This is a genomic window from Spirosoma gilvum, from assembly GCF_054776815.1.
Map to the genome: position 1 here is coordinate 115,343 of NZ_BAAHBH010000015.1, position 100,144 is coordinate 215,486.

Genomic DNA, 100,144 nt, shown 5'->3' on the forward strand with positions numbered 1-100,144 from the left:
ATGGCTGTTTACGGATCGTAATGACCGATGAAGGTCCAGACATTCGTATCACACCCCTACAACAGGCTCTGACTATACCTGAAATCATTGGGGGTGTTCGGCTAAGTCCCATTGAACAACAGCAACTATACCGGGAAGGAGCCTTGCCAAGGCCGTTATTGGTCCCCAAAAATGGTGCTTTCGTCCCCACTTTTTTGCGCGTCGACACCCAGACCAATACGGTCGAATTATGGCGCGTCAAACCCGAGCAGTTACCTACCAAGCTAATGGGAATCGATCTGACGAAAGATCAGCAGCTGCAATTGGTCAGCGGACACGCCGTGCGTTTAACCGGTTTAGTGGACCGTCAGGGTGAACCATTTGATGCTACAGTTACCATTTCAGCGGCCAGGCAGCAACTTCAATTCACGAATATAAACCGGCTGGATATGGCGGTTAAACCGGAACGCCGGTTTACGCAGCAGATCGCTCATAATAACGAAGGAGCCAAGACGGATCAAGCCTGCAGCCAGGAAGTGGCTATTGGTGCACCGGCTATAAATAACAGCCAGCGGGAAACAGTAGAAAAATTACTGGAGGGAAAGCAGGAGCTACAGCCATCGGGTAACAAACTAAAGGTTCACTAATCTCTATTACCATTCACATAACATGACCAAGTTTGATGAACTCAGGGAACGTTTTCCTAATCTGATACCGGTCCAGGAATTGCGGGCAAATGTTTCAATCGTTGAGTTAGCCCTGCATTATGGCTATGAGCCCCAGGTACACAAAGGGAAGAGCCGACCTGTTTTGGAAAATGCGCAGTACAAGGATACAATTATTATTAAAAATCCTCAGGATGCTGGCCAGCAGGTATACCAACGGGCCGGGGACTTTACCGATTCGGGCACGATCATTGATTTTATCAGAAACCGGTTAACGACCGTGTTCTCTACCTTCAACCGCCCCTCAGACCATGAGTTCAAAAACGTAACCAGTGTACTTTATGATTACCTGCGGGTTGATCCGTCAGAAGTTTCCAGAAACCGACAGACAGCGGTTAAACTAAGTGAAGACAAACCCAAGCAGGCTTTTGCCAAAGAGATCTTTGACATTCGGCCGCTGGAAGCTGATAACTACCTGATCACTCGCCAAATTGCTCCCCAGACCATCAACAGCCCTGAATTCGTCAACAAGGTTGTTTCTCAGGTCTCTTATTTCGATCCCGAAAAAGGCCAGACCGAAAACTTTTTAACCGTTAAGGAGCATCCAGAACGTAAATACATTACGTTTAGTAATGTGGCTTTTCCCTATTACAATGGTCTGTCGACTGAGGTTACAGGGCTGGAATTACGCAATGAAAAAGTGAAGTTGCATGCGCCGGGCAGCGATCGCTACAGTAGTGTTTTTATTTCCAACCCACCAGCGAAACCCGCTCATTTCTTTATACTGGAGAGTGGGATTGATGCGCTTTCCCATAAGCAGCTACGGACCATCCGGGGAGATGATTCCTTCAATGCGGTTTATTTCTCTACCGGTGGCCAGCTAACCGCTCAGCAGGTCAATACCATTACGCGGTATATTTCTTCATTTAGTAAGGCTGATGACTGGAAAATCAACCTGGCGTTTGACAATGATTCCAAAGGGCATCTGTTTGATCTGCAATTCATTCAGCAGCTATCGGCTACCAAATTTCCCCTAACCTCCACAGTTGCCGGAATTAATCGAATAGGCTATCTACTGCCCGAGCAGGAGGTATACCGGCCAATGCGCGAAGCGTTACTGGATCGGATCGAAGTCCATAATAAAAGTGTGCAGGCGCAGTTTTCACCCGAAGCCGATCCGCTGGGAAAAAAGGAATTGAATGGCCAGCTTATTACCGTTGGTCACAATCAGGGTCAGATTGTCCTTAATATTCCGGAATCGGTAGGGCCTTTATCGGCCGTTAGCAAAAGCCTTCTTGAATTGACCCGGCTTGATCAGCGCATTGAAATCAGAAAATCCCCGAGCAAGGACTATAACCTGGAGCTCACGCGGGAAATCAAGCTCGGAGAAAAGTTTGGCTTTGTTATCAGGGATGAAGCGGGGCTGGAACTGTTGAACGGAAATTCGGCCGTTAAAATGGCGCGCTCCTTTAACCAGTTCAAAAATCAGGCGGAATCAGAATGCTTTACCGGTTCGTTTACCCTTTTCCAGCGGGTTGATTTTGGTTTTCTGAAGCCACTCGCTGAACTGACCTTGGAGAACGGAAAGAGCATTGCCTCTACTCAGCATCCTGGATTGGATGAATTGGTTCAGGCCGAAAAGAAACAGATGAGCCAGAGCCAGCAAGTCAAACCTGATGTCGTTCCAGAGTCGTCCCCAACGCAAAAATCAGGGTTAAAACCCCGGTAGATGTATGATCAGCCAATCGACAATGATTAGTTTTGCGATGGATCGATCAGGAAAGCAGACGTCCACCAATCAAATGACTTATGTGATCAATATTGAAGATGGCGGAGGCAAAGAGTTCTACCTGGCACCTGACGGCAAATTAATCGGTTTGGCTTCCAAGGATTCGCAAGAACCACAGGAATTTAAGGCCATTAAGCTAGCCTTAAAAAAAATGGATCAGTTGCGCCCGAAGTATCCACCTGTCTGTCGGATCTATGCTGTAGAACGTACTGAATTTAATGACCGTCGGCAACTACTTCAGAAACCGCAGTGATACACCTACCGGTACCGAATATCCGTTGACCCGCTCCTGATCAGGCGGGTTTATTTTTTCTTAATTGGAAAGATTGCCTGCATCAATGCTTTTCGATAAGCCTCCCCAATGGGAATGAGCTTGGTTTGATGTTCCTTCTTAATGCCCAGTTGCTCTTTCTCGATTAAATCAATCCGTTTCTTGGCGACGATATACGATTTATGAACCCGGACAAACAGTTTTGGGGGCAGCACCTCTTCTATTTCGCTAATAGGAATGTGTAAATTAATACGGTCCGTTGGCGTGTAAATGGACACATAGTTTCGCTCACTTTCGATCCAGAGGATTTCAGTAAAATCGATTCGTTGATGTTTACCATCCACCCGTACATAGGCATGATCATCCGAATCAGGTTCATCGGATGGGGTTTCGGTCATGGCGCGAACCTTATTGACGGCCTTTAAAAACCGGTCAAAAGGGTAGGGCTTACAAAGGAAGTCAACGACATCATAATCGTAGCTGGGCAGGGCATATTGCGGGTACGAGGTTGTGAGAATATAATGCTGCTTACTACCCATAATCTTCATGAAATCCATACCATCGATGGCAAAATTTGGCATTTCAACATCTAGAAAGACTAAGGCAACCGAATTGTTTTCCAGATAAGTAATGGCTTCTGTAGGATCAGTGAATGAACCTTCAACACTAAGAAAGGGCACCTTGGCGATATAGCCGAGCAGGTGTTCAATTGACATTTCTTCGTCATCGACGACAATACAGGTAATAGCCATAAAAAAGTGGATATGTACTTAAGTTTGAATAATTAACTGGCAAGTGTACTGGTTTTCATCCTGGTCAACGGTATAAGAATATCGACCCTCATACGTTAAATCCAGCCGTCTGACCAGGTTAGCCAGGCCAATCTTATTGGATTCTGGACGGTTCTTTTGGTTCTTCTGATTGCTGGAGTAAAAACGGATGCTGGTTTCGGTCGTCTCAATTCGGATGATTAGCGGATGTTCCGCTTCATTCATTTTCCCATGTTTGAAGGCATTCTCGACCAGGTTAATGAAAATAAATGAGGGAATCATTTTTTCGGCCGTCATCCCTTTGACGGTAAAGTCAATAAATAGCTTCGAATTATAGCGTTCCTGGTGGAGGGCAATCAGATGATTCATATAGGTTATTTCACCATCCAGATTGACCAGGTTCAAATCATCCTGCATGCTATAGCGCATGATGTCGGAAAGTTTCAAGATGGCCTGCCCTAATTCGGGTAATGCTTCCGAACTTTTGATGTAAAAATGATACAGGGTATTGTACAGAAAATGGGGGTTAATCTGGGATTTCAACGCTCTTAACTCTGCCTGAAGGGTCTGTTCCCGTTGCTGGAGTTTCTGTTCCTCGGCCTGACTACGTTCCCGCTCGATGGCTAGTTCCTGGCGCTTGGACGTGTTGATTGCTTCCTTAATATCTTCTGTTACCTCGGGAATAACTTTAAAGACATCCAGGGTAATACTCATGAAAAAATAAGCTGTGAAAAAGGCGATCAGAATAAAGACGAGCCAGGTATTGAAATATCGGGAGATGGTCGGCGGATTGAGTGAATGAGCCTTTAATTCCTGCTGGCGAGCCAGAGCCCAGGGCTGATGTTGAGCGAGGGCTGATTCATACCGGGCCGATTCGGTTGGGGTCAGATAGTTAAACCGGTAGGAATAGCTGTTCTGAACAAAGGAAACGTAAACAAGGATGCCCAACACCAGCAAAAACCAGATAATTGAAGCCTGACGGCCCAGCAGCATGGCCGATAAGACGATGAGCGAATGGGCCAAGGCAAAGTCGGTTAAAATCGCATCACTACTGGGATTCCCTACGCCCAGCATGTTACAAATACTCATGAACATAATCGAGAGTAGGCTTGCCCAACGAAGGATTATATCCACCTGTTTATCATTAGATAGAAATAGTCTTCGATTAAAAATGAAAATGGATTGTTTTCCCAGCAGTACTAATCCGTTGTACACGAATGAAGCCAGGTTCGCCAGGCCAACCCCTGCATAGACAAAGCCTAGTATAGGATGAGGGACAAAATGCCCGTTCGCCAATTTTTCCATTACCAGAAAAATCGGGGTCAGGAGTATGTAGCTAGCATTCAGCATCACCAGCAGCGTTCGCTGTGTTCGGGCGAAGGGTTTGGTCAACTTTTGCCGGGAGCTTTCCAATAAACTCTGTAGGCCAATTTCTTCATTTCTCATCTATAAAGCGGATTAGGCATAATCAAAGCAGGAAACATAAACGGGAGACTTAGACGCTAACACCTGCTCAGGAAGGCCAATCGATTTCACCAGAACATGCGTGTTGACATCCTTTTCAAAACCGCTTAGTGAGCCCATGGACAAGTGCAGCAGCTGCGCCACCAGTGGATCGCTCTGATCGATTTCACACATGGCCGAATGAAGACCATAGTGGGCCAGAACGCTTTCTAGCAAAACGGGTAGGAGCTCGGGACGTCCTTTCTGGAAATACATTCCCTCCAGCACCACAAACTCATTGTGAGCTGGATTAAAAAAGCGTCGGGAAACCGAGAAAAGAGGAACCAGATTCATTAAAACCAAGCCCATTGCACCAGGCATCTTGTAAAAGCGCCAGGTAACCGGATTGGCCTGAACACCGGCTACAATCTTACCTTGTTCCTTTAGCACAAAGTATTGATGCTGGTAGCCGATGTGGGCAAAGGTCTTAAACCGATAGGATTGATAAAACTGCTTCAACAGGGGTTGCATCTGCTGAAGATCAGCGGCCGTTGCTTGACCAAACCGTTTATCCTGGATAGGGGAGTAGCGCCGGAAAAAATAGGTTTTCAATGTGGCTACTGACCGGAACCCTTCTTTTTGGGAGATGGCAATTGATCGGGCATTTTTACCCTCAATAAACGAATAGAATAGGAAAGGAGAGGGCGTTTGCTGCTCGACATAGGCAACGGCCTGTTGTTTTAAAAGCCGGCCATAACCCTTGCCAGAATGTGCTTCGTCAACGGCCAGGTAACGACCATAAAAGCCAGTCGTCTGGACCGATCCCATATCCAGGGTACGTTCATCCAGGCAGTAGGTTCCAATCAACTGACCCGCCTGCCGTAGATGAAAAAACAGAGGGTTGGCTAAATCATGGAGTTTGCTTTCCTGATTGGTGTGTTGGTAGCGAATCCCTTTTGTGCCATAGATGGTGCGTTTCAAGAGGTCAATAGCCGCCGGATCGATTGTCCCGCTAGTCGTTATGATCGATTCCCCATTCCGATAGATCTCTACTTCAGGTTGCGAATTAGGCATGTTTGATTGGCTCACATTAAACGATTACGTTTAGTAGTATAACGATCAGGGATGAAAAAGGTAAACCCTGTTCGTCCACACTTTTGTCCCGTTCGTCCACACTTTTGTCCTGTTGGTCCAAGGTGCTTCAAAAAAGCAACCTCTCAACCTCCTTTCATGCGTTGACGAAATAACGTAAAACCAGTCAAGGCAAGTCATGACAGATCCAAATTATGACCTAACAGGTACCGATAAAATGCGTGGTGAGAAGAACGGAAGTGAGGTGGAAATTACCTACGTGGTTTACCTGGTTGATAGCAATGGGGACGAGTTCTATATTGCCCAGGACGATCAATCCGTCCGGGTCAATACGCCCGATGATCAGAAGCCACTGATGCTTAAAACCGTGTTTCAACTAAATGCTCAACTAGGTCGGCTTCGAAAAAAATATTCGCCTACCTGCCGGCTGTTTGGCCTCGAATATGGTGAATTCCTCGAACGAAAAGGCCAATTATGGGAATAACTGAAGAGGTTGAATGGAAAAAATATGAACAGTATTTACCGCTGCTTCACCAATTAATGTAAAAGAATAAATGCTCCTCTTGGGACTTTTATTGCTAAAGCAGGCAAAATACCCTATCTACAGGCCCATGTTCGTTTTAGCCGCAGTGATCTCTGGAAACCAGAACAGATTATTCAGGTTATGGACGTGCTTCAGCGCTTACAACTCTAATGCCAAATACTGAAATTAACGGAGGTTTTCGTGAACGATTTTGATTTAAGAAGCCACCAATGTAAGCCATTCACCTATAGAATGTTATACAGGGAGAAAGGGAGTTCTATATACCCTTTTATTGGACGAAAATCTCGATGATTCCCAAAGCGATAATTCACGGTCCACTTTTGGCTGACGAGATACATTAACTCTTCGCATTTTTTCTTTTTATCCACTTTCATTTGACACCCTACCCTACAGACAAATCAGACGCCTGGCATTAAGTAAAAGCCATCAAGTATACGGCTAACGAGTTCGTTTTAAGTGAATGCATTAGCAGACCGATTTTAGATGATAAACCAGAATAGGAATTGTCGATCGACTAATCATTCGGCCTGTCAGACTAGGGTTTAGCAAACCCGATATAAAGTCGCGTTCATGGGTGGTCATTACCAGTAAATCGGCCGTAGTTGTGGAAAGATACCCGTCGATTCCACTAACCACGGTTGGCGCATTAACCCAATCCAACTCAAAATCTTTATCACTTCTATGATGCTGTAGATGAGCGATTCGCTTATCGCTACTGGTCTTATTTGATCGATTCTCCGTCTGTATATGAAGAAGGCGTAGCCTGGACCCAAACCGATGGACCATATCAATAACCTGGGTGAAGGGCGTAGGCTGCTTAAACGCCAGAGATGTAGTATACACAATCGTTCGCGGATAAATCCGACCTGGTACCATCTCCCGATCGTCAGTGGGTGCGATTAGAACTGGACACCGTGAACGCCGGGCAATGTTGAGAGCGACACTACCCGTCAACAATTGCTGATAGATACTAGCCAGGGGATCATGCCCCATCAGGATCAAGTCAACGGCTTGTTGTTGGGCCGTGGCCAGTATGACCTCGGCTGCATTCCCCTGCCGCAAAAGGACCTGGCAGTGAATACCTTCCCGCTGAAATTGGGTTGCTAGCTGGCGGAGCTTGGCTGGGTAGGCCGTTTCGATCAGCGCATCTATCGATGGGTTTAGGTTGACAGGGTCCGAATCCACCCGGCCAATCACCTTTTTAGAGGTCTGCTGTACATGCAGTACGAGCAACAATGAATTATAGTGGTGGGCGAATAGGCGTGCCCAATCAAATACGGCTGTGTTTTGCTCCCGCAAATTGGTTGCTAACAAAATAGTTTTCATATCGATTCGCTCCCTTGACTGGTAAACACAATGACTTTATTTTTTCGTGAACCCTACCCTACTTATAGGCTTTTCATTGAGTTGAGAAAGGCGACTTCTAGGGCCGATTCACTTCACGACACGCTTTTTCTAAGTAAATACGTAACTGTTCTTTCTACGACTTGCCAAGCTTATGAGTCGTTATCGATACGCATTGATTGGGCTTCTAATCGCTTCCTGAGGGGTTAACTGGCTGTTCCACTCCACAAACCATATGGAACGTTATATCGGTATGTTGAACTAGCTCAGCACAGAGCTTACTAATTTGGCCATCGTTGAAAGAATGGTACCGGTTTAGATCCATTCGGTAGCGATTGATCATGGTGCCACTACACAAAAGCCTGCCCAATTTCTCAGCCTAGGCCCTTGCAGGCTGAGCGTTAACCGACACCATCCTCAGAAAACGGGGCTGATGAACCCCCACTAGGACTTCGACTGGAAGCCTACCACTAAATTGACGTGACATAGGTGAGCAATTTTAGTCAGAATGTGCATGGGTATTTTCTGACCATTTGTTTCGTATTTATGCAGGGTAGAAATGCTCACACCTAATTGCTGAGCCAGCTCATTCTGCGTCAAATCAGCCTGTAACCGGATGTCCCGAATCAGATAACCGATTTGTTGACGAGTAGCCGCTTCATCTACTTCGTTTAAAATCACATAGTTTACTTGAACCATACCGACTGTTTTTCAAAAATCAGGCGTACTAAAACGAACCAATGGCTCCATTAATCGGACTGATGATTAACGTGAGAAGTCCCCAGCGGCTTCGGGCTGATAGAGGATCTGGTTGATTCGAATGTTTATGGAACCAAAAGGGGTTGGCAGGTTGGCTACGGTCCCCTGCTGACAGCCTAGCAAGGCGGTGGCTAAAGGGGAAAAAATAGAAATTCGGTTGCGTGCGCCATCAGCCTCTTCGGGGTACACCAAGCAAATTTCCAGGTGCTTATCCATATCTATATATTCCAGACTTACCACCGAATTCATAGTGACCACATCCGATGGTATCTTCCCCGGGTCTAGCAGGGTTGCTCGCTCTACACTCCGCACTAGTTTCATGAGCTGCGTAGGCGATAGGCGGGCATTGATTTTAGCCTGCTCGATCCGTTGTTTTAAGCGCTGATAGTCCAGCTTACTAATAATCCGATTTGTCATAATTCATTGGTTTAGATGGTAAAATCGATGAATTGATCCTCAAGAGACGTTTTGAAACCAAAATCCACTGAAAAGCAATTCCTTAGTTGAGAGGAAACGGCTGGGCTGGCTGGCCTACTAACCGTGCGTTGTGAATAAGGCCCAGAATGATCAGGCCCACCAGGAGTGAAAGGGCCGTTAACAGGTGCACGTTTAACGATCCACCAGCGGCCATCCGATGCGCATCTTTCACCGATTTTTGGCCTATTTCGGTTTGGATCTGAGCCAGTTCATGGAGTGCCTGAACACTGTATTTAAAAACTAGTGCCCCTGGTCCATAAAAAATCTGACGGGCCTGGGACGACTGATCGGCAAGTAACAAGGTCTGGATAGACGTCTCCAGGTCATGCCCCTGCCGGTAGGTCTTGTTGAATGCGTTCAGCCAGCGTGTCTCGCTGGTAGTAAGTTTTGTTTTTTTGTATTTACGGATACGCTCATTTATACGCTGGTCATAGTGCTCCAGTTGACTAGCCAGAGCCGCGGGTGAAACAGGCACTTCATTGACGAACTGATGTTCAATCAGCAGTCGTTTGGCGTGTAGACTTTCGTTGATATGAACCAATTCAATAGCAGGCTGCAAACGGTCATCGTAGAGGGCGGCTACCGTTTGGTCCATGTCCTGTATGTCATTTTTCAGGCTGGTCGCCGTATATAAAATGACCAGCATCAGGCTCAGCAACAGCCCGGCCACTTTAAGCTTTTGTTGGAGGGCGAACGACCATTTCATGGGATTCAGAGAGAAAATTTACGTTTGATTTAGGGCTTATGCACGACTAATTATGTGTCAATGGGTAAGTGGTATTGTTCGAATTTTCAACCCGATACGAGCGCGGCTTCAGGTTGATGCCAGGACTTTTGCCGTCAACACTAACGCAGCCGTTGAATGCGTTCCCCAACAGACAGGTAGGGGAGTACTTGCGGAGTCCCCTGCGGAAGAGGGCTTTATCAACGCTTACTTTTTGTCGCACTACTTGATTATAATCAAGTCAGGGCATAGTGTTAATGATATAAGGGGTATACGTAGATGGCCGGTACAGTGACTTAACCGTACAAGGTTAGTTTTCTGCCGGGATGTGGTCACAGAGCCTAAAACAGGCTTTTTACTAGCGCAGAACCCAGGTCGTTTAGGGACGAATTGGCTGGGCGGGTTGCCCCCAACGCCGGAGCAGGTAGGCTGCACGTAAGCTAGCTGTTGCCGCCGGTTCACCTCCGCCCATAGACAGATCAGCAACACCCCACCAAAGAAGAGCAGATAACGTACCGGCAGCCAGCGAGAAGAGGGCATCTGTTCCTTCAATTCTTCGAAAGGATGGGTTGGCATAATTTTTCCTGATTAATAATACTGACTACGCATAGCGTTGCCGGGCGCCCAAAGGCTTAGTCCACTTATCGACAGTTGTCCGTCGGCCAATGCCAGACGGGGTTCATTTATTTCAATTAGATGCCCAGCCACTGGGCCTTGTAATCGCTACGCGCCTTAAAGGATATTCCCGGCTTCGGACTTATAAGAAACAACCCGTAGGTATAATGTATGAAGACTCCAAGGCCAGCCAGTAGACTGAGTAGCACTACTTTGTTGACGTGGGGAACTCTTCGTATTGGCCTTTCCATGACGTTCGTGTTTTGATTTCTTACTTTCTTGCTGTAAATTTACAACTGTAAAAATACAAACGCAAATAAATGACGTACATTAGTGCACAACCGGAACTATCGACTAGCTGGGAGGATATATGTTTTCCTGTAGAGCCGCTGCTGCTCAGCGATTTGTTGCCTGACTATGATATTATAGCCACCGATCGCCAAAAACTGATTGTGGGCCAACCAGTGGGTGGACGGAAAACCCTGTTCGGCATTCAGAGTGCCGACTACACCATTATACCAAACCGGGCCATTCAGGAGGTCGTCGATGAACTGATCCCGGATTACCAGCTCCTGATTAAACATACCAACACAGGCGAGTTCAGCATCAGCATTATTCTGCCCGCATCGCTGTCGGTAGGGACCGAGCAACTGCAGCGGAGTCTGACCATTACCAATAGTTATAATGGTAAGACGCCATTCAGCATTCAGGGGCAATCGCTAACGGCCCTGATGGACCCCTCCACCCACCTGGGCAGCAGTGTGTACCGGAACGTTTGTCAAAATGGCCTGCTAGGCTGGGCGGACTCCTTTGCCGATCTGAATGCTTATCAGGCCTGGTTGGGCCACTGGGTAAAAGGACCCCAAAAACCAGTGGCGATTAAAACACTGTTGCCCCAGTCGTCGCGGCCACAGCGGCCTTCGCCGGATATTCGTAAACTCCATCAAAGTGCGCTGACCATTCCGCTGTTTCAGCAGCAATTGCATGAGTTGCTTCTCGATCACCTGAAGACCGGCGTTACGCTGACGGCGACCGTATATGACCATTTTCAGCAGACGGATATGGCCGGGAGTCATGAGAACGTCCTTCGGAAATTGCCCGTACCGGTTCAGTTGATCAAGCAGGCCCGTGAGCGCCTGCGGCTGGAGGAGCGCCTGTTGAATTCTCCACCCTCCTGCTGGCTGCTCTATAATGCCGTTAATTATGCCCTGTTTACGGCCCGCAGCAGCCTGACGCTCAATGACCGTTACCGCTTAGATGAGCGCGTATTTCATCACCTGGCCGCTCAGGCGTACGCCTGAAGACGCTCCCCTTCAGCCAAAACCCGTTCTGAAAACAACTTGTAAACTCACCCCCTATGTATTCACCCGATGTAGCCATAGGATTAGACAGTATCGTTTATGCCCTGTGTAAACTGGACGGTCAACTTCATCCAGATGAGACAAAGCTAGCCTGTGACCTGCTAACTGAGGGGCCCTACAGCGATCTGGCCATCTGCGCGATGTTCCTGCGGGATAATATGGGTGAGCTGGCCGAGGAAGCCAGCGCCTTTGGCCGGCGCCGACAGGCCGGCAAGAGGGTTGACATCAGCCAGGAAACCAGGAAACGATTTGTCCGTATTCTGCTGCGGGTGGCGCGGGCCCACGAGGGCATCTCGCGGGAAGAACGGGCTTTCATCCGGCAGTTCTGGTGGGAATTGCACCGAATGTAAGCAGAAATGTACCTTCATTCTGGTCCGGCAAAGACGGCCGGAGTAGGTCGTTGCTACCACTCATCTACTGTTGACTGAATTCGCCTTATGGACGGTATAAACCACCTGATTCCCTTATTGACCCTGATTGTGCTGGAGACCATTCTGGGCATCGACAACGTTATATTCATTTCGATCTTAGCTGGCAAATTGCCCCTCGCCCAGCGGAATAGGTTCCGCTACTGGGGCCTAGGCCTGGCGATGTTTTTGCGACTGGGGCTGCTGACCCTGCTGGCCTGGATCATGCAGCTAACTACCACGCTGTTTACCCTAGCCAACATCGACATTAGCGGGAAAGATCTGATTTTGCTGGCCGGGGGCCTATTTCTGATCTACAAAAGCACGGCTGAAATCTACCGCTATGCTGAACTGGGTAATGATGCCCATGCCCCCGATACAACCCAAAACTCGTTACGCAACCTGTTGATTCAGATCCTGATTCTGGATCTTGTTTTTTCATTGGATTCCATCGTCACGGCTGTGGGTATGGTCAGTGCGCTCTGGGTGATGTACACGGCCATTGTGGTGGCGGTGGGGATCATGCTGGTGGCGGCAAAACCCATCAGTGAATTCATAACCCGGCACCCGTCTTCAAGATTCTGGCCCTGTGTTTTCTGCTCATTATCGGGATGTCCTTGGTGGCCGAAGGGCTGCACGTTGAGATACCCAAAGGCTATATCTACTTTGCCATGACCTTTGCGTTTCTAGTTGACCTGATTCAGATGAGGACTTTGTCTAAAGCTGGGCATAAGTGAGATGACTAATAAACGGGTTGAACCGCAAAAAATAACTGAGTAATCCGGGTAGCCCTGTGCTGCCCTATACAAATAGGTTGACAACAGGCTAATCGTCCTTACTTTATGACATCTTCACCTGATACTCGTTCGCCGGTACGCTCCACCCTGCTGGTGATTGCGTTGCTGGGTTTGACGCTGACCAGCATCTTCCTGAGTCGTCGCCGTATTCACGACATGCAGGAGGCAACCTCATCCATTTACAAAGATCGTCTAGTGCCGACCGGCATGCTGGTTAATCTGACAGGCGCCGTTTATCGCAAACGGTTGGTGTTGGAAACGTATATACTGACGACCAATAGACCGAATAGGGGTCTGATCACCTCAACACTCGACCGGTATAATCGTCGTGCAGACTCCCTACTAACAGAGTTTGAACAAACCAAGCTAACGGTGAAGGAAGCCGACAGACTTAAGTTGCTGAAGCAGCGGTTAACTGTTTACAACCAGCTAGAAGTCGAACTTATAACGAATCTGATCGATCGGCCAAAGGCCCAGCAAGCCCTGTTTGCGGGTAGGGGCAGTATGGCGTTTGGCCAGGTGGCTCAAACGCTCGACGAACTGGCCGCTCTGCAACTCACCGTTGGCGAGCAACTGCTGGGCGAGTCGAGGGGCCAAACCAATTACATCTACGTCCTGACAGCGTTACAAATAGGTTTGATACTGATCATTGGATTGAGCCTGTTCTGGCACCGTTTCGAATAGGGATAAAAGCGGGCTATTGAGCAACGGGTAATTCACCCGATAACTAATGCTTGAACTTGCTACATCTGACTAGAAACTTCTTTGGGACAGATTTGGGAATAAACATCCATTTAACCATGGTTAAACGGCCACAACGGCCCCTCTGCGCCGACGAAACATTCGGTATTAGATTACCGCACATACAGCCAACAGAAATCCTATTTTTCACTTTATCTTGTCCTGATTGAAATCGGAGGTTCAATCGAATGTTTTTTAAGTATAAAAGGAGGAGAGTGTCTTCTAATAGCTGTCAACCTTAATGCCTAGTATGCACTTCACCATGATTCAATAGCGGGTGCGCCTACTAAATAAGGTCGGCTAAAAGCCGGTATAAGTCAGGGTGGTTAATTGTACTTCATCCAGAATGGCTAGACGTTTATCAACCTGTTGAATCAGCCCTGTCGCGGTCAACTCATTAAGTGTACGGATAAAGGTTTCATAGGTGGTACCCGCGTAGGCAGCCATATCCTGCCGGGTGAGCAAGACATTGATCTGGCCCGTTTCATCCCGACCAAATTTGCGATCCAGCATCAGTAACGTTTCGGCTACCCTTCCTTTGACGTCCATCAGGGCCAGATTACGCATCCGTTTTTCGGCATCCTGTAGCGCATTGGCGAAAAATTTCATCAGTGCGTACGTGAGCGTTTGATTTGATTGGATGAAAAGCTCAAAAAATGGTAATGTCATGAAGCAGATGGTAACCTCCTCCAGGGCGGTTGCGGTGATGGGCAGAATTTGATCGTCACCCAAGGCCCGGTACCCAATCATTTCGCCTTTTCGGGCAAAGTTCAAAATTAATTCTTTGTGCGGACCCCATGCCTTGTGGATTTTTACCGTACCCTCATACACGAAATAAACGCCCTTAACGGGGCTACCCTCGGAAAAAATTACTTCCTTTTTCTTGAACCTGAGCATCTGACGATTGGCTCCAATCAACGAGAGCCAGCCTTCTTTGCTGTTTTGGCAGAGTAAACAACAGGTTAAATCACAGGGCGTTGGTTGGGTTTTCATCAAAGGCTTCGAAGCCGGTTTAGAGAAGTTGTCTGTTTACGTATTTTCTTCACCAGTTTAGGCCACCGCCCCCTGTGTCCAGACCAACTTATGGGCTGACTTGGGTAAGACCGGTAGCGTGGGATATTGTTGATCAGAAGGGCAAGAACCAGTAAAATCAATACGCCCGTTAATACAGGGGTCAATATATACTGAAAACCCAGCGCTTTTATTTTTTCTGAGCCAATATTAGCAATCAGCGCCGTTGCGCCAGCGGGCGGATGCATGGTTTTGGTTATTTGCATACCCACAATAGAGAGCGAAACGGCCAGGGCTGCCGCTAGCCAGAGCTGACCATCCAACAGCTTATACGTACTCACGCCAATCAAAGCCGCCAGTAAATGTCCCCCGACCAGATTGCGGGGTTGGGCGAGCGGGCTATGTGTTGCGCCAAAGATTAACACGCAGCTTGCTCCAAATGACCCGATCAGAAACACACAATCCTGTTCGGCCAGTTTTGACTGGTTCAATAGCCCCAAGGCAGCAATGGCGGTAAAAGAACCTAGGAACGTCCAGAAATGATCAGCAGGGTTTATCAGGGTTTGTCTATATACAACATAGCGAGCGATACGATACGGTCTTTTTGTGGATATTTTCACACCAGGTATAATTAATATATGATTTAAATCACAAAAATAGGCAACTTATTAATTTTAATAAGCATTATAAATGACAAGTATCATAATAAACCATGACATATGAATAGACCTTACACTGTCTCAGATTCTATTCCCATTTCTACTTCATTACCGCAAGTACTCACCGGTGAACGGCTAAAGCAGCCCCGATGGGAATCAAAAAAACGGATTTTATTCATAGCCCAGTTAGCAGTCGGCCTGGCTTTTGGTGTCGCGTTGATAGCCAGAGGGCTGGTTGACCTCATCAATCTGGTGACTAATCTTGCCTTTTTTGGGCAATGGTCACTAGTCGAACGTAGCCCGGCGGATACAGCGCTGGGTTTATGGGTCATTGGCGTGCCGGTAGCAGGTGGGATCGTTGTGGGATTGATGGCCTTTTATGGATCAAAGGCTATCCGGGGACACGGGATACCTGAAGCCATGGAGCAAATTCTGGTCAATAAAAGCAGGATCAAACCTAGCATCGCCTTCTTGAAACCGCTCTCAGCAGCCATCTCAATTGGAACGGGTGGACCTTTTGGAGCGGAAGGTCCCATTATTGCCACGGGTGGGGCGCTGGGATCTACGTTAGGTCAGCTACTTACGATCAGTGATACAGAGCGAAAAACGTTGCTGGCGGCTGGAGCAACAGCGGGCATGGCCACCATTTTCGGTACTCCGCTAGCCGCCATTTTCCTGGCCATTGAGTTGCTCCTGTTCGAGTTCTCGGTCCGTTCGATCATTCCTGTAGCGCTGGCCTGCATTACGGGGGCTGCTGGTCATCACCTGTTGTTTGGCAGTGAACCCGTTTTTGCGCTTTTAAGTACCGTGCCCAAAGCCAGTAATAGTGCTTTGCTGGCTTACAGTGCCATGGGCCTGCTGATAGGATGCCTGTCGGTGGTGATTACTAAGCTGGTTTATTTTATCGAAGACTCTTTTGAAAAATTACCTGTACACTGGATGTGGTGGCCAGCCCTGGGTGGATTAGCCGTGGGAATTATTGGTTATGTTGCCCCCAGAACTCTGGGGGTGGGTTATAGTAATATCACCCATTTGCTGACAGGAACCATGCCGGTGTCGGTTATTCTGTCCTTGTCTTTGTTTAAACTGCTCTCGTGGTCTATCTCCCTGGGCAGCGGTACATCCGGTGGTACACTTGCTCCTTTGCTAACCATTGGTGGGGCGCTGGGAGCACTGGCCGCTCATAGCTTAGCACGACTATTTCCCGGTCTGGATATTTACACGCCCCTGGCTGTTCTGATTGGCATGTCAGCATTGTTTGCCGGAGCCAGCCGGGCAGTACTCACCTCCATTGTTTTTGCGCTGGAAACCACCTTGCAGGCTAACAGTCTTTTACCCCTGTTAGCAGCCTGCGTTGGTTCCTATAGTATTTCGTTTTTGTTGATGGAGAACACCATTATGACCGAGAAAATCGCCCGGCGGGGTACCAAAACCCCTAACTCATATGAACACGACTGGCTGGAAAAATGGACCGTTGGTGATGTTGCACAGCCCTGTAATCTTTTCCTGGCTGAAGACAGCACGCTGAGCGAAGTGTTTCAATACCTTCGGCAGGAAGCGACCCAGCCCCAGCGGTTTGTGGTAGTCGATCAACACCAGCAAATCTGCGGTATCGTTCGTTTGTCGACGCTAATTACCTATACCGATCAAACGACCCGGCTAACTACCGTTTTAGCGGATCATCCTTACCCATGTATTGAATCTGAAAGTACCCTAAAAGCCGCAATTGAACTCATGAGTCATAAACAGGCTGACATGCTGACCGTCGTTTCCGCCGATTCATTGCGTATTAGCAGCCTTGATTATGCCGATGTGTTTTCGGCTTATCAGGCCAGTTCACAAGAAACCACACTTCGTAAAAAGCACCTTTCGATGAGACAGGGTTTTCGAAGACGGTTAGCGGGGTATAAAATCGGAAGGGCCACTCGTTGATAGGCTGTTGATCAAGAAATACCGTTGGGGTGGCTGTTGGGAAAACGAGGTTTCTGGTTTAGACTAGTCGATGAATCGTAGTAAAGCAGCTCCCGAAAGCTGACGTTCGAATTAAACAATGGTTGAACAAGTGCGTAGACGGGTGGTGTCCCTACTGGAGTTTGTGCTGTTTAGTAATGGCTTTATTGCCCTGTGCGCCGTGGTGATGAGCCAGACAACGGCCCTCTTATTCCACCGTGTGCTTCCCACTTTTTGGCTGCCCTTTATTTTCTTCGCGACACTAAGTAGTTATGCGTTGCACTGGAATCTAACCCCCCTTACAGCCGATTTGGCGGAGCGCAACCAATGGAATAGACGGCATAAACCGCTGTTGTGGGTCATATGCCTTGGCTCAGCCAGTATGGGGCTGGTTCTGTTAACCCAGTTGCTACCTTATCTGCCTTATTTCATTCCAATAATTGTGGCTACTCTTCTGTATACGGCTCCTAAACTTGATTACCGGCCGTTTCGACTGCTGCGCCGGGTTGCCATTCTCAAGACCGCCTACTTAGCTCTGGTCTGGACGTTGGTCACAGTGACTCTACCCCTGTTAATCACGGCTCCAGACTGGAATACCGGCTTGACAGTGTGGGTCTTAAACCGCTTTTTATTTATTTACAGCATTTGCTTTTGGTTTGATTACCGGGATCGGGATGAGGACAGGAAGGCGAGATGGCTTACGTTAGTATCCAGAATGGACCTTCGGCGAGCAACACGCGTGTTTTATGCTATTCTCAGTTGTTTTACTTTATCTGAAGTGCTGCTGCTAGAGCGAGGAATGAGGGTTGGGCAGGTGGCGAGTGTAGGCATACCTATGTTTATCCTAGCCGTATCTATCCACTATATTCCGGTATGGCGGTCTGATTATTGGTATTATCTCTATCTGGATGGATTACTGATGCTATCGGGCTTATTGCTGCTTTGGTTGTAACAGACGGTTTATCCGGTTGCTTGCCCTCGGTTGAATTTTTGTCTTGTCCTGATATAGGTTGTCAATTTTCACCCAAAATCGACAACTATGGAAGACCACATTCGCGACATGTTGAGTCGCTTCCAGTACAGCGAGCAGCTCCGGGAGACAGCCGTTTTTCGTATCCCTTTGGCGGTGAAGAAGTTAGCCAAGTAATGGAAGATTTAGGCATTCACAGCGGCCATACCCTGCGCAGCTGGGTCCAACTCTATCGCCAGAAGATGAAAACAGGCCTGCTAACTTTACCCGCCATGAATCAAGCACAAAAACGCGACATGGCCGCTTTAAAACAGCGAAATGAGGAGTTGGAACAGACTCTACAGCAAGCCAATTTGCTGATCCTGGCGCTCAACACCATGATTGAGACCGCTGAAAAAGAATTAAATGTGCCAATAAGAAAAAAGTCTGGCCGCATCGGCGGTCCGAACCAAACGGTCCTAACCCTTCGTGAAAACGAAATCGCAAAGGTGAGTGTCGGAAGCCTTTGCCGACTGTTTGGTGTGAGCCGACAAGCGTTTCACGCTAGAAAACAACGCGCTCAGCGATCAGTGAGCCATGCGATGTTAGTGCTGGATCTGGTGACGGCGCTCAGACGAGACGTGCCTGGCCTGGGAACCCGGAAATTACATCTTCTGCTGGCAGAACCCTTAGCAAAAAGTGGCATCAAATTAGGGCGTGACAAGTTGCACAAGATCCTATACAATCATGCTATGGTTATCCGTCAGGGCCGACAGGCACCCCAGACAACGGATTCAAATCACCGCTTACAACGATATCCTAACCTACTTATTGATAGGGTGATAACAGCTCCCAGACAGGTTTGGGTTAGTGATATAACTTACTTATATATTGGGTTGGGCTTTGGCTACTTATCGTTAATAACGGATGCTTATTCAAAGCTGATTGTAGGTTACTGTCTTCATCCCTTCTTAACAGCGGAAGGCAGCATAAAGGCCCTGGATATGGCTCTATCAACCCATTTGGAAAGGGAAGAGAACTAATCCATCATTCCGACCGAGGCAGCCAATACTGTAGTTTTGATTACGTTCGCAGGCTGAAAGGGGCCAACATTTTGATCAGTATGACTCAGCAAGGCGACCCTTATGAAAACGCTATCGCTGAACGGGTGAATGGAATATTGAAGACGGATTTCCGCTTGAACCGAGTGTTCGTTACTTTTGAGGAGGCTGAGAAGGCGGTTGAAAAAAGTATCTATAATTACAACCGCACGGGCGGCCCCGCATCTTCGTCCCCACATGAGCTGTGGTTAACTAACTCCAGTGATGGCTCATCAGAGCGAGCTACCGCTGAGAAAGCACTGGAAGCCAAAGGTGTATGAACGGTCCAAGGTTGTCCGGGATCAAGGCCAATTTGGGTAAGTCCATCCGTTTAATCTACTTTGACAACGCTATATCAGGATTAAGATTAACCAATATTTTTTGACTCAAAAACTGACAACTTATTTTCAGGATCGGACAACGGTCAACATTTTTCAGGACAAGTCAATTGGTGTCTTGTCCGAAATCAATCGGAGGTTTTTCTGAACGGTAACCGGGTAGGAGTGAAGTGCCCCAAAAGTGGCTTTTTCTCGTTCATTAAAACCGTTCATTTTAATGGTTCACGGATTTTTATATTGAATGGGTTTATATGAACGATTTTTGCCAATCCTTTAAAACCGGACATTTCGTTAACGGTATTTAATAAATTCACAAACTCCTATTTCCACTTTCGGATGATAACATTCAAGCAGTAGCTTAATGATGGTTCATTAACGAGCTATCGAATGGGTTTTTTCTTCCAGTGACGGCCACCGTACTCGCCATACTGGAAATCCTGGTATGGATACCAGTCACTTGCTTCTGGGACATCAAAAGTGGACATAGCCAGAAAATGATCAGCAACGATTAAATAGTGTTTTCGGGAAAGTGGATACTCATCTAAATAAGGCAATACAACCTTCGAATCGTATACATTCACATTACAATTACCTGTGCAGACATTCTGACGAAACGAACGAATAAATTCATGAAGGGATTTTTTGTCAAACTTCTTACGCTTCAACAAAACCGCGTAATTCTGAACCGCTGAGTTATGTTTGGTTTTGATGATCTCGTACTCTCGTGAATCAAGTTTGGCTACGGGTTCTTCTTCAGCAAGACCATTTAAGATGTACTTTGACGGTATCCATCCCAAATAAGTAGCCGTCAACCAATCAGGGTCTACAACGTTGATTTTTGACCAAGCTCCTTTAGTTTCTAGTACCACAACCTTTACCGAGCGATCCACGGCACAATAATCGGTTTTGCCCATAGATGCAGAAGCTTTTTCATTTACCAAGCGTGGAAACGACTCACCTGGTCCAGTATGGATGAATATTTCCTCCCCACTGATTCCACGAATCTTTTGAGTTGGGTGTTCGTCTTGCATAGTGGAAGCGGCAGACGAGGTACCAGTTTTGTCAGATCGGGAATCTGAACAACTGGATAAAGAAAACAAAAAACTCAGGATAAATAGGGATTTGATAAAATTAAGCATCAATGGAATTATGACTATATGAAAAAATATAAATACAACGCTAAATAAGCACGCCAAAAGCGCTTTCGGTGCTTTTCAGTTAAAAGAATGATAGGTTAGTACTCTACAGAATATTACAATTCTCGAATCGTATTCACTATATCAACGAGTGTGTTTGCGCCGGGAACTTCCTTTGTCTCGAAGACCATGAAATATCGATAGTCATTTCCTGCTTTACTTCGCCACAAATTACCCAACCGTATTTTTTCGGCAGTATCTGCATTATCTAAATGATCGCCTTTCGTTTCTAAGAGTATGATTTTACCACGCTTAGTGACTATTATGAAATCAGGGTAGTGATTGATAAAGCCATTGATCGAAAAGCCACGGCCACGCTCTAAGTTACGGGTCCAAAAGGCGACGCTTTCCAAATTGGCAACGGCGTCAATTACTTTCTCTTCAAACAAGTTGATTTTACCTTCCCGCACATACAGCGACTTGATGAGGTCTTTTCCGGTCTCAGTCGGCGAAATAGCTGAAGGGAATGAAAAAGACGGTCTTAGAAATAGTTTATCACGATCAAGCCATAGACTGAAAGTTTTCTCGCCATACGCCGTTGTTAGAGCTTCGATCTTCTGCTTGATCCGTTGCGTATAGCTATATTCTTGAGCAATCAGATCCTGAAACTGTTCCTCCGTTAAATCTTCCAGGACCTGACGTACATACCATTCAACGTCTTTGTCAGAAATGGGTTTGAAGTTACCTAACCTCCGCATCATTTGACTCGTCATCGACTTAATTTGTCCATCACGGGTCTGGTTAGGCAGGATGTTGGCCAATAGAGCATCTTTTGTCAGACCGTCAATATGACTAAACCGTGGCGTATATTCTCCTTTATTACCTTCCTCCAAGTCAACTTTATAAAGTTCAGAATCGACACTACCGAAGTCGATATTGCGGTCAGCTTTACGTAGATTGAAATCAGCTAATAATGCTTCTTTCTTCAAAAGCACTTCTTCGTCACCGAATATACCAGTAGAAACGCGCAGGTAGAACTGAGGTAATTTGATTGTACTAACTTGCTGTTGAAACTGATCTTTAATTTTATACTGATTGACCAGGTCGGCCAGTACGGAAGGGAGTGTAGAGGTTTTTCCATCCATATTTTTTAGACGCTCTTCAAACTGATTGGCTTCGTCAATCGCTTTCTTCTCCAGATCGTCAATCACCGCTTTGACATTCCTTGAACCATTATCCGATTCGGTACAGTTATATTGAATGCTATTTGGGTCGATCTCGTCACTGTTTTGACCTGACATCGGTTCAAATTTCGGTGACGTATTATTAGGGGGCGAAAACAGTGATTCAAGTGGATCACCCAACGGTTTTACGTTTTGCTCCTCAGCCTCCTCATCGATAACTCGATAGTCTTTCGCACTGAAACCGGCTTTATTCAGACCAGCTACGATGTTCTGTAATGTCTCCCGGAATTTTGAGGATGCCGTCAGCACGTAGCTTAAGTTTAGCAGGGGTGATTTGTGTTTGATTACATGAGGTTGCCGCAGCACCCGTCCCAAAATCTGTTCGACATCCACCGCTGACGAGCGGTCGGCTAGCGATGCCAAAATATAGGCAAACGGGCAGTCCCAGCCTTCTTTAAGGGCGTTGACAGTAATAATGTACCGCACCGGACAATCGCTGGCCATAAGATTGATACCTTTTAGCTCATCAATGTTTGCCGTTTTGATTTTTACCTGATCACTGGGAATACCAGCTTTGATTAGGGTTTCCTTGATCTTTTCGAAGGTGTGGTTGTCTTCGGATGTCTTGGGCTGGGCCTGAAACAGCACGATTGGGCGGATATAGCGGCCACCCTGTTTGCGTTCATTATTTGCCAGCAACTCAAGCCGTTTTTGAAGACTTAATGCCGCATTTATGACTTCAGTGCGCTCCCGTTTCTGGTTATAAACAATTACCGGCAGCTTCACCATATTTTCTTTCTTCAGCTCCAGAGCGTCCACAAAACTAATGATGTTGCTGTTTTTGCGAGGAGTAGCCGTTAAGTCCAGAATAAAGGCTGGGTTAAGATTACGTAACATCTCGACGCTCAAATCGCTTTCCGCATTGTGGCTTTCATCGACCACTACTACGGGTTGTAATGACCGCAGTACGTTAATAACTGCCGTTTCATCAGTTCCTTCCAGTACATAAGACGATGCCGAATCGCTTGACAAAGACCCGACGGATGCAAAGCTGATGTTATTTCCATTCTCTTGATACAACTTGCGATCTTCCTTATTCTTAGCTCGCAATGAGTCGAAGCTCATCACAATAATGCTCAACTGTCCCTGTACGGTGGTAGCGTTGAATCCCGCTCCACTCAGGAGTGCCTGTTTATCGAATACCTCCACTCGGTGCTGAAAATGCGAGTTGATTTTTTGCCGGTATGGATGGCCGGTATCACGCAAATTATTAATGGTCTGTTGTAAAATGGAGTTCGAAGGAACTAGCCAGACTACGACATTCGCTGTCAAGGGAGCACGTTCGATTTTATCGAATATCGTGCGCAGAGCATTACAGGCAATAAAAGTCTTACCACCAGCTGTCGGTACCTTAATACAAACGTGCGGCACGGGATGACTTTCCCCGTCCTGCACGTTATTCTTATAAGGCTCTACTACCGTACCAGGAAAAGGTCTAAATCCTTTGTTGTTCCAGTAGTTATAAAATGAATCGCGCACCCGGCCATTGGTCAGTTGCAGTTGCTCCAAAAATAGGTTTAGGTCCGTAATGACACCTTGTTGATACGATTTTAGCTCCATAGTGGCTGCGTAAACCCAGTTATAGACGAGTAATGTCGCGCGGAATTTTCTTAAAAATGATATGCTTTTGTTGCAAGTATTCGTCGCTCAATATGCAAGAGTCAGCATAGATAATATACTGTTCAGCAAGTGTTTTGATGTTACCCAACAGGTCGTAATTGAGCGTTACAGCTGCTTCTGGATCATAACAGAAGTAATAGGCCGTACCTTCCTGTACCCCCAATAGATACGGTTCTTTGTTTTGCTCTGGTAAGGTCTTGCCCTTCGTTTCTGAGAACCAGATGTATTTTCGAATTTTTTCAGCATCTACAGACGGGTTCAAATTACCTCTTTCGTCGAAGAGTTTTTCAGCAACTATATAGTAACTAAAATCCCCACCGGTTCCTTCTTTTTTATCGTAACCTTGTATTACTCGCCTGACCCTTTCAGCCGTAGTAGTTTCTGCATAGTCGCCCATCTCGACTAAAATAAATTGTCTTTTCCCGCCGTCTTGTTGATTTAGTTTCAGAACGGCATCTGCTGTTGTGCCGGAACCAGCAAATGAATCTAGAACTATTGAATTTTTATCAGATGCAATCTGCACTATTTGCTTAATCAGATCTGTTGGTTTTGGCGTATCAAAATGAGCCTTTTCACCGAATATTTTTTCTATCTCTTGAGCCCCGTGTTGATTAAGTGCAATATCATTCCATATAGATGGTACCGTCATACCCTCACGAGCTTCGAATAAGTATAATTTACGCATGGGCGTTCCTGCTTGACCGTTTACACCCCAATATAATCTATTGTCATTTTGAAGTCGAATCATCTCGTCCTTATTGTGTCTCCAACACGTACCCTTCCTTGGCCACACATCTTCATTTGTATAAGGATTTCGAATAGGGTAAAATAAGCTTTCCACAAAACGCCCTCCCTTACCATTAGCGGTGGTATCTATTTTACGAAATGCGCCTTTAGGATCAGGACCATTTGGTTCAGCAAAGACTTTATAATCTGCATTTGATTTTTCTGAACGAGGAATTAGATTAAAGCAGTCTTCCGCTACAGTCTTTTTAGATCCAGGATTCTTAGATTTTGCGAATACAATAATATGTTCGTGTATGTATCCTATTTTTCTGTCATTGGGTGCACCATCACGTTTTTTCCAAATTATGTCCGCAATGAAGCAATTAACTCCAAAAATTTCGTCCATAATAATTTTTAAGAAATGAGCCTCATTATCATCTATAGATACCCAGATACTACCATCATAGGAGAGTAATTTTTGAAGTAATACCAGCCTTGGATACATCATACACAACCATTTATCATGTCGACTAAGGTCTTCGCTTTCTTTTCCCACAACCTGCCCTAACCATCGTTTGATCTTTGGGTCATTAACATTGTCGTTATATACCCAGCCCTCATTACCAGTATTATACGGCGGGTCGATATAGATACACTTTACACGGCCTTCATACTGTGGTAGTAAGGCTTTCAGCGCTTCCAGGTTGTCACCATGAATGATTAGATTATTTGAGGAATCGGCATTTATTTGGGCTGTGTTAGCGGTAAATGTATATTGATGATCGAGTACGCGAAACGGTACGTCGTGATGGTGATTTATAACTTTTTCTTTCCCAATCCAATGTAAACTCGGCATAATAGGCAGTACTGGTAACAGTTAATTCAGATAATCAAAAGTAGCATAACCTAGGCACTTTGCCCGGTTTTTACTATGCCCTTTGTTGATTCATAACTATATTGAGTGACGTTATACCCACCTTTTATGCAATTCACGGAGTTAATTAGTACGCTGGAAGGACTTCATCAGCAGCTTAGTCAGCAGGCGGCTCGTCAGGCCGATCAATTATTGACCCTTCGCAACTATCTGTTTGGATTTTACATTGTCGAGTTCGAGCAGCATGGCACCGATCGCGCGGCTTACGGCCAACAACTGCACAAACGCTTATCCATCGAACTGCAAAAGTACTCCATTAAGGGCGTATCTGACCGTTCGCTGCGGCAGTATCGCCAGTTCTATCTTACCTATCCCCAAATTTGGCAGACGCTGTCTGCCAAATTCAAACTAACTGATTTCGAGGCTATTCGTAAAGTAGAAGCGGGCAGAGCTGTAAGTGTGGATGAAGACTTACCAGGGCTTAATCTTTCGCTTTTGCTTGACCGACTTACTTACTCGCACTTTGTTGAACTGCTAAAAGTAGAAAATCCATTACTACGCCGTTTCTATGAGGTAGAAGCACTGAAAAATAACTGGAAGGTTCATGAGCTAAACAGGGCAATTACAACGCTCCTAGCTGAACGTACCAGTCTATCGACAGATAAAGCGGCAGTGATTGCTCGCATACAGGAGAATCAACCAACTGGTCTGGAGGATTTAATACGGAATCCCTACTTGCTAGAATTTCTAGGCTTACAAGAAAAACCAGAATACACGGAAAACGACCTTGAAAAAGCCATCATTGATAATTTGCAGGACTTTCTATTGGAGTTAGGACGAGGATTCTGCTTTGAGGCTAGGCAAAAGCGTATCAGTTTCGGTAATCGTCATTATCGAATCGACCTTGTTTTCTATCATCGGATTCTAAAGTGTCATGTGCTGATCGATCTCAAAATTGGTGAATTCGACCATGCTGACGCTGGACAGATGACCGTGTATTTAAATTACTACAAAGCCAACGAAATGAGCTTAGGTGACAACCCGCCCGTTGGTATAATCCTTTGCGCTAGTAAAGACAGTTCCCTAGTCGAGTATGCCACCAGTGGTATGGCGAATGAAGTGTTTGTCTCACAATATCTGGCTGAGTTGCCTGATAAAGAGCAACTACGGGCATTGATTGAACGGGAAAGCCAAAGTCTAAGTGATTAATATACAGAAGGTAGAAAGCTTGGATAAAGCAGTAAAATGCCAAACTAACCACCTTTCTTTAAGAAGAAGATTAGATTTCACTATTCGCATCGCATAATTTATTATGAACAATTCTTTAGACAATCTTTATAAGCAAAGGAACAATTTTTTAGTAATTGGCCTAACTGGCAGACTAGGATCAGGTTGCACGACTGTGGCAAAAATTTTAACAGAAACAAATTTTACAGACTGCAAATTTCCCATACCAAAAAATCGTGATTATAATAGTAATGAAGAAAGAAAATATCGGATAGTTTATAATATAATGGAAGCAAACTGGACACCTTTTATACTTATACGTGCTAGTGACATTATTACATCTATTTTACTAGAAAATAACTTGACTGATTTGATGAATTTTCTATCAAATCAATACGGAAAGAACATCGATGTAATAACACAATTATTTGACCAACCACATGGTAATGTAAAAATTTGTGATGAATATAATAATCTCCACAATGCTAGAATAGAATTAAAAATAATTGATGATAAAACTGCTAATCAAGATGATCTTGAAAGGAAAAAAGAATTAGCATATAAATTTTATTTCGAAGGAGAGCGGTTGACAAAGTTTTCTGAAGCACTAAAATCTATTTTCTTTGAGCATTTAAAAAGCGATGAAAAAGCGTCCCCGTATCAGTATTTCGGCGATAATATAAGAAAATCAGGAAATGCGTTAGAAAGTGATACTTTATCTGAAGATTGCTATAAAATCCCTAAGATAATCAACAAGCTTATTAAAACAATAAGAAATAAAAATAAAAAAGACGGCAAGAATACGTTAATAGTAATAGATTCAATTAGGAATTCTCTAGAAGCTTTTTTCTTTAAAGAGCGATATTCAGCTTTCTATCTTTTCGCTATTAATACAGAAAATGAGCACAGACGTAAACGCCTTTCACAGTATAACTATTCTGAGCTTGAAAGATTAGATCAAGAGTACGATGCTAATGTAAAGGCGCACGAACTGTTCTATAAGCAGGATATCAAAAGTTGCATTCAAGCCTCAGACATCTATATTTATAACCCAACTGACTCATCAACTGAGGGAGACATTAAGGAAACAATGAAACGAAGTTTGATTCGCTATCTAGCTTTGTTTTTACAACCTGGTGTAATAACACCTACACCAGAGGAAAGATGCATGCAGATAGCATACACTGCAAAGTATAACTCCGGTTGTATCTCTAGACAAGTCGGAGCAGTAATAACTGATGATTCGTTTTCAATTAAGTCTATTGGTTGGAACAACACTGCTGAAGGTCAAACTCCATGTTTGTTACGTAACGTAAATGACCTATTAAGTAACTCAGATAAGGAGGCCTTTAGTGATTACGAAAAATCTGGTAAAATAAGGGAAGTTTTAGAAGAGGCCTACCCTCAAACAGAAGACAAAAAACTGGAACGAGTACAAAAGCTTAAAGGAAGGAATAATTCTTTTTGTTTCAAAGAGGGGCAGAATTGTATAGAAGGGGAGAAAAACCAAGTTCATACACGTTCACTTCATGCTGAAGAAAATGCGATGTTGCAAATCTCGAAGTATGGTGGGGAAGGTCTAAAAGGGAGTTACTTATTTACAACAGCTTCACCATGCGAATTATGCTCGAAAAAAGCTTATCAATTAGGAATTAAAAGAGTATATTATATTGACCCTTACCCAGGAATTGCTAAACAACAGATAATAGCTTCAGGACTGACAAAACACCAACCTGGACTAATGTTATTTAGTGGAGCTATTGGAAGGGCATACCACCAATTATTTGAACCATTTATGGCCTATAAAGATGAGTTAACAATACGACTAGATTATAATTATAAAAAAGCGAATGATAATGTGATAAGAAAAAACATTATCGCAAAAGAGGAGTATAAAATGAAACTACAAAAGCAAAAAGAAGAAATTGAAAAAAAATTAAGCGATTTAGATTAAACTAAGTTTTATATTAAAAAATAGAATTATTAATTCGCATATATTAAATGCAGGTTTTTGCTACTTATTAAAATAATATTCAAAAATATGGTTATTGCAAAATGGGGATTTGGTATGGCACCTATCTCTGTAGTGATGGGCGCTAGATACAACGGTGCTGCCAATCATATGTTACAAGTAATCACAAGCATGATTTCTTTAGAAGAAGTAAATATTGAGTATATTTCTGAACTTAAGGGCATGTTTAGTAGAGGTCTTAAGCAAGATCAGTGGGATTGGTTTACAGTTTACGAAAAATTAGGACCACCATTAAATGGCAACTCAGCAAATATTGTAAAATATTAATAGATTTTAGAGTAAATATAAAGGAAAAACAATGGGTAGAGGCCAATGAAGTAAAAGACAAATTAATAAATTTCAGATTGAAAGATTATTTATTGAACTATTTAAATAACGTTCAAAATATTAAATTTGAGGGTGAGTTTATTTACATTCTTTCTACAAGAGAATTTCCTAAAACTTTGAAAATCGGTATGACTAGCAGGAGTGTTACACAAAGAGTTAAAGAAATAAATTCTGCTACAGGTGTACTGCATCCTTACTCAGCTAGGAAAATATTTAAAGTGAAAAATTCAAAAATTGCAGAAAGTGAAATATTTGATGTTTTAAAACCTTTTAGATTAAGGCCTGATCGAGAGTTCTTCAACATTGAATTTTCTCATGCTATTAGTTTAATTGTAAAGACCTTATTACATAAAAACTTAATAAGTAGAGAGAAAGGTGTTATTAGGTGGTACAGTACTGAAAAAGGCTTTGGGTTTGTAACTACTGATGATAATAAAGACATATATTTTCATTCAGAAGAGCTTATCAATAACATACTTCCTATACCTGGCGCTTTAGTTGAATTTGATATAAAAGATTCTTCCAAAGGTCCGAAAGCCCAGAACATTTTTGTCTTGTAAAAGACGTCATTTTACGGTATCAATTTTCGTCCAATTAATGGCCATTAAATTTTATTTAATGAATTCGTAAAGTGTTCTAAGTAAAATAGTTAACTCTAGAATACTCATTGTGGCAATCGTTCACGAAAACTCTGGTCACCTGAACGCTTATTGATGCACAGAGAGACAATCTAACTATCGATTTAATCCCGATGCCTACGGATTGATTCTTTAATTGGAAAGGGGTGTAAGCTAATTCATATATTAACTGTCCCATTCCAGCTTACTTGTGTATTAACCTGTCTTTGAATCAACTTTCTTAATCTCAGTCACTCTGAGAGTGATGGTAAATTCGCGTCGTTGACTATTCCAGCAGTGTACCCGCTGACCATATTGGCTGATCACGGGGACAGGCCAATCAATTTCAGGGTTAGCCGCCGCTAATTCCTGAGCAGCCTTCCGATCAATTAGCGTTACCAAGTCATCGACTTTGAACTCGTGGTTTTTCTTCATGAATTACTGGATTAGCTAGCGGGCTACTCAATAGGTTGGGATCTGTTGTGAAAAGCTACGGTACCAAACTACCGGTAAACCAGCGTATTGACCAGTAAGCCTGGTTTTATTGCCTACCTTTGCTACTAATAAAAGTATTAACCTCAAGTAAATGAAAGCAGCCAAAATCCGTTTTTTTTCGCCCACTGAGAATCAACAGTCTACGTCCAAGCTAGAAAAAGCCTCTAAGCCAGCTAATTTAAAGTTAACCGGTTACGTCTCCACAGCAGGAAAACTCGTTTTGCCGGCCAAGACCGTGGCTCAATTAGGAGTCGATCTGGACAAGACATCCTTCAAAGTAGGTATGGACGAGGGCAAGCGCAAAGCCAAATCGTTGTATTTAGTACCAAGCAGTATGGATGAGGGCACTTTTGCCTTCCAGAAAGCGGCTAAAAGTTATACGTTGGCCTTACCTTTTATCCTAAAAAAGAGTGGAGTTGATTTCACCAAAACTAAATACGACTTTACGGTTCGTCTTTTCGAATATGAAGCCACGACCGCTTTTGAACTAAAAGTAGCTCCTGAAGCAACGGCTGTCAAGCTACCTTACACTGGTAAGCCACGAGGCCGAAAGCCTAAGCAGGTCTCAGTAGCCGAATAAAGCAGAAAAGCCCTGTTCAACCAGGGCTTTTCTATATTCTTTATTTACTAAACCACATTGCTATAAGTCTGTTTACTACGGGTAGTAACTGTAGAGGCAATAGATAAATAGTATCTCAGCTATCGCAATACAGTTGATGGTGGCTGACAGGTTTATAAGAGGGCAGGCAAAATATACTCTTTCAGTATCTGATAGGGTATTTTATTACCATTTAGTTTACCATAGTTTCCGGCTGTTATAACAGCTACTAAATTTAATTGTCGGCAAATAAATATCGATTGTCCGCCGTTCCCTTTTGCCTCAACTACCTTCAACGCATTGTTTTTTATCGTAAAATCATAGGTCCAGAATTGGTACCCATAGCCGCCATTCTCTAGGTTTAGGTTTGTGAAGTCGGGTCGCTCTATTTGTTTTGCCATACTCTTAGTAACCCAAGCACTGTCTAAAACCTGCGTATTATTAAAGGTGCCATTGTCTTTATAGGTTATTCCTACCTTTAATAAATCGCGAGATGTAAGTCGTAAGCCTGAAGCGGCCGCTGGAATTTTTTTCATGGTCAGGTTAATCCATTCAGATTGATTGATACCTAAAGGTTGGAATAGATGTTCAGTAGCAAATTCGTAGATGTTTTTTCCACTTACTTTTTTAATGATTTCGGCTAACACTTGTGTATTGCCACCACTATAATTCCAGCTACTACCTGGGGCATTTATCAGTTGCTTGTCTACGACAAACCTGATTGGATTAAAACTTAAATCCATTTTAGTTTCATCATTTAGTAGGCTGTTATAATTGCCAATTTCTTTCCAGCAAAGCCCACTCGACATAGTTAAAAGGTTTTTTATCGTAATTTTTGACTTTTCATTATCATTCTTACAGATTTCGGGGAAGAAATTTTTTAGTGGCTCGTTTTCATCCTTAATGAGTCTTTTACGAATGGCTATACCTATACAAGCAGACACAACACTCTTTGAAATACTTCTAACATCGTGTAAATCAGCACAACTATGCTGTATTATGCCTAAGTTCTTACCATGTTTCTCATCTTTGCCGTAAAAATATTTTTCATAAAATAAGGCGCCATCCTTGTATATTAAAACACTATGAACATTGTAAATAGCCTCATCGATGAGGTCTTTGGTAAGTTTGGCTAATAGCGTTGTGTCAAGGTTGTATAAATTAATATCGCGAACAGGTATGTTATCTTCAATTGCCTGAGGTATTGTGTAACCATAGTTTTTCGGATTAATTATCTCTTTTGTGCAGGAGATTACGGATATGAGAAAAATAAACCCAATAATACGATACATGACTAGTTGATTTTTAACTAAAAATTATAGATTTAATAAATTACAAGAAATGAATTTGAGTAAAGGAATTTGATAGTGTATTGTCGAAAGCATACAATTCCTTAATTGTAATCAAGCATTAGTTTCACTACATTTTCAAATTTTCGACCATAGGCTAACTGGATTTTTTGAAGACAAACATCAATGATGTAGTCCTTTTGAGAACTATCATACTTGATGAGTTTAGCCGATCGAAAGGCTATCTGATTTCCGGGGAATGAATGAGAAGTAATAACGTGCAGCTCATCTAAATCGGTTTTATTGAGTGTCCCAGTAGGAATAAGGGTTAACCCATATTTGGTTTTTATAGGCTGGTCACCCATGGAAAAGCTTTCAATTGATTTAGGGAATGTCCGATTATAGGTATCCATAATCGCAGCCAACGAAAATTCGTTTATGCCATCCTGGAGTAGTACGCCAACTCGTTTATTTCTACTTAATATAAGTTTCTTGCCGACAGCCACTTTATCGCTAAACGTGAACGTTTGGCTTTGGTGCTGTTTTTGGGGGAATGGATGGGGGTAGCTAACATCCTTACTAACGTTTCGCATGATATCTGTCCCAAATAATTTATCGATCACCGTTAGGGCTCCATCAGTTGCATTGGACACACCGGCCGTGCTGTATAGATTCCCCTCATTGGCCACACCGATATTCTTTACCCATACCGGTTTACTGAAATGCGCTTTTATCCCTTCATAATCTGAGGCATGAGCCGTAATCGGTTTCCCGTCGAAAATCCCGGTAGCAGCCGCAGTAGCAGAGCCGTCACAAACCGACAGGATCTTCACATTAGCCGTATAGTGTTTTCTGATCCAATTAATAATCACAGGATCTTGATGTAGCGAGTCCGCAGCCGATAAAAAAGGAATAACAATCACATCGGGATGTATATCCATTGAATCCATTTCAGCAAACGTCGACTGTGGCAGCACAAACAACCCTTTTTTCACTATAATGGGGGATTTCTTTTGGGCGATAAGGTAAACGTTTGCTTTCTGGGTGGCATTAAACAGGTAAAAAGGGGCCATCATGTCAAACAACTCCGTGCCGTCATTATTGGCCAGGATGGCTACTGTTTTCTTTCCCGGATCATAAGCGGGAGGGGTATAGGTAAATGTATTCGTCCCTTGATAGGCTGGCATGGTCCCAAATTCTCGTAGCGGGGCACAAGCATTGAAAAGGAATATAGAAATAGCGGTAATGAATAGGGTGACTTTAAGGATTTTTATCGTTTTCATATCGATTTATTTTTAGATGCTTTTAAGATTCGTTGTAATTGCCGGGCCGTTTTAAACCCACATTTTGAGGCTATATATTCAATTGTAAAATCTGGATTATTCAGCATCGTTTTGGCAAATTCCAGGCGAAGGAGCGTCAGGTATTCCAGGATCGTTGTACCCGTCTTTTCTTTAAACACACGACTTAAATTCCGTGGGCTCATGGCTACCAATTCGGCTAAATCATCTATTGAATTCTCATCCGACAGATGGTCTATCAAATGGTCCTGAACCATATGGATACTGGGATGAATGTGATTCCGGTAATCGAGGTAAATACTTTTTTGGGTATGGTTTTGACTTCGCCGATGGTAAACGACCAGCCCTCTGGCGACCTTATGTGTGAAGAGAGCCCCTTTTATTTCTTCAAGTATAGATAGCGCAAGGTCAATGCCTGCACTGATACCGGCACTCGTATAAATGCTATTACTTTTTTTGAAAAGAATATTGGAGAGTACTTTCGCCGTTGGGAATTCTGCCTGCATTTCGTCAACTCGTCGCCAATGGGTAGTACATTCCGTATCTTTTAATAAACCGGCATGACCTAATGCAAAAGCCCCATTACAGATTGAGCAGACAAATACCTTATTGTCAGCACAGGTTTTTAACCAATTAAAAAATTCCCGTTCTCCTTTAAAAGCCAGACTACTGACATACTTATTATCCATACCAGGGACAAAAACATAATCTCCTTCACCAAGAGAGGCCTCTTTATAATTTTTCATATTGTAAAAAGGAATTCCGGAAGTGCTGGTGATTTCATCCTTATAGGAATAGTATTCAAGTGCTAATTCGTAGCCGTTGAATCTTGCTTCGGTAAATACCTGTACCGGTCCCGCCAGGTCAAGCATTTCTACAAAGGGAGGGATGATAAAAGCGAATTTTTTCATACTGTTTGTGCTAACTTAATTCGATATAAGGCAAATGCATGAATGAAGTTTTCTACGAGATCGTAGTTCTTTTCGGCAGTGTAACAACCCTGTTCTAGATAAAATCGATACCTGCAAGACTTTGATACCCCCTATTGTATAGGCTAAAATGCCAGTTTTAACTTAGCTATCTAGTTCATGCGTTTGGCCTGAATTCGATAAGACAAAGGTAGATCGGAACAAAAGCACATTCCAGACTATAATCGGTCAAATGAGGACAAGCTAACCAAATTCAGAATGGCTATGCTATAGCTTTCAGAGAAAATAGGCAGCATCCTGTTTTTCCGTATATATGTTACGGGTACAGGTCTTGTTTTTAGATACGCAACAACAGTCTACTTGCCGCTTTTTAAGGTATGGGCTGCTACAATTCCAGCAGGAGGCTGGCATTGCTTCTGATTTTTTGAATCCGAATGTATCTAGTACATCGTTGAGCGGCAACAGTATACGATCAGGAGTAAAAATCAGCTCGCAGCCGTTGATGACCGATACCTGCCCCATCAGTCGAAAGCCAGCTTTTTGAATTCCGCGAAGTGAGGCTTCGTTCTCGGGAGCATGCATGATCCATTGATGGGTAGTTTGAGGCTGCTCAGCTTTGAGAATGTGTTGCAGCAGATGCGGATAAATCCCGCGCCCCCGAAAATCCTTCAGGGTTCGGAAATTCCACAAGTACCGGTGTTTGTCGGGTAGCCTAAAGGTATAGTCCAGTTCACCAATGCGGGCGTTTTGAGTGGCGACCCAGCCAAATGCTGCCGGTACGCAATCCAGAAAGGCCACGTACGCTTTGTGATATGCATCGAATCGAGAAATGGCCTCGGTTAGGGAAATTTCACCAATTTCGGACATCAATTGAGGATCGTAACTTTCCCTGATTTCCAACCCGGAAAGGGCCGAAAGGGGAAACATCTGGGTTGGGTAAGAAAATAGATAAAGCATAGTGGTAAATCAGCCGTCAGGATGAGTTGGTTTAGTGGCCCGAATGGGAGGGTGTTTCCGATAAACCTGAGGCAAAAAAGGAGTCATCGACTACCTGGAAATTAGCCATCATTCCGGCAGCATGATGTTCGAGTATATGACAGTGGTACATCCAGGTTCCCGGACGGTTGTCGGGCATCCAGGCGATTTTGATGGAAGTCCGGGGAGTGAGGTTGTAGGTATCCTTCCACGCCCGGTAGGCGGGCGCTTTTCCGTTTTCTTCTATCACCTGAAAGAAAAACCCGTGCAGGTGGAAAGAGTGATCCATGAGGCTTAGGTTAGTGACTTCCCATACCTGAAGCTCTCCAACCACCACAGGTTTGTCCTGGACGTGCATCCCACCATTGACCAGGAAGTTCATGCCGTTGGTAAGGCTGAAACCCACCGCCAGTCTTACCTGCCGGTTTGGTTGGGCCTGCTGCGGAGCCAGGGGCTCAATGTTGCACAGATGATCGGGAATATGGGCCAAAGAAGGTCTTGGCTCGGTAACCTGCACCGTCCCGAACGTTTGGGATTTGGCTTTGAGGAACGTCATACGGTCGTAGGGATGCGAGCCGATCTGAAAAGAATCGCCTTCGGCAAATTGCCCAACGACCATATCTATACGTTCTCCGGGCGTAATCAGGACTTCCGTAGCCGTCTGCGGGTGTTCGAGCAGTCCACCGTCGGTACCAATAATTCGGAACTGACGCCCGCCCAGGTGCAGGCGGATATAGCGTGCACTGGCCGCATTAACAAATCGCCAGCGCTCAGTTTGGCCGGCATGGATTTGCAGGGTCGGGTTTTCCTGCCCGTTGATCAACAACGTATCCCCTTCCCGGCCGTCGTGCCTTTCAATAATGCGGGGGACAAACCAACCAGGGTTGGAAAATTCATTCCCCGCAGTAAGCTTCATGTCATCGAGCATAAATACCCGGTCGGCGTCCACCACGGGATCTGTGTCGTCTTCCACGATGAGTGCTCCGTACATGCCCCGCTCCATCTGCACGGTTTCGTTAACATGCGAGTGGTACCAGAATGTACCCGCATCGGGTACCACAAACCGGTACTCAAAACTTTCATTGGGTTGTATTGGCTTCTGGACTTCACCCGTCCCATCCATACTGGCCGGTAATCGTATACCGTGCCAGTGAATGAGAGTTGGTTCAGACAGGGTATTCTTTATATGAACGATTAGTTCGTCACCTTTTTTGGCTTTTAATATCGGACCTGGCAAACTTTGATTGAAGCCCCAGACATTTATCGCCTTATCTGTATTAATCGGCCATATAAATTCACTGGCGGTTAGGTGGAAGTGCACTTGATTTTTTTTCATACTAAATTTAATTAGCTCTATACGTTATTGTATTTATTGTATTAGGATACCCACTGAAAGTTGCAACGATCTGTAAGCCCAACCTGGTGGCGTTTTTTATCTTATCCTTATACCCACACCTAATTCCAGATTTGCATTTTCGCTCATTCCAGCTAACCCATCCTTTAGCGGAATATAGAGCCTGGTACTCATGAAATATTTATTTCTGCCCAGCCTTAGATTATACATAATGCCATAGTCTACCGTGAAACTGCTCGTTTTAGTTGTAATGGTTTCAGGTAGTTGCTCATTGCTTAAGGTACCAGAATAACTGTCGTACTTTACTCCGGCCAGAAGGTAAAAACTATTGGACCCTTTTTTTGTAAATAATGACGTTCCAAAACCAAATTTTTTATCTATTGAATAGCTATAATGCTGTTGAACATCTACTATACGATTGTTTGGAAATCCATAAGAGAAAGAGATATAAGATACCAGGCTAATCCTTTTGTAAATGTTGTATTGCAAGAGATTTGATACTTGCGCATTAGGTGCACCCATAATAGACATTAAATGTGTGCCGAGGCCAGGCGCAACTGTAAATTTTCCATAAGGATAGTTTGCTGGATCATTTCTTGTTTGCGCATACCCAAACTGCAGACAAACAAAGAATAATACAATCAGTAGTAATCGTTTCATCTTATCTGTTTTTATAATAATAATTTATTGCATTTTCAATATCAGTGTTCTTTGATGACATATGGCCAAGACCAGGTACTAATTCAAAAGTTGATTTAGTAAAAGGGTAAAAGCTTTTTAAGCGTTCAAATAAAAGATTGTTAGCAGGAAGTAGCCCGTTTTCTGTACTACCAGCACCAATAAAAACTAACTGTGACGTTGATTTTATACGTTCTCTTTCTTCCTGCTCGTATTTCAGAATTACTGATTTATCATAAAACAGGGATGGACTTAATAAAAGATAATTTCCAAATACTTCGTTATGTTTTGTAAAGGCATACGCCCCTAATAACCCTCCAAATGAATGGCCAATGATTATCCGATTAGCACGAAGCGTGTCAACATTATACGCTTTTTGTATCGCCGGAATGAGTTCTCTTTTTATGAAATTCATAAATAATAGGCTTCCTCCCTTTCCATAACTTGTTTCAGTAGGCGTATAATCGATCGCCCGGTCATCTGATTGATTGTATCTTATACCTATTACAATTACGTTCTGCGTATTATATTCTGCACTTATTTTTTTACAAATTTTGCCAACAAAATTATCGTCCTGTTTTGCATCTAGAACGTACATGCTGGGATACGGTTTAGATGAAATTGAATAATCTTCTGGCAACTGCACTGTTATATTATAAGTACGACCCGTCTGCAAAGAGGAAATTGCAAATTGCTTAAAGTAAGCAGGATCGATTGTTTCCTTTCTACAACTACTTAATAGGAATAAGACTATTAAAATATAAACTATTTTCATGGTGTTTTTTTATTTATTAAGTCACTAATTGAAGAATTAAATCATGGTTAATTAATAGATTTATAATCTGATAAATAGCTCAAAAAGCCACGTAAACGGTCCTGCATAGCTGTAAATTTTACGGAGCAATTGACAGAATTATCAGGCTAAGACAATACCCACATTCCCTTTTTTATGTCCCTTTTCAACATACTGGTGGGCTTCGACCATTTGTTCCAAAGAAAACGTACGATCTATGACCGATTTTAGTTTGCCCTGTTCAATCAGCTCTTTAAGCAATCGAATGTCTTCGGCTTTTTGGCGTATAACACCTGTTATTACTTGCCGGTTAGTGGTCATTGAAGTCCATACTCCCTGAAACATTTCTGTCAATCCAGAGGCACCCAGAATCAAGATTCCTTTTTTATTGAGCGATTTTAAACTACGAGAAAACGAAACCTTCCCAACGGTATCATAAATCACATCGTACGTTTCTCCGTTTTTGGTAAATCCTCTCTTGTATAATCGATTACCTGGTCGGCTCCTAACGATTTTACCAAATCAATGTTTGCCGTACTACAAACTGCGGTAACAATCGCCCCATAATACTTGGCCAGTTGGATGGCAGCTGTACCAACGGCACCAGATGCGCCATTGATGAGCACATTTTGTCCACTTTTGAGGTTGGCCTTACGGATAAAATATAAGGCCGTCGTTCCTCCAAAGGGGATAACTGCGGCTTCCTGATGAGAAATAGTTGTTGGTTTTAATGCTAAAACCGCATCTTCTGATAAACACTTGTATTCGGCATAAGCCCCAAAATTCATCCCGGTAGAGCCGAAAACCTGGTCGCCAACATTGAAACGTCTAACTTCAGGACCTACCTTTTCAATTTCACCGGAGAAAACGCCACCCAGTATATTTTTTTTGGGTTTTATCAGACCAAAAAACAGCCTGACACCAACTGGATTAGCTGCTCGCAAACGCAAGTCGCCTGAATTAACGGCTGTAGCTTTAACTTTTATAAGGATTTCATTGGCCTTTACGGTCGGTTTTTCAACCTCCTTGAGTTGTAGAACTCCTGGAGCTCCGTACTTCATGTAAATAATGGCTTTCATTTATTTTAGATTTTATCTATATTTTTTCTTGTATCTATTTTCTCTATATGAAGCAGGTGGATCTGCTCTATTCCTTTAGCCACTGGAAAAATGTCGTCATGGGTTTGACATAGTCGAAACTCATCCGGGGATGATAACAAAATCTCCTTTTCAGCCCGGCTTCCTCAAATTTTCGGCTATTACCAAGCCAATTTCCAAGGTTGATATCAGCGCTTCAATGTCAGCCTCAAAACCATAAAGTTTGGTTTCGGTGAACACCTGAACCGGGCCTGCCAGGTTCAACGTGAGGAGAGATGATAAACAACCATATTTTCAAAGTCATCTGATTTAATGAAGCTAATGCAAATGTAGCGGATACAGAAACGAGCTAACAGACAAGTGTATGTCAAAAACGGACAATGCTATCTATCGATTTTTCATGTCCAAAATCAGTCATAACCGCAGATAACGATAATCTATATACGCCTATTAAATAGAAAGCTTTAGCCCCATTTAAACGGCGATAGCAAGCAGCTCAAAAATTTGCTCCTGCTTTTGATTCACGGTAGGTGGTATCAATTTATAAACCACCGGGGTTATTATCCGGGACAAAACTGTTGAACTGATCAATCCACCGATCATGACAATGGCCAGGGGAGCCACGAGCGGATTGGAGGAGAACGCAATGGGCAGCAAGCCACCGATGGCGGTCAAGGACGTGAGCACAATGGGCAGAAACCGCGTTTCGCCAGCTTCCCGGATAGCCTGTTCCAGGGACATGCCATCTTTACGTAGCTGATTGGTGAAATCAACCAGCAGAATGGTATTCTTTACTTCAATACCCGCCAGAGCGATGATCCCAACTGTGGCAATGAAAGAGAGCGAATTGCCGGTTACAAACAGAGCCAATAGAGCACCCACCATACCTAACGGAATAACCGAAAGGACAATTAGCGTACTTTTAAAGGTTTTAAACTGCAGGATCAGGGCGGCAATAAATAAGAACAGAGTGATAATCAATATAATGCCTAGTCCGCCAAATGAGTGGTGTCGGCTTTCTACTTCACCGCCCATTTCATACCGGTAGCCTTTGGGAAGTTTGACTCTATCGAGTTGGGTCATGACATCAGTAAGCACCCGATCGGTGAGATATCCTTCATCAACATAGGCGTTTACCGAGACCGTTCGGGTTTTATTCAAATGATTGATACTCACAGCGGAAGAAACCATATCCAGAGTAGCCACCTGGGATAACGGAATGGCCCCGCCCAAACTGCTATTGACGTATACATTGTGAAATACGCTCAGATTGGGGTACATGGGCCGGGGTGTCGTGAGTAAAAGTTGATACTCATCGCCATTTGCATTGGTAAAGGTTCCCACTCCCATTCCGTTGACAGCCAGCCGTACCGCCTGAGCGATGTTGACGGTTGGTACCCCCAGCATCCGAGCCTTTTCTTTATTGATCGAAACGCGAATGTCCGTTTTTAAATTTTTGACCGGATTACTGACGTAAATCGTCCCCCTGGTGTTTATTAATAACTCTTCCACTCTGGCGGCCAGGGTTCTGAGGGTATCCACGTTCTCACCTAACAACCGCACTTCGACCGGCGCAACAATGGGAGGTCCCTGCTCGAAGTTTTTGACAATTATTTTAGCGCCAGGATACGGTGTATATTTTTTTCGGAGGCTTTCAATAATGGCAAGCTTCCTGTCGGGACTGGTGCCTTCCTCTAATTGAATAAAGAGCTGGGCAAAATCGGTATGTTCATTTTCCTGAATGATGTTATAATAGATCCGTGGATTCCCCTTACCCACATTGGCAGAGACGTATTTTACATCTGGAATACGCTGTAGATCCTGTTCAATCTGGTTCGTGATCTTATCGGTATACGCCAGGTTGGATTGTAAGGGAGTGTTTATATTGATCAGGAATTGGGGTTTCTCCGAGGCAGGAAACAAACTGAAACCGATCTTGGGAATTAGCTGTAGCGAACCAACAAAAATAGTCCCACATACCAGAAGCGTACGGGTTGGTTTATGGAGTGCTTTTTCCAATAACCGGCTATAGCTGCCACCAATCAATTTTTTTAAACCCCGCATAAAGATATTCCCCTCAGGATGACCCGTATGGTGCCTGAGTAAACTATTTGATAAGAAGGGCACAATGGTCAGCGAAACGATTAGGGAGGCAATCACGGATGTAATGACCCCCATGGGTAAACTCCGGATAAAGTCGCCAGAGGATTCGGGTAAAAACATCAAGGGTAAAAAGGCAATAATTAAGGTTGCCGTGCAGCCAATAACTGCCATGCCGATTTGCTCAGTAGCTTTTAGGATGGCGGTTAATCGGGAATGCCCTTCCAGTAGCCACCGTTCAATATTTTCAACCACCACAATACTATCATCAACCAGCAAACCCAGCGAAAGGACCAACCCCACAATACTGAGTTGATTTAAATTAAACCCGAACAGGTTCATGAACACAATGCCCATACCCAACGATAAGGGAATCGAGATCATAACTACTAGCGCTGCCCGTAACCCTAAGGGTATTAGTGTAATAGCGACTAATAGAATGGCAAACAAGAAATCCATCCCTAACCCGCTTAAGCGCTTATTGACATTGGTGGCCTGGTCAAAGGAAAGCGTCAAATCGATAGTAGCGGGCAGGCTTTTTCGATACCGCTCGATGACAGGCAGATAGGCCTCTTGGGTTTTGCTGATGTTTTCTCCCGCTTTCTGGGCCGCCACGACAACGACGCAACGATGATTATTTAACCGGGTAATATGAGTCATGGGTTCAAAATCAGCATACACCGTGGCGATGTCTTTCAGGAAGACATTCTTTCCCGCCTGACTATACACAATCGTGTTTTTTACTTCCTCAATGTCTTTATACGTACTGCTGGTTTTGATATTAAATGATTTGGTCCCTTCATTCACAATGCCTCCCGGAATGTTGGCCAGCTCACCCGCCAGGCTACTGCTTACGGCTAAGAGGGGTATATGCTGTTGCGCCATTTTATCCAGTTGCAAATCAACCCGGACGAGTTGTTCAGGTAGTCCCTGGATCTCAATGTTTTTCAGGGAGGGAATCTTCTCCAGTTCGGTTTGAAGGCCTTCGGCTGCCTTTTTCAGGCTTTCCCTCGATACATTTTCGGATACCAGGGCGGCTTGAATAATATTGACATCCGATGGGCGGGTTCGTTTGACCTCCAGTTGGGCAATACCAGAGGGTAGCTTTGTCCGGAGTGCATTTAACTCACCCACTAATTCCTGGTATTTATCATCGACATTACTGTTATATTTATACTCTACCTCGATAACCGCCAAGCCATCTTTTGTCGTGCTTCTGATTTGTTTGATATTATCTAACCCGTATACCTTTTTTTCGATTGGATCGACGATCAGTTCTTCGATGTCTTTTGGGCTGGCCCCTGGATAAACTACGACAATGGGAAAGGTGGGGAAATCAATTTCCGGATCTTCTGACCTGGACATCGTTAGAATGGTGGTGATTCCTAACGCCACCACCATTAAAAACAGGATCAGCGTAAACTGGTAATTCTTTACGGCGTATTCAGCTAGTTTCATGGATCGATCTAGTCGTATTAGTTTATAATTTTTATCGCTGCACCTTCTTTTAAATAAGCAGAGCCCGTTACGATCAACGCCTTTGCCCCTTCTAAGCCGGTGAGAATGGTAGCCTTGCCGGCGTTAATGCTACCTACTTTCACGGCCACTTTCAGGGCTGTCTTATCATCATTGGAAATAAACACATACGCTTCGCCGGCATCGCCGTCCAGTAATGCATCATATGGAACAGCCCAGGAAGCCACTTTCGTAGAAGGGTAAATAACAGCTTTACCGAACAGCCCGGAGGCTACTCGTCCAGCCACATTTCCGGCTAGTTGGAGTTGAATCGTAAAGGTGCCGGTTGCGGGATCGATGCCTTCCGTTTTACGGGAAACCACGGCTTTAAACGACTTATCGGGGAAAGCATCCGTTTGAATAATCGCCGTATTGCCGATTTGAATAGCACCCCACTCGGCATCGCTAACCCCTACATTTAATACCCAGGCACTTTGATGGGCTCCGTTAAGTTGCAAAACCGGATCACCGGCATTCACGAGCTGGCCCGGATTCGCTAACTTTTTTAGGACATAGCCACTGGCCGTTGCCCGGATCTCAGAATAGGTTTGATTAAACTGAATGGTGGCCAGCTGCTGCTGCGAAATGTCGAGCGCGGTTTTAGCGTTTTGTACCTGCTCTAACGTGGCAACACTATCCCGGTATAAATGGCTGGCACGGTTATAATCCCGTAACGATTTTTCATACGCTAATTTCGTCTGCTGAAGCTGGGCATTGATCTCATGTAGATTTAAGGTAGCCACGAGTTGACCTTTACGCACGGCGTCGCCTTCTTTGACAAAAACCTGCTTGATGATGCCGCCGGTTTTAAACGACAGAAATGTTTCATCGTCCGTTGTAAATTGTCCAGCCGCATGAATGGTTTGTTGTAGCCGTTGAGGCTTCAAGGCTACTAGTTTTACCGGAATTTTTTCATCCGTCATGATTTTAGGAGCCGGTTTTGACTGATGACAGGCCGTGACGACTAGAGATAGAGCTACTAGATAACTATTTAGATAGCTGGTTTTCATTAGTATAAGAAGTTAATAAGTTACTAATCCGGATTCCCGCTCAAGGGTAGCGGCTGTAATGAGGACATTGAAAAGAGCCAGATTCGCCTGCAACTGGGCCGTGGTGAGCAAACTCCGGGCATCAATATCTTCCAGGAACGAATTAACGCCTTCCTGGACACCCCGCTCAATTAATCGCTGGTAGCTAGCGGCTGATTCAACTCGTTTTACCGCCGATTGATACAGTTGATAAACAGCCGTCAGGTTATTTTGGGCGCTGGCTGCCGTCAGCGCTACTTGCTGCGTTGTCTGTTCCAGATTCAATTTCGCTTTTTCCTGATCCAGCTGCGCCTGTTTGATTTTATAGAGATTCCGTTTGCCAGCATATAGCGGAAGCTCCAGTTGTAAGCCAACATTATAGTACCTTGATTTTGAATTAAAATCAAAATTGCCAGCTTGAGAGCCTAGATCAACGAACCCATTTAGCTTTGGCAACCAGAACGATTCATTCAGGTTCAGCATAACGCTCTGTAGTTTTAGGGCTTCAGCGGCTAGTTTAACCTCAGGGCGCTTGCGGCTATCAGGAGTCAACGGCAGTAGCGCAACGGCTTTATCAAGCTCCTTTGACCAGTCGACAGCACGATCAATCGAATCGTTGCTAGCCCTATTGACTAAAAAGTTGACATACAGAGCTGCATTTTCAGCCGCCTTCTGGGCTTCTGTAATTTTGGAGCGGATACTTTCCAGTTCGCTAGTAGCACGCAATACATAGGACGGCAGTCCTTTCCCGCTTTGCAGCAGCTTCTCATTCGTGCGTACCTGTTCGGTAGCCAGTGCTAGGGCGCTTTCGTAAATGGCGATCCCTTTTACCGCACTGAAATACGTATAATAGGCAACTTTAATGTTCTTTGCCAGTTCCTGTCTGTAGCCTACTACCGTTAACTTTTCCAGTTCAAATTTTTGTGCTTCAAGCCTTCGGTTATAGGTCAGGTCCCGGTTAAAAATGGGCAGCATGGTTCTGATTTTCGCATCGTAAAAATTGGTCGGCAGGAACGCCTGATCTACGTTAGCAATAATTGAAAATTTTTCACTACCCGTTAACTGATTAAGGGTTGTATACACGGGATTCATTAGATCGCCAACCGGTAGCGAAATGCTTCTCCCTCCGGCACCGCTCTGATAAGCAGTCTGGAAGGAAATAGTCGGCATAAACAGACTTTCGGCTGTCTTTAATGCGTACCACGCTTTTTTTACATCTCTATTTTTTTGTTGGAGTACAGCATTATTTCGTAGCCCTAACTCAATATAATTTTCTAATGAATTTTGCTGGGCCTGTATAGGAAACGAGTAGAACCAGAATAGCAATAGCAATACGATCAGAAGTAATCTTCTAAGTAGAAAATCCATAAATAAGAAGAGTTAAGTAAGGAGAGGTTATTAAAATTTTGAGCCGTTATTAAGGCGCATTGATTAAAAAATACTAAAAAAATTATGCTCTAATCGGATAAAAAAACCATTTGGCGCTGTTCGAATCATCGTACTCGTTACTTCTCTATGGTAACTGATATCAATCCGGCTCTGGCTGTTCAGTATTAATTGTAAGGAGGGAACAATGTCCATATAATATTTCCCTGAACCAGTATTCAATTGGTTTAAGAACTCCACCATCAGATTCAGATTGGTTTGATTGTAGGCCCTGTATTCTTTTGGCAGCATCAATTTGCCAATGGAAAATGTATAGTTAATGACTTTGCTATTGGCTTTACCGTAAATAAATGGATTCTCACTCCCGTTATCGGACGCCTTTACATACGATAGCCCGGAAGAGATGGCTACTTTTTGCGCTAATTTTGTGGCAATTAGTCCCAGTTCCAGTCCAGTATTATGGCCATACAGGTCAATTTCTTCCTGGTGAATATCGCTATTGTTATAGCTGATTCGACCATACATTGCCATTCGGAAATGTTTTTGCAATCCATCGTTACTCAGGAACCGGTACTTAGTGTAAACCGATCCACCTTCCTCTTTAAACGTTTCACTACGGTTACTAAAAAACAGGCAGCCATTTATCATTAGTTTTTTGGAAATCCCTACCATCACTTCAGGAATCAGGTGATAGTTTATTCGGGTTGTATTGATCTCATCCATCATCGAATTATCAATCCGGATTCCGATGCTACCTGCCGGTCGGTTACTCGCGGGCTCCGTTACTGAAAATAACTCCTGAGCCTGGCACGATAGGGATAAAGAAAAAAAAAGAATAAATATTTCATTTATGACAGATGATTAATTACTTATTGATAGGATTAAATATGAACCAGATAGTTTCCTGGGGCCGGGTTTGCGGCACGGATTTTTTTAAACTCTTTCGAAGAAACAAATCCTTTATTCAACACTTTTAGCTCTTTAACACCATCCAGCGTTTGCTCCTCCGTGTTGGTGAACCAAAAGGTTTTTTCGCCAAGTTTTACAGGCTCCTTTGCCTTTATTTGCACATGATTAAACGTGATAAAAGCGCTAAAACTTGATACAAAAAATCCAGCATCTTCCACTTTGTCTTTTATCTGGTCAAAATCAATCGAACTACCAGGTTTAAAGGAAATGCTAAATGAATACGTCTTTAAATCAGCTTTTACATCCTCCACAAAATCTAATGTTCTAAGCGCCTTATTAATCGCATTACTACACATACTACAGGTCAAGCCATCAGCGCGTAGATTAACTTTTGTGATTTGAGCCCTGGCTACCTGTGCAAAGGCAATAGCCATCAGTAAGAAAAAGTATTTCATCTTAATTTCTTGTTTGTTTAGTTAGTCGCTATTTTTTCCGGAATAGATGTTAATGAATTCGCTCGAAAAGTTCTGTTCTGCCTAGTAGCGATATACCGATGTATCCCTTTACTTTGAGGTTTACGCCATCCAGGGTCATTTTACAACTATAGGTTTTACCATTACCGGGATCGTACACTTTACCCTCTTTATAGGCCCCGTCTTCATAGGTGAAGTTTGTCAGAATATCTAGTCCGAGCAGATTCCGTTGTCTTAATTGCTGGTCAGGGTTCTGGGTATCTTTGCGGGGAATAGCTGCCCATACCGTTTTTCCAAAGTAGGTACTACCTTTTTTATAGATTTCTATTCGGGCATCCTTTTGTGGGCTCCAGTACAATCCAATTATTTTGTCAGCCTCCTGTTGGGCATATACCTGGCTAACGAATGATAGAAAGGCAAGTGAGAAAAAACAGGCGAATTCTATTAATTTCATTTTTATGTTATTATTGAGATTAATGATCAATTGGTTTACTAGGATTGATTAGTTTTTTTGTAGCTCTATTTTGTTGATTACTTTCTTAAAGGCAAAATGATAGACTTCCGTATTGGCCATATGTACTGGAAAAGCATTAATAAAAACCCAGCCTTCTTTTCCCATGAAGTTAAGCGCATCAATTATGGTGTTGAATTTTCGTACTTTCCCACCATACTCTTTAACCCAGTATTCGCGTAACAAACTCTTTTCTTCACCAAAGTCGATATCAATAACTACTTTATTACTAAAGAAATTTCGATTCGCCACTACCTGACAATACTGTTCTATTTTTGTCGTGTCCGATTGAGCATTGGCAATCTGTTGGCTTGCCAGAACGAAGCTTAGAATGACTAGTATTTTCATTTTTAATATAATTTTGTTAACTATTTTGTTAGTTTAACTATTTGTTTTTATTAACTAAAAAGGGGCTATTACAGTGATATACGTTACAGTTGCAACCAATATTTCCATATATCGCCTTATCGAACCTAGTATCCAGATTTGGATGTTTTTCTGATTTCATATCTTTTCCAACTGATTAACATGACAAAGGTAGGCTAGGAATACGGAGTCAATGTTATATAAGTTTTGGGAAATCTTTCGAAATTTTTGGTGGCTAAATTTTGTTCTCACTAAATAAATTAGTTTACTTGGCTAGAATAAATTAGTACCCTTAGAAGCATCATATAAGTTAGTTTATGATGTACAAGGAAGTGCTGAAATTTGATCTAATTTCTATAACTAGTTTGTTTTTAAATATGGCTTAATGTCATTTAAACTAGTTTATACACAAAAACGGGATATTTAATTAAATATCCCGTTTAGCGAACTGTTATGTCAAATGAGGTATTTTTTAATGATCTTTATTTTTAATTTAGAAGAAATGATGTTTAGATAATATTTTGAATTGATAAGTAAATGAGTAATTATGATAAATAGTATTAGTATGTATGGATATTCTATAATTATTATTATTCGTGCCTTTATTTAATACTAAACCACTTAGACCAGAAGTGGTTTAGTATTACTTGTTGTTACTTGTTCAACTACTGACAATTACAGTTGTCACCGCATTGACAATCTTCACAGGTACAATTCGGGTTTCCGCATTTTGGCGTCTCTTTTTGGATAATTGTGCTTATTTCTTGATGTTTCGTTTTCATGTGCTTTTATTTTTAAATGATTAACAATGCAAAGGTAGGTGAGTATTTATGCCCAGCTGTTATATAAGTTTGGGAAACTATTACATAATTATTTGTTAGATTTGATCCAATAATTTTCTGTGGCCTGAACCTGCTTTCTTAAACTCAGATGGAGTAATACCAGTAATTTGTTTAAATTGATAAGAGAGGTGGGCAACACTACTATAATCCATTTCGTATGAGATAGCCGATAGCGTCATTTCATTATAGAGCAATAATTCTTTTACTTTTTCAATGCGCTGCTGAATAAAGTAGCTTTCGATTGTACGCCCTTCTACGGATGAGAAATAGTTACTCAAATACGTGTATTCATGGAATAAATGGTGCGAAAGGTAGGTTGAAAGTTTTAGCTTAGTTTCATGATCACTTACTTCTCCTCTGGCTTTCTTGATAACTAATTGCTTTATTTTCTCAGCCATTCCAGTTGCTTTCGTATTGATCAGTTCAAGCCCTATTTGACTTAATTGAGCAGCGAACCGATCATTTTCTTCTGGAATCAGTTTCCGCACTAAAACGACTTCACCGGCAATCACCTGCTGATAGGGAATTGCCAGTTTATCTAAAAGGCTTTCTACGGCCAGTATGCACCGGTGACAAACCATATTTTTTACGGATAATACGCCTGTTTCCATGATGTCAACTTAGTTTATAAATACCAGTTAGTTTAGTTTCAAACAACACGATTCATTACTGATGAAGCCATATAGTAATTATGGGAATGATGCATATCAGCACTTGCTGCTAGTCAGTCTCTTTGTAATAGCCAATACAATCTCTCTACTGTTACTTTCCACATCCTACCAGAGAGTCATGTAGTGGTACCTATTATGGTACAAAGATGTAGTGAGTGTAGCACAGATATATGACAACCAAGTGTCAGAAACGGACAAACGTTTACTGTATGAAAAACGGGTTCATCGCATTTGTTTTTTGACCGTAAGAGCGTACAAACTTGATTGTTGACGAGTTATCAACCCACTTTGACGCGTACCCGACCTGTTAAGGGTAGCAAAAGAACAGATCGATTGTACAATAGGATGAGTTCGGGATTGGTTAACTGGTTGAAATGACTTCACAATATCACTAGCAGATTAGCTATGATGGGATGTTTAACTCCACTCTGTCAATCTGACAGTCAAATTATATATGATATTTAGTTCGTAACAAAGCCATGACGGTCGTCGTACATGTGATACACTTGCTCGTTTCAATAACAAAATTGACCTAGCAGTGAAGACCGAACCAATTGTTTGTCATTTTACATATCATTTACGGTCGTCCAATAACTGTAAACTAGTGTACTTCTGACGGATTTAGGCTGTAGCGATTGGATCTTGAACTGATGGCCCAATTTCAACCCCTCGCTGCCGGAGGTACTTATATAATGTGGTTTTTGATATGTGTAACTCCCGAGCAATCTGTTCCACCGGGAATTTATTCTCTTTATAAAGACTCTCGGCAAGGCGGGCTTTTTGCTCACCCGCCTTAGTAAGCCCCTTACGACGACCCAGTAATTGACCCCGTCGACGGGCGGAAGCAAGTCCAGCTAGGGTCCGCTCCCGAATCACCTCCCGCCGGTTCGCCGGTGCGATCAAATTCAGCTAGACTGGCGAAAATGCGAAAGACAAGTCGGCCTTGAGCGGTTGTGGTGTTAATGGGATCGTTTAGGCTAACCAGTCCAATGTGTTGGCCCTCGAGCAGCGTCACAATCTCGATCAAGTGATTCAATGAACGGCCCAGCCGCCGGGCGGCCGGCGCCGTCCAGCTTCCAGATAACAAGCGTGTCCCCCTCCCGGATGATTTCTAGTAGTGGGTTTAATTCAGGCCGTTCGGTTTTAGACCCACTAGCTTTGTGGTCCGCCACCCCGGTCCTGAAAGATTTTCACGCATCCTGCGGCTTTGAGGGCATCTAACTGAAGCGCTAGATTTTGATCTTGGCCGGGCCGCCGGTGCGGTAGAGACTCGGGCATATCCTAACTTCATGATACAGTAGTAGCTATCTCACGTCATGGACATGAATGGGAGAAATCTATTTTCGATTCAGTAAGCAGGTTGTGAGATGTGAATTTATCAAATTATCCGCTTGGAATCTCAACCCTAAAAAAGGTATCACTTAGCTAGCGAGTAGGGCCTAACGGTTATGGGAGACTAACATAATCAACAAGGTGTCTCTCAAGATTGCAACTGTTCTTTTATAAAATGCACCATAAGAAAAGTACAATTAAATGAGATACTGAGCATTCATACTGCTTTCATTGGATAGCGGTAAAATACTATTTTGAAATTTAATAGATAAGTTAATCTAGATACGCTTTACTCCCTGTAAAATCCGGTTATTTCAAGACTGAGGCCCCTAAACTAAAAGAACAGGCTGCTGAAGCCTGTTCTCCTTCACCCTATGCAATTTGCCAGATCGCTTTAGATGCGTTTGACATTGACTGCATTCAAGCCCTTCTTGCCTTGCTCGACATTGTAGGTTACCTTGTCGTTTTCTCGAAGTTCTTGGCTGGTGGCTGAAATGTGCACGAACACATCGTCGCCACCATCATCGGGTTTAATAAAACCAAAGCCTTTACTCTCATTGAAAAATTTGACGCTACCTGTTGGCATTGTGATTCGGTTAAAGTTTGGCTCAAAGTCGACAGAATAAGTCAACTTACCAAACATTGCTTATTGAAGGGTAATCTTCTTACGACGTGTTTGTTAAGTAGTCCTGATCCTTGGCAACCAGTAGTAGCGGATTAATTTTTGGGTGAAAAGTCGTTTAAGCAGTCTATCATTACAAAATGATAATTTAGGCGTAAATTGTACTTTTTCCATATAAGTGGTATAAGCCACATTATGTTAAGAGAATATTCCGAGATAGATCCCCCTAGTACCTGCGAGAAAAGGAACGCCAATCCGCTCCTGTTGGCCATAAAAAAAGCTCCCACAATGGGGAGCTTACCGCTTCGGGAAGAGCTCAATTAGTGAGCCCGCATCCGGTAGATGGTCCGACCACGCAGACCCACTAAAGGGCCGCCAACTTCAATGATACGGGGCCGAGCCGGGCGGTTAATATGCAGAAATGGAGTGTTCATGTTCTTTGTTGATTGTGAATGTGCTACAAAGATGAGGGGTAAGTGGCCAACCCGCAACCCAAAACTGGTCAAGCGTCGATTTGGGGGGATAAACCACCGAAAACTGCCGATAAGTGGTAGAATTCTAGAATTGACTTATTCTAATAAACAGCGCAGGGAATTTTGACTTTTATAGTATAAAATGAAGATATAGGACTTTTTTCAGGAGGACAAAAAGAAAGCCAGACGACGGAAAGTCACCTGGCTTTTGGTTTCACTCAGTGTATAGTTCTAGACCCGCGTTTCAAGTGAGTACAGACTCTATTTGAGCGAAATACACTAACTAAACTAGGGGCAGCCGAAATTGTTTGCGAAAAGAGCTGATTTTTTCACCTTTGGGAAATATGACGGACTATTTTTCAAAATGAATATCCCATAGCCCTAGCAGGAAGAACCGTCAGATTAACATATTTGAAAATTATACAACTGAAAAAAGCGCTAGTATGCGACATTGGCTTGCCATATTAGTTTGGTTTGGTAGCGCTCAATATGGTTGCGGGCAAGATGGCTTTGTCGATGGGCAACCCAAACTAGCCTTCTGGAAAATTGGTTCTAAACCCGAAACTGTGATCGTCTTGCATGGCGGCCCGGATGCTACTCATGGCTATTTACGACCTGAACTCGATGGGTTGAGTAAGGTGGCTAAAGTAGTTTACTATGATCAGCGAGGCATCGGTAAAAGTGGGTCGGCAGATAGCTATGTGTGGCAAGCTCAAGTACTGGATTTAGATCGAGTCATCCATCGATTTTCTACTCATAAGGTGTTTTTGGCGGCTTCTTCCTGGGGAACGACCTTAGCCATATTGTATGCTTACCAGCATCCTGAAAAAGTCAGAGGTTTATTGCTGAGTGGTACGTATTCTTGGCCAGGGAAAGGCATGACCGCAGGAAAATATCAAGCCTATATACAGCATCTGGATTCGCTCGGTAAATCACGGTCCCAGTCTTTAAAACAGCCTGATTTAAAAGAGACCAAGTATACGTTTTACGAGCAACGTCAGTTAGTTGATCAAGAAGAGATCAAAAGAAGGGGCTACTCGACGATCACGGTGGAAAAGGAAGTACTGCGTGTGGGTACGGCCAATACCGCTGAGTTGGTGTATAGCCTGGTAACGGCTCCCGTGTTAGACAGTTTAGCTAAAATTAGGGTTCCTGTCTTACTCTTTAATGGGAGCCGGAAGAATTGTGATGTCGATTGGGGCTATAAGTATGTGAAGGTCTTTCCTATGGCTGAACTCTATACCATACCAGCAGCCTGTCACGATCCTTGGCTAAGTGATCCTAAAAAATTCTGTGCTAAATCAGTTGAGTTTATGAGCAGGATAGTTAAAGCTTCTGATTAACATATTGGCACTTGTGTGATTCGTTCACCCTAAATGATTGAGAAATCAAGGACGGGTGGCAAAAGGGGTAACCCTTTTGACAACTGATTATTCGTGAGGGTGTAAGTCCCTCTCTCCCGATGCAGGAGTAACAGCATCACCCCTACGGTAGCGACTAGTCCTCAATCCGTAAAGCGGGGGGAAAAGACGGTAACGGTGAACCTAACACCGAACTCCGACGAGCATAAGTTTATGGATAGCGTAAGCAAAGATGTGTTTGAACTGTCGTTAATATGGAGCAGCCAATCGCACCGGCGACCCGGGTAGGTTAACAGGCTGTGGCCAAAAGGCAAGGATAAGGGGCTGGCGGTAAGTGTACGACCAGATTGCATTCCCAACAAACCCGGCAGATAGCATCATCCTACCAACTCAACCAACGAATAATCGGAACGAACGGGGCCGCCCGAGCGGTAACTCTTTGTCAGTTCTCTACGAAGTAGAGTAGGTGCTAACCAGAAGCTGATACGGAGCAAGATTGCCTAAGAAGCAAAGGCCCACTGTAATGGGTGGGATAGGCTAACGTAGGCACGATGAGGTGGAGTGAATAGGTACTAGTAGCAGTCAACATGGCTAAAGCACGGATTCAAAACCCGATGATGGACTGGAAAACGATTCCCTGGCGTAAGCTGGAACGGAGCGTTTTCAATCGGACCGCCGAAGCGGCTGCAAACGCGCATATTCAAAGCCTCGCAACGTGGTGATAGAAGAACAGTTCGACAACTCCAAAAAACATTGATGAGATCCTGGTCGGCTAAATGTCTGGCCGTTCGACGGGTAACTCAAGACAATCAGGGAAAGCATACAGCTGGGGTAGATGGGGTTAAATCGCTTCTCCCAAAACACCGGCTAGACCTGGTTAGTCAGTTGACACCTGGTCAGAAACCAAAACCAACCCGACGGGTTTGGATACCCAAACCGGGCTCAACCGAAAAACGCCCTTTAGGTATTCCTACGCTGCATGACCGCGCTTTACAAGCGCTGGTCAAAGAGGCACTAGAACCTGAATGGGAGGCTAAGTTTGAACCCAATAGTTACGGGTTTCGGCCGCTCCGGCGGCCCGGCAGGGCGCTCAGCCCATGATGCCATAGCGGCCATCTTTAGTAGTATCTGCCACAAACCCAAGTATGTATTGGATGCTGATATTGCCAAATGCTTTGACCGCATTGATCATCAGGCTTTATTGACCAAGCTACATACATTCCCAATTCTAAGACGACAGATTAAAGGTTGGCTCAAAGCAGGCGTAGTCGATGGGGAAACGCTGTTTCCAACAATGGAAGGAACCCCACAAGGTGGCGTGCTCTCTCCCCTATTAGCTAATATTGCCCTTCATGGCATGGAAGAATGGCTGAGCCAGCAAGTCATACTCAAATCCACGGTGGTCAACGGTAAGCAGCGCCGAGCAAACCCTATTCACTTTATCCGCTATGCTGATGACTTTGTTGTTGTGCATGAGGACTTGGAGACTGTTCAACGATGCCAGGAATGTATTGCCAACTGGTTAACGAATCTGGGCTTAGCACTCAAACCCAGCAAGACAAAAATCACCCATACGCTTCAGTCACATGAAGCCAGTATCGGTTTCGATTTTCTGGGCTTTACGATTCGTCAATACTCGAAGGAGTCAGATCAAATTGACTAAGAGAAACGAAAGCTGCGGTTTACAACCCTCATCAAGCCAGCCAAGGAAAGTGTAAAACGACACTATAAGCGCGTAGGCCAACTCATTAACTGTCATAAGAGTAATAGTCAAGTGGCGTTGATTAATGAGCTAAATCCCGTTATTCGGGGATGGTCTGGTTACTATTCCCGAGTCGTTAGCAAGAAACACTTTACGAAGCTGGATCATCTGACCTTCGGGAAGTTAAAGACCTGGGCTAAACGCCGACATCCGACTAAATCGATCCATTGGATTTATGCCAAGTACTGGCAGATGGATCGCGGGCAAAGCAGACAGTTCAGGGTCAGGCTAAAGGGCTCGATGATTCGCCTATTTCACCATACTGAGACGCCCATTGTGCGGCACATCAAAGTGCAGCAAAATCGGAGTCCTTATGATGGTGATTGGGTTTACTGGAGTAGTCGGCTGGGGCGTTCGCCCCAAGTAAGTAATCGACTTTCCTTTCTTCTTAAAAAGCAAAAGGGAAAATGTCACCATTGCAAGCTATTCTTTCGAAATGAAGACGTGATAGAAATAGATCACATCCTGCCCCGAATAAAAGGCGGAAAAGATGTGATGACAAATCTCCAACTGCTTCATCGTCATTGCCACGACACCAAAACAGCTTTGGATCAAACCGAGCTGTCGGGCAAGGTATAGTTGATAACTACCACTTCATTGAGGAGCCGTGTGAGGTGAAAGTCTCACGCACGGTTCTGAAGACCAGCGGGGCTGGTGACGGCCCCGCTGAGTTTAATATACAACACCCTATCACAACTCATTTAACCTAACAGGAATCTAGGCTTTGCATATACAAATTATTGCCATGAGAAAGATAGGTCTAATTATGTTGCTTCTAATGACTTTACTAGGATGTGATAAAGAACCGCTTAAACCGGAATGGGCGGGCTGGGGAGAGGTCAGCGTAACGCGTAATGGCAGTAAGTGGACCAATGCAGCAGCCGCTGTTCTATTAGTCAAGGCCAAAACAAATAATAATGTCAGCAACTATATCGATCTCCAGTTTTATAAGTTCAGTGATGGGGGAATTATTCGTGAGAGTCTGCATTTAGGAACAGTGTCGACTCAATCAACAGGGCGCTACCAATTAGTTAAAGAAACTAGTTCTAACTGCGGCAATAACTGTACCACTGCTAGTTATCAAACGGATGATGATGACATTCGCATTTCAGCCTATTCGTTTGATCCAGGCCAACCTAGTTACTTAGAAATTACGGCTTATGATTCAACTACCCACCGGATTGAGGGGAAATTCCAGGTCGGTTTCACTAAACAAGCTGCCTATAAAAATAGTGATCCCACGACTGTCGTGTTTGAGAGTGGAACGTTTTCAGCACCCGTTAATGACAAAGGCAGGTTTGAGTAGTGATTTTAGAACATTACCTAGATTACAAACTGATGTAATTCCTATCGACTATAACTCTATTCCCTTTACATAAGATGAGTTATAGAACGCCCCTTAATAAAGTACTATGTTACCATATGTTTATAATGACCACTAATTTGTACATTTCTGTTGTTGAAAAATAATTTTACGTAAACTTGTGACCTTACGTTTTAGGAAGCGTCTAAAATAAACAGCGTATAAACTCGAGCCTTAAAGGCTCTTCCTGTATAGTTTACAAAGTACAAACCCGTGCCATTTCTAAAAATAGCACGGGTTTGTACTTTATTAAGGGGCGTTCTATAACTAACCTTATGTAAAGAGATTATCCCAATAAAGATAGAGGTACTGGAGTAGAACTCTTTACCTAAATAGTTATAAGTTAGTTCGTTACATTAATTGCTAATCATTTATTAAATGAAAACTCAGTTAACGATACTGCTTGTAAGCCTCAGCCTAATTGGGCAGGCTCAAGAGAAAGGGTTTGTATTGATTGGTCAAATCAGTGGCCCTATCCCTTCTAAGAAGATTCTGTTCGCTCACTACGATACAGGCAAAATGGATAGCACCGATATCAATGGTAATCAATTTACGTTTACGGGAAAAATGGTTCATCCAGCGTTAGCTACTGTATGGACCAATGGTATCTACCAGGGCTTAGGCGTATGGCTGAGTAACGATACTATCCGCGCCACCTTTAAAATCGTTGGTAATGTTCTACAGACAATAGAAGTGGCAGGCCCCCCCCAAACAGTAGACTGTTTAAACAACATTAAGCTTATCAATACCATTAACGCGTCTAGCTTAAGTAAACCACAAAAAAACCAACAGGTGGCTGATTTAATCAGTCAGTACATTCACAACCATCCTGATTCTTTCTATTCGCTTTTTTTACTAAGCACCAATTCAAGACTATTAGGCATAACTCAAAGCAGAGCGCTATTGGCTACTCTACGGCCTGCTCTACAGGTTTCACCCGACGCAGACTCTTTCAAAGCGCACTTGCTTACTCAAGAAGCATTGGCCATTAACACGGTGCTTGATGCGTTTAGCCTACCGGATACGAATGGGGTTCTCCGAAGGGTTCTTCCCTCGGGAAAGCCTTACACCTTGTTAGCTTTATGGGCTTCTTGGTGTGCTCCCTGTCGAGCTCATAACCGTCAAGATCTAGTCAAGCTTTATCAACGCATAGACCACACTCAAATTGAATTGATCAGTATTTCGCTAGATAACGAGAGACAGGCCTGGCTCAACGCAATTACCAAAGATGGTATGACTTGGCCCCAGTTATCAGATCTTAATTATTTATCCGGTCCACTAGCCAAAAAATTGGCTCTTTATTCAGTACCTCAATTCATACTGGTAGATAACACCAACAAAATTTTAGCGGTTACTCTCAACGAAGCAATTCAGATAATTGACAGCAAATAATCTGTTGTATAAGTGGCGTGGCTGTTGCAAAAATCTGGGTAGAAGCCGGATAGCAAGGCATACCCATCAAATAACTGCCATAAGATGACTTAAAATTTCGGATTAACGAAGCTTAGAAAGTGGCATTTTGACTTTTGCAACAGCCACTGGCATTATGATAACCTAGCTTATAAAAAGCCTAAACAAGCTTCTTTGTAAGCAAGTACTTCATGGGCCGTTTCTTCTTCCAAATAGTCTTGCACTAGTTGGTAGTCAACGCCCACTGGAACATCTACAGCAATGTAATTCGGTAAATGACTCCCCTCCCAAGTACAGCCCAAATTAACTAATTCCTGAGTGACTCGATCTACGGCCTTTTCATCGAAGATCATCAGTTGAACAACACTGTGACCCGACGCTTCAATCAGCGAGTCGAATAGAAGTTCTCCATTCTCTTCTTTGGCGCTAATAATATCTCTGTAAGCGATTGAAGTAGCATAGAAAGGAATGTTCTCAACCCTGTAATTTTTTTCTACTGGAGTAGCCCAAACGCTCTCTAAAGAGGTTCCTTCTTCGTCCTCGTACTCAAGCATGATTTTAGTTAATTCCATGCTCCGAATTGTTGTATAATCAAACGTTATGTAAAGTAATACAAAATTCAGATAGGTCTTACAGGCTGTAAGACAAGATTTTAAACATCGAATCAGCGCCAATTTTAGACGTCTAACGCCTTTGCGAGCTGATGGGCTCGCTAGTGTTTCTCATTGTGTAACCAGTTAAGTTCCTCCTCGAATAACCGTCACATACAGATAGTAGATGTGTTCCCCAGCGTGTTGGGGCACCAATCCTCGGGCGTGAAAATAGCGACCACTAAAGGTAACCGTTTTGCCGAGCCACTGCCTAGCGTTCGCCAGGTTACAGATAAGACCGGTTCTAACCGTATCGAACGTATTGGGTTCGCCATAGCTAATCACGTAGGCCTGTAGTTCCCCGCGATAACTCACGTGACCAACCTGTTGGTGTCGCTCCATGGCAAACTGGCTCGAATCCCGGCAGCCTTTTTGGACAAACCGGCGAAATTCAGTGGGGTTCAGGTTGGATAAGGTTGTCACTGAGGTAATGTCGGTTACGCCCGGGACGTGGCCCTGTTGCGCCTTGGCTGAGGTCAGTAGTAAACAGCCAGCAATGACACCGACTAACCACCAGCGGTTAGCGAGTAGATCCATGGGTTGGCTCATTTGTGTATAACTAGATTGCTGCTTGCCGGGCGGTAGATAACGGTTACGCTGGAATAGATGACTTGCCGGGTGTTATTCCATACGGTTGACGTTTTTTCTGCCGACAGATTTACCTGCTTCTAGTTTTAACCATTCGATCGAATGAAGAATTCGCTAGTATGGGTCAAGTCAGAAACGACTTCGGAATGCCCGCTCCATAAATGCTTGTTCCATTCTTGGAATCCCTATACTCGTGGCAACTGATTTCCATTCAGCAATTACTGCTAGTATCCTTGCTATGATCTGATTTGCCTTATCTATTTCAATACGAAAATAGGGAGCTACTTTCAGAGCCAGCTCGATCTCCAATGAGTTATCATTTTCATCAATATTTAACTTTAAACCTGTCCCCGTTTCAACTGGATTTAGGTCGTAGGCAGGAGAAAGTATCCAACCAGCTGGAGTTAATAGAAAACCGTGATTTCTGAGATGATCGTCAGTGTTAGAGATGCATATATTGAAAACAATTCGACTCCATAACTGCTCTAGATCCTGCGCTGGCTTGGCTCCTTGACGCATAATAAACTCAGCAAGTTCTAAATAACTTACTCCTTCTTGATGGTCCATGCCGTCAGTATAGCCGAGTAATGTCATCGCCGAAGCAAAGTGAATACGTCTGCCAGCAGTAGTTCGGTCAAATCGTTTTGTTAAGAACGTATGGTGCCGAACACTAAACCGTTCAACAAAAGATTCAGCCACATTAATGCCTGACTCATAGGCTAATCGATGAGCTACCATTTCCCAGGCTCCTGTATCTCGATTATCCATCTGACTAGGAAACTTAGCAATCCATAGATGCTGTTTAGGGTCAACCACACTTGCTTTGGGTCGAGCACCACCTAAAGATGATCCGGGCGCTATCAGCATTGATAGCCATTTTATATACTCCGGATTGTCGATGTCATCTTCGGTTTCTAGCTTTAAACTTGCTTCTTCCAGAGTCCGTAATGAAGTAAATGGAGGAGTAGCCATTTGAGCGTCATCATGTTGAAAGGCACCTTCAGATTCGACTTTAAAACGGATTGCTCCCATCCTGTGTTCATCATAAACGCCCAATAACATATCTGCTTCAAAAAGCTTATTTTCCTTACGGCCTTCCAAACGAGCCATGACGGCTTCCCGCCGACGCATCAATAATCGACCCCATCGGTCGGGGGATGAGTCTGTGAATAGTCCAAAGTTTGTTTTGGTCTCTGTCAAGTATTGTGGACCTGTATATAAATGGAGTTCTGGATCGAGTTGTGACAAGGCATTTCCAGACTTCAGCCAATCCTGACTGTAATTGAATGAAAAGACCTCTTTACCCCGTAATAGTGCTGCCGTTAGAATACCCATCAGTGTCGGCTGGGGTAACTCTTGCCAATCCGCGTAAACCAGTATAGTCCGCGGGTTTTGTGTTGCCATATAAAACAAAAATTAACTCAACTTCTTAGGGGCTCTTTCTTTGACTAATAAGCCGGCATCTTGCAGTTTACGTCCAAGAATGTCATCATTCGCAAGCTGCGGTAAGTTTTTATCAAGCCCTAATACAAATAATATTTGTACGTAGGCCCCCATTGTCACGCTTGGTGATCCCTTCTCAACTTGCCATACCGTAGTTCGGCTAAGATTTGCTCTCTCAGCAACTTGATGACTACTGAGTTTTCTTCTTAGACGTGCTAGTTTGATATCCTCGCCTAACACAGATAGATTTTTCTGAACTGAAGGCAATAAGATGACTGGCTTTTTTTTCATAATGTTCATAATAATGAACAAATATAACATTTTTGTCTATTATTATGAACGTTATACTTTTTAGATTGCTTATTGCATAATGGCTTCAATTAAACAACCACCTGCTAAGCAGGTGGATTTGTTAAAAAGGAGCGGGCATAGCCCGCAGGCTTACTCATGAGGAGGCTCAAACAAATCGAAATCAACGCTTTGACTCTCCTCTTTACGATCTTCAGTTTCCTGATATTTCACATACCGGCGAATATGATCTTCATTAATCCCAACGGTATTGACAAAATACGGCACCGGCCGCCCGGCCCCGTGACCAGAAATATTACCCCAGTAGGGCTTTTTCTTGAGTTGGGGATAACTCCGCTTCGGCGGTCCGATTGAAGAGTTTGATGGCCAATTTACCTTTCAAGGTACCCATCAGTTCGGAAACCGACACGCGGGGCGGGATACTCACCACCCAATGAATATGATCCGCTTGGACATTTAATTCGATGACTTCACACCCTTTCCAATCGCACAGCATCCGAATATCATGCTCAACCAAATCCTTGACCAAACCCGTCAACACCCGAAAGCGGTACTTGGGGGTCCAGACGATATGGTAGTCGCACTTCCATCGGACCGCCGAAGCGGACGACATGAGATTGTTTTTTATGCTTACTCATGTCGTAAAACTAACTAAAAGGCGTAGCCCTCAGTACATCACCACCGCCCAAGGCGGTGGGTTATCGAGTTTCACTCAATCAGTAGCATACGGACGATATAGTTTAGTACCGAATTTTGCAACAGTCACTGAAAGTATGCTAAGCTAGCTAGTAGCTATAAGGAAGATGAATCGTGTCAGTTTCAATCTCGTTACTAATGTTTAAAGCATGGTCTCGAATTTGTATCCGATATTTGGTTGGATAAATGGTGAATCGACTTCCACAAGGATAGAGTTGATTTAGATCCAACGTCCCTTCAATAGGTCCCGTCTTACCTTCTTGACTCAACCGGGGAAAGATTAATAAGTTATTGTTAACCAAGTTCTGTTCAACGTATTGCTTATTCTCTAAGCGAAACGTACGAATCATATAGTTACCCCACCCACCTGCTTGTTGATAGCGATCTAACTCACTGCTGATTATGGGTAAGGTGTTGCCTAAATCACCATCGCCATCGGTAAAGCTTAATGTAATTACTAGGGAATCACGCTTAGATTGCCCAACTCCCGAGCCTGGTTGAAGCGTATACCGACTAAATCCCTTAAACTGGATTTGGGGAACTTTCGAGTATGTAGGCACTTGAAAACAACTGACTATTATAAAACTAACAAGTAGACTAATTCCGCCGGAAAGCACGGCCATTTTGCTAGAATTTACTTTTTTCATAGACTTATAGTGGTGAGTTTGTAGAAGTGTAAACGGCTAACTGCAATCCATGTTGGCTGAGTGTACGTGCCTTTTATGTTAGAGGCATTATTCTGAAAAAGGGTTGTAAACTGTGGTTTTAAATGGTTAAATCTGTTGTATAATCTGCGTTGCTGTTGCAAAAGTAGATGCCTCAACTTGCAATAGTATGGTGGAGATCTTTCTAGTTGCCATTGGGGAAGTGAAAAAATAAGCTTCCTATTTACAGGGAGTGCCGTAGCCCAATAGCTTAGAAGCCGCGTTATATACCACCTAAACCGCTTTGAGACACGCACAAATCGATCAAATCTCGATTTCCGTATAACCCTGTTATAGTAGATTTATTCAATAAATTCAATATTGATAGCAACAATTATTTTTTATGTTTGTATACGTTTTACGATTTAAATAGATCCGAATGAAAGCATTAGATATCCGTTTTTTTTCACTCGCAGAAAATAGCCAATTCAAAGCTAAAAAAGTGAAAGTGTCTAAAACTAAAAAAATAGTTTTAACAGGTTATATTTCAAATGCTGGTAAACTGGTTTTCCCTGCTAAAACTGTTTCTAATCTAGAAATTGACCTTGATTCAACTGCATTTAAAGTAGGAATACAGCAAGATAAACGCAAAGCTAAATCGCTTTACCTGGTTCCGGCCAGTGGCCAGGCCGATACATTCCAATTTGAAAAAGCAGCCAAAAGTTACACACTATCTTTACCGTTCATTTTGAAAAAGAGCGGAGTTGTTTTTCAAAAATCGAAATATGGCTTTACCATTCGCTTTTTCGAGCATGAAGGTTCAACCGCCTTAGAGCTACAATTAACTACAGAAGTTACCACGCCGAAAGCCCCCTACACTGGCAAGCCTCGCGGTCGAAAGCCCAAGCAAGCCTTGGCTTCCGAGTAAAGTAAATATGCCCTGGTTGAACGGGGCTTATTTTATGGTTTGTATTTTTGTTTTTCAACCAGCCCTTCATTGCATTAGCCCATTTACGCCCGTAATTTCATTTATTCCCATATTGGCAGCTAGTAGGCAGTTAATTCCATTCCCTTTATCATTCCATTGGCTGCCTCACCAGTCAAGAACGCTGATGGAACGGTTGCACTGGTTCAGAACTGAAAGGATCGTCAGCATTTAGTCACATACCCACCTCTTATACAGGATTACTTGTGCCTAGGTGGCTTGATGTGGCCCCACTAGAGGCAAATGTTAAGTTATAAGTACAGCGGCCAATTGCCAAAAAAATTTTCATCATTATAGGTAGCAAAATCTTTTTATCTGATGAAAAAATAAAATAAGCTACTTCCTATTCAATGCATTATACATGCCTTTGAGTAGTGATTTAATGGACTTCAGTAAAATAAATAAGAAAACAAAGAGATACTACTTAATATTTGAAAGTGGTGTTTATATACTAGCCTATTCTCTCAAGCTTACTTTATCGCTCTTTTCCCCATAACTCGTTTACCCTCGTTCACTAAATAGAGTATGCATAAGTTATCTGTATGGACAAGTTATTTTCCTCGTTCGCTCACTAATTACTTGATTAGTGTTTTTCTTATTAGCTGGCTATTTTGGATTCCGGCCGCCTTTTTTATAAAAAGTTCACCTAATCAGGATCCCACCCAGAACTCCTTTTTTATTTTCCTGCAAACAGTAGGTGCTGCAGGTCCGCTTATTGTTACAATACTCCTAGTAAAAAATGTTTACGGAAAAGCTACGTTAAAACACTTACTCTCTCGCTATTTGATCTGGAGAATCAATATAAAATATTACCTAGTAGCTATATTTTTTATGCCTTTAGTCGTTTTGTGCGCCACCTTCATTAATTATATAGTAGGAATTTATTCAGAAGCAGATTTCCTTAGTTCTCAGTTGGGAGGAATGTATCAAAATAACGGTATTCGTGTATTATTCATACTACCTTTTATTTTCTTTACACAATTGTTTACAAGCCCTCTACTGGAAGAGTTAGGCTGGCGTGGCTATCTTTTGCCCATGTTACAGCAACGTTTCTCTGCTCTAGCCGCTAACACCATAGTCGGGTTGATCTGGGGGGTATGGCATTTGCCACTAATAATTGCCTATAAAGAGTCGGTATTATTAGTGCTCCTTACCATAGTTGCCCATAGTATTATGATGGGCTGGTTATTTAATAGTAGTAAGGGGAATATGCTAATGATGCTTTTGTTTCATGCTTCATTAAACATATCACAGAACACGTTGCTACTTGATAGAAACGACCCTATGTACATAGTAGTAAGCTGGGTAGCCGTTATTGCCATTATTGCCTTCTACAAACCCAATAATCTGTCTACGCACCCTCGAATTAAAGATATTGTCGTTTGAGATCGCCTACTATGCTGGCACAGTGAACTTGCTTAACGGGCAGGTCGCCACCCATCTAATGGCAGCGATGCCAGTATAGTACTGGGGCCGTTAGCCCAAACCTAATGTCCAACGGCCCGAAAAAAGACTCCTTTACTAGAGAAACCCTTTCCACTTACTAGGTACTCCTAGCGTACTCTTAGTTAACTCCAAATGGTTTAGAGTTAACTATCCGGGCTACTCGTTGTGGATCAACCTATCCCCAGGGAGTAGCTCTTAGCAGAGCCCCCGGCCGGTTCAGCGAATAGCCTGTACACCAGTTCATAGTTAGCCAAGACCGCTGACGGGCTTTTACTCGCAATTAAAAAGTAAGGTCAATACTGCCTAACCCTGAAACTTTTCAGGCATTCACAACCCTATGACTACTTGCTCAGGATACCCTGGTTTAGACTCAGTTGGTTAAACGTGACTAAATAGGTTTTTCAACATTTCTCGGAAAGAGTAATTTCCGAGATGTTGAAAAATAGTTAACTTGCCGGAAATTTGACCGGGCAGCTCCGATATCCAAGTTAGGATATAAACGTTGGCCACCTGCGGTATGAAGAAACAAGCGGTACGAGTACTTCCCAAACCGACTCAAGACCAATCCCTTCAACAAGGGGCAATCACCCTGACCGTTAGCCAGGTGCTGGCTTACTTTGCCGCCTGGCTGACTAAGCCGGGGAATTACCCTCGCCTGGTGCGGCCTTACCTCGAGTTTTGTGTCGCCAATCAGTATACCCTAGATCGATTCAGCCTGGGACTGTTTGCGGCCGGTCTTTCCCCCAATCGCATTTCACCCCTTCGTAAATTTCTCCTCTTCTATCATACCCAGGGGACGCCCCGATTAGTGGCCGACCCGCCACCCACTGCGAATTCCATCCCTGCGGCGAACGAATTAATTCTGGGGTTTCTGTCGGATTCGACCACCTTGCGGGGGGATGAATCCAAAGACACCTATACCAAATCGTTGAACGCCTTCTTTAGCTATCTAGCTGAGGAGCAGCGTCAGGGACGGCCTGCTTCCTTTAATGGGCTAACGGTCGAGCGCTATGTGGCCTGGATGAAACAAGCTGATTTGTCGGCCTTTACGATTAACCTCCGGCTTTCCGCCATTAAGCAGCTGGCCAGCTGGGTCATTAAGAATCGGCAGCCGGTTGGATTAACGCCCGACCAAGTGGATGCCTTGCGGGATGTGGCTGGGGTACGCGGCCTGACTACCGAACGAAAATTTTACAAGGATAGCCTAACTCGGTCGGAACGGGATACGCTACTGGATGCCATTGAGGATACGGCGGACCGGGCGTTGATTGCCCTGTTAGTGATTGAAGGGCTTCGGACCGTGGAAGTCACCCGCTTACGCGTAGGGGATATTGATTTTGAGCGCCAGCAGCTTTGGGTCAAAGGGAAGGGCAAGGCTACCCGGAAGGATGTACATCTATTCCCGGCCTGCGCCCAGGCGTTACAGTCTTATTTACTAGATCACTTGTATTGGCCCGTTGCTGCTCAACCTGGAAAAGCCTTATTTGCCGAGTTGAAAACCTATCAGATTCGCTACCGTACGGATAAATACCTAACCCAACTGGGCTTGAAACGGTCACGGATATCCGCGCACAGTTTGCGGCATACTACGGGCCAACTGTTAATTCAGGAGGGCATCGAGCCCGTTCATGTCCAGCGCCATCTTCGTCACGAACTTTTCGAAACAACCCAATTTTACATCAAAAAACAGACCGAACAAGACTACTACAAAAAGCTAACGGACAGCAATTCAGCCATATAGCTATAATAACGGTTAAGGTACGCAAACTAAGGCCAAAACCTTGAAAGTTGAAATGATTCCTTGCCCCCAGCTATCTATTCTACCTTAAATCTGCCCTACCCGAAGCCATAAAATAACCTAACGTATAGCTTTGCGAAGTGGTTGGCAAACGGCTGTTTAGTAAATATAAATGGAATCAACTGAATTTAGTCAAGACTAAATAGATCCATGGAGGTAACAATGTGATGAATTATCGTTACGCTTTCCCCCTGCGTTTTTCAGCTAGCTTTCGGTAACAATTATGCACCCTTGATGGCTGCCCTATGCTACAATGCCCAACTTATAAACCAAGCGGATGGGCCTATTGCCGAGTTTTTTGCATTCGAAAGCCCCTTCATAAGGTTAATAGCCAACTGGGCAATACTCAATGACTTGGCAAAGCTTGTTAAAGTTGAGGTGTCGCTTGGTTAGTAGGTGTTTATTTCCCTAACCAGATTTTAAAATCAGTTACTCGATCTCTGCTAACAAATACCTCATGCCGCGGCTGAGGCTCAACTTGAACTTTAAGCGAACTTTTGCCAAACGCATGAACAGTTATAATCGAATCATAACTAATAATGTGCTGCCTACTCACGCGAAAAAAATGTTGGGGATCAAGCAACGTAATCAACGTTTCTAACGGGAAATCGACGGGTAGGTGTACGCCTGTTTTAGTTACTAGATAGCTTATGCGTTCTTCAGAATAAAAATAAGCAATATCACTGGTAGCTACTGTTCTTATTTTTAAGCCAGCCGCTACCATAAATCGCTCTTTGTAAGGCGAAGGAGCTGGTTTGGTTTGCTGTAATAGCCCTAACAATGAATCCATTTGGGGGAATAAGAGCGATTTACGTTGGCGTTTGAATTTTTCGATTGCTGCCCTTAAGTCATCAAAATCTAAAGGTTTTAATAAATAATCAATGCTGTTAACCTTAAACGCCCTGAGCATATACTCATCATAGGCAGTAGTAAATATGACCGGAGCCGACACCTGAATTTGATCAAAAATGCGAAAGCAAATCTCATCTTCCAGATGAATATCCATAAAAATGATGTCAGGATCTGGATATTTGGCCGATTGAACTAACTGAAGCCAGTGAACCGATTCCTCAACAGAAGGTAAGGTAGCTAATACCTGGATGGTGGGATCATATTGTCGTAATAAATCCTCTAACAACTGGGCCGTCAACAGCTCATCTTCAACGATCAAAACGTTCATAGTGCGTCAATTAAGGGAATTTTAACGGTAAACTGATGGGAAGTTTGGTCAACCTCAACCGGTTGATTGGTAAGTAATTGGTAGCGGTTGATGATGTTAGACAAACCAACTCCGGTTGAATAAAGCTCACTCTGTCTAATTTGTAACCGATTTGTAACTACTAACTTTTGCTGACAGATTTCAACTTTAACTAACAACGGGTTTTTAAGGGACATTTGATTGTGTTTAACCACGTTCTCTAGTAAAAGCTGGAGCGTTAACGGCGCAATCATATAGGATGACGCTTGGGACGAAGTCAGCGCAAATTGCACATCAAACTTATCTTTAAAGCGAATTTTCAACAAGAAGGTATAGGCTTCAATAAACTGTAATTCGGTTTGTAAGAGCACTAAGTCATTATCTTTTTGTTCAAGGATATAGCGGTATGCTTTGGCTAACTGGGTAATAAATTTACCCGCTAAATTGACATTGTTTCGAATTAGGGAGGCTAGAATACTTAAGCTGTTGAACAGAAAATGGGGGTTAACTTGATTCTTAAGCGCCGTAAATTGAGATTGAATATTTTCTTTTTCGAGTTTTTCAGCCTTGAGTTTAATGGCCTGCATTTGCTGTTGCATCTGGTAGTTTTGCGACTGAATGCGATGATTATTCATCAACACGTACAGCGAAAAGGCAATGAACATAAAAAAACCTTGGTTTACTCGGTTCCGATAGGCGCCTAATTCTGGATCAAAGGAAGTGACAGGGGTAACCACGACTAAAATCTGGAAGGTTTTAGCCAATATAAATTGGTAAACATATAGTCCAATGAAGCCCGCTAGGCTGGTTAAAACCTGCTGGAAAAATCGACTTTTTAGCCCATCTACCTTATATAGTGCATTTGCATCAGATTTAGTGAATCTATTTTGTATGAATTCGGTGGTGTAAAGCCAACCAATCATAAAGCTGAATAAAATACAAAACTCAATGCTTAATATAGGAATAACTTTAATAAAATAGTCCAAAGTTCGGACCCGAAGGTTTATATATACTATCAGTGGATAATAAAATATTATCATCCCTAATGCAATTTTAAACTTTCGTTTTAGTGGAATTACCTCAATCATATCGTATTCTTTTTCACATACTTATTTAAAGTTACTAACTATTTCTCGGTTAAAGTTAGCTTCCTATCCATTCCAAAGTTATTTGTGAAATCAATTTGACGAAAACTGCATTTTTGGTATTTCCATAGAACATTCTTAGATGACCCTAACGACAGTTTTGAGGGTGAATTACCTTATTATCGAACCAAAATCCTGCATTAATAAACTTATAAGTTACGTTTTCGGAAATTTTTGAATTATTCGATCAAATATGATTAATAATATTCATAAAATAAACAAAGTAGTAAGCTTACGGTTTCTTTTAAGCTTTAGATTCAAGTTGTTTACAGATACCATGACAGTTTGGCTTTATTTAATTTGTCATTATTATTCCTGGCAGGACGATTTATAAAATAGTTTTCAGCTAGTGACTGCGGCTTACGGCTAGCTTTATAAAAATTTAATTTGGATCGTTTACCACTCTGGTAGGTTATAAAGACAAGTCAATGAACCCTTCTTAATTATGCACCGCTTACTCGATAAGTCTATATCATTTATAGCTTTTCCCAAATGCACGCTTTTCCCCTAATCAGCGTCCCGTTGGTTAACCTAAAGTCCGCCATTTCTCTCAGCAATACTCAATTTATTTAGCCTGCTGACAGATACAAAGGCTGGCAGTTAACCGGTCATCAAGTATTATCCTGATCATTGTTGATTTATGAACAACTTAGGTTCTTGGTTTGATCACGTTTTGGTAAAAGGAGGCAATGATCACTTGGACGTTAATACTTCCTATCCGAAAATCAACAGGCTGTAATTGGCTTTAAAGGCCGCACATTCTATTTTGACAGAGTCAATTTGACGCATTTCACTATTGTTACCCCTGGAAGAAAGCCAGGCAATAAGCCCTTAAACTCGTAATGTAACGTGGTTAACAACTAACTATGAATCGGCTCTGGTCTTATCGTGCCAACAGCTCCTGAACCAACGTATTGATTACATTGACTCCGGAGCTGTTGGCACGATAAGGCCCCCATACTTTATGCAAAGGGGTATTATACATTTTGGTGAAATGCTGATGGATTTAGGTTGTAAGTAACGGGTCATCCATCCAGCCACTCCTACGCTAATGTAGACTAGATTGCACCATCGAGATAAGCAAGACCTGGCAATGAACCCGCGCGTAGTAACTGGTTAACGCATCACGTCTGTTCAAAAAGCCAGAGCTGGAATACATTGGGATTTGGAAAGAGAACGGTGTTGTCATTTATTACATGCGAAGGTGTACTGGTAAAAAGGAGCCTACGACAACCCTAAGGGCTACCCAGCAGCGTCAAGCAAGATCATTATTTTATTTTATCACAATTAAGATCACCAGCTTCCGAAGTACCATATCCATTACCTGCTACAACTGGCCCGTAGGTACCCCCGCCGGCATAATCCCTACGAAAACCTAGATGGCGGACAAAATGACAGCCTAGGTTGTCTTTATATAAAACGTGGGCATGGCCATTAGTTACTTTTTTGGTAGGTAGCCCAAGTTCATTTTTATCAATATGCCAATCTGTTCCATCAGGCTCGACGACTAACTTTAGTACTTTCACCTTCCAGTCTCGCTCGATAGCCGCTGTTAGATTCGCGGCAGAAAGCGCCGGATCCTGAAAACGGCCGCTTACTTTTTTAAAATCATCGGGTATCTCAGTAGGGTTGACATAAGTAGAACGAGCATGCTGCGCTGCCAATGCAGCATTCTTCCGTAATTCGTCAGGATTCATCCCACTTAAGTCCAGCGTGATTTCACCGCTTGCCAAGGGATCTCCAAACGTACCAGGCGAGATAAACTCAACTTTGAGTTGGTGTGAGCGGGGAGAGAGAATGGCAAGCGCTTCGGCCCAACCTGGCGCGTCGATTGCATGGTTTGCTTGGTTGGGTTCGGGTAAGATCTCAATCGCATAAACGCTCTTAACCATATCTTCTTTATTATGCTTGAAATCGATTCGGTCCTTCATGTTTCCATCTACGTAATACCGGTAGCTGGCACCTAAATTGCCCTCGGCTAATTCTTGAATCGTTCCTTTCAGGTAAGCAACGGCGTAAATATGATCTTTACTAGTGAACGCAGTGGCAAACTGATCGGCTTTCTCCTTTCCAACGACTATGGGGCTTTTAGAGAATAGGATTTGTCCGGCATGCTGACGGTGAAAATCAGAGGTAAATATGGATTTACCGTGCTGTTCGTTTAAGGAATTGTACGCTTTATCTATATCATTTTTTAATGCTTTAGCCGCTTCGTAATTTGGAAGTATGAGCGTAACGGCTTCTGCATAGGGGCTAATTCGTTCTAATGTTTTGAGCGCCTGGGTCGGGCTATTTACTTTTTGCCGAAAAGCTTCCTCAAGCTCACGATTTAGGTACCCCTTTAAGTCACTTTCAAAATATTGGGTGTACTGATTGTCAAATTCAAGTAATCGATTGTATTCCGATAATACATTGTAATTAGCCGGTTTTCCCTTTTTTTTCAGTGTTTGAATCGTTTGACCATAATCCAGCGTTTTGGCTAGGGTTAGGTATTGGCTGGGTGAATCGGACAATCTGAGTAAATCCCGCCCAATAAAGGATTTGTCTTTAATCCACCGATCATAGTCTTGATCAGCCGAAACAGAAGACGCACCTTGCGGTTGTTTTTCTGGGGCTGTGGAAGCACTCCCTGTCGAAATACTGACCCCCGACTTGAGCTTATCCTGCGCTTTCTTAATAAAGCCTCCAAGTTGAGCCTGCACGCTGGAGGTCAGGTCAAAAAAGCAAACAAAGAGACTAATTCGTAGCCCCCATACCTGTAATCTTTTCATAGTCAATGGAAGAAAAAAGCTGTAAGCTGTTGTAAACAGATCAATACATGCCCAGTTGAAGAATGAATTGTATAGTGAAAAATTGTTGACTGGCGAGGCTGAACCTGAATGGTTTTAGAAGCCGCTTTAGGGTTGTGAGACAGATGACTCTCTTAAAATCACAATCAACACTCATTCATTGGTGTTAAGTAAATTAGTAAAACAAAATGTTACGATGTTGGTAAACCTGAAGCAGGGCGATTAGCTGATGGACTCATCCAGCGTTGAAACATCGTATTACTCGCCTGATATATAGACGATTAATAGAAAATGATTAATAAACTTTTTTATACGATAGCGTTAGTTGTGGCTAGAGCTGAAAATCCGCAGCTTGACTGACCTTTTTAAGGTTGATGGTATGGTGTGAATAGCCGTAACGATCAGTATGATTAGTTTTAACGCACGCGGAGGGATTATTCATTAAACCCGTAGTCCAAGTAGGAAAGTGTTTTTATCAAAATTACGCCAAAGAAACACCCCCAGCATGAGGCGACTAAGGGGTTGCAAGATCGGATAGATCCAGGTTACCAATCCGGCGGCCCAGCTCACATCCGCGTAATTCTGGATAATAATAAAAAATGTTAGTGGGACGGCTAACCAAAACAAATAACTGAGTATCCGTAATTGTGAAAAGGACCAAGTAGCCCAGGCTATAAACAACGAGCCAAATAAAAACGCGAGTAACAGCACAAAAAATAAACTATCCCACACTGAATTAAATACGTTTATCTGAGCGATGATTGCCCCTTTGCCAGCTGCATTAGCACTGGGGAAAGCCGCCCGCCAATTCTGGTTGACCGTAAAAATGATGATTGCCATACCTACCATTTCGATTAAGCCCCATATGATAAACCAAATCATGGCTAAAAAGGCTTTAAATGAGGTATGAGTAAGGGTAGAAGCTTGAGAAAAAATATAAAACGTTAAGCCTGCATACCCAGTCAACGTAAGGGGTATATGAAACAGATTAACCCAGTTTTTGGCCATATAAAATCCGTTAGTCGCTAGTTGCCAACTTTCCTCGGGCGTACTTGGTGGTGAGTATTGCCGGGGTAGATACCAGAGTAAAAAAGTTGTCAATGCTGATAGTACAGCGCAACAAGCAGCCACTTTAAATATAAAATAATTTTCTGCCGTTTTGATCATTTTAAATTAATTGTCATTGCCTAAACAACGCTTAAAAAAAAGGTTTGGGTTTGTTGAATATAACGTTTCTTTCACTTTTGAAAATCGGCGCCTAGAAATAGTTATAACTACCCCATTTTTTAATTCAATACTTGGGTTAAAAAAACGAAACCCTTTCAAGGAAGTTATAAACAATGGGTTGATTAAAGCTGATTTATGCACTCGAATAAAATCAGGAAGCTGCTGTTCAAAAAATAATAGGGTACAACAACTCAACATGTGATTGCCATCAGCAAAATAGACAAACGTATAATTCCCTGACCCTTGAAACCAAACAATGAATTTTGGATCAATTGGCTTATAGTATCCAGGAAGCTTTATGTACAGAGGATTGAATAGACTATTCTCCATTTTGTAAAAAACTTATTAAGTAGATCTTATTTTGTTTAAAATCCAAATACTTAATAAGACTATTGTTGGAATACAATAAATCGAAATACTGACTTTAAGTTGTTAATAATGGATGTTTGAGTGCAAGGTAGGATAAATGTTTTTTTTTAAATCTAAATGCAGATTGAACGGTTCTACATGTTCACTGAACGGTTATTCTATTTTACTGAATGGCATTGTAGTATTTCGGTTACTAGTGCATTCTGAATTACCCATTTAGAATGCATTTTGATTCAAATTACGATGAAAAAAAAACCAAGTTACTCTACATTTTAAGTCTAATTCATTCGATAACGATAGGAATTTATCCCCAGTATGGCGTGAAAAACGAAGCGGTTCAGCGGAGATGACAGTAAAAATGGGCTTAGTCAATAAACCAGGAGGTAGCAATTTGGCTTCAACGTATGAGAAAGAGAGCGATCTTAATCTCAAAACCATCCAGTTGCTACCCTTTTCTATAATTTGTACCATGAGGAAGCACAAAGCCATTACAAAAATTGGTTAGTTAACCATCAAAGCTTTTCTAAGCAAATACCTATTCTGCTGTTGCTGGAGAGTTTAACCTTTTTAACCCTACCTTCTAAGAAATTATCCTACCAGTCTCATAGTAACTATGTATATAGCCCTGATTAGGAACCCAATGGGTTAGCAAAAGCCAACCACAACCTTTTACCTAGTGCGTATTATCACTGAGACTGCAACTAGCCTAACGTGAAGGCTTATCGTAACATTGAAAAACCTAGTACTAAAATTGATACCCAACAGTAAGTCCTAAGGCAGTGATTTTTTCACCACCTCCATAATTTTGGAAGGATGCCCGTATTCCGCTAAGCCAATGGTCATTTAATGACCATTCTCCGTCAAATACTAGAGAATAACCAAATGTGAAGTAGTTATGGGGACGATCATAATGCAATGGACTAATCACATAGGGTACATTGGGTGGTATATTGATATTGTTCCCCTGAGCGTAAATGATGAAACTACTGGTATGAGAATCTGAAATAAACCGTAAAGAAGGGCCAACTCCTACTCGAATCTTGGTATGCTTTAATGATATGACGGAAAAGAACCAATTCGCATCAAGAGCCAATGAAGCTTTAGCAGATCGAAGTACTTCGGTAAACCCGTTGCCAGGATTGACTTCAGTAACGTTTGTTCCATACCCCAGTTGAAGGGCCGTAGCTAACGTAACAAATCGTCTCCGTAAATTTGAGTGAATATATTCATTGTAGAAGTTAATACCATTTAAATCCCCAGCGCCAAATTTAATGTAGGTGAGTCCAGCCTTTACACTAGACTGAGGTTTAGGTTGACCAATTACCAAATGGTTAGCGAGTAATAAACAAAGCAAAAGGAGGCGCTTCATAGGTTTACGTTTTAAGTTATCAGGCTGATAGTCAGCCCTAGACTAATATAACTCAACCTACAAAAGTGAATAACAATAGGTTTACTGGAAGGCTTATTCTTCTTGATGAAAGGGTGAGTTGCTAGGGTGAGTTGAATGAGCTTTTGTCGTGGCCCCTAACTATTGAATAGTTAGGGGCCACGACAAAAGCTCATTAATTCTCTTGATACGTATCTAGGATCATTTTGGTGCTACCCGTAAATCCTGGCCCCTCGATTAGCGAAAAATAAACTCCTTTTGGATAATTAGATCCGTCAAAATAGAAACTATGTGTACCTGCCTGTTTAAATTCGTTTTCAATAAGTTTTTTGATGATTTTACCTGTAACATCTATAATGGATAAATTAACCATACCACTTTTAGGCAATTCATATTCGATTTGAGTTGTTGACTTGAACGGGTTAGGAAATGAGGTAATTCTACCAGACGAGCGTTTTTCTAAGGTTAGCATCTCAGTTGGAGATTGATAATCGACCTTAAGGAGCATCGCATCCCCTGGCTTAAGGTTAATGGAATACTGGCCGTCCCGTGTGGCTTTGGGGATTAACTGGTTGGAGTCAAATAAATCGGTTACGCTTTGTACGTTTCGGTCAAAGGTTAAACTGGCTTGCGTATTGTTTTGCAGTTTACGATTGACAACGAAAAAATAGGTATTGCCATCGAGGTTAAATTCGGCAATTCGTACCATTCTATCCGAGGTAGTTAATGCCTGAGTTGTTTCTTTCCAGACTGCATTTAAAAAAATGTTTGCTGTTTTATTGATTTTCTGATTTATCTCAGAAATAGGTGCCCAAAGTGGTTTGTGCTGTATGGTTGGCCCAGCTTCTATAATGGCTTCAAATTTTTCGGGATGCTGCGGAAAGTCTTGATATACAAAGTAAAAAAGCCCTTTAGCATTATAACTTAAAGCAATATAAGCCTGGTATTTCATTTCAGCGGCAGTGGGGTAACGGAGGTCTTCTAACTGGGTATCTGGTGCTGTGGTCTTCAAGGATTGTACCAGCAACCAAAAGGGCTTATCAGGGTATTTATTACGGAGAAAACTTAAGCCTTTTTCATGCGATAATAGTTGTCCTTCGAAACCTGGATAATCTGCAACAGTACCAATGGGCGTATTGTGATGAAAGGTATAACGATGAAAAAAATTAATAGATGGGTTCGTTATTCGGCGATCCCGGTCAATGTACAGGGTATCGGAAGCGTCAATCGTAAACCCGTCCCGCATGGGATCAATAGAATACAATAAATTTCGATGCATGCCAATTGTATTCATCTCATGTTCAAGACTAGGTTCATCTTGCAACATGTACCCGTATAGATTAGCTCTGTTTTTGAATCGGCCTATGTTTGAGTAACTACCTGCAAAAGCTATTCCCGCTTGCCAATCGTTAAAATATCCATTTTTTTCAGTATAGCCACATTTGAATAAATCTGGACGAAACCCTAATGTAGTTTCGGCAATGACCTTGATATTCGATCCGGCTTGCTCAAGGGCGTCAAAAAATTGGTCGCCAAAGTCGGGATTCCGAAGAAAGGCCATATTTATACCTAGATCTGCTAAATCATTGACAAGTTTTTTATAGTACGTTCGACTATCTTCACGAGCAAACATGTATACTCCAAGGGGAAATATACGATTATGTTGATAATCAGGTGCATTAAGCAAACGAATGGTATCAACTAATCGGTCTTCATAAATCACCCGAATCCGGGCTAATCCATTTGATTGACCAGCCGTGAGCTTTATTTGGGCAATCCCTCCGTGAAGTTCGCCTACCGATGACCCTGTGATCGAAACAATAGTGGGATCAAGATTTGTGAATGTCACTGAACCCGTCGCGCTTGTTACCACACTATTCATTGGATCCACCAAGGTGGCTGAAACTGTCGACAGTTGGGCAGGTTGTAACCGGAACGGCTTAGCTTTGCTAATTATTTTAGACGGCGTACGATCCCTTGTTTCTTCGAGATTCACTTCATCAACCCACGCCGTTCCTTGAAGAAAATCAAAGTGTAGGTAGATTGATCCTGCTGCCGTCGATAGTGGCGTAAAATTAACTGAAATCCTTGTCCAGTCATTAGTACCCTCTAAACGGGTTGGCGTCCAAACATCAAAATTTTGTTGGCGAAATTGTAAGGCAATTTTATGGGTCCCCCCCTGTAGTGCCTGGGTCTTAACCCAGGCACTAAGTGTATATTCAATATCCGGTTGTAATGTACTTGTCAAAAGTTGAAAAACATTGGATCCTGATTCATCCGCTAAGATTTTCCAGGCTTTTTCGCCAGCACCATGGTGTTGTGTATAATCAATGATGGTTCTGTTAGGTCTGTAATTCCAGTGTTGGGGGTTGCCTGCTTGGTCAAGTTCTTCAAAAGACCCATTCTGAATCAGGTTTTGTCCGAAAGCAACTGAATGAATTAAGCTACACGCGACTAGTATCAGTAAATGTAAATTGTTCATGGACTTTTGCGTTACACTTGGGGTATGGTTTGCGATTATTTTTTTGGTATAGGGATCTTAATAGGGATAAGATATAGCCCAGCAACCTCTCTTTTCTCCTTAATAAGCCTTAATTGGCGATTGATGGCGCGAATTGTCGATGGGCTTTTCGTCCATTTATCTTTCATTCATCGACTGAGTCCTTAACCTTCTCAATCACCGTTACGTTGTTTTCAACAGTATATTAAATTAGCATACCTGGTGTTTATGTGGAGGCTAACTTTCCTTACCAACCAAATTGAACACGTATATAACGCCACTAAACGCTAAGAAAAATTATCCGCACAACCACCACTTCAAGCGATTTTTGTAGACGCCTTCGGTTATACTCCATGTAAGGAAAGTTAAGAGCGAACCACATGCCTATCAACAAAGCTGCTGCAGATGAATAGTTGATCTCAATTAATCAACTGAAGTGTTTGTGGGTATATGTACTCTGTAAAGAGATCTAAAAATTATCCAATATCATTACATTCAGTAGGCGTGTCAGCGAACCAATTTATTTGAAGATTTAACGTTGCTTAACCAGTTTGCATAACTGGGCTGTTTAAACTCAATTACGAAGGGGTGCACCCAAAAAACTGAATTGGAATACTAATTCGCTTAATTGATTTTCATAGAGTTTAAGCGAACTTGCGATAGGGTTACTTTATATTCTCAAAAAGTTGAGCAACTAAACCTACAACTTCTTTCCATTTATTGACAAACTACTTTCCTAAAGGGTAGATTATTGCTCTTTACAGGAGGCAAATCGTTACTGACTAGCCTAAGAAGAAAATCGTCGGAGTCTACTGACGACTAGTCTGCGACTTGCCTTTGTCCGCAATTAGTACAACTAATTGCGGACAAAGGCAGCAACCGCTGCTCGTGTGTCGTAAACGACTTGTGCTTCTCCTATTTTTGCTGGGGTCTTGTCTACCTTATTTTGTTTATGGCAACTGACTGTAAAAGGTCTAACCGCACCGGTGCCCCGGTACTTGCTTGTCTGCAACGCCTCGATGCGTTAAGCAGGCACCTTGAATATACATTTTGAATGTCTGCTTAGACTGGATTACATCAATTTATCTAGAATGAAGAGAAGGTTAAATCCCTAAACCAACTACACGGTTCAGTACTGATTTAGTACCGTTCAGGTTACCAAAATAGATTTACAGTTAAGTTTATAAAGAGGGCGGGATGTATAGAATTAGCTTAGCTGCTTATTCTATACATCCCGTCCATCCTTAAACGGGATGGAGAAAAAAAACCATTTAACTAATCCTGTTAGCAATCAGTGACCTGCATTAAAACTCTACAAAATTGGTATCCAAAAACGGGGGAGATTTAAGGGATAAGATCAATCGTTTCTTTAAAAAACGTCAATGGGGGTGATCAGGTTAACAGGGCTTGGTATACAACCATTTTAGCTCTGAAAGCGACTATACGACAAGTGTACCCATGACACGCACAAATTTTTTAGGCATTTCACACGTTGCCATCATTCTTTCCCTCTCGGGGTGCTCCTTCATTCGGGAAGATGTTGGGCCATACCAGACCGCCCAACAAAGCTATGCGCTCACCAATTTCGACCGACTGGATATGGGCAGCGCCTTCGTCATAACCGTCCAGCAAGGGCCGGCGTATAGCATCACAGTAGAAGGAGACAGTCGAAACCTAGATGACCTGGATGTCTATACGCGCAACGGAACGCTAAAAGCACTGTACCGCGTTGCCCGAAATCGCCAGTATGCAACCACGTTCCGCATTACGATGCCCAGTCTTCGCGGCGTCGATTTTTCGGGAGCCGTTCGTTCAACAGTTACGGGCTTTACCAATCTGGATGCGTTTGACATAAACTTGTCAGGAGCCTCGGAAGGCCAGTTTATCGTGCAGGCCGCCCGATCAACGATTGATCTATCAGGTGCTACGATACTTCGGTTGAGTGGCCAGGGCACCACTCTGACGGCGGTTGTGTCTGGTGCATCACTCTTACAGGCGTTTGATTACCCAGTTGATAATGCAGGTCTGGATTTGTCGGGAGCCAGTAAAGCCAACGTCAGTGTCAACAGCAATCTGGCTGTTAAAGCCAGTGGAGCCAGCGCCGTTCGCTATCGTGGAAAACCAACTATTGTGCAGCGCGTAAGCGGAGCCAGCACGGTTCAAAATGAATTGTAGGGAGCCTACCCCAGTAAGTCTATACCTATAATGAAATATTACATTTTTTTCTTACTTTTTATTCTTGGGCATTGGGCAATGGCTCAGCCGTTTAAAAATAATGTAACCCTTGAAGCAGGTCTCCTGACTCAGTTGCATTGCTTAGATGAATTGGCATCCCCTCTGTATTATGCTGGTCAACTCATCCCCTTCTCCTTCGAATACCAACAAACACACGACAAATTTATACATGAAATTACCACTCGTGCGGCACTAAACGGAATAAACACCCGTAAGATGACCCCTATCAATCCTACCATTATACCCTATGAAGCATTCTATTCAATTGTAGAAACCCGTTATACGCATCGAAGAAAAATTTTCGTAACAGAAACAGTTAAAGCGTGGCTCGGAGCGACGCTTAATCTATGGATGGCCAAACGTGATTATTCTCATGTCCCCACTTCCTGGGACATTGCGCTGAGCCTGGGGCCAACCGCCAGTTTAACCTACATGCCCCACCGGCTTCACCATTTTTCAGCAACTTGTGCTACTAGTGTAATTGGATTAATTAGTCGACCTCCTTATGTCTTAACGGGTGACGAGTCACTAAATTGGACGCCGATTAATCATGTTAAACTGGCTAGTTCGCCTTCATTTATATACTTTTTCGCTGATTTTAGCTATGAATTTCTTTTCGCTAATGGGCGGCATAGTACTGGCTTAACTTACCATTTTTCGAGCAGTAGCTATACGCTCCCTCGTCAAACTACATCAATAATTAGTGAAGCATCTATAGCCTATAAATTTTTCTTTTAATTGTATGAACTATCCTATACTCTTATTATTTTGTTCGACTATCACTTTACAAGCTTGCACTCCTTTTATTGATGTAAATAAGTCAACTCTCAATCCCAAAGTTAATTTTGAGGTATTATGGAAGGAGTTTGATGAAAACTATGCCTATTTCACTGAAAAGAAACTGGATTGGCAGGCTATTCATAATCAGTACAGCAGTAAAGTAAGTACTACTATTAGTCAAGATAGTCTGTTTACTATATTTACTCAAATGCTTTCTCCCCTCCAGGATGGACACGTTACTATTTCTGGATATAAAACAAAGGGGGAGGATTTTAATGCCTATTACAGAAAACGATTTCAACGTAATTACTATCCTTCAGTTATAGAAAATGGCTATTTAGAAAATAAATGGACAAATGAAGCAGGAAACTTAGTAGGAGGCACTATTAAAACGCTTCGCGGGGAGGTTGGGTACATTGCAATAAAAAGATTTTCTGTTCCAGGCCAAAAAGGAAGTCCCCAAAATTGGGTGAATGATTTTGCTTTATTGCTAGATCGATACCGTAATTTACGAGGGCTACTTATTGACGTTCGTGGTAATGGAGGCGGCAATTATTTTAATAGCATTGCCATTGCCAACCAATTGGTAACGACGAAGCAATTGTTTGCAATTACCAGAACAAAAAATGGTAAAGGTTCTCAGGATTTCTCCAGTCCAACCTATTGGTATACTGAACCGGCAGAAGGTTTATCATTTACAAAACCTATTGCTCTTCTGACAAACCGCTATACGTTTAGTGCAACTGAATGGTTTGTTATGGCTATGAAAAATTATTCCCACGTTATTCAAGTGGGTGACACAACAGGTGGCGGCTTAGGAAGTAAACTCCAGCGCACATTACCAAATGGATGGCTATACAGCCTCTCAGTGCAAAAAACAACAGACAAAAATGGGGTAACTCAAGAAGCATCTGGTTTTGCGCCGGATTACCCTGCAGCAACATTACTTAAGGATTCCGCTGCGGGAAAAGATCCGATCATTGATATAGCACTCCTCAAATTACCATACTAGTCTTTGAGTAAATATGTCAAAAATTGACTGTTAACCCATCTCGTTCATTATTTGTAAAAGTATACTCCATTAGACTTACTTTGCGGCTTACGAACTGGCTATGTTGACGCCAGGGCGAGGATGTGTCACTGGCGAAAAAGCAGGATGTAGCCGACCATCCCTTTGCTAGTTAACCACTCATTAGTGGACCAAAGTCTACTATTGAATTACCAGCTACTTTCAACTGGCGTAACTGATGGCTCTTGCGGTCACTTTATTACAAGAGAGTAATTGACCACTTCTGAACCATGCCTGTCAAGATCGATCCACCGGTGCGGCCAGGCTTTTACATTAGAGAAATGAAACCACGCGGGCGGCCATGTGTTTTTCCGTGATCTGAAAAATAGTTTGATAAGCTTTAGCCTCTTAACGTAAATATTGGTTCTCCTTTTTAGTTTCGGCAAGCTTCGACTCCACTATTTTAGCCTAATCGGCAACTCGCTACCTGGCTGTATGGCGACGTTTAGGGTATAAAGGGCTGCCAACGCAGGGGACGTAGACGGCAGCGAAAGGAGTTGCAGTTGAGGCGGCTACTCCCTCATCGAGATGCTCAAGATGTATATCGAAAGTGGTGTAAAGCAGGCCCCTCCTTTAAGTACTTCATAATCAATGGTTTCAGCCTTGGCGTGGATGTCTCTAAAGCCACTCTCGACTTTGCCGTTGCCCAAACCAATCAGCCGCGACGGCGGACCGTTTCTTTTTCATCAGCAGGTTAGCAATGACCAAAAAGGCATTACTGATTTTCTTAAAGCGTTACGTCAGCAAACTAAAGCAAGTATCGGGCAGTGTCTGTTTTGCTTAGAATTTACGGGTATCTACAACAACCCTCTTCTAAAAAAACTACACCAACTTGCAGCCTCCGTTTGGATCGAGCGGGCTGTTCACATCCAGGAGAGTATCGGACTTACTCGGGGCAAAACGGACCAAATTGATGCCAAACGGATTGCTTTGTTTGCTTACAAAATCGGATCGCCGAAGCGACTGCGACGAAGCCCGTTTGTGGACCCCACCACGCCCTGTTATCGCTCAGTTAGACCGATTGACAGCTCAGCGAGCTCGCCGGGTAAAGGTGATCAAAATATTGCAGACCCCGCTAACCAACTCGGAAGGGTTCATTGACAAAGCAGATCGAAAAGCCAACCAGCGGGCCTGTGCGGCCTCTCTAAAATCGCTTAAAGCGGATCTTCAATCAGTCGATAAATCAATTGTCGAACTGGCTAAGTAAGACCCTGAACTCAATCGGCTTTTCGAGCGCATCACGTCGGTAGTGGGGATCAGCCAGACTACGGCGGCTGAGATCATTGTCACGACGAACGAGTTTACCATAACTGATCCAAAAAAGTTTGCCTGCTATGCCGTAGTTCCCTTTGAACGGGGGCGCCCGTGCGACGTAGTTCAGGCCAGCGTAGGGGCCGTCCTTAGGTGAGTCATCGAGCGAATAAGAAAGTCAAATCGTTACTGCATATGGGGGCTATGTCAGCGGCTCAGCATTGTATGCAGTTGAAAGCGTATTATGAACGGAAGGTAGCCGAGGGTAAGATCGGATCGCCGAAGCGACAAAATGCTAGTGCTAAACAACGTCCGTAACAAGATTGTCCTACGTATTTTCGCTTGCGTGAGAGAAGATCGAAATTATGACGAAAACTTTTCTTTCACCTTTGTTTAAATCATAGAAATCGGCCCGGCATTTTCTCAGACTGAGTCATGTGATGGTATCGATTAGTCGTTGGCCTTGAGCCGCGGTGGCGGACCACCTTTTTTTAATACCCTATTTTCTAGTCGGACCGCTGAAGCGGCTCAATTCGGCCACCAGTTGTTTGGGAGCCTCATTTTCGGACTTGATGGATTGTACTTCAGGAGCGGTAGCTTCCCGGATGGTATTGCCAGCCAATCGCTTTTTACCCGCTTCCAGAAACTCCTTGCCGCTTCGGCGGTCCGATCCAGCGGTAGTAGATATTGGTGCGGTCCGCCGCCGCGGTTGAGTCATTCCCGCCTGGAGCGCCAGCCCGGGACAGATTTCGGCCACCGACTGTTCTCCTTGCAAGCCTTCCAGAACAATACGCGGGGTGGCCCGTGCCAATTTTTTCCTCAGCGGAGTATTGCAGTCGGGTTTGCCCCGCGCCGGCGTCCGGCTGAATGTCTTTGATGATGGATAGAGCTGGCTTACGTTCGGAGGTAGTTGAAGCAGATTGTGCCGGAACGGTTGGGAGGATATTTTCTGGCTGAATTGGACATAGCCAAGGTGATTTGAGTGAAACAACGGGGTCGCCCGTGCGATTACTGAATTGTCTCTTCTGATTTTCACCGCCCGGCGGCCCGGCCCTTTTGTCCACTTTCATTTGAGGACGTACACGCTGAATGCCTACGTTGGCAATTGTACCGCGCGGATTTCTATCCAACGTGCGACTGTTTTTTATACTTACTCATGGAGTAAAGCTATAAAAAGGCATAGCTAACTAAAACATCACCGACGCCCGTTTCAATTAAGTTTTACCTCTCTCTTTTCACTCACCTAATTGGATCTAGAAAAATCAAGGAAGATACCTTTCTAAAGGCCAAAGTTTAACAACTGACCGCCAAAGGAGCTAGCTATAGTATCTGTGGTGCGGACGCAACTGTCTTTGTTCGATTGTTGATAGGCAGTTTTACAAACTAGTCATAAAAATCGACCCTTCAGACATGCTTTATAACCTATGTGCGCATTAAAAGGGCACGAATGATAAAGGGTCATTTACTTTGTATTAACTATCAATTTAGATTTTGTTGATAGAAAAATTACTTAAGGTATTTAGATTTTTTTGATAGAAAAGCAGACTAATTTTATTGGTCTGCTTTCTCGTATGCCTTAATTTTTTAGAATTCCACTGTAGGAGTCATTTACTCTACTTTTGATCCGAATCAGTTCAAAATAATAAACAGCATTACAATGCCAAATACGGTGCTTCCATTAAACATCCCATTTTTGCCCACCTTTGAGCCACAATAGGCTAGTCTGAATACAGGATTTTGTCAAATAGATAACTTGATCTTGGCGTTCAACAAAAACTTGCTTTTCAGTATTAACTAGTTAACCAATGCCTCGGACCAGCTTTATGGGCAATTACTCTACTGTAGAGTTAATTTCCTAATCAGAAAGTTGAGCTATTTTATGGTAATATGAAAAGGGAATAGCTACGCAGCGTTAAGCTTCCAATATGGATTCCGATTAGCTAAACCGTTTCACTGCCAGTTATTAATTTGGCTATTGCCAACTGGCAGTTGATTCCGCTGAAAGGATTATCAACCACCTGATTTAATAATAGTTGATACATGTAAGTTCCCCACTAGCTTGCATAGTTAAATTTCCTTAGCTAGCCTCGTGCTGGCAACCTGTTTGAGATCTAAATAAGGAAGGCAAGGGGCCAATCTGGCCGTTGAGACTACCCACCGAGGTTCCCCTGGACCGCCAACCTAGTTTAGAAAACAAGCAGAACTGCACATGCTTATAGTATGCTTAATGAGTTCAATTGACTTTTTTGTCAAACGATTCAGATGACTAAGCCAAGACGCTCAGGTTCTGTAGTCAAAGCTATGAGTAGTGCATGCTTTTTTTCGCATCGGTGTCTGTTAATTTAACAGCTAATTAGGCGATTCCAAGCGCCCACAATACAGGAGAACATTTCCCTTACTCCTGTTTCCCTTCAACGGCTTATACCCCAGTTCAGTGACCATTTTGCCCCACTCACCTTAAATTTAGACTAGCTGAAAAAACCATAGGTTTACTTTACATAATGGATACAGCCTACCCATTCAACGGCTATTAGAAATACGATCAATCATTTTCTGCTTATGAAACGAATTTTATGGACTTTATTAATTTTCTGCCTCATTTTTTCAAGCGTTTACGCTCAATCACCTGATTTATCAGCTCGTGGCAAAGCAGAACTGAAAAAAGTGTCCTATCTAGCCGGAAACTGGAAAGGCAATGTTACCTACAGTGCTGGAAACGGCAAATCCATCACCATTTCTCAAGATGAGCACGTTGAGTTTAAGCTCGATGGTTTATTACTTTCTATAGAGGGGATCGGCAAGCAACAAGAGAATGTGGTATTTCACGCTTACGCCATCTTGTATTACGATTTAGCCACTCAACAATTAAAACTTAAATCGTTTCTTAAAGAAGGTTATGTAACGGAGGCTTATTTCAAACTATTAGCCGATAATCAATTTGAATGGGGCTATGATATAGCCGGCCGGGGAAAGAATCGATCCACTATAACCCTCGATCCTACAAATCGAACCTGGACTGAAATAGGGGAATATTCTTCTGACGGAACCAACTGGTTAAAAACTACCGAGCTTCATTTGGTTAAACAGGAATAAGTAAACCCAAATTCGTGCCTATTCATCTTTAAGTAATTATGGCTGTGTTAACTAAAACAGAAATACGCCAAAAGATGAAAGAGCTTAAAGAGTTATCTTTCGTCGGCGAATTAATATATGTTGAAAGCGAACAGGTTGTTATAATTACGCTAAACCCCCGTTTAAACCAACTACTGTCAGTTACCCGTTGCATCTGGACATTACAAATTGAGAAGTTAACGAAGGAGGCTATACACCAATATTATCAACAACGTGTGATTGATTATTTACAGGATGCAATCACACTGGCTAAAGAGCTTCAAACCGCAGACTACAAGAGGATAAGTTGAGTAAACTACCTCTTGTGATGCTTCAGCCAACTGCTTGAAACTTTCTGAGCGTGTCTTTTTGTGAGCCGATTCAACTTAAGTACAAGAGAAACGGTTACCCAAGTGAGGGGTAACTAGTTTTCCTACTTTCTTTTTCGCGTTTGGATTGTGTACTGGTCATTAAATAACCCGAACAAACACTTTAGGCTAACATTGCTTAAGACAAAGCAATAGTGTCAAACCAACGACTATAAATCGACCGCCTCCTAAAACCAATCGGTTCTCTACAGTCCTATGAGCATTCAATATGGTTTAGAACTGCCAAAGGTTATTAGACCACCATTTTCCAAGGAGTCCATCGGCTTAACTGTTGGGCCTATGTTGGTTTTTACGCTACTAGTTGCTGGCAAAACAGTAGCACTGATATTGCTGTAACTGGTCAAGTCAGCTCTACTGTCTACGTATCAAGCGTATAAGGTATGAATAATCAACGAAAAGAAATTACTCATGGCGTTAAAAGTGACAACAACCCATACCACTAAGGTACGACGTGAAATTGCATTCTGCTTCATGGTTACACTCGACGATAATACAGAAATCGTTACCCAATGCATATAGTCTCCTATAATCACATGATATCCCCTGCTTAGCCAATTGTCAACATCCTGGTTTTGGGAAATGAATGTCTATTGACTACTTAATTGGTTATATAAAGTAAAAGAAACAAAGTATTTCGTGGAGTTTTAATAGGAAATACCTCACTAAAACCAAGTTGTTTTTTCATAGTTACCTTTCTCCTAGCGCAGTATGTTACTTGCTACCCTATTTCGGAGTCTAATCAACCCGCAATTGATACTTGTCAAATCGGCCTTTCTGGACCTTTCGGGTAGGAATGGCCTCAAGAGGAACGTATACTTATCGGTGACGTTACTTCTCAGTTTTAACGGGTTAATGACCAGGACGGCTTTGGGCCAAACTCTCCCTACGCCAGGAAACGAAAAACAAGTACGCGACACCGAACTAGCTTTTGCCGCTAGTATGCACGATCGTAATTTTACATCTTTTTTGACCTTCGTCTCGGACGAAGCAATTTTTATATCGGACGGTAAAATACTACGGGGGAAGCAGGAAATTTCAGCCAGCTGGCAACCATTTTTTAGAGAATCACAAGCGCCTTTTTCCTGGTCCCCTCAAACGGTTGTTGTCCTGGAATCGGGCAAATTAGCACTAAGTTCAGGTACTGTCCGTAACTCCTCGGGACAACGTATTGCGTACTTTTCTTCCATCTGGCGTTTAGAAGCGCCGGACACCTGGCGGATTATATTTGATCAGGGAACCCCAGTCAGTCCTCCCAATAAAAAAGACTAATGGTTAAGTGCATATTTGCCACCCGATACGGATCAACTAAACTAGTTCTAGGCAGCTTACGCAAGGACCTCCCTCATTTGAACTCCCAATAGTTTTCCAAGCTCACTGGCTAATATAATCTTGAATAAGAACGACGAAGGGGACAATTTTATAAAATTGGGAAGGTATGAGTGCTGTTCGGTTGCTACTTTTTGACCCTCACCCTATCGGGTTAGCAGGGTTAAGTCGTTTGCTTAACTCCTATGATTTTATAGATGTAGTGGCTACGGCTTCAACTACTAAACAAGCCTTAGCACATACTCGACTTTTTTATCCAGAAGTGGTCTTGTTCAATATACACGGAGCTGATCAACAAGCGGTTGGCTTTTGCAACTACTTAACAACTAGCTTTCCTGAAATCCGAGCGATTATTTTATCGAGTCAGTTGAATAAACAGTGTATTTTCGGTTTCATACAGGCCGGTGCCGTAGGCTATCTGTATCATAATGCGTCCGTGTGCGACTTAATTAAAGTTATTCAAAGCGCCACCAACGAAAAAAAGCTCTTTTGCAAGTGTGTAGAAAACGAACTGCTTAACGGGCTAACCTCCCCTAGCGTAATTCCCCCCCTTTTAACTACGCGAGAAAAAGAAATTTTATGTTACCTAGCCCAAGGCTTAACGAGTCTTCAAATCGCTCAGCATTTATTCATAAGCCACTTAACGATTGAAACTCATCGAAGAAATTTATTAGTAAAATTTGGGGCGACAAACGTAGCTATGCTAATTAAGCAAGCTGTCCTGTTTGGATTTGTTTAAGCGGGTTTTTACCAAGTAAACGAGAGAAACTGACTATTTGTAAAACCACTTAAGGGTTAGCCATCTAGAATTGGGCAATTAAAGCTAAGTAAGGTTGACAGTGCCTGGACTTTGCAACCTATTTTATGTAGGGTTATTAAGTCAACTGACCTAATAACCCTATTTGCTTATAGCTTAACGTAGGTTAAGCGTTTGATGGATATATTTTTATCATTCGCTGGATTGACCGACTCTTTCCACAATGCTCCATCTTTTGAGGTAAAGGTAAACAGTTTATCCCCGGCAGCTACATAAAGTCCATTTCCATACGCGGTATCATACAGGTAATCTTTCGTATCGACAGTAGGAACGGATTTAAACGCCATTCCATCGGCTGAGGTCCATAGTTTACCACTCCGACCAGTAACTACAAATTTACCATTACAAAATGAAACGGATTCGGTTCCCTCATCTTTAAGAATGGGATCTTCTACCCGGGACCAGGTTTCCCCTATATCCGTCGAAACGTACGTTCTAAAACTACCCCCGCACATGACTACCGTACTTTTACCATCATAGGCAACATCCCGGCACATTGCGGGAGGAGCGGCGGGGTGAAGAACCTGGCTTTTGCCCAAGGTAAGGTTACCTTCATTAAGTAGTAGAGTAGCTACTCGAAACGATCCACCCACTAGAATAAAACGATCCTTTGCAAACGTCACCCCGTAGTAATGCACAAAACGCCGCTCCAGTGTCGGATCCGGATGGGTAAAACTTTTCCGGTTCCCATCGGGATTGGTCCAGCGGGTCCAGTTCTCCCCATCCTTTGAAAATATGATCGTTTCTTTAGTTCCCACAGCGACAAACAATCCACCACCAAAGGCAATATCGTGAACCTCTTCAAACCAGCTTTCAGCCCCTGGTATTTTAATATCTTTCCAGGTTTTACCTCCATCTGCTGATGTCAATACCGTGTTTTTACCAATGGCGACAATTTTCCCGTTTCCCGCTGCGATAGCGTGTAAGGCTTCATCGGTAATCTTGTGATTAACGCTCCAGGTTTTTCCGTCAGCTGAACTAACAATGTACCCTTTGTATTCCCCCCCATAAGAACTTTTGGCCGCCCCGAAAAATTTACCCATCTGACCTTGAGCCAAACAAGTAGTAACAGCTAATAAGAACCCCAGTGTACTTTTCCCTAACTTAAACAGCGTATTCTTCATCTTCATTGGTTATCGTTATGCCTTACAACATTTAATTATTACCAGTTAGCAAAAATGAGAGGCTTAAGTACGGAAAACAATCCTCGAAAACCAGTATTTTCTAAAATAGGTCAATAAATTATGTGTAATCGTTATGTCAAATAAAGCTTTGTACTTGTTAAATAATAAACGTGTTTTAATCTATAGATCAGGTAAATATGGCGATGCATTTAAGCTATTTAAGGCGTAAAGAAAGTATTTTGTATTAAATAATATATAACCCGCCTTAGTAATAAATTTGTTTTATTGACGTGCATAGTAAACTGGAGTTAAAAAATCATTTTTAAAGTATACTAGGTATAGCTTAGAAATGATTTTTTAATTATTAATACATAACAGTCGTCTAAAAGAAATGAACTTTAACTAAAGAACATTAACAGATAATTAAAAACAAGGAGTTATTCCGAAAGCTTCTGCCGAATGCTTAGTAATCAATATCTACAATTAATAATTCTAGTAAATTAGCTATAATCGCTGTTTTTTGTGAGCAAACTTGAGCATAAGTCACAATCTATGTATTTATTATATAATCTTTCTGGGTCTATAGTCGTTTTCTGTCAAAAGCGCTATAGGTAAATAGTTATAGAAAAATATGGTCAAAAAAGTAAACACGTAGCCGCATCAATCAACCAAGAACACCAGTAGCACTTTGTTCAAAACTAGTAAATTATTTTTTCTTGACGGAGCTGTAAAGAGCAAGTTAGTTGGTACCCTTTCAAAATAGTCTTAAAAAAATAGCAGTCTTGACAAACTACTTATTAGTAAAGTTAATCTAGCCAAAATAAAAAAACGCCTCCGCTCTGATTACATTGATTTCTTAATTGAAATCAAGCACGTCATAACTACTTATAATCTACTCTATGCTAGTTTGTTTCTGGCTAACAACTGCATGTGGAGGTAATTAAACAATGGATCTGTGGACGTCCCCAGTAGTTGATTTGAGGATACTATCTCACCAACCCTTGTACTCTGTTAAACCGATTTGAGGGCAACAAGCTCCACCCATGGCGTTTGCGAATTCACTTACCGGAAACTTTGAATGCTTATAGTCAACTAGCGTTCTTACTGCTTCTTAAACGAATGAAGCCTGTTAACATTATTAGGTCTTAACTTGGAGGTAATACCTTTATTGAACGACAGTTATAAATAGAATTCATTGAGTCACATCCACTAGTTGAACGTAGTGTGTTGAGGGCTGTCCATTTGAAAACATTGACCCACGCTTTAACTCCTAAGTTCAATTGTCATTAAGCAAAGAAACGGTTGGGGCCCCAGTAATTTGTGAGGGTAGGTAGTAGACAGCCCAGCCCATACGCTACGAGTAAATTGAGTAACTGGGGATCGAATCCAAAATTTATTGGCGGAGAGGCAAGTTGCCAATAGAGTAAAAAGTCCACTATTCCCACGAGCAAACAACTTACCAAGGATGCCGTTAGCCAAGTAGAAAAAAACTGATTATCCCAATATTTAAGCACTAATTTTACCGAATACCACAGACCCCATTGCCGACTGACCCACATCATTATTTCGATCAACCTGTAGGTAGTCCTATAAATTAATGAGGGCAGGTTTAGCCTTGTTGACTGCAGGGTATGCAGGCCTATTAAACCTAGTAAGCTAACGCTAATCGAAGTTATTAAACTAGCTAATACCCAACCCAAAAATAATCTATTGCGAAAGGAGGTAAGGAAACTTGTATTTTTACAAAATAAATATGTGAACCGGCGGCAAAACCAAGTTGTATCAAATCGAACAAAACATCCTGACGCAGGATTCACTATTTTAGTGAACTGTGCCGATTTAAACATAATTCTTAGAAAGATTTTTTACATCAGCCAGTGTGATGCCATCTTTGCACATAATCATTAGCCGTTCAATTGTATTTTTAAGCTCCCAGCCGTTTCCTAACCAAGGCAAGGTTTTTAGATATTCGATTGCATTGGCCTGGATAGGTTTTTGTCTTACAAGTTGATTACCCGTATAATCAGAAATAAATTTTTCAATTAGGAATGGAATATCATCCTGGCGCTCACAAAGTCTTGGCAAATCAATTGATATGACATTTAGCCGATGATATAAGTCTTCTCGAAAACGGCCTTCTTTAATTTCTGTGATCAGATTTTTACTTGTGGCTGAAATGATTCGGGCGTTAACTTTTAATTCTAAATTGCTTCCCAATCGTTTTATTTTATTTTCCTGTAGCACTCTTAATAACTTGGCCTGCACTACTAGATTCAATTCACCGATCTCATCAAAAAAAAGGGTACCTGAATCCGCTTGTTCAAATTTTCCTATGTATGTTTTTATAGCTGAGGTAAAGGCGCCTTTCTCGTGGCCAAACAGTTCACTTTCAACCAAATCTGTCATTAAATTTGCGCAGTCCACCACCACCAAGGGCCCCTTTACACCTGAGTGTTGATGAATCTGGTTGGCAACAATCTCTTTTCCAGCTCCACTGGGTCCGGTGATCAATACTTTTGCATTAGTTGGCGCAACCATTTCAACTAAATTCTTAACCCGTTTCATCGCCTCGGACTGCGCAATAATTTCATCACCAATTATTGGGCTCCATTCTTTAGAATTCCGCTCAACAAGGGGCAGTGCAGAACGAATGGCCCTCATTAATTGGTTTAATGAGGGTGGCTTCTGTAGATATTCGTAAGCTCCACTTTTAATATATTCGACTATCTGTGAGGAGTCGGTTGAGGAGGTAAGGACAATAAATTGGGGGGGATACTCTACTTGTTTTCCCTCGACAATCAATCGTAAGCCACTGAGTTTAGGTAGCGCAGCTTCACAAATGACAATATCAAACCGATCCACTTTTAAACGCTCTAATGCGGTTCTTCCATCATAAGCTTCCTCAACATCATGGCCCTCTATCTCAAGAATTTCACGAAGTGCTGCATTGATTTTTCGCTCATGATCAACAAGGAGAATTCTGGCCATAGTATGCATTTAATCCAACACAATACGCGATTGGCTGAGGGAAGACAGCGTCACGTTTATAACTTGAGTAAGGTTAATTCATTATAAACTGTAGCGCTTGGAAAATAGACTTAAAGGTGCATTTAGTAAACTGAACGGTGCTGTGGAGCTATTGAATTGGCAGAATACTTTATGATAGTACAATAATTTTACTGATGAGCAGTGTTTACCAGTAGATTTATGCATTTTTCTTATTGGCTATCTGTCTCCCTTTAGGGCAGTGCACCACCTAAAATTTTGTCCTAAAGAACTGGTGAAATCCATAAGCCTTATAGTACGCCATCGAACAAAACCAATAATCTTCACTCCTAGCTAGACTATACTAACCTGACACGAACCAGAAGCTATTGGCCATTAGAAAAAAGGGTTACAGGCAAAATTTTTCTACTGAGATGAGCCGATAGCGATGTTCTGAACGGGCAGGTTTTGACTCTTATGCCATCTGAGCGGGTAGTCCGAAAATGGTCAAAGCCTAGTTAGACCAAAGATGTCTGTATATTCTCGCAGCCTTACGGTAGTATTTGGGAAGTATCTAGAATAACTAGCAGAAGTTACCGTTTAGTGTCTAGCCTCGAAGCTTAAGCTCGAAAGGTAATAAGCTGATTTTCTGTTATTTCAAAATAATTATCTAAAAGGATTGAACTGGCCTTTAGTTGTAAATATTCTTCCACAACTGAATCCGTGTTCCCAGTCCAACAACTATACAACTCAAGGATTCCCTTCTCAGATTCCGTTCTAATTAAGTTAATCAGTCTTGCTACTGAACGCTGAGCCCTAATCCAATCAGGATTCCCCGCTTGGCCAGCCGGCAAATTAAACCAACATGAACAGTTCGAATAAGAACCTACGTAGTAGATATATGGATTTGTAAATTTTAACCTCAAATTTTCTAGTTCCATCTGAGTTGGTTCCTCTAAATACAACTCCGTTTGATGAGTAGCTAATTCACTCGTAGGTTGCGGTTTAGTTGTAGCTATGTAAAGGCAGTAGCACATATCAAAAAGTGTTTTGTTCATTTAGCTGAACAGCAGGGTACATAAACCCTATTACCTGCTAGCTATAAGGCATTGCCCTAAGTAGTTAAGCTATCCCTTTAATTTCATTGGGTTGCATTATTACGTATTAGGGGTCTTCTAGTCGAACTCTAGGTATTATTTTTTTTTGTATCAGAAAAAAACTCTTTACTCATAAACACCCCGTTAAAAAAATCCTGTCCGTTTCCACGCCAATTCGAAATCATATATTTATTAGGTTAGGGGTCAGTAGAACCTTTAGTAGGGTTAGGTTAAATTTTTCAAAAAATGGAATCTTAACCAAGTAATCGGCCCCATACATTTTGGGGCCGATTAACAAATTATTAAACTCAATCGTCACTTCTTTTCCGGTACTGATTACTGCTTTTTATTCTGATTGATTCACCGTTACTTTCTGATAAGAATCTAAATGCAGTAGAGTGAGAAGTACGGCTCACTCTACCCATGAACAGCCTAAGAGCATGCCTTAAAAATAACGCGGCGTTAAAATTCGGTTTTTACCAAAGCCAAACTCATACCGAATCATAATTTCGTGTGAACTGGGCGCGACTACCGTCAAATTATTCATCGTTCGATCGTAGGCGTAACCAAAGCGAAGCTGATCCGTCAACTGCAGTTCCAACATTCCCACAATTGCATCCGTGGTGTAATTGCTCCAAGTGGATAATTGGTTGCGACGAATTGATCCGCCAATGGCAATGCGATCAGCCAACCACACGTTAATATTGGCATCAAAGCCCAGCGGCGCCCCTTCGGCAGCCCTGACCAGTACCGAGGGTTTCACTTTTACCACTGGACTAAGTCGAATCACGTAGCCTGCCGCCAAATACGCCTGTCGGCTCTGTACCGAACGCAAGTCGCCGGTATTGAGCTCACTAATCTTATTTTTGATCAACCTAGGAACGGATAAACTTAGGTAAGATCGATCATTACTTAGGTACACTCCCACGCCAAAATTTGGGAGTAATCTGGTAATATTCGTAGCAAACGCCGGATCGATCTGTGGTAAGCCATCCGGGCTGGTTTTTACATTGCCTAAATTCCATTGAAAACTAACCGCCCCTCCCTGGAGTCCTAGGGCTAATGTTGTTTTCTCGCCCGCCTTAATCCGGTACGCATAAGAGGCAAATCCACCCGCTTCCTGTAGTTCCCCAAACTTATCACTGTATAGCTGTAAGCCAAGGCCAACCCGCTCCTGTTGTAGAGGCATATCGATTGTAAAGGTGGCCGTTTGCGGAGCACCCGGCAAACCCATCCATTGATTGCGGTACAGGGCTGACATGCTTAGCACATCCCGGCTTCCTGCATAGGCAGGGTTAAGCGCTAACATGGTAAACATGTACTGCGAGAACATTTTGTCCTGTTGCGCCTGTAGGGGTAAGCAGCCGACCTCCATTATTAACAACAGGGTCACTGTCCAACATTTGATAAAAAACTGGTTTGCCATCGGGTTTATCGGCTAATGGTCATGTATCGTACGAACTTCTGTCCATCACTCGTCTTAAGAACATAGTAGTACGTTCCGTCAGGTACACCCGTACCTTCACCATTCAGGGTGATACCAGTGTTCGGCTTCCCATCCCAATCGTTCTTGTAATCCTCATTTTGGTAAACCAAGTTACCCCACCGGTTGAATACTTCCAGGCTCATCGTTAAACCCGCTACGCCACGAATGACAAACAAATCGTTTATCCCATCCCCGTTTGGCGAAAACCCTTCTGGAATGAAGATAGACAGCTCGGCATAGGGTATATATAGTGGAGTTGTATCCTGTTCATTGAGATCAGTTGGGTCATTATTGCCGTTCAAATCTGGTATTAATCCATTGGTCGACCAATCGAATACCGAACCCGTTTTGGCCTGGGCGGAAGCATAAACAGACGTATAGAAGGTTGTATTCCTGGCACTAGCCACATTGATCACAACCAGAATCGTATCAACTTGGCCAACGGCGAGTTTACTGGTTGAATCGCCGATCACTAAGAAAGGATCCGTTTCCCCGTTGAAGTGACCATTCAGTTTCAGACTACTTCCCGTCGATATTGCCACTGGTTGATTGACTACAGAATAGGTGGCACCAGTTTGGTTGTTAAATACCTTCGATAAGGAGTCGGTCAACGCAACATGGGTAAGTGGTAAGGCGCCAAAATTCTGGACAACCACTTTGTAGGTTACGTTGTAACTTCCGTTTGGCTGGCGTAACGTATCCCCAACCGCAAGCGCAACACCAATATGCGAGCTGGCCACGGGAGCTAGCAACGTAATGGGTGTAGGGTCATTATTATTGCGAGGATCTAAATCGTTGTCGGGGTCATCCTCGATGCCTGTCATTGAGGAATCCGCAACGACCACGTTATCGGGAGACAGCGCCGTCGCATAGGCCGAATTATAGAAGGTCAGTTGCTGGGCATGCCTCACATTTACCCGAACGGTGAAGTGTATACTACGCGTAGCTCCTACGGGTAATGTACTCAAGGAATCAACTAAGAGATTATTGAATAATCGTTGACCGGAGTATAATGTATCGGCTTTTAAACCCGCATCCGTCGCTAAAATTATTCGTTCGTTGACTTGTAATGCCCCCCCGCCAAAGGTTTGATAAAGGTTGTCGACAACTTGAACATTTTTCAGGGGTACGCTACCCATATTCCGAAGTTTTATCGTATAGGGTATATCATATACTCCCGGCTCTATAAGGGTGGGCGTCTCCACAAACTTGGTCACCCCGATTAATCCGTTTGGCAGGTCAAATCGTAAGGCGGTTGGTTCAGCGCCAAACGGGGTTGGATCGTAGCCTAAATTTGACAAATCGGTTACCCATCGTGAGGGATCATTTGGATGCGCTTGACCCAAAATAGATGAATAAAAGGGGCCGGGGTTAGTGGCTGGCTGCACCCGAACGGTTAGTAATACGGCAGCTTGCTCATCTGGCTGCAGGCTGCTTCCTTTGGCGAGCAGATTCACATCCTGACTACCATCAAAAGCTGGGTTCACAAGTAGATTGCTACCCGTAACAACCGCAGGCGTACCAATAACGGTGAACGAAGCAGGTGAGGGATACGTCTGCCGTAAACTATCGGTCAGCGACACATCCAGTAGCGTTTCGGAGCCAAAGTTTTTAACCGTTGCCCGGTAGGTAATTAGATAACTACCGTCAACGTCTGGCACCACCTTTTCAATGGCTAAAGCCACTCCCAATACTGAACCAGAACGTACCGTAATCGAATTCGAGGGAGCGCTGATACACTCTCTAAATTTACAGCGTGCATAGAATGTCTGGTTGGCTTGGGGCTGTACCACCAAAATCGGTCCTCGGTTATTACCATTTACGTCATTAGCCGACCAGATCACCTCGCCCGGACAACCCGTCGCCGTTAAGGAAACGACGCCAGACGGTTCGACTACCGTCGATGAGGCAACAATACTAGGCGCACCAACGGTAACAACGGTAACTGTATAGGGTAGGGAAGGCTGACTAACGCATTGATTTGTTTGGCAAATCACCGTATACGATGTAGTCACCGAAGGGGTAACAAAAATACTCGTCGTCGTTTCCCCCGTACTCCAGTGTGGTACACCCTGGCAGTTTGTTACGATTAATTTCACCTTTTCCCCCGGACAAATTAAGTCTGGACTGCACACGCAGCGCTGAATAATAGGCGTTGGCGTTGGGGTTACTTGTATCGTTATTCGGTTCGATTCACCCGTTGCACACTGGGCTCCTGTCTTACAGACGGCGTAGAAAACATTATTGGTGGGCGAAACGGTCACAGACACTACATTGCCCGTTAAACCGGGAACGTTCCAAATAACCTCTCCGGAACACCCCACTGCGGATAAGGAAACGACTCCATTACCACACAAGCTCGTACTGGACGCTTGGATAACGGGTGGCGTTCCTCCCGAATTGGTTACCGTAACGTGAACTTTTAGCGACGCATCACTTTCACAAGAGCCAATTTGACAGGTAGCATAATAGTCGGTCGATTCAACGGGTAGAATCTCAATGGATGCCCCGGTTTGAGTTGTCCCATGCCATTTGACGATGCCTTGACAACCTGATGCGGTTAAGGTGATACGTTCGCCACTGCAGATGAGCCTTTTACTTACCTGGATTTGGGGAACCATGGGGAAAACAACGGATACACTCACGGGCATCGAGGGTTCGCTCACACATGCTCCCTGTTTACACTGGGCCGTATAGGTTAAATTCGATGTGGGATGAACCGTTATCTGTTCTCCTATTTGATTGGTGTTCCAAAGGACAGTACCCGTGCAGCCCTCTGCGGTCAGTTTAACCTCAGCGCCAGCGCAAACAGCTGTTGCACTGGTTGACACAGAAGGCGGTACCGGTTGAGTAACCTCCACGGCGAGGGGTTGGCTTAGTGGACTTGAGCAGTCATTTTGTTTACAATAAACGGTATAAACGCTAGTACCCAGTGATGGTGTAACGACGATACTGGCGGTAGTAGCGTTCGAATGACTCCAAACAGGCGTCCCTTCACAATTGGCCACCGTCAGGGTCACCGATTGACCCGGGCAAGCGCTAGTTGAACTAGCAATAATGTTTGGTGTTGGAATTTCCGTCGTGATATCAATCGTTTTTTGGGCCGGTCTGCTAAAACAGTTCTCAACTTTGCAGACGACGGTATAATTCGTTTTAGCATAGGGCCTTACGACAATCACCCGACCCGTTTGGAGCCCTTCCGACCACACTAAGGTTCCCCCCTCACAACCGGCGGCGGTTAACGTGACCGATGTTCCCGGGCAAACTTTGGTTGCACTGGCCATGATGACGGGTGGTTGCGGATCCCGTACGATAATGGGTAACGTATTGGAGGTGACACTCCGGCATACGCCGTTGACTAGACAGCTTGCTGAATAGATCGTGGTTACTGCGGGGTTCACTTGGATAGATTGGCCCGTTTGCCCATCTGACCAGATAATTGTACCGGCTTGACAACCCGTTGCCCGCAAGGTGACAACATCCCCTAAACATATTTCGGTGATGGGACAAATAATAACGGGCGGGTCAACGGGTGGGCATACACAAGTAGGCGCCTGTATGGTCCGAACGATCGGGCTGCATCCTTCGCCCCCATAAACCGTTACGCTTACCGCTGATGTGGAAACGGGTATGGAGCTTAGTACAAACGCATTCCCGTTTCGTTGCAGATTGCCTGCACTGACAACGATCGTTGAGGCGTTTGAAGCAGTACCACTAACGCTATAACTGGTCTTCGCTTCATTACATACAGCTACCAGATTTGTTACTGAAGGGCCATCAGTTATGGTAACCACGACAGTAGCCGTCTCTGAGCAACTACCATTACTTACAGTTACTGAATAGGTACCTGAATTTTGAGCACGTACATTGCTAAGAATAGGGTTTTGTAAGTTGCTCATGAATCCATCCGGTCCACTCCACCGGTAGGTATCCCCTCCGCTGGCTGTCAAGGTAACACTGCTACCCTGACATACCGTAGAAGCCGATGCTCTAGCTACAGCCTGTAATGAGTTAATACTGACCGGAACGGTAACTTGACTGCTTTCACATTGGCTTTGCTCATCGTAACAGCTTACCCTAAAGTTAGTTGTTGCACTTACACTTGTTACTAAAGTTGTCCCAGTACCCATTAGGGTGCCGGATGAAGTATACCAGCGCGTTGTTGATAAACAGCCATTCGCAGATAAGGTAACACTACCTGGCCCACAGAGACTAGCCACAGGCACAGCGGTAGGTACATTAATCTGACAATTACAGTTGGGGGGTGATACTGTATGCTGAGCGTAACAGCTACATTCGCCTAAAGCTAGTATGTCTACTGAAACACCCGCAGGCACTCCACTCACTACAAATGTAGGAGCACTACCCGTAACCGTTCCCGTAGTGGATAACAAGTTAGTGACAGTTAAACTAGTGGTTACCGTAAAGGAGTAGGTCGCTTTGTCGGGTGAACAAACAGGGGTACTAACGACAATCGTTGGCTGCTGACCAATTGAAGCCTTTACCGGCACCCGGCTGCTCTCACAGGTAGGTGTTGCACAAGCCACATAGTAGGTGGTGGTGGCCGTTAACGAGGTTACATACGTCGGGCCACTGAACAAGATCGTGTTGCTGCTCGGACTGTCGTACCAGCGGGCAGTACCTACCCCACAACTGGCCGTCAGGCTCACTGTGCCACTTCCACACCGCTCGAAATTCGAGGCTACGGGCGTCGTCGCCAGACAGTCACAGGTGGGAGCGGTCACGGCCGTCGTACTACTACATCCGCTGGCATTGCTGGCCACCAGGGTCACACTCTGACCCACACTCACGGTGGCCACTGTGCCGCTGATCGTACCAGCAGTGGCCGGCAGCAGACTCACCGTCGAGCCAGGAGCCGCACTGAAGCCGATGGTGTAGCTGCTCAGGCTCGCCGTACAGGCCGGGGTACCCACCACAGCCAACGAGGGACTAGCTGGCACACTGATGTTGACACTGGTGGTTGAGGTACAGCCTGACAAGTTGGTTACTGTTACCACGTACGTGCCCGCATTGGCTGGGCTGGCATTGGTAATGATGGGGTTCTGAGACAGGCTGGTAAAGCTGTTGGGACCGCTCCAGCTATAGCTGGTGCCTCCGCTGGCCGTCAGGTTGATGCTCGAGCCTTCACAAACGGTGGTGGCTACTGCTCCTGCACTTGCCACTGGCAAGGCATTAATCACGGCGTTTACCGGCACCCGGCTGCTCTCACAGGTAGGTGTTGCACAAGCCACATAGTAGGTGGTGGTGGCCGTTAACGAGGTTACATACGTCGGGCCACTGAACAAGATCGTGCCACTGCTCGGACTGTCGTACCAGCGGGCAGTACCTACCCCACAACTGGCCGTCAGGCTCACCGTACCACTTCCACACCGCTCGGCAGCCAAGGCAACAGGCGTCGTCGCCGGACATACACAGTTGGGTGGGAGTACAATCTCAACGTCTTCGCAGAGACACAAAGAATGAGCTATAACAAAGACAGACCTATTTATAGGAACATCACTTACTAGATAAACTGTCCCATTATTGGTTAACACTCCATCAGTTACTTGCAGATTTGTTATATCTCCACTTGCTGTAAATGTAAAAGAATATGTACTAGTCGAAGAACAAACCGGTGTACCAACAAAAAGCTCAGGTTTAGCATTAATAACGGCGTTGACGGCTAGCCGGCTGCTCTCACAGGTAGGTGTTGCACAAGCCACATAGTAGGTGGTGGTGGCCGTTAACGAGGTTACATACGTCGGGCCACTGAACAAGATCGTGTTGCTGCTCGGACTGTCGTACCAGCGGGCAGTACCTACCCCACAACTGGCCGTCAGGCTCACTGTGCCACTTCCACACCGCTCGAAATTCGAGGCTACGGGCGTCGTCGCCAGACAGTCACAGGTGGGAGCGGTCACGGCCGTCGTACTACTACATCCGCTGGCATTGCTGGCCACCAGGGTCACACTCTGACCCACACTCACGGTGGCCACTGTGCCGCTGATCGTACCAGCAGTGGCCGGCAGCAGACTCACCGTCGAGCCAGGAGCCGCACTGAAGCCGATGGTGTAGCTGC

Annotated in this window: 85 protein-coding genes and 3 pseudogenes (1 of these 88 only partly in view); 35 read left to right on the forward strand and 53 right to left on the reverse strand. The window is 43.3% G+C overall.

The genetic code is table 11. The annotated features are described in order from the left end of the window. The 3 genes in view from ACYVFD_RS30770 to ACYVFD_RS30780 are tightly spaced (at most 22 nt apart) and all read left to right on the forward strand, a layout consistent with a single transcriptional unit that may run on beyond the window. Positions 1 to 626: the 3' portion of a DUF3945 domain-containing protein gene (locus ACYVFD_RS30770; RefSeq protein WP_461094450.1), read on the forward strand. 307 nt of this gene lie to the left of the window's left edge; 626 of the gene's 933 nt are visible here — the last part of the coding sequence; the start codon falls outside the window, past its left edge; the stop codon is at positions 624 to 626. Positions 627 to 648: 22 nt separating this feature from the next. Further along, positions 649 to 2,373 (forward strand): toprim domain-containing protein, encoded by a 1,725-nt coding sequence (locus ACYVFD_RS30775; protein ID WP_461094451.1) that lies wholly within the window; start codon positions 649 to 651, stop codon positions 2,371 to 2,373. Positions 2,374 to 2,377: 4 nt separating this feature from the next. After that, a complete protein-coding gene (locus ACYVFD_RS30780) occupies positions 2,378 to 2,686 on the forward strand; it encodes a hypothetical protein (RefSeq protein ID WP_461094452.1) in 309 nt (102 codons plus the stop codon). A 50-nt stretch (positions 2,687 to 2,736) separates the two neighbouring features. Here the strand turns inward: ACYVFD_RS30780 and ACYVFD_RS30785 are convergent, their stop codons facing one another. Genes ACYVFD_RS30785 through ACYVFD_RS30795 form a run of 3 tightly spaced genes read right to left on the reverse strand, consistent with a single transcriptional unit; the run spans position 2,737 to position 5,991 of the window. Next, complete coding sequence (locus ACYVFD_RS30785; protein ID WP_461094453.1) at positions 2,737 to 3,456, reverse strand: LytR/AlgR family response regulator transcription factor; 720 nt, start codon at positions 3,454 to 3,456, stop codon at positions 2,737 to 2,739. Positions 3,457 to 3,474: 18 nt separating this feature from the next. Continuing rightward, positions 3,475 to 4,920: a sensor histidine kinase gene (locus tag ACYVFD_RS30790; protein ID WP_461094454.1), complete on the reverse strand. Its 1,446-nt coding sequence runs from the start codon at positions 4,918 to 4,920 to the stop codon at positions 3,475 to 3,477. 12 nt (positions 4,921 to 4,932) lie between these two features. After that, positions 4,933 to 5,991: a GNAT family N-acetyltransferase gene (locus ACYVFD_RS30795; protein WP_461094455.1), complete on the reverse strand. Its 1,059-nt coding sequence runs from the start codon at positions 5,989 to 5,991 to the stop codon at positions 4,933 to 4,935. A 196-nt stretch (positions 5,992 to 6,187) separates the two neighbouring features. On the opposite strand from ACYVFD_RS30795, the gene ACYVFD_RS30800 reads away from it, so the two are divergent. Further along, positions 6,188 to 6,493 (forward strand): hypothetical protein, encoded by a 306-nt coding sequence (locus ACYVFD_RS30800; protein WP_461094456.1) that lies wholly within the window; start codon positions 6,188 to 6,190, stop codon positions 6,491 to 6,493. 525 nt (positions 6,494 to 7,018) lie between these two features. On the opposite strand, the gene ACYVFD_RS30805 is transcribed toward ACYVFD_RS30800, so the two are convergent. The 4 genes from ACYVFD_RS30805 to ACYVFD_RS30820 all read right to left on the reverse strand — a co-directional run bounded on the left by ACYVFD_RS30805 (position 7,019) and on the right by ACYVFD_RS30820 (position 9,839). Next, positions 7,019 to 7,879, reverse strand: coding sequence for a universal stress protein (locus ACYVFD_RS30805; RefSeq protein ID WP_461094457.1), 861 nt, complete (start codon positions 7,877 to 7,879; stop codon positions 7,019 to 7,021). 462 nt (positions 7,880 to 8,341) lie between these two features. After that, the gene (locus ACYVFD_RS30810; protein WP_461094458.1) at positions 8,342 to 8,596 is read right to left on the reverse strand and encodes a helix-turn-helix domain-containing protein; all 255 of its coding nucleotides are present in this window, start codon (positions 8,594 to 8,596) and stop codon (positions 8,342 to 8,344) included. Between the two features lie 66 nt (positions 8,597 to 8,662). Beyond that, positions 8,663 to 9,073 (reverse strand): GreA/GreB family elongation factor, encoded by a 411-nt coding sequence (locus ACYVFD_RS30815; RefSeq protein ID WP_461094459.1) that lies wholly within the window; start codon positions 9,071 to 9,073, stop codon positions 8,663 to 8,665. 82 nt (positions 9,074 to 9,155) lie between these two features. Beyond that, on the reverse strand, positions 9,156 to 9,839 hold the full coding sequence (locus tag ACYVFD_RS30820) for an MCP four helix bundle domain-containing protein (protein WP_461094460.1): 684 nt from the start codon (positions 9,837 to 9,839) through the stop codon (positions 9,156 to 9,158). Positions 9,840 to 10,792: 953 nt separating this feature from the next. Here ACYVFD_RS30820 and ACYVFD_RS30825 point away from each other — a divergent pair. The 4 genes from ACYVFD_RS30825 to ACYVFD_RS30840 all read left to right on the forward strand — a co-directional run bounded on the left by ACYVFD_RS30825 (position 10,793) and on the right by ACYVFD_RS30840 (position 13,721). Continuing rightward, positions 10,793 to 11,773 (forward strand): hypothetical protein, encoded by a 981-nt coding sequence (locus ACYVFD_RS30825; RefSeq protein WP_461094461.1) that lies wholly within the window; start codon positions 10,793 to 10,795, stop codon positions 11,771 to 11,773. 56 nt (positions 11,774 to 11,829) lie between these two features. Beyond that, complete coding sequence (locus ACYVFD_RS30830) at positions 11,830 to 12,183, forward strand: tellurite resistance TerB family protein (RefSeq protein ID WP_461094462.1); 354 nt, start codon at positions 11,830 to 11,832, stop codon at positions 12,181 to 12,183. An 87-nt stretch (positions 12,184 to 12,270) separates the two neighbouring features. Next, on the forward strand, positions 12,271 to 12,915 hold the full coding sequence (locus tag ACYVFD_RS30835) for a TerC family protein (RefSeq protein ID WP_461094463.1): 645 nt from the start codon (positions 12,271 to 12,273) through the stop codon (positions 12,913 to 12,915). Between the two features lie 167 nt (positions 12,916 to 13,082). Beyond that, the gene (locus tag ACYVFD_RS30840; protein WP_461094464.1) at positions 13,083 to 13,721 is read left to right on the forward strand and encodes an MCP four helix bundle domain-containing protein; all 639 of its coding nucleotides are present in this window, start codon (positions 13,083 to 13,085) and stop codon (positions 13,719 to 13,721) included. A gap of 357 nt (positions 13,722 to 14,078) precedes the next feature. On the opposite strand, the gene ACYVFD_RS30845 is transcribed toward ACYVFD_RS30840, so the two are convergent. Together ACYVFD_RS30845 and ACYVFD_RS30850 are read right to left on the reverse strand one after the other, a co-directional pair. Continuing rightward, entirely contained in the window at positions 14,079 to 14,771 is a 693-nt protein-coding gene (locus tag ACYVFD_RS30845; RefSeq protein WP_461094465.1) for a Crp/Fnr family transcriptional regulator, read from the reverse strand. Continuing rightward, a complete protein-coding gene (locus ACYVFD_RS30850) occupies positions 14,771 to 15,409 on the reverse strand; it encodes an HPP family protein (protein WP_461094466.1) in 639 nt (212 codons plus the stop codon). The genes ACYVFD_RS30845 and ACYVFD_RS30850 overlap by 1 nt, the downstream gene beginning before the upstream one ends. 99 nt (positions 15,410 to 15,508) lie before the next feature. Here ACYVFD_RS30850 and ACYVFD_RS30855 point away from each other — a divergent pair, with 99 nt between their 5' ends. From ACYVFD_RS30855 to ACYVFD_RS30870, 4 genes are all read left to right on the forward strand, one after another. Beyond that, complete coding sequence (locus ACYVFD_RS30855; protein ID WP_461094467.1) at positions 15,509 to 17,380, forward strand: chloride channel protein; 1,872 nt, start codon at positions 15,509 to 15,511, stop codon at positions 17,378 to 17,380. 118 nt (positions 17,381 to 17,498) lie between these two features. Beyond that, positions 17,499 to 18,350, forward strand: coding sequence for a UbiA prenyltransferase family protein (locus ACYVFD_RS30860; RefSeq protein WP_461094468.1), 852 nt, complete (start codon positions 17,499 to 17,501; stop codon positions 18,348 to 18,350). Next, entirely contained in the window at positions 18,287 to 19,390 is a 1,104-nt protein-coding gene (locus ACYVFD_RS30865; RefSeq protein WP_461094469.1) for a transposase family protein, read from the forward strand. Before ACYVFD_RS30860 ends, ACYVFD_RS30865 begins: the two co-directional genes overlap by 64 nt. A gap of 80 nt (positions 19,391 to 19,470) precedes the next feature. Beyond that, entirely contained in the window at positions 19,471 to 19,728 is a 258-nt protein-coding gene (locus ACYVFD_RS30870) for an integrase core domain-containing protein (RefSeq protein ID WP_461094470.1), read from the forward strand. A gap of 437 nt (positions 19,729 to 20,165) precedes the next feature. On the opposite strand, the gene ACYVFD_RS30875 is transcribed toward ACYVFD_RS30870, so the two are convergent. The 3 genes from ACYVFD_RS30875 to ACYVFD_RS30885 form a co-directional block, all read right to left on the reverse strand. Then, the gene (locus ACYVFD_RS30875) at positions 20,166 to 20,816 is read right to left on the reverse strand and encodes an SH3 domain-containing protein (RefSeq protein ID WP_461094471.1); all 651 of its coding nucleotides are present in this window, start codon (positions 20,814 to 20,816) and stop codon (positions 20,166 to 20,168) included. Between the two features lie 221 nt (positions 20,817 to 21,037). Further along, on the reverse strand, positions 21,038 to 23,725 hold the full coding sequence (locus tag ACYVFD_RS30880) for a DEAD/DEAH box helicase (protein WP_461094472.1): 2,688 nt from the start codon (positions 23,723 to 23,725) through the stop codon (positions 21,038 to 21,040). Positions 23,726 to 23,744: 19 nt separating this feature from the next. Beyond that, complete coding sequence (locus ACYVFD_RS30885; RefSeq protein ID WP_461094473.1) at positions 23,745 to 25,367, reverse strand: site-specific DNA-methyltransferase; 1,623 nt, start codon at positions 25,365 to 25,367, stop codon at positions 23,745 to 23,747. Between the two features lie 126 nt (positions 25,368 to 25,493). Between ACYVFD_RS30885 and ACYVFD_RS30890 the strand changes: the two genes are divergently transcribed. The 4 genes from ACYVFD_RS30890 (at position 25,494) to ACYVFD_RS30905 (ending at position 29,531) form a co-directional block, all read left to right on the forward strand. Beyond that, positions 25,494 to 26,594 carry a PDDEXK nuclease domain-containing protein gene (locus ACYVFD_RS30890; RefSeq protein WP_461094474.1) on the forward strand — a complete coding sequence of 367 codons (1,101 nt, stop codon included), beginning with the start codon at positions 25,494 to 25,496 and terminating at the stop codon, positions 26,592 to 26,594. A 103-nt stretch (positions 26,595 to 26,697) separates the two neighbouring features. After that, complete coding sequence (locus ACYVFD_RS30895) at positions 26,698 to 28,566, forward strand: hypothetical protein (RefSeq protein ID WP_461094475.1); 1,869 nt, start codon at positions 26,698 to 26,700, stop codon at positions 28,564 to 28,566. Between the two features lie 87 nt (positions 28,567 to 28,653). Continuing rightward, positions 28,654 to 28,911, forward strand: a complete 258-nt coding sequence (locus tag ACYVFD_RS30900; RefSeq protein WP_461094476.1) for a hypothetical protein — start codon at positions 28,654 to 28,656, stop codon at positions 28,909 to 28,911. 77 nt (positions 28,912 to 28,988) lie between these two features. Next, on the forward strand, positions 28,989 to 29,531 hold the full coding sequence (locus tag ACYVFD_RS30905; RefSeq protein WP_461094477.1) for a cold shock domain-containing protein: 543 nt from the start codon (positions 28,989 to 28,991) through the stop codon (positions 29,529 to 29,531). Positions 29,532 to 29,804: 273 nt separating this feature from the next. Here ACYVFD_RS30905 and ACYVFD_RS30910 read toward each other — a convergent pair whose 3' ends face one another. Further along, complete coding sequence (locus ACYVFD_RS30910; RefSeq protein ID WP_461094478.1) at positions 29,805 to 30,023, reverse strand: hypothetical protein; 219 nt, start codon at positions 30,021 to 30,023, stop codon at positions 29,805 to 29,807. A gap of 151 nt (positions 30,024 to 30,174) precedes the next feature. Here ACYVFD_RS30910 and ACYVFD_RS30915 point away from each other — a divergent pair, with 151 nt between their 5' ends. After that, the gene (locus ACYVFD_RS30915; protein ID WP_461094479.1) at positions 30,175 to 30,663 is read left to right on the forward strand and encodes a hypothetical protein; all 489 of its coding nucleotides are present in this window, start codon (positions 30,175 to 30,177) and stop codon (positions 30,661 to 30,663) included. A 152-nt stretch (positions 30,664 to 30,815) separates the two neighbouring features. On the opposite strand, the gene ACYVFD_RS30920 is transcribed toward ACYVFD_RS30915, so the two are convergent. The 21 genes from ACYVFD_RS30920 to ACYVFD_RS31020 form a co-directional block, all read right to left on the reverse strand. Beyond that, positions 30,816 to 31,973 (reverse strand): serine hydrolase domain-containing protein, encoded by a 1,158-nt coding sequence (locus tag ACYVFD_RS30920; RefSeq protein ID WP_461094480.1) that lies wholly within the window; start codon positions 31,971 to 31,973, stop codon positions 30,816 to 30,818. Between the two features lie 101 nt (positions 31,974 to 32,074). Beyond that, complete coding sequence (locus tag ACYVFD_RS30925; protein WP_461094481.1) at positions 32,075 to 33,253, reverse strand: DJ-1/PfpI family protein; 1,179 nt, start codon at positions 33,251 to 33,253, stop codon at positions 32,075 to 32,077. Beyond that, positions 33,250 to 34,182 carry a GlxA family transcriptional regulator gene (locus ACYVFD_RS30930; protein WP_461094482.1) on the reverse strand — a complete coding sequence of 311 codons (933 nt, stop codon included), beginning with the start codon at positions 34,180 to 34,182 and terminating at the stop codon, positions 33,250 to 33,252. The genes ACYVFD_RS30925 and ACYVFD_RS30930 overlap by 4 nt, the downstream gene beginning before the upstream one ends. A gap of 294 nt (positions 34,183 to 34,476) precedes the next feature. Continuing rightward, a complete protein-coding gene (locus ACYVFD_RS30935) occupies positions 34,477 to 35,157 on the reverse strand; it encodes a GNAT family N-acetyltransferase (RefSeq protein WP_461094483.1) in 681 nt (226 codons plus the stop codon). 31 nt (positions 35,158 to 35,188) lie between these two features. Further along, on the reverse strand, positions 35,189 to 36,511 hold the full coding sequence (locus tag ACYVFD_RS30940) for a multicopper oxidase family protein (protein WP_461094484.1): 1,323 nt from the start codon (positions 36,509 to 36,511) through the stop codon (positions 35,189 to 35,191). Between the two features lie 96 nt (positions 36,512 to 36,607). Continuing rightward, positions 36,608 to 37,189, reverse strand: coding sequence for a hypothetical protein (locus ACYVFD_RS30945; RefSeq protein ID WP_461094485.1), 582 nt, complete (start codon positions 37,187 to 37,189; stop codon positions 36,608 to 36,610). 1 nt (position 37,190) lies between these two features. Then, a complete protein-coding gene (locus ACYVFD_RS30950) occupies positions 37,191 to 37,982 on the reverse strand; it encodes an alpha/beta hydrolase (protein WP_461094486.1) in 792 nt (263 codons plus the stop codon). Between the two features lie 141 nt (positions 37,983 to 38,123). Next, positions 38,124 to 38,444, reverse strand: coding sequence for a zinc-binding dehydrogenase (locus tag ACYVFD_RS30955; protein ID WP_461094487.1), 321 nt, complete (start codon positions 38,442 to 38,444; stop codon positions 38,124 to 38,126). Beyond that, positions 38,441 to 39,079, reverse strand: a complete 639-nt coding sequence (locus tag ACYVFD_RS30960; protein WP_461094488.1) for an NAD(P)-dependent alcohol dehydrogenase — start codon at positions 39,077 to 39,079, stop codon at positions 38,441 to 38,443. The genes ACYVFD_RS30955 and ACYVFD_RS30960 overlap by 4 nt, the downstream gene beginning before the upstream one ends. Before the next feature lie 492 nt (positions 39,080 to 39,571). Continuing rightward, positions 39,572 to 42,655 (reverse strand): efflux RND transporter permease subunit, encoded by a 3,084-nt coding sequence (locus tag ACYVFD_RS30965; protein WP_461094489.1) that lies wholly within the window; start codon positions 42,653 to 42,655, stop codon positions 39,572 to 39,574. Positions 42,656 to 42,672: 17 nt separating this feature from the next. After that, positions 42,673 to 43,722: an efflux RND transporter periplasmic adaptor subunit gene (locus ACYVFD_RS30970; RefSeq protein ID WP_461094490.1), complete on the reverse strand. Its 1,050-nt coding sequence runs from the start codon at positions 43,720 to 43,722 to the stop codon at positions 42,673 to 42,675. A gap of 12 nt (positions 43,723 to 43,734) precedes the next feature. Further along, on the reverse strand, positions 43,735 to 45,108 hold the full coding sequence (locus tag ACYVFD_RS30975; RefSeq protein ID WP_461094491.1) for a TolC family protein: 1,374 nt from the start codon (positions 45,106 to 45,108) through the stop codon (positions 43,735 to 43,737). Positions 45,109 to 45,171: 63 nt separating this feature from the next. Further along, on the reverse strand, positions 45,172 to 45,852 hold the full coding sequence (locus tag ACYVFD_RS30980) for a hypothetical protein (RefSeq protein ID WP_461094492.1): 681 nt from the start codon (positions 45,850 to 45,852) through the stop codon (positions 45,172 to 45,174). A gap of 155 nt (positions 45,853 to 46,007) precedes the next feature. After that, complete coding sequence (locus ACYVFD_RS30985; protein WP_461094493.1) at positions 46,008 to 46,469, reverse strand: heavy-metal-associated domain-containing protein; 462 nt, start codon at positions 46,467 to 46,469, stop codon at positions 46,008 to 46,010. Between the two features lie 70 nt (positions 46,470 to 46,539). Further along, positions 46,540 to 46,962, reverse strand: coding sequence for a DUF2147 domain-containing protein (locus tag ACYVFD_RS30990; RefSeq protein WP_461094494.1), 423 nt, complete (start codon positions 46,960 to 46,962; stop codon positions 46,540 to 46,542). 48 nt (positions 46,963 to 47,010) lie between these two features. Next, the gene (locus ACYVFD_RS30995; RefSeq protein ID WP_461094495.1) at positions 47,011 to 47,367 is read right to left on the reverse strand and encodes a hypothetical protein; all 357 of its coding nucleotides are present in this window, start codon (positions 47,365 to 47,367) and stop codon (positions 47,011 to 47,013) included. Between the two features lie 895 nt (positions 47,368 to 48,262). Further along, positions 48,263 to 48,838, reverse strand: a complete 576-nt coding sequence (locus tag ACYVFD_RS31000) for a helix-turn-helix domain-containing protein (RefSeq protein WP_461094496.1) — start codon at positions 48,836 to 48,838, stop codon at positions 48,263 to 48,265. A 681-nt stretch (positions 48,839 to 49,519) separates the two neighbouring features. Next, positions 49,520 to 49,801, reverse strand: a complete 282-nt coding sequence (locus ACYVFD_RS31005; RefSeq protein WP_461094497.1) for a helix-turn-helix domain-containing protein — start codon at positions 49,799 to 49,801, stop codon at positions 49,520 to 49,522. Next, positions 49,704 to 49,913 carry a recombinase family protein gene (locus ACYVFD_RS31010; RefSeq protein ID WP_461094498.1) on the reverse strand — a complete coding sequence of 70 codons (210 nt, stop codon included), beginning with the start codon at positions 49,911 to 49,913 and terminating at the stop codon, positions 49,704 to 49,706. The genes ACYVFD_RS31005 and ACYVFD_RS31010 overlap by 98 nt, the downstream gene beginning before the upstream one ends. Next, positions 49,876 to 50,070, reverse strand: a complete 195-nt coding sequence (locus ACYVFD_RS31015) for a recombinase family protein (RefSeq protein WP_461094499.1) — start codon at positions 50,068 to 50,070, stop codon at positions 49,876 to 49,878. The genes ACYVFD_RS31010 and ACYVFD_RS31015 overlap by 38 nt, the downstream gene beginning before the upstream one ends. 554 nt (positions 50,071 to 50,624) lie before the next feature. Then, entirely contained in the window at positions 50,625 to 50,816 is a 192-nt protein-coding gene (locus ACYVFD_RS31020) for a cold-shock protein (RefSeq protein ID WP_461094500.1), read from the reverse strand. A gap of 952 nt (positions 50,817 to 51,768) precedes the next feature. On the opposite strand from ACYVFD_RS31020, the gene ACYVFD_RS31025 reads away from it, so the two are divergent. The 7 genes from ACYVFD_RS31025 to ACYVFD_RS31055 all read left to right on the forward strand — a co-directional run bounded on the left by ACYVFD_RS31025 (position 51,769) and on the right by ACYVFD_RS31055 (position 57,203). Beyond that, positions 51,769 to 52,668, forward strand: coding sequence for an alpha/beta fold hydrolase (locus ACYVFD_RS31025; RefSeq protein WP_461094501.1), 900 nt, complete (start codon positions 51,769 to 51,771; stop codon positions 52,666 to 52,668). A gap of 605 nt (positions 52,669 to 53,273) precedes the next feature. Further along, positions 53,274 to 53,408 carry a hypothetical protein gene (locus ACYVFD_RS31030; RefSeq protein WP_461094502.1) on the forward strand — a complete coding sequence of 45 codons (135 nt, stop codon included), beginning with the start codon at positions 53,274 to 53,276 and terminating at the stop codon, positions 53,406 to 53,408. Continuing rightward, positions 53,383 to 53,787, forward strand: coding sequence for a reverse transcriptase N-terminal domain-containing protein (locus ACYVFD_RS31035; RefSeq protein WP_461094534.1), 405 nt, complete (start codon positions 53,383 to 53,385; stop codon positions 53,785 to 53,787). The genes ACYVFD_RS31030 and ACYVFD_RS31035 overlap by 26 nt, the downstream gene beginning before the upstream one ends. Beyond that, positions 53,726 to 54,349 (forward strand): reverse transcriptase/maturase family protein, encoded by a 624-nt coding sequence (locus tag ACYVFD_RS31040; RefSeq protein ID WP_461094503.1) that lies wholly within the window; start codon positions 53,726 to 53,728, stop codon positions 54,347 to 54,349. Before ACYVFD_RS31035 ends, ACYVFD_RS31040 begins: the two co-directional genes overlap by 62 nt. A gap of 30 nt (positions 54,350 to 54,379) precedes the next feature. After that, entirely contained in the window at positions 54,380 to 55,027 is a 648-nt protein-coding gene (locus ACYVFD_RS31045) for a group II intron maturase-specific domain-containing protein (RefSeq protein ID WP_461094535.1), read from the forward strand. Positions 55,028 to 55,193: 166 nt separating this feature from the next. Beyond that, complete coding sequence (locus ACYVFD_RS31050; RefSeq protein ID WP_461094504.1) at positions 55,194 to 55,754, forward strand: hypothetical protein; 561 nt, start codon at positions 55,194 to 55,196, stop codon at positions 55,752 to 55,754. Between the two features lie 435 nt (positions 55,755 to 56,189). Further along, positions 56,190 to 57,203, forward strand: a complete 1,014-nt coding sequence (locus ACYVFD_RS31055; protein ID WP_461094505.1) for a thioredoxin-like domain-containing protein — start codon at positions 56,190 to 56,192, stop codon at positions 57,201 to 57,203. A 167-nt stretch (positions 57,204 to 57,370) separates the two neighbouring features. On the opposite strand, the gene ACYVFD_RS31060 is transcribed toward ACYVFD_RS31055, so the two are convergent. The 6 genes and pseudogenes from ACYVFD_RS31060 to ACYVFD_RS31085 all read right to left on the reverse strand — a co-directional run bounded on the left by ACYVFD_RS31060 (position 57,371) and on the right by ACYVFD_RS31085 (position 61,554). Continuing rightward, complete coding sequence (locus tag ACYVFD_RS31060) at positions 57,371 to 57,793, reverse strand: DUF4265 domain-containing protein (protein WP_461094506.1); 423 nt, start codon at positions 57,791 to 57,793, stop codon at positions 57,371 to 57,373. Between the two features lie 165 nt (positions 57,794 to 57,958). After that, positions 57,959 to 58,408 (reverse strand): hypothetical protein, encoded by a 450-nt coding sequence (locus tag ACYVFD_RS31065; RefSeq protein WP_461094507.1) that lies wholly within the window; start codon positions 58,406 to 58,408, stop codon positions 57,959 to 57,961. 180 nt (positions 58,409 to 58,588) lie between these two features. Continuing rightward, the gene (locus ACYVFD_RS31070) at positions 58,589 to 59,863 is read right to left on the reverse strand and encodes a type II toxin-antitoxin system HipA family toxin (RefSeq protein WP_461094508.1); all 1,275 of its coding nucleotides are present in this window, start codon (positions 59,861 to 59,863) and stop codon (positions 58,589 to 58,591) included. 12 nt (positions 59,864 to 59,875) lie between these two features. Then, a complete protein-coding gene (locus ACYVFD_RS31075; RefSeq protein ID WP_461094509.1) occupies positions 59,876 to 60,193 on the reverse strand; it encodes a helix-turn-helix domain-containing protein in 318 nt (105 codons plus the stop codon). 150 nt (positions 60,194 to 60,343) lie between these two features. Next, positions 60,344 to 60,824, reverse strand: a pseudogene (gene tnpA / locus ACYVFD_RS31080) (IS200/IS605 family transposase). Positions 60,825 to 60,996: 172 nt separating this feature from the next. Beyond that, on the reverse strand, positions 60,997 to 61,554 hold the full coding sequence (locus tag ACYVFD_RS31085) for a hypothetical protein (protein ID WP_461094510.1): 558 nt from the start codon (positions 61,552 to 61,554) through the stop codon (positions 60,997 to 60,999). A 436-nt stretch (positions 61,555 to 61,990) separates the two neighbouring features. On the opposite strand from ACYVFD_RS31085, the gene ACYVFD_RS31090 reads away from it, so the two are divergent. From ACYVFD_RS31090 to ACYVFD_RS31100, 3 genes are all read left to right on the forward strand, one after another. Next, on the forward strand, positions 61,991 to 62,479 hold the full coding sequence (locus ACYVFD_RS31090) for a hypothetical protein (protein ID WP_461094511.1): 489 nt from the start codon (positions 61,991 to 61,993) through the stop codon (positions 62,477 to 62,479). Between the two features lie 582 nt (positions 62,480 to 63,061). Next, positions 63,062 to 63,922 (forward strand): CPBP family intramembrane glutamic endopeptidase, encoded by an 861-nt coding sequence (locus ACYVFD_RS31095; RefSeq protein WP_461094512.1) that lies wholly within the window; start codon positions 63,062 to 63,064, stop codon positions 63,920 to 63,922. Between the two features lie 577 nt (positions 63,923 to 64,499). Next, positions 64,500 to 65,723 (forward strand): tyrosine-type recombinase/integrase, encoded by a 1,224-nt coding sequence (locus ACYVFD_RS31100; RefSeq protein ID WP_461094513.1) that lies wholly within the window; start codon positions 64,500 to 64,502, stop codon positions 65,721 to 65,723. A gap of 457 nt (positions 65,724 to 66,180) precedes the next feature. Here the strand turns inward: ACYVFD_RS31100 and ACYVFD_RS31105 are convergent, their stop codons facing one another. The 7 genes from ACYVFD_RS31105 to ACYVFD_RS31135 form a co-directional block, all read right to left on the reverse strand. Continuing rightward, positions 66,181 to 66,960, reverse strand: a complete 780-nt coding sequence (locus ACYVFD_RS31105) for a LytR/AlgR family response regulator transcription factor (protein WP_461094514.1) — start codon at positions 66,958 to 66,960, stop codon at positions 66,181 to 66,183. Beyond that, positions 66,957 to 67,901 (reverse strand): sensor histidine kinase, encoded by a 945-nt coding sequence (locus tag ACYVFD_RS31110; RefSeq protein ID WP_461094515.1) that lies wholly within the window; start codon positions 67,899 to 67,901, stop codon positions 66,957 to 66,959. The genes ACYVFD_RS31105 and ACYVFD_RS31110 overlap by 4 nt, the downstream gene beginning before the upstream one ends. A gap of 1,490 nt (positions 67,902 to 69,391) precedes the next feature. Beyond that, positions 69,392 to 70,894 carry a hypothetical protein gene (locus tag ACYVFD_RS31115; RefSeq protein ID WP_461094516.1) on the reverse strand — a complete coding sequence of 501 codons (1,503 nt, stop codon included), beginning with the start codon at positions 70,892 to 70,894 and terminating at the stop codon, positions 69,392 to 69,394. A 459-nt stretch (positions 70,895 to 71,353) separates the two neighbouring features. Next, positions 71,354 to 72,079 (reverse strand): hypothetical protein, encoded by a 726-nt coding sequence (locus tag ACYVFD_RS31120; RefSeq protein ID WP_461094517.1) that lies wholly within the window; start codon positions 72,077 to 72,079, stop codon positions 71,354 to 71,356. 6 nt (positions 72,080 to 72,085) lie between these two features. Next, on the reverse strand, positions 72,086 to 72,469 hold the full coding sequence (locus ACYVFD_RS31125; RefSeq protein WP_461094518.1) for a LytR/AlgR family response regulator transcription factor: 384 nt from the start codon (positions 72,467 to 72,469) through the stop codon (positions 72,086 to 72,088). Between the two features lie 784 nt (positions 72,470 to 73,253). Beyond that, a complete protein-coding gene (locus ACYVFD_RS31130; protein WP_461094519.1) occupies positions 73,254 to 73,877 on the reverse strand; it encodes a hypothetical protein in 624 nt (207 codons plus the stop codon). A 193-nt stretch (positions 73,878 to 74,070) separates the two neighbouring features. Next, positions 74,071 to 76,377, reverse strand: coding sequence for a carbohydrate binding domain-containing protein (locus ACYVFD_RS31135; protein WP_461094520.1), 2,307 nt, complete (start codon positions 76,375 to 76,377; stop codon positions 74,071 to 74,073). A gap of 1,476 nt (positions 76,378 to 77,853) precedes the next feature. On the opposite strand from ACYVFD_RS31135, the gene ACYVFD_RS31140 reads away from it, so the two are divergent. The 4 genes and pseudogenes from ACYVFD_RS31140 (at position 77,854) to ACYVFD_RS31155 (ending at position 82,127) form a co-directional block, all read left to right on the forward strand. Continuing rightward, complete coding sequence (locus tag ACYVFD_RS31140; RefSeq protein WP_461094521.1) at positions 77,854 to 78,570, forward strand: head GIN domain-containing protein; 717 nt, start codon at positions 77,854 to 77,856, stop codon at positions 78,568 to 78,570. A 30-nt stretch (positions 78,571 to 78,600) separates the two neighbouring features. Next, positions 78,601 to 79,368, forward strand: a complete 768-nt coding sequence (locus ACYVFD_RS31145; RefSeq protein WP_461094522.1) for a hypothetical protein — start codon at positions 78,601 to 78,603, stop codon at positions 79,366 to 79,368. A 4-nt stretch (positions 79,369 to 79,372) separates the two neighbouring features. After that, the gene (locus ACYVFD_RS31150) at positions 79,373 to 80,422 is read left to right on the forward strand and encodes a S41 family peptidase (RefSeq protein WP_461094523.1); all 1,050 of its coding nucleotides are present in this window, start codon (positions 79,373 to 79,375) and stop codon (positions 80,420 to 80,422) included. A 641-nt stretch (positions 80,423 to 81,063) separates the two neighbouring features. After that, a pseudogene (locus ACYVFD_RS31155) lies at positions 81,064 to 82,127 on the forward strand (IS110 family transposase). A gap of 132 nt (positions 82,128 to 82,259) precedes the next feature. Here ACYVFD_RS31155 and ACYVFD_RS31160 read toward each other — a convergent pair. Further along, positions 82,260 to 82,674, reverse strand: a pseudogene (locus tag ACYVFD_RS31160) (hypothetical protein); the annotation flags it as partial. Between the two features lie 1,615 nt (positions 82,675 to 84,289). Here ACYVFD_RS31160 and ACYVFD_RS31165 point away from each other — a divergent pair. The 4 genes from ACYVFD_RS31165 to ACYVFD_RS31180 all read left to right on the forward strand — a co-directional run bounded on the left by ACYVFD_RS31165 (position 84,290) and on the right by ACYVFD_RS31180 (position 87,295). Further along, complete coding sequence (locus ACYVFD_RS31165; RefSeq protein WP_461094524.1) at positions 84,290 to 84,823, forward strand: hypothetical protein; 534 nt, start codon at positions 84,290 to 84,292, stop codon at positions 84,821 to 84,823. Positions 84,824 to 84,861: 38 nt separating this feature from the next. Beyond that, on the forward strand, positions 84,862 to 85,152 hold the full coding sequence (locus ACYVFD_RS31170; protein WP_461094525.1) for a hypothetical protein: 291 nt from the start codon (positions 84,862 to 84,864) through the stop codon (positions 85,150 to 85,152). Between the two features lie 930 nt (positions 85,153 to 86,082). After that, entirely contained in the window at positions 86,083 to 86,499 is a 417-nt protein-coding gene (locus ACYVFD_RS31175) for a YybH family protein (RefSeq protein WP_461094536.1), read from the forward strand. A gap of 166 nt (positions 86,500 to 86,665) precedes the next feature. Then, on the forward strand, positions 86,666 to 87,295 hold the full coding sequence (locus ACYVFD_RS31180) for a response regulator transcription factor (protein ID WP_461094526.1): 630 nt from the start codon (positions 86,666 to 86,668) through the stop codon (positions 87,293 to 87,295). A 167-nt stretch (positions 87,296 to 87,462) separates the two neighbouring features. Here ACYVFD_RS31180 and ACYVFD_RS31185 read toward each other — a convergent pair whose 3' ends face one another. The 5 genes from ACYVFD_RS31185 to ACYVFD_RS31205 all read right to left on the reverse strand — a co-directional run bounded on the left by ACYVFD_RS31185 (position 87,463) and on the right by ACYVFD_RS31205 (position 100,103). Next, positions 87,463 to 88,497, reverse strand: coding sequence for a hypothetical protein (locus ACYVFD_RS31185; RefSeq protein WP_461094527.1), 1,035 nt, complete (start codon positions 88,495 to 88,497; stop codon positions 87,463 to 87,465). Positions 88,498 to 90,336: 1,839 nt separating this feature from the next. Further along, positions 90,337 to 91,485: a sigma-54-dependent transcriptional regulator gene (locus tag ACYVFD_RS31190; protein WP_461094528.1), complete on the reverse strand. Its 1,149-nt coding sequence runs from the start codon at positions 91,483 to 91,485 to the stop codon at positions 90,337 to 90,339. Between the two features lie 617 nt (positions 91,486 to 92,102). Then, complete coding sequence (locus tag ACYVFD_RS31195; RefSeq protein WP_461094529.1) at positions 92,103 to 92,540, reverse strand: hypothetical protein; 438 nt, start codon at positions 92,538 to 92,540, stop codon at positions 92,103 to 92,105. Positions 92,541 to 93,024: 484 nt separating this feature from the next. Continuing rightward, entirely contained in the window at positions 93,025 to 94,005 is a 981-nt protein-coding gene (locus tag ACYVFD_RS31200; RefSeq protein WP_461094530.1) for a PorP/SprF family type IX secretion system membrane protein, read from the reverse strand. A 5-nt stretch (positions 94,006 to 94,010) separates the two neighbouring features. Next, entirely contained in the window at positions 94,011 to 100,103 is a 6,093-nt protein-coding gene (locus ACYVFD_RS31205; protein WP_461094531.1) for an Ig-like domain-containing protein, read from the reverse strand. Positions 100,104 to 100,144: the final 41 nt, after the last annotated feature.

Excerpts from the sequence above, each read along its gene's own strand:
- ACYVFD_RS31025 (WP_461094501.1), top strand. The coding sequence starts at position 51,769 with ATGCGACATTGGCTTGCCATATTAGTTTGGTTTGGTAGCGCTCAATAT.
- ACYVFD_RS30830 (WP_461094462.1), top strand. The coding sequence starts at position 11,830 with ATGTATTCACCCGATGTAGCCATAGGATTAGACAGTATCGTTTATGCC.
- ACYVFD_RS30915 (WP_461094479.1), top strand. The coding sequence starts at position 30,175 with ATGAAAGCAGCCAAAATCCGTTTTTTTTCGCCCACTGAGAATCAACAG.
- ACYVFD_RS30910 (WP_461094478.1), bottom strand. The coding sequence starts at position 30,023 with ATGAAGAAAAACCACGAGTTCAAAGTCGATGACTTGGTAACGCTAATT.
- ACYVFD_RS30950 (WP_461094486.1), bottom strand. The coding sequence starts at position 37,982 with ATGAAAATAGTTTATATTTTAATAGTCTTATTCCTATTAAGTAGTTGT.
- ACYVFD_RS30970 (WP_461094490.1), bottom strand. The coding sequence starts at position 43,722 with ATGAAAACCAGCTATCTAAATAGTTATCTAGTAGCTCTATCTCTAGTC.
- ACYVFD_RS31125 (WP_461094518.1), bottom strand. The coding sequence starts at position 72,469 with ATGGAGAATAGTCTATTCAATCCTCTGTACATAAAGCTTCCTGGATAC.
- ACYVFD_RS30900 (WP_461094476.1), top strand. The coding sequence starts at position 28,654 with ATGGTTATTGCAAAATGGGGATTTGGTATGGCACCTATCTCTGTAGTG.
- ACYVFD_RS30870 (WP_461094470.1), top strand. The coding sequence starts at position 19,471 with ATGACTCAGCAAGGCGACCCTTATGAAAACGCTATCGCTGAACGGGTG.
- ACYVFD_RS31055 (WP_461094505.1), top strand. The coding sequence starts at position 56,190 with ATGAAAACTCAGTTAACGATACTGCTTGTAAGCCTCAGCCTAATTGGG.
- ACYVFD_RS31135 (WP_461094520.1), bottom strand. The coding sequence starts at position 76,377 with ATGAACAATTTACATTTACTGATACTAGTCGCGTGTAGCTTAATTCAT.
- ACYVFD_RS30780 (WP_461094452.1), top strand. The coding sequence starts at position 2,378 with ATGATCAGCCAATCGACAATGATTAGTTTTGCGATGGATCGATCAGGA.
- ACYVFD_RS31115 (WP_461094516.1), bottom strand. The coding sequence starts at position 70,894 with ATGAAAAGATTACAGGTATGGGGGCTACGAATTAGTCTCTTTGTTTGC.
- ACYVFD_RS30815 (WP_461094459.1), bottom strand. The coding sequence starts at position 9,073 with ATGACAAATCGGATTATTAGTAAGCTGGACTATCAGCGCTTAAAACAA.
- ACYVFD_RS30975 (WP_461094491.1), bottom strand. The coding sequence starts at position 45,108 with ATGGATTTTCTACTTAGAAGATTACTTCTGATCGTATTGCTATTGCTA.
- ACYVFD_RS31150 (WP_461094523.1), top strand. The coding sequence starts at position 79,373 with ATGAACTATCCTATACTCTTATTATTTTGTTCGACTATCACTTTACAA.
- ACYVFD_RS30845 (WP_461094465.1), bottom strand. The coding sequence starts at position 14,771 with ATGAAAACCCAACCAACGCCCTGTGATTTAACCTGTTGTTTACTCTGC.
- ACYVFD_RS31000 (WP_461094496.1), bottom strand. The coding sequence starts at position 48,838 with ATGGAAACAGGCGTATTATCCGTAAAAAATATGGTTTGTCACCGGTGC.
- ACYVFD_RS30930 (WP_461094482.1), bottom strand. The coding sequence starts at position 34,182 with ATGAAAAAATTCGCTTTTATCATCCCTCCCTTTGTAGAAATGCTTGAC.
- ACYVFD_RS30800 (WP_461094456.1), top strand. The coding sequence starts at position 6,188 with ATGACAGATCCAAATTATGACCTAACAGGTACCGATAAAATGCGTGGT.
- ACYVFD_RS30985 (WP_461094493.1), bottom strand. The coding sequence starts at position 46,469 with ATGGCTATTGCCTTTGCACAGGTAGCCAGGGCTCAAATCACAAAAGTT.
- ACYVFD_RS31140 (WP_461094521.1), top strand. The coding sequence starts at position 77,854 with ATGACACGCACAAATTTTTTAGGCATTTCACACGTTGCCATCATTCTT.
- ACYVFD_RS31105 (WP_461094514.1), bottom strand. The coding sequence starts at position 66,960 with ATGAACGTTTTGATCGTTGAAGATGAGCTGTTGACGGCCCAGTTGTTA.
- ACYVFD_RS30925 (WP_461094481.1), bottom strand. The coding sequence starts at position 33,253 with ATGAAAACGATAAAAATCCTTAAAGTCACCCTATTCATTACCGCTATT.
- ACYVFD_RS31050 (WP_461094504.1), top strand. The coding sequence starts at position 55,194 with ATGAGAAAGATAGGTCTAATTATGTTGCTTCTAATGACTTTACTAGGA.
- ACYVFD_RS31180 (WP_461094526.1), top strand. The coding sequence starts at position 86,666 with ATGAGTGCTGTTCGGTTGCTACTTTTTGACCCTCACCCTATCGGGTTA.
- ACYVFD_RS31190 (WP_461094528.1), bottom strand. The coding sequence starts at position 91,485 with ATGGCCAGAATTCTCCTTGTTGATCATGAGCGAAAAATCAATGCAGCA.
- ACYVFD_RS30880 (WP_461094472.1), bottom strand. The coding sequence starts at position 23,725 with ATGGAGCTAAAATCGTATCAACAAGGTGTCATTACGGACCTAAACCTA.
- ACYVFD_RS31030 (WP_461094502.1), top strand. The coding sequence starts at position 53,274 with ATGGCTAAAGCACGGATTCAAAACCCGATGATGGACTGGAAAACGATT.
- ACYVFD_RS30820 (WP_461094460.1), bottom strand. The coding sequence starts at position 9,839 with ATGAAATGGTCGTTCGCCCTCCAACAAAAGCTTAAAGTGGCCGGGCTG.
- ACYVFD_RS30785 (WP_461094453.1), bottom strand. The coding sequence starts at position 3,456 with ATGGCTATTACCTGTATTGTCGTCGATGACGAAGAAATGTCAATTGAA.
- ACYVFD_RS30855 (WP_461094467.1), top strand. The coding sequence starts at position 15,509 with ATGAATAGACCTTACACTGTCTCAGATTCTATTCCCATTTCTACTTCA.
- ACYVFD_RS31100 (WP_461094513.1), top strand. The coding sequence starts at position 64,500 with ATGAAGAAACAAGCGGTACGAGTACTTCCCAAACCGACTCAAGACCAA.
- ACYVFD_RS31130 (WP_461094519.1), bottom strand. The coding sequence starts at position 73,877 with ATGAAGCGCCTCCTTTTGCTTTGTTTATTACTCGCTAACCATTTGGTA.
- ACYVFD_RS31145 (WP_461094522.1), top strand. The coding sequence starts at position 78,601 with ATGAAATATTACATTTTTTTCTTACTTTTTATTCTTGGGCATTGGGCA.
- ACYVFD_RS30840 (WP_461094464.1), top strand. The coding sequence starts at position 13,083 with ATGACATCTTCACCTGATACTCGTTCGCCGGTACGCTCCACCCTGCTG.
- ACYVFD_RS30895 (WP_461094475.1), top strand. The coding sequence starts at position 26,698 with ATGAACAATTCTTTAGACAATCTTTATAAGCAAAGGAACAATTTTTTA.
- ACYVFD_RS30835 (WP_461094463.1), top strand. The coding sequence starts at position 12,271 with ATGGACGGTATAAACCACCTGATTCCCTTATTGACCCTGATTGTGCTG.
- ACYVFD_RS30940 (WP_461094484.1), bottom strand. The coding sequence starts at position 36,511 with ATGAAAAAAAATCAAGTGCACTTCCACCTAACCGCCAGTGAATTTATA.
- ACYVFD_RS30980 (WP_461094492.1), bottom strand. The coding sequence starts at position 45,852 with ATGATGGATGAGATCAATACAACCCGAATAAACTATCACCTGATTCCT.
- ACYVFD_RS30875 (WP_461094471.1), bottom strand. The coding sequence starts at position 20,816 with ATGCAAGACGAACACCCAACTCAAAAGATTCGTGGAATCAGTGGGGAG.
- ACYVFD_RS31075 (WP_461094509.1), bottom strand. The coding sequence starts at position 60,193 with ATGAAAAAAAAGCCAGTCATCTTATTGCCTTCAGTTCAGAAAAATCTA.
- ACYVFD_RS31165 (WP_461094524.1), top strand. The coding sequence starts at position 84,290 with ATGAAACGAATTTTATGGACTTTATTAATTTTCTGCCTCATTTTTTCA.
- ACYVFD_RS31110 (WP_461094515.1), bottom strand. The coding sequence starts at position 67,901 with ATGATTGGTTGGCTTTACACCACCGAATTCATACAAAATAGATTCACT.
- ACYVFD_RS30805 (WP_461094457.1), bottom strand. The coding sequence starts at position 7,879 with ATGAAAACTATTTTGTTAGCAACCAATTTGCGGGAGCAAAACACAGCC.
- ACYVFD_RS31070 (WP_461094508.1), bottom strand. The coding sequence starts at position 59,863 with ATGGCAACACAAAACCCGCGGACTATACTGGTTTACGCGGATTGGCAA.
- ACYVFD_RS30935 (WP_461094483.1), bottom strand. The coding sequence starts at position 35,157 with ATGCTTTATCTATTTTCTTACCCAACCCAGATGTTTCCCCTTTCGGCC.
- ACYVFD_RS30965 (WP_461094489.1), bottom strand. The coding sequence starts at position 42,655 with ATGAAACTAGCTGAATACGCCGTAAAGAATTACCAGTTTACGCTGATC.
- ACYVFD_RS31090 (WP_461094511.1), top strand. The coding sequence starts at position 61,991 with ATGAAAGCATTAGATATCCGTTTTTTTTCACTCGCAGAAAATAGCCAA.
- ACYVFD_RS30825 (WP_461094461.1), top strand. The coding sequence starts at position 10,793 with ATGACGTACATTAGTGCACAACCGGAACTATCGACTAGCTGGGAGGAT.
- ACYVFD_RS30775 (WP_461094451.1), top strand. The coding sequence starts at position 649 with ATGACCAAGTTTGATGAACTCAGGGAACGTTTTCCTAATCTGATACCG.
- ACYVFD_RS31085 (WP_461094510.1), bottom strand. The coding sequence starts at position 61,554 with ATGAAAAAAGTAAATTCTAGCAAAATGGCCGTGCTTTCCGGCGGAATT.
- ACYVFD_RS31095 (WP_461094512.1), top strand. The coding sequence starts at position 63,062 with ATGCATAAGTTATCTGTATGGACAAGTTATTTTCCTCGTTCGCTCACT.
- ACYVFD_RS31170 (WP_461094525.1), top strand. The coding sequence starts at position 84,862 with ATGGCTGTGTTAACTAAAACAGAAATACGCCAAAAGATGAAAGAGCTT.
- ACYVFD_RS31185 (WP_461094527.1), bottom strand. The coding sequence starts at position 88,497 with ATGAAGAATACGCTGTTTAAGTTAGGGAAAAGTACACTGGGGTTCTTA.
- ACYVFD_RS30995 (WP_461094495.1), bottom strand. The coding sequence starts at position 47,367 with ATGAAAATACTAGTCATTCTAAGCTTCGTTCTGGCAAGCCAACAGATT.
- ACYVFD_RS31065 (WP_461094507.1), bottom strand. The coding sequence starts at position 58,408 with ATGGATCTACTCGCTAACCGCTGGTGGTTAGTCGGTGTCATTGCTGGC.
- ACYVFD_RS31175 (WP_461094536.1), top strand. The coding sequence starts at position 86,083 with ATGACCAGGACGGCTTTGGGCCAAACTCTCCCTACGCCAGGAAACGAA.
- ACYVFD_RS30960 (WP_461094488.1), bottom strand. The coding sequence starts at position 39,079 with ATGAAAGCCATTATTTACATGAAGTACGGAGCTCCAGGAGTTCTACAA.
- ACYVFD_RS30945 (WP_461094485.1), bottom strand. The coding sequence starts at position 37,189 with ATGAAACGATTACTACTGATTGTATTATTCTTTGTTTGTCTGCAGTTT.
- ACYVFD_RS30990 (WP_461094494.1), bottom strand. The coding sequence starts at position 46,962 with ATGAAATTAATAGAATTCGCCTGTTTTTTCTCACTTGCCTTTCTATCA.
- ACYVFD_RS30860 (WP_461094468.1), top strand. The coding sequence starts at position 17,499 with ATGGTTGAACAAGTGCGTAGACGGGTGGTGTCCCTACTGGAGTTTGTG.
- ACYVFD_RS30795 (WP_461094455.1), bottom strand. The coding sequence starts at position 5,991 with ATGCCTAATTCGCAACCTGAAGTAGAGATCTATCGGAATGGGGAATCG.
- ACYVFD_RS30890 (WP_461094474.1), top strand. The coding sequence starts at position 25,494 with ATGCAATTCACGGAGTTAATTAGTACGCTGGAAGGACTTCATCAGCAG.
- ACYVFD_RS31195 (WP_461094529.1), bottom strand. The coding sequence starts at position 92,540 with ATGAACAAAACACTTTTTGATATGTGCTACTGCCTTTACATAGCTACA.
- ACYVFD_RS31120 (WP_461094517.1), bottom strand. The coding sequence starts at position 72,079 with ATGATCAAAACGGCAGAAAATTATTTTATATTTAAAGTGGCTGCTTGT.
- ACYVFD_RS30790 (WP_461094454.1), bottom strand. The coding sequence starts at position 4,920 with ATGAGAAATGAAGAAATTGGCCTACAGAGTTTATTGGAAAGCTCCCGG.
- ACYVFD_RS31060 (WP_461094506.1), bottom strand. The coding sequence starts at position 57,793 with ATGGAATTAACTAAAATCATGCTTGAGTACGAGGACGAAGAAGGAACC.
- ACYVFD_RS30885 (WP_461094473.1), bottom strand. The coding sequence starts at position 25,367 with ATGCCGAGTTTACATTGGATTGGGAAAGAAAAAGTTATAAATCACCAT.
- ACYVFD_RS30920 (WP_461094480.1), bottom strand. The coding sequence starts at position 31,973 with ATGTATCGTATTATTGGGTTTATTTTTCTCATATCCGTAATCTCCTGC.
- ACYVFD_RS31200 (WP_461094530.1), bottom strand. The coding sequence starts at position 94,005 with ATGGCAAACCAGTTTTTTATCAAATGTTGGACAGTGACCCTGTTGTTA.
- ACYVFD_RS31020 (WP_461094500.1), bottom strand. The coding sequence starts at position 50,816 with ATGCCAACAGGTAGCGTCAAATTTTTCAATGAGAGTAAAGGCTTTGGT.
- ACYVFD_RS30810 (WP_461094458.1), bottom strand. The coding sequence starts at position 8,596 with ATGGTTCAAGTAAACTATGTGATTTTAAACGAAGTAGATGAAGCGGCT.